Source organism: Halobellus inordinatus (assembly GCF_024464655.1).
Lineage (GTDB): Archaea > Halobacteriota > Halobacteria > Halobacteriales > Haloferacaceae > Haloquadratum > Haloquadratum inordinatus.
The window spans coordinates 452,018-561,130 of the sequence record NZ_JANHAV010000001.1 but is presented as its reverse complement, the minus strand read 5'-3'; the positions used below and the strand labels follow the sequence as shown (position 1 = coordinate 561,130).

At 65.8% G+C, this 109,113-nt stretch carries 123 protein-coding genes, 1 tRNA gene, 1 other RNA gene and 1 pseudogene (2 of these 126 only partly in view); 60 read left to right on the top strand and 66 right to left on the bottom strand.

Annotation, left to right across the window (positions count from 1 at the left end; translation table 11 throughout):
* The 5 genes from NO347_RS02900 to NO347_RS02880 all read right to left on the bottom strand — a co-directional run.
* On the bottom strand, positions 1 to 237 hold the 5' portion of the coding sequence (locus NO347_RS02900; RefSeq protein ID WP_256288177.1) for a Single-stranded DNA binding protein. 1,035 nt of this gene lie to the left of the window's left edge; 237 of the gene's 1,272 nt are visible here — the first part of the coding sequence; it begins with the start codon at positions 235 to 237; the stop codon falls past the left edge of the window.
* A gap of 93 nt (positions 238 to 330) precedes the next feature.
* Entirely contained in the window at positions 331 to 621 is a 291-nt protein-coding gene (locus NO347_RS02895) for a DUF7520 family protein (RefSeq protein WP_121568424.1), read from the bottom strand.
* Between the two features lie 336 nt (positions 622 to 957).
* Positions 958 to 2,709 carry a cbb3-type cytochrome c oxidase subunit I gene (locus tag NO347_RS02890; RefSeq protein ID WP_256288420.1) on the bottom strand — a complete coding sequence of 584 codons (1,752 nt, stop codon included), beginning with the start codon at positions 2,707 to 2,709 and terminating at the stop codon, positions 958 to 960.
* A 162-nt stretch (positions 2,710 to 2,871) separates the two neighbouring features.
* The gene (locus NO347_RS02885; protein WP_115821743.1) at positions 2,872 to 3,255 is read right to left on the bottom strand and encodes a DUF6684 family protein; all 384 of its coding nucleotides are present in this window, start codon (positions 3,253 to 3,255) and stop codon (positions 2,872 to 2,874) included.
* Positions 3,256 to 3,369: 114 nt separating this feature from the next.
* The gene (locus tag NO347_RS02880; protein ID WP_256288176.1) at positions 3,370 to 3,738 is read right to left on the bottom strand and encodes a DUF7541 family protein; all 369 of its coding nucleotides are present in this window, start codon (positions 3,736 to 3,738) and stop codon (positions 3,370 to 3,372) included.
* A gap of 118 nt (positions 3,739 to 3,856) precedes the next feature.
* On the opposite strand from NO347_RS02880, the gene NO347_RS02875 reads away from it, so the two are divergent.
* The 5 genes and pseudogenes from NO347_RS02875 (at position 3,857) to artA (ending at position 8,236) form a co-directional block, all read left to right on the top strand.
* Positions 3,857 to 4,969, top strand: a complete 1,113-nt coding sequence (locus tag NO347_RS02875; protein WP_256288175.1) for an OBG GTPase family GTP-binding protein — start codon at positions 3,857 to 3,859, stop codon at positions 4,967 to 4,969.
* Between the two features lie 32 nt (positions 4,970 to 5,001).
* Positions 5,002 to 5,790 carry a hypothetical protein gene (locus NO347_RS02870; protein ID WP_256288174.1) on the top strand — a complete coding sequence of 263 codons (789 nt, stop codon included), beginning with the start codon at positions 5,002 to 5,004 and terminating at the stop codon, positions 5,788 to 5,790.
* A gap of 42 nt (positions 5,791 to 5,832) precedes the next feature.
* Positions 5,833 to 6,297, top strand: a pseudogene (locus NO347_RS02865) (TIGR04206 family protein); the annotation flags it as partial.
* 88 nt (positions 6,298 to 6,385) lie between these two features.
* Positions 6,386 to 7,153, top strand: a complete 768-nt coding sequence (locus NO347_RS02860) for a VOC family protein (protein WP_256288172.1) — start codon at positions 6,386 to 6,388, stop codon at positions 7,151 to 7,153.
* Between the two features lie 159 nt (positions 7,154 to 7,312).
* The gene (artA, locus tag NO347_RS02855) at positions 7,313 to 8,236 is read left to right on the top strand and encodes an archaeosortase A (protein ID WP_256288171.1); all 924 of its coding nucleotides are present in this window, start codon (positions 7,313 to 7,315) and stop codon (positions 8,234 to 8,236) included.
* 31 nt (positions 8,237 to 8,267) lie between these two features.
* Here artA and dph5 read toward each other — a convergent pair whose 3' ends face one another.
* The 7 genes from dph5 to NO347_RS02820 all read right to left on the bottom strand — a co-directional run bounded on the left by dph5 (position 8,268) and on the right by NO347_RS02820 (position 14,412).
* Entirely contained in the window at positions 8,268 to 9,047 is a 780-nt protein-coding gene (gene dph5 / locus NO347_RS02850; RefSeq protein WP_256288170.1) for a diphthine synthase, read from the bottom strand.
* A gap of 239 nt (positions 9,048 to 9,286) precedes the next feature.
* Complete coding sequence (locus NO347_RS02845) at positions 9,287 to 9,502, bottom strand: DUF8149 family protein (RefSeq protein WP_256288169.1); 216 nt, start codon at positions 9,500 to 9,502, stop codon at positions 9,287 to 9,289.
* Positions 9,503 to 9,565: 63 nt separating this feature from the next.
* Positions 9,566 to 10,135 carry a DUF998 domain-containing protein gene (locus tag NO347_RS02840; RefSeq protein ID WP_256288168.1) on the bottom strand — a complete coding sequence of 190 codons (570 nt, stop codon included), beginning with the start codon at positions 10,133 to 10,135 and terminating at the stop codon, positions 9,566 to 9,568.
* A gap of 86 nt (positions 10,136 to 10,221) precedes the next feature.
* Positions 10,222 to 11,082 (bottom strand): cytochrome c oxidase subunit 3, encoded by an 861-nt coding sequence (locus tag NO347_RS02835; RefSeq protein WP_121568238.1) that lies wholly within the window; start codon positions 11,080 to 11,082, stop codon positions 10,222 to 10,224.
* A 162-nt stretch (positions 11,083 to 11,244) separates the two neighbouring features.
* Positions 11,245 to 12,321, bottom strand: a complete 1,077-nt coding sequence (locus NO347_RS02830; protein ID WP_256288167.1) for a phytoene/squalene synthase family protein — start codon at positions 12,319 to 12,321, stop codon at positions 11,245 to 11,247.
* A gap of 207 nt (positions 12,322 to 12,528) precedes the next feature.
* Positions 12,529 to 14,064: an RAD55 family ATPase gene (locus NO347_RS02825; protein WP_256288166.1), complete on the bottom strand. Its 1,536-nt coding sequence runs from the start codon at positions 14,062 to 14,064 to the stop codon at positions 12,529 to 12,531.
* Between the two features lie 33 nt (positions 14,065 to 14,097).
* Positions 14,098 to 14,412 carry a PadR family transcriptional regulator gene (locus tag NO347_RS02820; RefSeq protein WP_256288165.1) on the bottom strand — a complete coding sequence of 105 codons (315 nt, stop codon included), beginning with the start codon at positions 14,410 to 14,412 and terminating at the stop codon, positions 14,098 to 14,100.
* Between the two features lie 152 nt (positions 14,413 to 14,564).
* On the opposite strand from NO347_RS02820, the gene NO347_RS02815 reads away from it, so the two are divergent.
* On the top strand, positions 14,565 to 14,840 hold the full coding sequence (locus tag NO347_RS02815) for a DUF7111 family protein (RefSeq protein ID WP_121568234.1): 276 nt from the start codon (positions 14,565 to 14,567) through the stop codon (positions 14,838 to 14,840).
* Positions 14,841 to 14,874: 34 nt separating this feature from the next.
* Here NO347_RS02815 and NO347_RS02810 read toward each other — a convergent pair whose 3' ends face one another.
* The gene (locus NO347_RS02810) at positions 14,875 to 15,576 is read right to left on the bottom strand and encodes a protein sorting system archaetidylserine synthase (RefSeq protein WP_256288164.1); all 702 of its coding nucleotides are present in this window, start codon (positions 15,574 to 15,576) and stop codon (positions 14,875 to 14,877) included.
* 142 nt (positions 15,577 to 15,718) lie between these two features.
* On the opposite strand from NO347_RS02810, the gene NO347_RS02805 reads away from it, so the two are divergent.
* A complete protein-coding gene (locus tag NO347_RS02805) occupies positions 15,719 to 16,162 on the top strand; it encodes a cupredoxin domain-containing protein (protein WP_256288163.1) in 444 nt (147 codons plus the stop codon).
* An 89-nt stretch (positions 16,163 to 16,251) separates the two neighbouring features.
* On the opposite strand, the gene NO347_RS02800 is transcribed toward NO347_RS02805, so the two are convergent.
* From NO347_RS02800 to NO347_RS02785, 4 genes are read right to left on the bottom strand one after another with little or no spacing between them, the layout of a single operon-like run.
* Complete coding sequence (locus NO347_RS02800; RefSeq protein WP_121568231.1) at positions 16,252 to 16,893, bottom strand: 30S ribosomal protein S3ae; 642 nt, start codon at positions 16,891 to 16,893, stop codon at positions 16,252 to 16,254.
* Positions 16,886 to 17,155, bottom strand: a complete 270-nt coding sequence (locus NO347_RS02795) for a KEOPS complex subunit Pcc1 (protein ID WP_256288162.1) — start codon at positions 17,153 to 17,155, stop codon at positions 16,886 to 16,888. Before NO347_RS02795 ends, NO347_RS02800 begins: the two co-directional genes overlap by 8 nt.
* Before the next feature lie 37 nt (positions 17,156 to 17,192).
* Complete coding sequence (locus tag NO347_RS02790) at positions 17,193 to 18,419, bottom strand: hypothetical protein (protein ID WP_256288161.1); 1,227 nt, start codon at positions 18,417 to 18,419, stop codon at positions 17,193 to 17,195.
* Between the two features lie 18 nt (positions 18,420 to 18,437).
* On the bottom strand, positions 18,438 to 18,905 hold the full coding sequence (locus NO347_RS02785; protein ID WP_121568228.1) for a 30S ribosomal protein S15: 468 nt from the start codon (positions 18,903 to 18,905) through the stop codon (positions 18,438 to 18,440).
* Between the two features lie 238 nt (positions 18,906 to 19,143).
* On the opposite strand from NO347_RS02785, the gene NO347_RS02780 reads away from it, so the two are divergent.
* The 4 genes from NO347_RS02780 (at position 19,144) to NO347_RS02765 (ending at position 21,471) form a co-directional block, all read left to right on the top strand.
* A tRNA-Ala gene (locus NO347_RS02780) sits at positions 19,144 to 19,215 on the top strand.
* Between the two features lie 127 nt (positions 19,216 to 19,342).
* On the top strand, positions 19,343 to 20,392 hold the full coding sequence (locus NO347_RS02775; protein ID WP_256288160.1) for a hypothetical protein: 1,050 nt from the start codon (positions 19,343 to 19,345) through the stop codon (positions 20,390 to 20,392).
* A gap of 98 nt (positions 20,393 to 20,490) precedes the next feature.
* Positions 20,491 to 20,979: a hypothetical protein gene (locus tag NO347_RS02770; protein ID WP_256288159.1), complete on the top strand. Its 489-nt coding sequence runs from the start codon at positions 20,491 to 20,493 to the stop codon at positions 20,977 to 20,979.
* Positions 20,980 to 21,147: 168 nt separating this feature from the next.
* Positions 21,148 to 21,471 carry a HalOD1 output domain-containing protein gene (locus NO347_RS02765; RefSeq protein ID WP_256288158.1) on the top strand — a complete coding sequence of 108 codons (324 nt, stop codon included), beginning with the start codon at positions 21,148 to 21,150 and terminating at the stop codon, positions 21,469 to 21,471.
* Positions 21,472 to 21,616: 145 nt separating this feature from the next.
* Here NO347_RS02765 and NO347_RS02760 read toward each other — a convergent pair whose 3' ends face one another.
* A complete protein-coding gene (locus tag NO347_RS02760) occupies positions 21,617 to 21,823 on the bottom strand; it encodes a hypothetical protein (protein WP_121568224.1) in 207 nt (68 codons plus the stop codon).
* A gap of 157 nt (positions 21,824 to 21,980) precedes the next feature.
* Between NO347_RS02760 and NO347_RS02755 the strand changes: the two genes are divergently transcribed.
* Positions 21,981 to 22,922, top strand: a complete 942-nt coding sequence (locus NO347_RS02755; RefSeq protein WP_256288157.1) for a calcium/sodium antiporter — start codon at positions 21,981 to 21,983, stop codon at positions 22,920 to 22,922.
* Positions 22,923 to 22,957: 35 nt separating this feature from the next.
* On the opposite strand, the gene NO347_RS02750 is transcribed toward NO347_RS02755, so the two are convergent.
* From NO347_RS02750 to NO347_RS02740, 3 genes are all read right to left on the bottom strand, one after another.
* Complete coding sequence (locus NO347_RS02750) at positions 22,958 to 23,137, bottom strand: hypothetical protein (RefSeq protein ID WP_256288156.1); 180 nt, start codon at positions 23,135 to 23,137, stop codon at positions 22,958 to 22,960.
* Positions 23,138 to 23,218: 81 nt separating this feature from the next.
* Positions 23,219 to 24,355, bottom strand: a complete 1,137-nt coding sequence (locus tag NO347_RS02745; RefSeq protein ID WP_256288155.1) for a cobalamin-independent methionine synthase II family protein — start codon at positions 24,353 to 24,355, stop codon at positions 23,219 to 23,221.
* 91 nt (positions 24,356 to 24,446) lie between these two features.
* Positions 24,447 to 24,629 carry a hypothetical protein gene (locus NO347_RS02740; RefSeq protein ID WP_121568221.1) on the bottom strand — a complete coding sequence of 61 codons (183 nt, stop codon included), beginning with the start codon at positions 24,627 to 24,629 and terminating at the stop codon, positions 24,447 to 24,449.
* Positions 24,630 to 24,774: 145 nt separating this feature from the next.
* Between NO347_RS02740 and trpB the strand changes: the two genes are divergently transcribed.
* The 3 genes from trpB (at position 24,775) to NO347_RS02725 (ending at position 26,623) form a co-directional block, all read left to right on the top strand.
* Positions 24,775 to 25,926 carry a tryptophan synthase subunit beta gene (gene trpB / locus NO347_RS02735; protein ID WP_256288154.1) on the top strand — a complete coding sequence of 384 codons (1,152 nt, stop codon included), beginning with the start codon at positions 24,775 to 24,777 and terminating at the stop codon, positions 25,924 to 25,926.
* Positions 25,927 to 26,050: 124 nt separating this feature from the next.
* The gene (locus NO347_RS02730; protein WP_256288153.1) at positions 26,051 to 26,326 is read left to right on the top strand and encodes a hypothetical protein; all 276 of its coding nucleotides are present in this window, start codon (positions 26,051 to 26,053) and stop codon (positions 26,324 to 26,326) included.
* Between the two features lie 138 nt (positions 26,327 to 26,464).
* Positions 26,465 to 26,623, top strand: coding sequence for an AbrB/MazE/SpoVT family DNA-binding domain-containing protein (locus NO347_RS02725; RefSeq protein WP_121568218.1), 159 nt, complete (start codon positions 26,465 to 26,467; stop codon positions 26,621 to 26,623).
* Between the two features lie 19 nt (positions 26,624 to 26,642).
* Here NO347_RS02725 and NO347_RS02720 read toward each other — a convergent pair whose 3' ends face one another.
* Both NO347_RS02720 and NO347_RS02715 read right to left on the bottom strand, forming a co-directional pair.
* Positions 26,643 to 27,374: a nucleotidyltransferase family protein gene (locus NO347_RS02720; protein ID WP_256288152.1), complete on the bottom strand. Its 732-nt coding sequence runs from the start codon at positions 27,372 to 27,374 to the stop codon at positions 26,643 to 26,645.
* Entirely contained in the window at positions 27,374 to 28,600 is a 1,227-nt protein-coding gene (locus NO347_RS02715) for a molybdopterin molybdotransferase MoeA (protein ID WP_256288151.1), read from the bottom strand. The genes NO347_RS02720 and NO347_RS02715 overlap by 1 nt, the downstream gene beginning before the upstream one ends.
* 175 nt (positions 28,601 to 28,775) lie before the next feature.
* Between NO347_RS02715 and NO347_RS02710 the strand changes: the two genes are divergently transcribed.
* Genes NO347_RS02710 through NO347_RS02670 form a run of 9 tightly spaced genes read left to right on the top strand, consistent with a single transcriptional unit; the run spans position 28,776 to position 38,905 of the window.
* Positions 28,776 to 29,372 carry an SRPBCC family protein gene (locus tag NO347_RS02710; protein ID WP_256288150.1) on the top strand — a complete coding sequence of 199 codons (597 nt, stop codon included), beginning with the start codon at positions 28,776 to 28,778 and terminating at the stop codon, positions 29,370 to 29,372.
* On the top strand, positions 29,369 to 30,256 hold the full coding sequence (locus tag NO347_RS02705) for an FAD binding domain-containing protein (protein ID WP_256288149.1): 888 nt from the start codon (positions 29,369 to 29,371) through the stop codon (positions 30,254 to 30,256). Before NO347_RS02710 ends, NO347_RS02705 begins: the two co-directional genes overlap by 4 nt.
* Positions 30,253 to 30,906 carry a (2Fe-2S)-binding protein gene (locus tag NO347_RS02700; protein ID WP_305881657.1) on the top strand — a complete coding sequence of 218 codons (654 nt, stop codon included), beginning with the start codon at positions 30,253 to 30,255 and terminating at the stop codon, positions 30,904 to 30,906. The genes NO347_RS02705 and NO347_RS02700 overlap by 4 nt, the downstream gene beginning before the upstream one ends.
* On the top strand, positions 30,903 to 33,404 hold the full coding sequence (locus NO347_RS02695) for an aerobic carbon-monoxide dehydrogenase large subunit (RefSeq protein WP_256288148.1): 2,502 nt from the start codon (positions 30,903 to 30,905) through the stop codon (positions 33,402 to 33,404). Before NO347_RS02700 ends, NO347_RS02695 begins: the two co-directional genes overlap by 4 nt.
* 60 nt (positions 33,405 to 33,464) lie before the next feature.
* Positions 33,465 to 34,577 (top strand): XdhC family protein, encoded by a 1,113-nt coding sequence (locus tag NO347_RS02690; RefSeq protein WP_256288147.1) that lies wholly within the window; start codon positions 33,465 to 33,467, stop codon positions 34,575 to 34,577.
* Positions 34,574 to 35,521: an AAA family ATPase gene (locus NO347_RS02685; protein WP_256288146.1), complete on the top strand. Its 948-nt coding sequence runs from the start codon at positions 34,574 to 34,576 to the stop codon at positions 35,519 to 35,521. Before NO347_RS02690 ends, NO347_RS02685 begins: the two co-directional genes overlap by 4 nt.
* 5 nt (positions 35,522 to 35,526) lie before the next feature.
* Positions 35,527 to 36,921, top strand: a complete 1,395-nt coding sequence (locus tag NO347_RS02680; protein ID WP_256288145.1) for a VWA domain-containing protein — start codon at positions 35,527 to 35,529, stop codon at positions 36,919 to 36,921.
* Positions 36,918 to 37,736 carry a Rossmann-like domain-containing protein gene (locus tag NO347_RS02675; protein WP_256288144.1) on the top strand — a complete coding sequence of 273 codons (819 nt, stop codon included), beginning with the start codon at positions 36,918 to 36,920 and terminating at the stop codon, positions 37,734 to 37,736. The genes NO347_RS02680 and NO347_RS02675 overlap by 4 nt, the downstream gene beginning before the upstream one ends.
* Entirely contained in the window at positions 37,733 to 38,905 is a 1,173-nt protein-coding gene (locus NO347_RS02670) for an XdhC family protein (protein WP_256288143.1), read from the top strand. The genes NO347_RS02675 and NO347_RS02670 overlap by 4 nt, the downstream gene beginning before the upstream one ends.
* Before the next feature lie 6 nt (positions 38,906 to 38,911).
* Here NO347_RS02670 and NO347_RS02665 read toward each other — a convergent pair whose 3' ends face one another.
* Positions 38,912 to 39,883 (bottom strand): phosphoadenosine phosphosulfate reductase family protein, encoded by a 972-nt coding sequence (locus tag NO347_RS02665; protein ID WP_256288142.1) that lies wholly within the window; start codon positions 39,881 to 39,883, stop codon positions 38,912 to 38,914.
* A 202-nt stretch (positions 39,884 to 40,085) separates the two neighbouring features.
* Here NO347_RS02665 and NO347_RS02660 point away from each other — a divergent pair, with 202 nt between their 5' ends.
* Positions 40,086 to 41,096 carry a 2-hydroxyacid dehydrogenase gene (locus NO347_RS02660; RefSeq protein WP_256288141.1) on the top strand — a complete coding sequence of 337 codons (1,011 nt, stop codon included), beginning with the start codon at positions 40,086 to 40,088 and terminating at the stop codon, positions 41,094 to 41,096.
* A gap of 30 nt (positions 41,097 to 41,126) precedes the next feature.
* Here the strand turns inward: NO347_RS02660 and NO347_RS02655 are convergent, their stop codons facing one another.
* Positions 41,127 to 42,458 carry a glycerate kinase type-2 family protein gene (locus NO347_RS02655; protein ID WP_256288140.1) on the bottom strand — a complete coding sequence of 444 codons (1,332 nt, stop codon included), beginning with the start codon at positions 42,456 to 42,458 and terminating at the stop codon, positions 41,127 to 41,129.
* Positions 42,459 to 42,582: 124 nt separating this feature from the next.
* Between NO347_RS02655 and NO347_RS02650 the strand changes: the two genes are divergently transcribed.
* On the top strand, positions 42,583 to 43,326 hold the full coding sequence (locus NO347_RS02650; protein ID WP_121568203.1) for a type I 3-dehydroquinate dehydratase: 744 nt from the start codon (positions 42,583 to 42,585) through the stop codon (positions 43,324 to 43,326).
* 145 nt (positions 43,327 to 43,471) lie between these two features.
* Here the strand turns inward: NO347_RS02650 and NO347_RS02645 are convergent, their stop codons facing one another.
* The gene (locus NO347_RS02645) at positions 43,472 to 44,005 is read right to left on the bottom strand and encodes an amino acid-binding protein (protein WP_121568202.1); all 534 of its coding nucleotides are present in this window, start codon (positions 44,003 to 44,005) and stop codon (positions 43,472 to 43,474) included.
* Positions 44,006 to 44,201: 196 nt separating this feature from the next.
* Here NO347_RS02645 and NO347_RS02640 point away from each other — a divergent pair, with 196 nt between their 5' ends.
* Positions 44,202 to 45,539 carry a hypothetical protein gene (locus NO347_RS02640; protein ID WP_256288139.1) on the top strand — a complete coding sequence of 446 codons (1,338 nt, stop codon included), beginning with the start codon at positions 44,202 to 44,204 and terminating at the stop codon, positions 45,537 to 45,539.
* 105 nt (positions 45,540 to 45,644) lie between these two features.
* Here the strand turns inward: NO347_RS02640 and NO347_RS02635 are convergent, their stop codons facing one another.
* The 5 genes from NO347_RS02635 to purB form a co-directional block, all read right to left on the bottom strand.
* The gene (locus tag NO347_RS02635; RefSeq protein ID WP_121568200.1) at positions 45,645 to 46,211 is read right to left on the bottom strand and encodes a DUF7110 family protein; all 567 of its coding nucleotides are present in this window, start codon (positions 46,209 to 46,211) and stop codon (positions 45,645 to 45,647) included.
* A gap of 233 nt (positions 46,212 to 46,444) precedes the next feature.
* A complete protein-coding gene (locus tag NO347_RS02630; RefSeq protein ID WP_121568199.1) occupies positions 46,445 to 46,786 on the bottom strand; it encodes a glutaredoxin family protein in 342 nt (113 codons plus the stop codon).
* Between the two features lie 135 nt (positions 46,787 to 46,921).
* The gene (gfcR, locus tag NO347_RS02625) at positions 46,922 to 47,566 is read right to left on the bottom strand and encodes a transcriptional regulator GfcR (RefSeq protein ID WP_121568198.1); all 645 of its coding nucleotides are present in this window, start codon (positions 47,564 to 47,566) and stop codon (positions 46,922 to 46,924) included.
* On the bottom strand, positions 47,550 to 48,629 hold the full coding sequence (locus NO347_RS02620) for a glucose 1-dehydrogenase (RefSeq protein ID WP_256288138.1): 1,080 nt from the start codon (positions 48,627 to 48,629) through the stop codon (positions 47,550 to 47,552). Before NO347_RS02620 ends, gfcR begins: the two co-directional genes overlap by 17 nt.
* 48 nt (positions 48,630 to 48,677) lie before the next feature.
* Complete coding sequence (gene purB / locus NO347_RS02615) at positions 48,678 to 50,087, bottom strand: adenylosuccinate lyase (protein ID WP_256288137.1); 1,410 nt, start codon at positions 50,085 to 50,087, stop codon at positions 48,678 to 48,680.
* 167 nt (positions 50,088 to 50,254) lie between these two features.
* Between purB and purH the strand changes: the two genes are divergently transcribed.
* Positions 50,255 to 51,844: a bifunctional phosphoribosylaminoimidazolecarboxamide formyltransferase/IMP cyclohydrolase gene (gene purH, locus NO347_RS02610; RefSeq protein ID WP_256288136.1), complete on the top strand. Its 1,590-nt coding sequence runs from the start codon at positions 50,255 to 50,257 to the stop codon at positions 51,842 to 51,844.
* A gap of 130 nt (positions 51,845 to 51,974) precedes the next feature.
* On the opposite strand, the gene NO347_RS02605 is transcribed toward purH, so the two are convergent.
* Positions 51,975 to 52,412 (bottom strand): universal stress protein, encoded by a 438-nt coding sequence (locus NO347_RS02605; protein ID WP_256288135.1) that lies wholly within the window; start codon positions 52,410 to 52,412, stop codon positions 51,975 to 51,977.
* Positions 52,413 to 52,549: 137 nt separating this feature from the next.
* On the opposite strand from NO347_RS02605, the gene NO347_RS02600 reads away from it, so the two are divergent.
* Entirely contained in the window at positions 52,550 to 53,311 is a 762-nt protein-coding gene (locus NO347_RS02600) for an NRDE family protein (RefSeq protein WP_256288134.1), read from the top strand.
* 25 nt (positions 53,312 to 53,336) lie between these two features.
* On the top strand, positions 53,337 to 53,687 hold the full coding sequence (locus NO347_RS02595) for a helix-turn-helix transcriptional regulator (protein ID WP_121568192.1): 351 nt from the start codon (positions 53,337 to 53,339) through the stop codon (positions 53,685 to 53,687).
* 192 nt (positions 53,688 to 53,879) lie between these two features.
* Here the strand turns inward: NO347_RS02595 and psmA are convergent, their stop codons facing one another.
* The 11 genes from psmA to dapA all read right to left on the bottom strand — a co-directional run bounded on the left by psmA (position 53,880) and on the right by dapA (position 63,053).
* A complete protein-coding gene (psmA, locus tag NO347_RS02590; protein WP_256288133.1) occupies positions 53,880 to 54,644 on the bottom strand; it encodes an archaeal proteasome endopeptidase complex subunit alpha in 765 nt (254 codons plus the stop codon).
* A gap of 4 nt (positions 54,645 to 54,648) precedes the next feature.
* A complete protein-coding gene (locus NO347_RS02585; RefSeq protein ID WP_256288132.1) occupies positions 54,649 to 55,128 on the bottom strand; it encodes an Rpp14/Pop5 family protein in 480 nt (159 codons plus the stop codon).
* Between the two features lie 7 nt (positions 55,129 to 55,135).
* On the bottom strand, positions 55,136 to 55,801 hold the full coding sequence (locus NO347_RS02580; protein ID WP_256288131.1) for a class I SAM-dependent methyltransferase: 666 nt from the start codon (positions 55,799 to 55,801) through the stop codon (positions 55,136 to 55,138).
* Positions 55,785 to 56,495 (bottom strand): RNase P subunit p30 family protein, encoded by a 711-nt coding sequence (locus NO347_RS02575; protein WP_256288130.1) that lies wholly within the window; start codon positions 56,493 to 56,495, stop codon positions 55,785 to 55,787. The genes NO347_RS02580 and NO347_RS02575 overlap by 17 nt, the downstream gene beginning before the upstream one ends.
* Positions 56,496 to 56,566: 71 nt before the next feature.
* Positions 56,567 to 57,121: a BGTF surface domain-containing protein gene (locus NO347_RS02570; protein WP_256288129.1), complete on the bottom strand. Its 555-nt coding sequence runs from the start codon at positions 57,119 to 57,121 to the stop codon at positions 56,567 to 56,569.
* Between the two features lie 112 nt (positions 57,122 to 57,233).
* The gene (locus NO347_RS02565; RefSeq protein WP_256288128.1) at positions 57,234 to 58,346 is read right to left on the bottom strand and encodes a M20 family metallopeptidase; all 1,113 of its coding nucleotides are present in this window, start codon (positions 58,344 to 58,346) and stop codon (positions 57,234 to 57,236) included.
* Positions 58,347 to 59,228 carry a diaminopimelate epimerase gene (gene dapF, locus NO347_RS02560; RefSeq protein WP_256288127.1) on the bottom strand — a complete coding sequence of 294 codons (882 nt, stop codon included), beginning with the start codon at positions 59,226 to 59,228 and terminating at the stop codon, positions 58,347 to 58,349.
* Positions 59,225 to 60,472: a diaminopimelate decarboxylase gene (gene lysA / locus NO347_RS02555; protein WP_256288126.1), complete on the bottom strand. Its 1,248-nt coding sequence runs from the start codon at positions 60,470 to 60,472 to the stop codon at positions 59,225 to 59,227. The genes dapF and lysA overlap by 4 nt, the downstream gene beginning before the upstream one ends.
* The gene (locus NO347_RS02550) at positions 60,469 to 61,314 is read right to left on the bottom strand and encodes a 2,3,4,5-tetrahydropyridine-2,6-dicarboxylate N-succinyltransferase (protein ID WP_256288125.1); all 846 of its coding nucleotides are present in this window, start codon (positions 61,312 to 61,314) and stop codon (positions 60,469 to 60,471) included. Before NO347_RS02550 ends, lysA begins: the two co-directional genes overlap by 4 nt.
* Positions 61,315 to 61,316: 2 nt before the next feature.
* Entirely contained in the window at positions 61,317 to 62,135 is an 819-nt protein-coding gene (gene dapB / locus NO347_RS02545) for a 4-hydroxy-tetrahydrodipicolinate reductase (RefSeq protein ID WP_256288124.1), read from the bottom strand.
* A complete protein-coding gene (gene dapA, locus NO347_RS02540) occupies positions 62,136 to 63,053 on the bottom strand; it encodes a 4-hydroxy-tetrahydrodipicolinate synthase (protein ID WP_256288123.1) in 918 nt (305 codons plus the stop codon).
* Between the two features lie 327 nt (positions 63,054 to 63,380).
* Here dapA and NO347_RS02535 point away from each other — a divergent pair, with 327 nt between their 5' ends.
* The gene (locus NO347_RS02535) at positions 63,381 to 63,878 is read left to right on the top strand and encodes a LabA-like NYN domain-containing protein (protein ID WP_121568180.1); all 498 of its coding nucleotides are present in this window, start codon (positions 63,381 to 63,383) and stop codon (positions 63,876 to 63,878) included.
* A gap of 42 nt (positions 63,879 to 63,920) precedes the next feature.
* On the opposite strand, the gene NO347_RS02530 is transcribed toward NO347_RS02535, so the two are convergent.
* Positions 63,921 to 64,097: a hypothetical protein gene (locus NO347_RS02530; protein WP_256288122.1), complete on the bottom strand. Its 177-nt coding sequence runs from the start codon at positions 64,095 to 64,097 to the stop codon at positions 63,921 to 63,923.
* A 314-nt stretch (positions 64,098 to 64,411) separates the two neighbouring features.
* Between NO347_RS02530 and NO347_RS02525 the strand changes: the two genes are divergently transcribed.
* Complete coding sequence (locus tag NO347_RS02525) at positions 64,412 to 64,912, top strand: PUA domain-containing protein (RefSeq protein ID WP_256288121.1); 501 nt, start codon at positions 64,412 to 64,414, stop codon at positions 64,910 to 64,912.
* Positions 64,913 to 64,932: 20 nt separating this feature from the next.
* On the opposite strand, the gene NO347_RS02520 is transcribed toward NO347_RS02525, so the two are convergent.
* The 3 genes from NO347_RS02520 to srp19 form a co-directional block, all read right to left on the bottom strand.
* On the bottom strand, positions 64,933 to 65,997 hold the full coding sequence (locus tag NO347_RS02520; RefSeq protein ID WP_256288120.1) for a presenilin family intramembrane aspartyl protease PSH: 1,065 nt from the start codon (positions 65,995 to 65,997) through the stop codon (positions 64,933 to 64,935).
* A gap of 70 nt (positions 65,998 to 66,067) precedes the next feature.
* On the bottom strand, positions 66,068 to 66,295 hold the full coding sequence (locus tag NO347_RS02515; RefSeq protein ID WP_256288119.1) for an H/ACA ribonucleoprotein complex subunit GAR1: 228 nt from the start codon (positions 66,293 to 66,295) through the stop codon (positions 66,068 to 66,070).
* A gap of 1 nt (position 66,296) precedes the next feature.
* Positions 66,297 to 66,578, bottom strand: a complete 282-nt coding sequence (gene srp19 / locus NO347_RS02510) for a signal recognition particle subunit SRP19 (RefSeq protein ID WP_121568176.1) — start codon at positions 66,576 to 66,578, stop codon at positions 66,297 to 66,299.
* Positions 66,579 to 66,725: 147 nt separating this feature from the next.
* Between srp19 and NO347_RS02505 the strand changes: the two genes are divergently transcribed.
* The gene (locus NO347_RS02505) at positions 66,726 to 67,937 is read left to right on the top strand and encodes a M24 family metallopeptidase (protein ID WP_256288118.1); all 1,212 of its coding nucleotides are present in this window, start codon (positions 66,726 to 66,728) and stop codon (positions 67,935 to 67,937) included.
* 34 nt (positions 67,938 to 67,971) lie between these two features.
* Here NO347_RS02505 and NO347_RS02500 read toward each other — a convergent pair whose 3' ends face one another.
* Positions 67,972 to 68,475: a hypothetical protein gene (locus tag NO347_RS02500; protein WP_121568174.1), complete on the bottom strand. Its 504-nt coding sequence runs from the start codon at positions 68,473 to 68,475 to the stop codon at positions 67,972 to 67,974.
* Positions 68,476 to 68,772: 297 nt separating this feature from the next.
* Here NO347_RS02500 and NO347_RS02495 point away from each other — a divergent pair, with 297 nt between their 5' ends.
* The 3 genes from NO347_RS02495 (at position 68,773) to surE (ending at position 71,962) form a co-directional block, all read left to right on the top strand.
* Positions 68,773 to 69,555: a prephenate dehydrogenase/arogenate dehydrogenase family protein gene (locus NO347_RS02495; protein WP_256288117.1), complete on the top strand. Its 783-nt coding sequence runs from the start codon at positions 68,773 to 68,775 to the stop codon at positions 69,553 to 69,555.
* Positions 69,552 to 71,048 carry a small ribosomal subunit Rsm22 family protein gene (locus NO347_RS02490; protein WP_256288116.1) on the top strand — a complete coding sequence of 499 codons (1,497 nt, stop codon included), beginning with the start codon at positions 69,552 to 69,554 and terminating at the stop codon, positions 71,046 to 71,048. Before NO347_RS02495 ends, NO347_RS02490 begins: the two co-directional genes overlap by 4 nt.
* 110 nt (positions 71,049 to 71,158) lie before the next feature.
* The gene (gene surE / locus NO347_RS02485) at positions 71,159 to 71,962 is read left to right on the top strand and encodes a 5'/3'-nucleotidase SurE (protein ID WP_256288115.1); all 804 of its coding nucleotides are present in this window, start codon (positions 71,159 to 71,161) and stop codon (positions 71,960 to 71,962) included.
* Positions 71,963 to 72,002: 40 nt separating this feature from the next.
* Here the strand turns inward: surE and NO347_RS02480 are convergent, their stop codons facing one another.
* Entirely contained in the window at positions 72,003 to 72,860 is an 858-nt protein-coding gene (locus tag NO347_RS02480; RefSeq protein ID WP_256288114.1) for a class I SAM-dependent methyltransferase, read from the bottom strand.
* A 97-nt stretch (positions 72,861 to 72,957) separates the two neighbouring features.
* Between NO347_RS02480 and NO347_RS02475 the strand changes: the two genes are divergently transcribed.
* Positions 72,958 to 74,274 carry a HEAT repeat domain-containing protein gene (locus NO347_RS02475; RefSeq protein ID WP_256288113.1) on the top strand — a complete coding sequence of 439 codons (1,317 nt, stop codon included), beginning with the start codon at positions 72,958 to 72,960 and terminating at the stop codon, positions 74,272 to 74,274.
* 69 nt (positions 74,275 to 74,343) lie between these two features.
* The gene (locus NO347_RS02470) at positions 74,344 to 76,092 is read left to right on the top strand and encodes a phospholipase D-like domain-containing protein (RefSeq protein ID WP_256288112.1); all 1,749 of its coding nucleotides are present in this window, start codon (positions 74,344 to 74,346) and stop codon (positions 76,090 to 76,092) included.
* 36 nt (positions 76,093 to 76,128) lie between these two features.
* Here the strand turns inward: NO347_RS02470 and han are convergent, their stop codons facing one another.
* Positions 76,129 to 78,054: a Hef-associated nuclease gene (gene han, locus NO347_RS02465; RefSeq protein ID WP_256288111.1), complete on the bottom strand. Its 1,926-nt coding sequence runs from the start codon at positions 78,052 to 78,054 to the stop codon at positions 76,129 to 76,131.
* 150 nt (positions 78,055 to 78,204) lie between these two features.
* Here han and NO347_RS02460 point away from each other — a divergent pair, with 150 nt between their 5' ends.
* Both NO347_RS02460 and NO347_RS02455 read left to right on the top strand, forming a co-directional pair.
* Entirely contained in the window at positions 78,205 to 78,729 is a 525-nt protein-coding gene (locus NO347_RS02460; RefSeq protein WP_256288110.1) for a Mov34/MPN/PAD-1 family protein, read from the top strand.
* Positions 78,726 to 79,211, top strand: a complete 486-nt coding sequence (locus NO347_RS02455) for an FAD synthase family protein (RefSeq protein WP_256288109.1) — start codon at positions 78,726 to 78,728, stop codon at positions 79,209 to 79,211. The genes NO347_RS02460 and NO347_RS02455 overlap by 4 nt, the downstream gene beginning before the upstream one ends.
* A gap of 110 nt (positions 79,212 to 79,321) precedes the next feature.
* Here NO347_RS02455 and coxB read toward each other — a convergent pair whose 3' ends face one another.
* Complete coding sequence (gene coxB / locus NO347_RS02450; RefSeq protein ID WP_256288108.1) at positions 79,322 to 80,032, bottom strand: cytochrome c oxidase subunit II; 711 nt, start codon at positions 80,030 to 80,032, stop codon at positions 79,322 to 79,324.
* Between the two features lie 220 nt (positions 80,033 to 80,252).
* On the opposite strand from coxB, the gene cyoE reads away from it, so the two are divergent.
* Both cyoE and NO347_RS02440 read left to right on the top strand, forming a co-directional pair.
* Positions 80,253 to 81,659, top strand: a complete 1,407-nt coding sequence (cyoE, locus tag NO347_RS02445) for a heme o synthase (protein WP_256288107.1) — start codon at positions 80,253 to 80,255, stop codon at positions 81,657 to 81,659.
* Entirely contained in the window at positions 81,659 to 82,327 is a 669-nt protein-coding gene (locus NO347_RS02440) for a DUF7546 family protein (RefSeq protein WP_256288419.1), read from the top strand. The genes cyoE and NO347_RS02440 overlap by 1 nt, the downstream gene beginning before the upstream one ends.
* A 76-nt stretch (positions 82,328 to 82,403) precedes the next feature.
* On the opposite strand, the gene NO347_RS02435 is transcribed toward NO347_RS02440, so the two are convergent.
* Complete coding sequence (locus NO347_RS02435; RefSeq protein ID WP_158599309.1) at positions 82,404 to 82,577, bottom strand: hypothetical protein; 174 nt, start codon at positions 82,575 to 82,577, stop codon at positions 82,404 to 82,406.
* A gap of 103 nt (positions 82,578 to 82,680) precedes the next feature.
* Between NO347_RS02435 and NO347_RS02430 the strand changes: the two genes are divergently transcribed.
* The gene (locus NO347_RS02430; protein ID WP_256288106.1) at positions 82,681 to 82,911 is read left to right on the top strand and encodes a SelT/SelW/SelH family protein; all 231 of its coding nucleotides are present in this window, start codon (positions 82,681 to 82,683) and stop codon (positions 82,909 to 82,911) included.
* A gap of 1 nt (position 82,912) precedes the next feature.
* On the opposite strand, the gene NO347_RS02425 is transcribed toward NO347_RS02430, so the two are convergent.
* Positions 82,913 to 83,308, bottom strand: a complete 396-nt coding sequence (locus tag NO347_RS02425) for an OB-fold domain-containing protein (RefSeq protein WP_256288105.1) — start codon at positions 83,306 to 83,308, stop codon at positions 82,913 to 82,915.
* Positions 83,305 to 84,459 (bottom strand): thiolase family protein, encoded by a 1,155-nt coding sequence (locus NO347_RS02420; protein WP_256288104.1) that lies wholly within the window; start codon positions 84,457 to 84,459, stop codon positions 83,305 to 83,307. The genes NO347_RS02425 and NO347_RS02420 overlap by 4 nt, the downstream gene beginning before the upstream one ends.
* A 124-nt stretch (positions 84,460 to 84,583) precedes the next feature.
* Between NO347_RS02420 and NO347_RS02415 the strand changes: the two genes are divergently transcribed.
* From NO347_RS02415 to NO347_RS02405, 3 genes are all read left to right on the top strand, one after another.
* Positions 84,584 to 85,000 carry a DUF7548 family protein gene (locus tag NO347_RS02415; protein WP_256288103.1) on the top strand — a complete coding sequence of 139 codons (417 nt, stop codon included), beginning with the start codon at positions 84,584 to 84,586 and terminating at the stop codon, positions 84,998 to 85,000.
* Positions 85,001 to 85,102: 102 nt separating this feature from the next.
* Positions 85,103 to 85,413, top strand: an RNA gene (gene ffs / locus NO347_RS02410) — signal recognition particle sRNA.
* Positions 85,414 to 85,570: 157 nt separating this feature from the next.
* Positions 85,571 to 86,866 carry an MFS transporter gene (locus NO347_RS02405; RefSeq protein ID WP_256288102.1) on the top strand — a complete coding sequence of 432 codons (1,296 nt, stop codon included), beginning with the start codon at positions 85,571 to 85,573 and terminating at the stop codon, positions 86,864 to 86,866.
* Positions 86,867 to 87,024: 158 nt separating this feature from the next.
* Here the strand turns inward: NO347_RS02405 and NO347_RS02400 are convergent, their stop codons facing one another.
* From NO347_RS02400 to NO347_RS02390, 3 genes are all read right to left on the bottom strand, one after another.
* Complete coding sequence (locus NO347_RS02400; protein WP_256288101.1) at positions 87,025 to 88,218, bottom strand: DUF4382 domain-containing protein; 1,194 nt, start codon at positions 88,216 to 88,218, stop codon at positions 87,025 to 87,027.
* Between the two features lie 131 nt (positions 88,219 to 88,349).
* Positions 88,350 to 89,126, bottom strand: a complete 777-nt coding sequence (locus NO347_RS02395; protein WP_256288100.1) for a DUF2797 domain-containing protein — start codon at positions 89,124 to 89,126, stop codon at positions 88,350 to 88,352.
* A gap of 90 nt (positions 89,127 to 89,216) precedes the next feature.
* On the bottom strand, positions 89,217 to 90,161 hold the full coding sequence (locus NO347_RS02390) for an NAD-dependent epimerase/dehydratase family protein (RefSeq protein ID WP_256288099.1): 945 nt from the start codon (positions 90,159 to 90,161) through the stop codon (positions 89,217 to 89,219).
* Positions 90,162 to 90,291: 130 nt separating this feature from the next.
* On the opposite strand from NO347_RS02390, the gene NO347_RS02385 reads away from it, so the two are divergent.
* From NO347_RS02385 to NO347_RS02340, 10 genes are all read left to right on the top strand, one after another.
* Positions 90,292 to 90,846, top strand: a complete 555-nt coding sequence (locus NO347_RS02385; RefSeq protein WP_256288098.1) for a tRNA (cytidine(56)-2'-O)-methyltransferase — start codon at positions 90,292 to 90,294, stop codon at positions 90,844 to 90,846.
* 580 nt (positions 90,847 to 91,426) lie between these two features.
* Positions 91,427 to 91,957 carry a transcription factor gene (locus tag NO347_RS02380; protein WP_121568152.1) on the top strand — a complete coding sequence of 177 codons (531 nt, stop codon included), beginning with the start codon at positions 91,427 to 91,429 and terminating at the stop codon, positions 91,955 to 91,957.
* Positions 91,957 to 92,634 (top strand): DUF2110 family protein, encoded by a 678-nt coding sequence (locus NO347_RS02375; RefSeq protein ID WP_256288097.1) that lies wholly within the window; start codon positions 91,957 to 91,959, stop codon positions 92,632 to 92,634. The genes NO347_RS02380 and NO347_RS02375 overlap by 1 nt, the downstream gene beginning before the upstream one ends.
* Positions 92,635 to 92,676: 42 nt before the next feature.
* A complete protein-coding gene (locus NO347_RS02370) occupies positions 92,677 to 93,477 on the top strand; it encodes a DUF5803 family protein (RefSeq protein WP_256288096.1) in 801 nt (266 codons plus the stop codon).
* 53 nt (positions 93,478 to 93,530) lie between these two features.
* On the top strand, positions 93,531 to 94,244 hold the full coding sequence (locus NO347_RS02365) for a competence/damage-inducible protein A (protein ID WP_256288095.1): 714 nt from the start codon (positions 93,531 to 93,533) through the stop codon (positions 94,242 to 94,244).
* A gap of 241 nt (positions 94,245 to 94,485) precedes the next feature.
* On the top strand, positions 94,486 to 95,556 hold the full coding sequence (locus NO347_RS02360; RefSeq protein WP_256288094.1) for an ATP-NAD kinase family protein: 1,071 nt from the start codon (positions 94,486 to 94,488) through the stop codon (positions 95,554 to 95,556).
* Positions 95,557 to 95,678: 122 nt separating this feature from the next.
* Positions 95,679 to 96,710 carry a phosphate signaling complex PhoU family protein gene (locus NO347_RS02355; protein ID WP_121568147.1) on the top strand — a complete coding sequence of 344 codons (1,032 nt, stop codon included), beginning with the start codon at positions 95,679 to 95,681 and terminating at the stop codon, positions 96,708 to 96,710.
* A gap of 76 nt (positions 96,711 to 96,786) precedes the next feature.
* The gene (locus tag NO347_RS02350; protein ID WP_121568146.1) at positions 96,787 to 96,978 is read left to right on the top strand and encodes a DUF7525 family protein; all 192 of its coding nucleotides are present in this window, start codon (positions 96,787 to 96,789) and stop codon (positions 96,976 to 96,978) included.
* Positions 96,979 to 97,046: 68 nt separating this feature from the next.
* On the top strand, positions 97,047 to 97,271 hold the full coding sequence (locus tag NO347_RS02345) for a DUF7123 family protein (protein ID WP_121568145.1): 225 nt from the start codon (positions 97,047 to 97,049) through the stop codon (positions 97,269 to 97,271).
* A gap of 81 nt (positions 97,272 to 97,352) precedes the next feature.
* A complete protein-coding gene (locus tag NO347_RS02340) occupies positions 97,353 to 97,784 on the top strand; it encodes an SRPBCC family protein (protein WP_256288093.1) in 432 nt (143 codons plus the stop codon).
* A gap of 359 nt (positions 97,785 to 98,143) precedes the next feature.
* Here NO347_RS02340 and NO347_RS02335 read toward each other — a convergent pair whose 3' ends face one another.
* From NO347_RS02335 to NO347_RS02300, 8 genes are all read right to left on the bottom strand, one after another.
* Positions 98,144 to 98,947: an RIO1 family regulatory kinase/ATPase domain-containing protein gene (locus tag NO347_RS02335; protein ID WP_256288092.1), complete on the bottom strand. Its 804-nt coding sequence runs from the start codon at positions 98,945 to 98,947 to the stop codon at positions 98,144 to 98,146.
* Between the two features lie 205 nt (positions 98,948 to 99,152).
* Positions 99,153 to 99,602, bottom strand: coding sequence for a universal stress protein (locus NO347_RS02330; protein WP_256288091.1), 450 nt, complete (start codon positions 99,600 to 99,602; stop codon positions 99,153 to 99,155).
* An 87-nt stretch (positions 99,603 to 99,689) separates the two neighbouring features.
* Positions 99,690 to 100,754, bottom strand: a complete 1,065-nt coding sequence (locus NO347_RS02325; RefSeq protein WP_256288090.1) for an actin-like salactin — start codon at positions 100,752 to 100,754, stop codon at positions 99,690 to 99,692.
* A gap of 74 nt (positions 100,755 to 100,828) precedes the next feature.
* A complete protein-coding gene (locus NO347_RS17250) occupies positions 100,829 to 101,368 on the bottom strand; it encodes a FlaD/FlaE family flagellar protein (protein WP_256288418.1) in 540 nt (179 codons plus the stop codon).
* A 795-nt stretch (positions 101,369 to 102,163) separates the two neighbouring features.
* Positions 102,164 to 102,730, bottom strand: a complete 567-nt coding sequence (locus NO347_RS02315) for a chemotaxis protein CheD (RefSeq protein WP_256288089.1) — start codon at positions 102,728 to 102,730, stop codon at positions 102,164 to 102,166.
* A gap of 100 nt (positions 102,731 to 102,830) precedes the next feature.
* A complete protein-coding gene (locus NO347_RS02310; RefSeq protein ID WP_256288088.1) occupies positions 102,831 to 104,072 on the bottom strand; it encodes a chemotaxis protein CheC in 1,242 nt (413 codons plus the stop codon).
* Complete coding sequence (cheY, locus tag NO347_RS02305; protein WP_121568137.1) at positions 104,069 to 104,437, bottom strand: chemotaxis protein CheY; 369 nt, start codon at positions 104,435 to 104,437, stop codon at positions 104,069 to 104,071. Before cheY ends, NO347_RS02310 begins: the two co-directional genes overlap by 4 nt.
* 72 nt (positions 104,438 to 104,509) lie before the next feature.
* Positions 104,510 to 105,061 (bottom strand): DUF7500 family protein, encoded by a 552-nt coding sequence (locus NO347_RS02300; RefSeq protein WP_256288087.1) that lies wholly within the window; start codon positions 105,059 to 105,061, stop codon positions 104,510 to 104,512.
* Between the two features lie 158 nt (positions 105,062 to 105,219).
* Here NO347_RS02300 and NO347_RS02295 point away from each other — a divergent pair, with 158 nt between their 5' ends.
* The 3 genes from NO347_RS02295 to NO347_RS02285 all read left to right on the top strand — a co-directional run bounded on the left by NO347_RS02295 (position 105,220) and on the right by NO347_RS02285 (position 107,152).
* Positions 105,220 to 105,558, top strand: a complete 339-nt coding sequence (locus tag NO347_RS02295) for an ArsR/SmtB family transcription factor (protein ID WP_121568135.1) — start codon at positions 105,220 to 105,222, stop codon at positions 105,556 to 105,558.
* A gap of 338 nt (positions 105,559 to 105,896) precedes the next feature.
* Positions 105,897 to 106,532: an archaellin/type IV pilin N-terminal domain-containing protein gene (locus NO347_RS02290; protein WP_256288086.1), complete on the top strand. Its 636-nt coding sequence runs from the start codon at positions 105,897 to 105,899 to the stop codon at positions 106,530 to 106,532.
* Positions 106,533 to 106,543: 11 nt separating this feature from the next.
* A complete protein-coding gene (locus tag NO347_RS02285; RefSeq protein ID WP_256288085.1) occupies positions 106,544 to 107,152 on the top strand; it encodes an archaellin/type IV pilin N-terminal domain-containing protein in 609 nt (202 codons plus the stop codon).
* A 133-nt stretch (positions 107,153 to 107,285) separates the two neighbouring features.
* On the opposite strand, the gene NO347_RS02280 is transcribed toward NO347_RS02285, so the two are convergent.
* Entirely contained in the window at positions 107,286 to 108,035 is a 750-nt protein-coding gene (locus NO347_RS02280; protein WP_256288084.1) for an RAD55 family ATPase, read from the bottom strand.
* A gap of 332 nt (positions 108,036 to 108,367) precedes the next feature.
* On the opposite strand from NO347_RS02280, the gene NO347_RS02275 reads away from it, so the two are divergent.
* A protein-coding gene (locus NO347_RS02275; protein ID WP_256288417.1) for a flagella accessory protein C crosses the window boundary here: on the top strand, positions 108,368 to 109,113 show its 5' portion. 664 nt of this gene lie beyond the right edge of the window; only the first 746 of its 1,410 coding nucleotides appear in the window; the start codon lies at positions 108,368 to 108,370; the stop codon falls past the right edge of the window.

Below are 109,113 nucleotides of genomic sequence, written 5' to 3'. Positions count from 1 at the left end.
CGAGAGCACGCGGACTGTCACGGTGACGTTGCCGTCCTCGGTCGTGACTTCGGCGACGTCTTTCGTCGTCGGGGCCGCACCGCCGCCGTCGTCGCCGCCGTGTTTCCGGCGGATGCTCTGTTTGGCTTCCTCAATCGGGACGCTGTACGATACGAGATTCTCCAGGTCGGATTTGACCTCCGCTTTGTCAACCCCGAGGGCGGAGGCGAGCTCCTCGGCGTGTTCGTCTACGTCCATCGTCGGTGGGACTACAGCCGCCTGGGATAAAAAGGGTCGCGGGGCCGGAAGCTCCCAGCGCGTCGCTGGCAACGAGCGCGGACAGCGCCCTGATTAGCCCTCGCTGTCGATCTCGCGGGAGACGTAGATGACGAGCGCGAGGGGGACACCGAGGACGAGCGCGAGGGTCAGTCCGCCGAAGGCCGCGAAGCCGAGCGGCGTCGCCGGAAACGGGACGACGAAGAGAAACATCGGCTGTTGAAGCCCCTCGACGAACGTCGCGGTCAGAAATCCGACCGCGGCCCCCACGGCGACGAGCGCGGCGTACAGTCCGAGGACGAATCGACTCCCGCTGCGCCCACCGGCGTCGCCTTCGCGGCCGTCGTCGCCAGGCTGGTTCGAGATGTCGGTCTCGCTCACGCGTTGCCCTCGGCGACGCGGGCGGTTAAGCCACCCGTTCACGATCGTTGCCAGCCAACCGACGCACCTTTGACCGCGCGCACCGAAGAGGTGATATGAGCGATAGGGACCTCCTCGGAGTCGTCCTCGGTGCAATCGCCGTACTGATGTTCGCGACCGGACTCTTCCTCGCCGTCTAACAGACCGCCGGTCGAGTCTCCTTTCTTGGACTGCGAGTCCACGGGCAGAGTCGTACGTAGCGCGCTGGCCGCGACACCTGAAGACCGACCGACAGCGCGGCCGCTAGTCGAAGGTAAAAACGTGAAGAAGTGATCGAGCGATTCAGGCGTCGTCGCGGTCGTCCGCGTCGCCTTCGGGCTGACCGCCGTCGGTCAGCGCCGTCTCGTCACTCTCTTCTCCACCGTCAGCGATCGCCGTCTGCTGTTTCTTGTCGTACCAGTCCCACTCGGCCGTGTAGAGGCCGGATTCCCGAAGGTTCCACGGGTCTCCGTCCTCGACTTTCGGCCCTTCGAGCCACGACTGGACGAAGTTCCAGACGAAGATGACCTGTCCGGCCAGCAGCAGCAGCGCACCGACAGTCGCGAGCTGGTGCATCGTCGCGAACTGCGGGAGGTACGTCGCATAGCGGCGCGGCATCCCGCCGTAACCGAGCAGGATCATCGCGAAGAACGTCAGGTTCGTCCCGACCATCGTGAGCCAGAAGTGCGCCTTAGCGAGCGTCTTCTGGTACATCCGATCGGTGTACAGCGGGAACCAGTAGTACAGTCCCGAGAACACCGCAAAGCCGATCGCACCCATAATGACGTAGTGGAAGTGCCCCACGACGTAGTAGGTGTCGTGGAGGACTAAGTCGACCGGGATGGACGCCAGGAAGACGCCCGTGACGCCGCCGATGATGAAGTTAGCGACGAAGCCGACCGAGAACAGCATCGGCGTCGTCAGGCGGATCCGGCCGTTCCACATCGTCGTGATCCAGTTGAACGTCTTCACCGCGCTCGGAATCGCGATGGCCAACGAGACGGCCATGAACGAGGCCCGAAGTCGCGGGTCGATGCCCGTCGCGAACATGTGGTGCGCCCAGACACCGAAGGAGAGCACCCCGATCGCGAGCGTGGAGTACACGACGAACTTGAACCCGAAGAGGCGTCGTCCCGAGAACCGCGGGATCACGTAGCTCACGATCCCCATCGGCGGGAGCACCAGGATGTAGACCTCCGGGTGTCCGAAGAACCAGAACAGGTGCTGCCAGAGGATCGCGCCGCCCTCACCGGAGAAGAACGTCGTGCCGAAGTTCCGGTCGAAAAGCAGCATCACGAGCGCGCTGCCGAGAAGCGGGAACGCGAACAGGATGAGCCCCGACTGCGTGAGGATCGTCCACGAGAAGATGTCGAGGTTCGCCCACGAGACCTCGTCGCCGCGCTCGGTGAAGATGGTCGCGATGAAGTTGATCGCACCCATCGTCGCCGAGACGCCCGAGAGGTGCAGGCCGAGCAGCATCAGATCGACGCCGGCGTTCGCTTGATTACCGGCTCCGACACCCGCCGACAGCGGCGTGTACATCGTCCAGGCAGTCTGTGCCGGGAGCACGTCCGGAAGCGGGAAGAAGCCCGCCCAGATGAGCAGTGCCGCCGGCGGCAGCAGCCAGAACGCGATGGCGTTGATCCGCGGGAACGCCATATCGTCTGCGCCGATCAGAAGCGGCACCAGATAGTTCGAGAACGCCGCCAGAATGGGCGTCCCGAACAGGAACAGCATCGTGATGCCGTGACTCGTCAGCAGCGAGTTGTAGAACGTGTTCGAGATGAGCGACATCCCGGGGTCGAAGAGTTCGACCCGCATCAGAACGACCATCAGGCCGCCCACGGTGAACGCCGTGAGCCCGTACGCACCGTACAGGATTCCGATGTCCTTGTGATCGACTGTCGTTAACCAGCGAATGATACCAGACGGTTTCTCTTCGGAAACGTAGCTATCCTGCTGCCCGTACCCGCCGCCCCCAGCGATCGGGCTGTACGAGCGCCAGTTTTCGACCCGCGCGATCCACGCGGCGACGGCAACGAGGAGGATCCCCATTAGAACCGTCAGTGCTAACTGTCCGTTAACCTCCATAGGGGTGTCTGAGTAACGGAAGGTAATGAAAGGTTCGGGACGCCGTGACGGCCCCTCCGAATCGACTCACACCGCAGGCGCTGATCGAGCGGTCCAGCAAAGAGGAAGAAGTCGATTCGAAGCGTGTTAGGCTTCGTCTTCGCTCGCAGCGTCGTCGGTGTCGGCCTCGCCTTCGACGGCCGCTTCGGGCTCTTCGTCTTCGTCGAATTGATTCATCAGTTCGCCGTCTTCGCCGAGCGGTTTGGCACCCTCGACGCCTGCCTGGCCGGGCAGGTAGAGTTCGCCTGTCATTTCGCTTCCGGCGACGGCACGCCCGGCAAAGTACGTCAGAATCGCTAGCAGTACGAACGGAACGGCTACTAGTCCGAACTGAAGCGATGACGCGAGCGGGTCGACCCCGAACGGTGTGACCACGGCGAAAGCGACGATGAAGAACGCCATAATGAACAGCGGGACCATATTGACCGTCAGGTCGAGCAGGGTATCCCGATCGAAGATCTTGTTCGCCATAGGTGGTTCTTCCGGTGGAGAATAAAATAGGTTATTGATTCCGTGCGATTCGAGTCCACCTCAGCGCCGGGGGTCTCGCCGCGCCCGGTCGCAGCGGTTCGGCGCGTCGGTCGACTAGTACGTCGGTTCCTCAGTGTCCTGTGCGAAGAGCGACCCCGCGAGACCGCCAGCGACGAGGATCACGGCAGCGGCGATGATCGCGAACCCGCGGTCGGGGAGGTTGATGCTGGTGTAGATGAATCCCAACCCCAGCGCCGCGAGCGGGATCGCGACGACGACCATCGCGCGCCACGGCGTCCGCGCGTAACTCGATTCTGTGGCCATCCCAGCCACGCTCCCGCCGAACAGGAGCAACCCCCCGACAGAGAGCGGAAACAGCCCGAAGAGGATTCCGAGTTCCGCAATCGGAACCCCGAGCGCGATGAACAGCGGCCACGGGCTCGCCATCCGATACTGCTCCGAAAGTCCCGGTTCAGCGTCCATTATCGGCGCTACGTCCCGAGAGGTACAAAGGGCTTCGATTTGTGCCAGGATGTCGACGGGACCGAGCCGTAATCCGGAAAGAACACCTTTTTCGACGCAGATCGTAGATTCATAACCGATGGGACTGGAGGAAGAGATCGACGAACTCCGCGAGGAGATCGCGAACACGCCCTACAACAAAGCCACCGAGGAGCACATCGGCCGGCTGAAGGCGAAGCTCGCGGAGAAGAAAGAAAAACTCGAAAATCGATCCTCCAGCGGCGGCGGTCACGGCTACGCGGTCGAGAAGACCGGCGACGCGACCGTCGCGCTCGTCGGCTTTCCGAGCGTCGGCAAGTCCACGCTGATCAACGCGCTCACGAACGCCGACAGCGAGGTCGGCGAGTACGAGTTCACGACGCTCGACGTCAACCCCGGGATGCTGAAGCACAACGGCGCGAACATCCAGATCCTCGACGTACCGGGCCTCATCGAGGGGGCCGCCGGCGGGCGCGGGGGCGGGAAGGAAGTACTCTCTGTCGTCCGCACCGCCGACCTCGTGGTCTTTATGCTCTCGGTGTTCGAGATCGAGCGCTACGAGCGCCTACAGCGGGAACTCTACGACAACAAGATCCGCTTGGACACGTCGAAGCCGAACATCACGATCTCCAAGCGCGGGAAGGGCGGCATTCAGGTGACGACTTCCGACGATGTCTCGCTCGACGACGACACGATCGCGAGCGTCCTCCGCGAGCACGGCTACGTCAACGCCGACGTGACCGTCCGCGGCGACATCACGATCGACGAACTCATCGACGGCATCATGGACAACCGCGTCTACCTACCCTCGATCGTCGCCGTCAACAAAGCGGACCTCATCGACCGCGACTACCTGCCGACGGTCGAGGAGAACCTCCGGGACGTCGGCGTCGATCCCGAGGAAGCGATCTTCATCAGCGCCGAGGCCGAGAAGGGGCTCGACGCCCTCAAAGAGAAGGTCTGGGAGGCGCTCGGCCTGATCAGAGTGTATATGGACAAGCCCGGTCGCGGCGTCGACTACGACGAACCGCTCGTCCTGATGGAAGGCGAGAACACCGTCGACGACGCACTCAGAAAGCTCGGCGGGACGCTCGACGAGCGGTTCCGCTTCGCCCGCGTCACCGGCCCGAGCGCCAAGCACGACGAACAACAGGTCGGCCGTGACCACGAACTGCAGGACGAGGACATCCTGCGCGTCGTCGCCCGGAAGTAACGCTTTTTTCGTCCGCTGGGAGACTGCCTGGCGTGCCCTCCACGAAGCAGTCACTGGCTATCCTCGGGATCGTCACCGCGCTCCTCGGTGGGGCGTACGTCGCTGGCATATTCGACTCTCGACCACCCAGCGATCCGACAGCCGAACGGTTGGCCCATCAGGCGGCGAACGCGACGGCGGAGGTACCCGCCTACTCGTTTACCGTCGGTGGGAGTGTCACCGTCGAACGCGGCGGCGACGAGAAGCAAGCGAGCTACTGGGGCCACGGCGGATTCAATCGCTCCGAGCGCAGGTATCGGATCGAGATCGGACTCGCAGACGACCGTGAGACACGATTTCTGCAGGGACGGACGCGCTACACGCCGTGTCCGTACTCGCGGTACGTCAACGTCGCGAACGTCTCCTATGCGACGGAACTCCCACAGAACCGGTCGTGGACGACCGACACGATCCTCGGCGGTCAGCGGCAACTGTTCGAGTTCGCTCGCGTTTACGATCGGGGTACGAGCACCGTCGGCGGAGAAGCAGTGCGCGTCGTCGAGGTCGTGCCCGACCAGTCGAAACTCGCCTCGGTTTCGCTCTCGGTCCCCGGCGAGGGAGACGTCGAGCAGTTGAACCGGAACGCAGACGAACTCCGCGCGATGCTGTATCTCTCATCGGAGACGCACCTGCCGCGCCGCGTCGTCGTCCACCGCGAGCGTGGTGGATTCGGGCGGCCATCGATCGAGGAGCGCATCGTCTACGACTTCACGTACGGGCCGAACTCCGTCGAGCGCCCGCCTCGAACAGTCGACAACGAGAGTGCCTGTCCGACCCCGTAGGCGGACGCTGACCGTGTCCTTCTTGCGGATACGGCACGGAGTAGAGCCGTGTCTCGCACCACCGCACGAACCGTCGCCGTCCTCCTCGCGCTCCTCGTCGTCCCGTGGTCGGTGCAGGTCTTCAGCGGCCGCGACGCCACGTTCCTCTTCGCGTGGGGGCTGTTCAACACGAACCCCCTCTCGGTGACGACGCTCTCGGACTTCCTGTTCGTGTACACGCAAGGGCTGCCAGAGTACATCCTCGCGTGGCCGCTGTCGGTCGTGTTGTACGCGCTCGCGCTCGTGAGCGCCGTGATCGGCTGGCGGACCGGTCGCGAGGACCCGAGGGTCACGGCGGGCCTCCTCGTCGTGGCCGCGATCGCGCAACTCCGACTCGCGTGGGGGTTCTCCGTCCAGCCGGCGCGAACCGCGTGGCCGACCGGCACGGCGGCGTTCCTCGTCGTCGTGTGGTGGTGTTACTGGCCGCGGGTCCAGGCGCGGTTTCGTCGCCAGTTCGACGCCTCGTGAGCGGGCCGGCCCTGTCGAATCGGCGTCCCCGAGCCCGCCGGGGGCCGCTTCAGCACCCTTTTTGCCCGCGGCGTCCGTCCGTTCGCGTATGTCTGGAGTACTCGACCACGTGATGATGCGCGTCGAAGACCTCGAGGAGTCTCTCGATTGGTACACGACGCACCTGAACTACGAGGAGAAGGGCCGCTGGGAGGCCGACACCTTCACCAACGTCTACCTCGGCCCCGAGGAGATGCACGAGGAAGGTGCGATGCTCGAGCTCACCTACAACCACGACGACCGGACCTACGAGATGGGCGACGCCTGGGGCCACATCGCCGTTCGCGTCCCCGAGGGCGAACTCGAAGCCCACTACGAACAGCTGATGGAGGAGGGCGTCGAGGACTACCGCGACCCCGAGTCCTGTGGTGGCCGCTACGCGTTCGTGAAGGACCCCGACGGCCACGAAGTCGAAATCGTCCAGCGCGATCCCGATCAGGGCGCGAAGTGGAGTCTCGACCACACGATGATCCGCGTCGAGGACGCCGACGAGGCGCTCGGCTTCTGGACGCGGAAATTCGAGTACGAGCACACCAGTCGCTGGGAGTCGGATACCTTCGCGAACTACTTTATGAAGCCCGAGGGCGCCGACGACGCCGCGATGTCGGTCGAACTCACGTACAACTACGACGGGCGCTCGTACACGATGGGCGACGCCTGGGGCCACCTCTGCGTGCGCGCGGACGACCTCCACGACTACTGGGACACGCTGATGGAGCGCGAGGCCGAGGACTACCGCGACCCCGCCTCCTGTGAGGACCGCTACGCGTTCACGACAGACCAGGACGGCCACGAGATCGAGATTCTCGAACCCTAACAGGGCTTATCGTAACTGTTCGGAGATTCTCGCCGTACCGTCCGGCGAGACATCTATGACGACGTACGGTAATCCCTGTAGCTCGACCGAGTCGTCGGTCGGACGCAATCGCCACACGGAACGACAAGGGATTTATTCGTCAGATCCGTTCAACTGCATATGCCCGGGTTGCTCTCCGACGCGCTCGCGTGGGCCGTGATCCTGACGTTCGCCGTCGGGGTGCTCTCGGAAGGCCGAAATCAGCGGCTCGCGCGCTATGTGACCGTCGCCGCGTGGATCGGCTTCGCCGTCTTCTGGCTCCAGTTAGTGCCGCACTTCGCGTTCGTCCACAAGAGCTACGTCGAGGGCGTTCTCGCGGTCGCGGCCGTCCCGGCGTCGCTGTACACCGGCTACCTGCTGTGGAACGGCCGCGACTCGCTGTACGTGCTCTCGCGGGCGGTCGCAGTGATGGGGCTGATCTACCTTCCCTTCGAGACGATCCCGGCGTTCTCGCTGCTCGGTGTCGCCGTCCCGGCCCCGCGCGGCGTCCTGATGGAGACCGTCGCCGCACAGACCGGCTTTCTGGTGAATGCGCTCGGATACCACCCCGAGATGATCGTCGGCGAACAGGGCTATCTGAACACGTTCCTGTTCTTCGACGGCTCTCATCGGCTGACCGTGGCGGTCGTCCTCGCGTGTACGGGGCTCGGGAGCATCGCCATCTTCGCCGGCCTGATCGCCGCGGTGAAGGCCCCGTTGCGCCGAAAGCTTCGCGCGATGGCCATCGCCGTGCCGATCATCTACGCGCTGAACCTCCTGCGGACGACGTTCATCACGATCGCCTTCGGCAAGCAGTATATGCAGTGGTTCGTCGACGAGATTATGTTCCTGTTCGGTTCGTCGGACCCGTATATGGTCTCTTTTTTCATCTCCGATCGGATCATCAGCCAGATCCTCGCGGTCGTCGTCCTCGTCGGAATCACCTATCTGGTCGTCCGCGAACTCCCGGAACTCCTGACGGTCATCGAGGACGTTCTGTTTATGCTGACCGGCGACGAGTACGACCTCGAATCCGAACTCGGACTGGAGCGGTCAGGGGCCTGATCGGCGAGCGAAACCAGAAGAATCGGGTCCGCTACACTTCGTTTGCTTCGAGCACGTCGGCCGGCGCCCCGCCGAGCGTCGCGAGCGCGTCGGACTCGACGTGGTGGAGGTCGCCGGGGATCACGAGCAGGTGAAGCGGGTCGCCGAAATCCGCCGTGGCCAGCTCCGAGAGTCGGTCGGCGACGACCGTCGGCTCTGGGCTCCCGGCGCGAGCGACGACGACGCCGAGCACGTCCTGCCAGTCCGCAGCGAGCATCTCCGCGGCGACGTCGGCGCTCATATACTCCTCGCGCTCGGCCTTGATATCGAGATAGACCACGGTGTGGAGGCCGCGCTCGCGGTTCGCCTCGATCGAGTCGACGACGCTCTGGGGAACCCCGTCGGCGCCGTGCGCGTACGGGAACGGCAGCGTGACGGCTTTTCCGAAGCGGTAGTTCTGGAGCCCTGTGAGTCCGCTTGCGGCCGTCTGTGCGGTAACGCCGTGGATCACGCGGGTGTCGATGCCGCGCTCGATCGCGCGGAGTCGCAGGTCGACGTGCGTCGTCGAGATCATCGTGTCGCCGGCGGTGAGGAACGCGACGTGTTCGTCTTCGGCAGCGTCGAGAACGTCTTCGGGATGTTGCTCGACGCCCGCGCGGTCCCGGACGTCGATGTCGATATCGTGGTACGCCGACAGTTCGTCGACAGTCGCCCCCACGAGGTGGCTCGTGTAGAACTCGGCGACCGCCCGGTCGGCGTCGGCAAGCGCCTCTCGGCCCTCGACGGTGATCGAGCGCTCGTCGTACAGTCCGAGGCCGATGAAGGTGAGCATACCTCGTCTGGGCGGGCGGCGCGTATAAACCGCGTGAATGTCCGTCCAGGCGGGGGAACGCGGCCGGTTCGGCGGTACTCTTTTTATCGATGCTGCTGAATCACCATCTGGCGCTGTCAGCGCCTTGGTTTGTTCGAACGACGATCCGGCGGTCGACTGGTCATCGGCCTGCTCGGAACGTCGTCGTTCCATCCGTCCTGAGCCGCGTCGCTCGACGGTCATCGAGCCCCGACGCTCGCTTACTCCTCGTCCAGCAACCCGAGGTCGTCAGCGACGGCGTTGGCCAGTTCGTCGGCGATCACCGGATCGACCTGCGCGATCTCCTCGCCGTCGTGCCGGTGCTCGTTGTGTTTCTCTAGGGACGTTCGGAGTTGCGAGAGCGACACCCGCGACGTCGTTCCGCACTCCTCACAGACGATCGGGACCGTCGGTTCGTCCGTCTCCTCCTCGGTCATACCCGACACTCGATCGACAGGTGTGAAAACTGATCCGGTTTCGGGGTCGGCAGTGGGATGCCGTTAGCCTCCGCTTCGGACGGGCGGGGCGAGAAAGACGACCCAGCCGCCGAACATCACGACGCCGCCCAGTTCTGGGAGCGCCAGGCCCGGACCCGGCCGGATGCCGAGAAGCCAGACGAGCCAGCCGAGCAGGTGGCCCACAGCGAGCGCGAGGCCGAGTCGGCCGGCCGTGGTCGCCCGCCGCAACCACCCATCCACGGACACCGTCGCCGTCGCGAGCAGGAAGAATGCGACCGCGACAGGGAAGTGCAGCGGCGTTCCGGCCGGAAAGACACCGACCAAAACCATCGAGACGATCGACAGCACGTAGCTACTCGCGACCGCGATCGAGGAGCGCCGGAGCGCGAGTGCGTACGCGATACCGACGGCGCCGCCGGCGACGAGGCCGCCGTTGAACAGCAGTGCTGTCCCGGACGCGGTTCCGAGATCCGAGAGCGCACTTCCCGCCCAAGAGAACGTCGCGGACCGCCACGTGGCCGCGAGGATCGCAGTAATCGCGACGAGCGCGCCCGCTGGTCCGGCGTGTGTGGCGTAGCGCATCAGTGTGTCGGCGACGCGACTGTTCGTCACGGCTGTACGTCAGTGCATCGCCGCAAAAAGTGTCGGGCCCATCGGAGCCCGGACGGGGCGTCCGACGCGTCCGGACGACCGTTCGATCAGACGCCGACTTCCGCGCCGACGTACAGGACGACGACGAGGAAGATCCAGACGACGTCGACGAAGTGCCAATACATCGAGGCCGTACTGACCGACACGTGGCGTTCAGCGGAGTACTGACCCATCAGCGCGCGGACGAAGACGATCCCGAGGAGGACCGCGCCGAGGCTGACGTGGAGTCCGTGGAGTCCGGTGAGGCCGAAGAAGGCCGACGCGAAGAACCCGGACGTGAGGGTGAAGTCCGCGTGGACGATGAACTCGTAGTACTCGTAGATCTGGCCGCCGATGAAGATCACGCCCAAGAGAAGCGTCATCGCGAGGCCGATGAGGAAGTTCTGCCGGTCGCCGTTCCGGATCGCGACGTGTGCGTAGTGCAGCGTGATCGACGACACGACCAGGATCGTCGTGTTGATCAGGATGAGCGACCCTGTCAGGTTCGGGACGCCCGTGAAGATCGACGCCCAGTCGCCGGCGCGGATGTAGAAGTAGTATCCGAACAGCGCGCCGAACGTCGCCAGTTCGGAGCCGAGGAACGCGAGCATCCCCCAGCGGAGTTTGTTCGCGCTCTGTGAACTCGCTTCGCGTGACCAGAACTTCACCACGAACGCGTGATACACCCAGCCGTACAGTCCAACGAGGAACACGCCGACCGTCGCGACGAGCGCCATCGGGCCGGCGAGCGGGCTGACGATCGCGCCGTCGCCGCGACCGAGGATGTACAGCGCGGCCGCGACGTAGACGCCTGCTCCTCCGACCGCGGTGACGAACGGCCACCAGCTCGCTTCACCAAACCCACGGGGCCAGTCCTCGACCGCAGGGAGGTGGTGTCCGTGGTCGTCGTGTGCTTCTTCGGTACCCATAGGCGTGGGTTTCGATCCGACGACTAAAAACCCTCCCAAAACATACGACGATATTTGCCTCAGCCGGCGCCGACCGCGCTCGAAACCCCGCGGTCTTCGCCGGTTGCGACGCGTGATCGTGACCGCGGCGAGCAGGCGACTGTATCTGACGGGGTCGCTCAGTCAGTCGGCGCTCGACGGCGTGCGGTGGTACGGACCCGCCGAGATGTCCTCGCGAAGTTCGCCGAGTGCCTCGCGGTCCCCGCCACTGCTCATCTCGGTGACGACGGCGAGAACCTCCTGTCTGGAGATCTTCACGCCGGTCGCCGAGAGCGCGTCTTCGGGACGCGCGAGGAGTTCTCTGAGGGTGCCGACGGCGAGCAAGAACGGAATGGCCCACGCTTCGAGAGTGTTGCCGTCGCGGAGCGGCACCGTTTCGAGGTACGTCTGAGCGTCGTCGAGGAACGAACCCGCGAACTCGGCGGTTCGGCGGACGACTGACGCCGCGCTCGCCTCGTGCTCGTCGTCTAAGACCTCTTCCTGGGGGACGCCGGCGTCCTGGAGCCACTCCGCCGGGAGGTAGACGTTGTCCTCGGCCGTGTAGTCGTCGTAGACGTCTTTCGAGATGTTGACGAGCTGGAGGAGCAGACCGAACTCCTCGGCGGTGTCGTACAGCCGACGGCGGCGGTCGGCGGCGACGTCGTGCCGCGTCACGAGGTTCGTGATGAGGTTCCCGACGGTGCCGGCGGCGTAGTAACAGTACTCTTCGAGTTCGCTGCGAGTCTGGATGCGGAGGCCGCCGTCGTCCTCGTAGCGTTCGACGAACTCGGCCATCCCCTGGACGAGTTCTCTCGCCGGCGGGACGATCGCCCGCTGGACATCTTCGGGGAGGCTCTGGAACGTGCGGAGGACGCGGGGGGAATCGCGAACGACTGCCCAGTCGTCGGTCATCGCGTCCTCGTCGGGGAGGTGGGGCTCGACGGAATCGACGAACGATTCCGCCGTCGTCTCGTCCTCGGGATCGAGGACGGCGTCGTACGTGCGGAGCAGCGTCGCCTGTTCGGCCGGTGGGATGTGCGAGGCGTCTTCGACGGTGTCTGCGATCCGGCAGACGAGGTACCCGAGACAGATGTACGAGGACATCGGTTCATCGAGCACGTCCACCGTGAGCGCGAAGGTGCGAGAAACCCCTTGGACCGACTCGTGACACCACTGGAGGTCGGCTTGGTCGACTCGGGGGCGTTCATCCTGCTGAGACATTCGGAGTGTCAACTCCTACGGAGGGCGGCATAAAAAGCTTCGTGGGGTAGATCGGAGTATTGTGCGATACGAGAGAAACAGAGGACCCTGTGGACGAGTCGCACACGAGCAGGCTGTTCGACCCTCTTACGAGCCAATGTCAACGGATCGACCACTATTCGGTGGGCGGTGAGAGTAGATTCGGGTTTGCTGAACGGTATGCCGCCGTTACTCCATCCGGTCGTCACCGGCAGCGTACGGATTCGCCTCGGCGTAGGGGTTCTCGCGCGTCTGCGGCGGGTGTTGCACACGGACGTACGGTGGTTCCTCGACGTACTCGACGAGCGACGTGGTGCCGACGAAGCCGCACGGTGACTTCCGGAGCGCGATGTACTGCAGGCCAGCGTCGCCGACCCACGTATCCAGTGTCTGTTCCGCGGAGTCGCGGTAGAAGGCGGCGATGCGGTCCTCGACGGTGTTCGGATTCAGTACGTGACACAGCGCGCTGTCGGGATCGAGGAGTTCGGACTCCTCGAAGTAGCGGACCCGTCGCGCGTTCGCCGGGCCGAGAGTGTGGACCATCGCGTCGGCGTTCACGAGCGAGTAGATCGTTCCCTCGACGTCGTCGTAGAGTCGGGCGAGGAGGTTCATCACCGTCTCGTGGTCGTGTTCGGGCGTGAAGACGTTCGGCTGGTCGTCGTTCCACGTCCCGACGAGATCGACGACCGCGAGCTGTCCCGTTTCGAGTACGTGCTCGATGTCGTAGCCCTGCCCGTCGAGCAACTGGGCGGTCCGATTCTCCCGGAGTTCGATCGTCGGTACGAGGACGACTCGGTCGTCGGTTTCGAGGCCGTGCTTCAGGAGCACGCTGAAGAGCGCCGTCAGGTTCGCACGCCCGTCGTGTTCGAGCAGGACGCCGGTCCCGCGGACGAGGCCGCCGCCGGCGAGTCCGTCGAGGCCGTCGATGCCGATCGGGCGGTGCCTGTGGTCTTTCAGTTCGGGGGGTTGCGACCGGCGCTTCGGCGCGATCCGGAGACCCGCCGACCCGAACTCGACTTCCATCTCCCGACGGTCGTAGTCGACGCCGCGCATCTTCGCGATGCGGAGGAAGTGATGCGGGTCGTCCTCGACGTTCCGCTGGGTGAGTTCGACGACGCCGTGGGTGGTGAACCGGAGTGCGCTCGTCGCCTCGTTATCGCCGGTGCGCTCGGCGGTGAACAGGCTCGTCGCCTGGAACTCGTCGGAGAAAAAGCGGATCAGATCCAGCACGGAGCGCCGGAAGCGCTGGGGGCTGTCGGTGATGACCGAGAGCCCGGAGACGCTGTCGAGGACGACGCGGTCGACCGGCGCGAACCGTTCGAGATACTGCCGGATGTACTCGCCGGTGAACGGTGGATTGAACCCCTGTGAGAGGATCTCGCCGTCCTCGTCTTCGGTCAGCGTCTGCAGCGTCAGATCGTCTTCTCCGCCCTCGATCGTCCGGCCCGCGCCGGCGTGAATCGACGTGATCGAGAGGTTCTCGTGGTGGAGATCGAACTCGAAGTCCGCGAAGGACTGGCGCAGTTCGCCGATGGTCTGCTCGGTACTGATGAAGAGACAGTCCTCGCCGGCGTCGAGGCCAGCCTGGAGAAACTGCATCGAGAGCGTCGATTTGCCGCTTCCGGGACCACCGGTGAGAAGCGTCGACCGATTCGTCGGGTATCCCCCACCGAGCATTCCGTCGAGAACCTGAGAGCCGCTGGAGACTGAACTATCGCCGGACATCTGATAGCTACTCGGACGACGGCTGTCATAAAATCACTCCCCAGAGCCACAGTTGCGAGCCGTGTCCGAATGCCCGTCGACCCGGGCCGAGAGCCAGGCGAAGTGCGATTCGACGCCCTCGACGCCGGCGTCGGTGAGACGATAGACGTCGTGAATTCCCTGCGTTTCGCGCTCGATGAGCCCTCGGTCGACGAGGGCGTCGAGCGTCCCGTAGAACGACTGTGGATCGAGCCGCACGTCGTAGTGTCGTTCGAGCGCTGTCTTCAGTTTCTGTCCGCGGAGCGTCCCCGCTTCGTAGAGCAGCGCACACAGGTCTCGCCGCCGCCCGCTCTGGAGCCACCTCGACATCGTCGGCAGATCGGTTCGCGCGGACACGACACTTTCGTTTCCGGGCTGCCGGATTCGACTCTCACCGAGACACTTCTGACCCGTCTGGATCGCTCGCCCACGGGGCGGACCCGAACCGGTAGGTTCGACTTCCCCGCCTCCCAAGGGCGGGTATGTCGACTACGGAGGCGACGGCGAACGGAATCACCGCGCGCTATCGAGAGACCGAGACCGAGCGAGTGCTGACGTTCGAATCCGGTGGCAAGACGGCTGCTATCGCACAGAACATCGAAGGCTACGCGATGCTGAAGGTCCGTCCCAGCGCGGACGGCGACGAACTCGAACGCTACTACGGGTTCGATATGGCGCTCGATCACGCCGCAGAGCTACTCGGCGTCTCGCCGCACGACCTTCCGGTCCCCGACGACGCCGACGATATGGGGATGTGAGCCGACTCGAACCGAGTCTCCGACTGTCGCGGAGTCAGTCACGTCGCCAGTAGAACCGTGGCCCGAGCACCAGATAGGCGAGCGAGAGGAACAGTAATCCATAGGCGAACCCCTCGCCGAGGGACCCGACGAATCGCCGCCCCGTCGGTCCACAGAGCAGGATCGCCGCCGCCTGCACGACGCCCATCACGAGCGCATCCTGCGCGTGCAGGTCGGGATACGTGATCGGCGCGAGCATCAGCGCCGCGAGCAGATAGACCATCGGCACGAGCACGATCGGACTCGTGAACCCGGTGAGGACGGTCGCTCCAAGGATCGTCGCCGCGAGCGTCGTCTGGACGCCTTCGGTCTCGGCTGCGTCGCTGTCGTAGGCGGTGTAGAGTCCCAGCCGCGTCACCGCGGCCGCGACGAAGAGCGCCGTTCCGACGAGCGCAAGGAGGCCCCTGGGCTCGCCGAGCCCCCACGACCCCGCCACCGTCATCGCGACCAAGAGCGCGGGCGCGACGCCGAAGGACGCGACGTCTGCCAGCGAATCGAGATACGGGCCGACTGCCGTCCCGCCGCGGCGACGGGCGACGACGCCGTCCAGTGCGTCGGCGATGGCCGCGAGCAGGAGAATCCGGGTCGCGAGTTCGACGTCGACTGTCGTCGCGACGGCGGCGACGAACCCGAGTGCGGCGTTCGAGACCGTCACCGCGTCGGCGAGGCCCAGCCGACCGACGAACCGCGGCTTCATACCTCGGCCGACTCGGAGGATCGGTTTACCTCTTTACATCCGGATCCGGTCGTATACGTTCGGAGACAGGAACGTCCGCGCGGTTGCGGCCACATCCGTCCGGACCGGGCCACATTTAGCGCTCGCTCCCTGAAACCGGAGTATGAGAGGAACGAGAGCGCCGGGGGACGAGGGCGTCTCCCGTCGGCGCGTGCTCGCCGGACTCGGCGCGGCAGCGGCGACGAGCCTCGCGGGATGTTCTGCGGGCGCAGCGGGCGAGTACGACATCGGAATGACCGCGGTCGCGTTCGACCCGCCGACGTTCACCATCTCGCCCGGCGACACCGTCGTCTGGCAGAACACGAGTTCGCGCGGGCACACGGTCACCGCATACGACGACCGGATTCCCGAGGACGCAGAGTTCTTCGCCAGCGGGGACTACGAGACGACGAAGGCGGCCGAGAAAGGGTTCCGCGAGGAGTTCGGCGGCGTCATCGACAGCGGCGAGGCGTGGTCCCACACGTTCGAGGTGCCCGGCGAGTACCTGTACTTCTGCATCCCACACGAGCAGGCGGGGATGGTCGGGACCATTACCGTCGAAGAGTAGCCGTCTGGGAGTTTTTCGGGGCCGTGACCGACGCGCGAGCCGTCGGCTCGCGGGCGAAAAAGAAACGGAAAGTCGCCTGAAAAACCGCGTTACTCGTCGACTGCGACGTCTTCTTCGTCGACGTCGACGGCGGCTTCTTCCTCGGCGGCGACCTCTTCGGGTCGCGCTTCGAGGGTGAGCTTCTGGACCTCGACCCGGCGGAGCGGGTAGATGGTCTTCGCGTCGCCGTAGATCGCAGAGGACAGCCGTCCTTCGATGACGCTGTCGATGAGTTCGGCGAAGGTCCGTTCGGAGGCGGCTTCCTCGACGAGGTCGATCATCACGCGCCGAATCGCCTTCTCCTGGCTGCGGTCGGCCTTCTTCGTCGTGAAGGCGACGGGCTGGAGCTGGACGCGGTAGTCGTCCGTCGTCAGCACCGTGATCGCGACGTCGACCTTCGAGGCGCCGCGGCGAACGAGGCTGCGAACGTAGTCGCGTGCGAGTTCGTGCTTGATGAACTCGGTGTAGGCCGCGTCGCTTGAGACGTCGTTCACCTTGAAGGTGAGCTTCGTGTTGTTTTCACCCTGATCGCCGGTGATGTCGCCGAGGGTCACCTCGACGGTCCGTCCGTAGACCTTCTCGGGCTCGTCCGCGAAGGTCGAGCCGAGCTCGGTGCGGTCGAACTGCTCCGGCGCGATGAGGGTGTACCATCGCTTTCCGCGCTTCTGCTTCGAAACTGATCGTTCACTCATAGTATGTCTGGGTCGTGTCGACGATGGCGTCTGCCACCGTCAGGTTGACCACGGTGTCGTCCACCGTGGACTGCAGCCCGCCGGTCGTCTCGCGGGTGATCGTCGTCACGAGCGTCTCGCCCTCGACGACCATCTCCATCGAGTCGGTGTTGTCCGGACGGATCGCCGCCGCCACCGTCTCGGCGTCGGCGTGCGTCGTCCGCAGGCGGGCCGTCCGCGACGCACACTCGCGCGTCGCGTCCGAATCGTTTGCGTTCGTCATCTCGGTGCCTCCCCCGTGGAGCGGTCCACGTCGCTACTCATCGCACTGCCTCCCTGATCGCGGCAATAACGTCTGCGTCTGCCGCGTCCGCGTCGAAACGAGCGGTCGCGCGCGTTGCGTCGCCGGTCCACGCCGCGTCCGCCGAGGTGAACTCCGAAGCGAGCGCCGCGGCAGCGTCCGCGGCACCCGTCTCACGAGCCGACAGCGCGGCCACCCCGTCGTCGAGCGCGACGACGAGCGGTTCAGGCGATCGGAAGTCGCGAACGAGTCGCGCGACCGTTGCCAGTCGCCCCGGCGTCGTGCTGTGGTCGCGGGCGTCGGGATTGCCGCCGACGTCGCCGCGGACGACGAACACGCCGTCGTAGCGGCCGGTGTGACCGTCGTCGATCGCTCGGTGAACGGCTGTGCCGTGCGTGCGCCACGCGTCGAGCGCGGCCTCGCGGCCGCCGTGTCCGAGCGAGAGCGCGACGCCGGTGCCGGGGCGCTCGACGGCGACGGCGTGTAACACGTCGGCGAAGCCGCCGAGCGTCGCCATCGGGCCGTCGGGCGTCGCGTACGGGCGAAGCGCCCGTTCGACTGCTGTCGCGGCTCGGGGCGTCGCGGCGTCGTCGCCCGCGACTGTAAATGCGACGAGCGAGGCGATCGATCGCCGCGTCTCCGCATCGGACGCTGTCGGGTCTGCCAGCGAGGCAAGTGCCGACTCGACGGTGTCCACGTCGCCGGAGAACGGCGCGCGGAGCAGCGTCGAGTGGGTCAGGCCGTCGACAACGTCGTCGACGGGGATCGCCACGCCGGGGCGGCGCTCGATCGCGCCCATTCCGTCGGCAGCCTCGACGAGCGATCCGGCGACCGAGCCGGGATGTGCTCCGGCGGCGGCGACGCCGGCAAGCGCCAGCGTCACGTCGGATGCGACCACGTCGTCGCGGGCGCCGTCGTCACGACCGAGCGCGATCGCGACGTCGTACGCGCGGCGGCTGACGGGACCATCGGTGGACCTGATCGTCACGTCCGCGTCGGGGTGTTCCGTCCCGACAGCGACGAAGACGCCGTCGTCCGCTGCCGGCGCGGCGGCGTCGAGCGACGCCACGCGCACCTGGAACGGCACGTCGGCGCTTCGGAGGCCGCGAGCGAGGAGGCCAGCGGCCGCGAGCGCGTCGCCGCCGGCGTGACAGACGACGCGGACGAACGCCGCCGCCGACAGCGCAGACGCCACGCTCTCGGTGGGGGCGTCCGCGGACGTGCCGGCGTCGGATCGGGAGGCCATCGGTACGATGTGTGGGGGTTACTCTTCGAGGAGTTCGACGGCGACGTCGAAGGTGTACGTGAAGTCCTCGTCGAGCGCGTCGCCACGGTAGTAGTCGACGAGCCGACGGATCTTGGACTCGGTGTTCTGCAGGGCACGCTTGTTCTGCATGTCCTGCTGGTTCTCGTTGACGTGGCGACGGAGGCGCACGGCGCGCTCCATCAGGTTCCGAAGGTCCTCGGGGAGCTCCGGGGCCGCGTCGTTCTCGTCGAGGATCGTAGTGACCTTCTTGCCGGTCGCGAGCTTGACGTCGGGGATCGGAACGCCCTTGACGCCTTCGTCGCGGAGCTTGAGACCGATCTGGCTGGGTTCGTGACCCTGCTCTGCAAGTTCGACGACGCGCGCTTCGACGTCTTCGGCGTCGACGTCACTCCACTCCGGGGGTTCGTCTGCCACCGGCTTGTCCGAACCGGACGAGCCACGGCGGCGGGTGTGCATTCGTGCCATTGTTTTCTGGTTGGAACGGCACAGACCGCAGAATACGCGATGTGACGTGCCGACGGCGTCGGCAGCGTCGCACTTCCGCAATCCCAAGCCGCGACGAGCGCGGCGAGTCAGATTTGCGGCCGTGCTGTTCCCGTCTGAACTCATCCGTGTCGGCGACAAAAGGATTGCGACCCGGCGTCGATGCCCCGCAAGTCGAAGCCCTTAAGAACGAAAGCGGAATACGGGAAGATGCGTTCGAGGGCTCGTAGATCAGGGGTAGATCACTCCCTTGGCATGGGAGAGGCCCCGGGTTCAAATCCCGGCGAGTCCATTCGTATTCCTCCGTCGTGACCAGGGACCGCGAGTGCCCGGTCCGTTGTCTTACCACTGCGTAGCGCCCCGTCGTGACTGTGAGCTGACTGAAGAAAGCTTATTCCAGTTCTCCGACGAGCACCGGTGTGCCCCGATCACGACGCACCCTCCTCAACACCCTCGGAGTAGCACTCGGTAGCGGGACGCTCGCGTCGGCTGCCGGATGTCTCGGCGGACAGTCAACACCCACGGAAACGGGTCCTGACAAGACCTCAGCCAGTACGTCGACCACGGCAGCGACGCAGGCCGGTGAGGCTCCGGAGGAGTACAGGCAGTGGCTGCCGGACCCGACGACGACTCCGCTGTCGGATGGGTACGGCGTGCGATACTTCGACGTGGCAGCGATTCGTTCGTATCGGGACGTCATCCATCCGGACGCCTACGATCGACTCGAAAATCAGATGCTGCGGCCCGTCTCCGGCGAGTTCGTCGACGCCGCCCACGTCGCGGCGACGGTACAGATCGACCACGTGATGGAGTTGGCTCTCGGATCGTTCGATCCGGAGGTCGTCGGCGAGCAGATTACCAGTGACGGCTCGTCGGCGACTCCAGCGACGACGCGCACACCGACGACGGCGACGCCGACGCCCTGGCCGGAACCGGAGCGCTACAAGGGATTCGACCTCTACGGCACGGACTACGGCTACGCCGTCTCGCCGGACGCGTTTATGTCGGTGTCGCCGATGCGGGAGGGCGACGGCATCGACTACGCAAAAGCGATTATCGACGCGACGACGTCGGAGACGAGCCAGTACGCCGACGGCAACGAGTACGTCGCCTCGATGTTCAGCACCGTCGACGCGCCCCACGCGCTGTGGTGCTACCCGGAGGCGACAGACGGGTCGACGATGCGTGGTTTCCGAGCGGACGAGATAACCGGCCAGCTCAAAGCGTGGCGGTTCGGCCAGGAGACGACCCACCTGACGTTCGCGAACACCTACGTCGACGCCGCAACCGCCGAAAGCGGCGAACTGGCCGCGTTCGTCGACGCCGAGTCCGAGCGCTTCGGCGCGTACGATGGACTCGACGTCGAGACCGAGGGACGACTGGCCTGGACGGACGGCACGATTCCGACGGGCGAGTTCGACCATTTGTCTGCTGGCGGCCCCGCGGAGGGAGTGACGACGCCCAACTAGTGATTGTGAGCAGGCCCGAGAGTGTGATCCGTTCACGCTCCCACGTCGCCCGTGGGACTTCGCCACGGTTATCCGAATCTCCGCAAATATCTAGGGGAATGGAATTCGACACTGGCCGCCGCCGATTCCTCGAAATCGCAGGAACCGGTGCCGCGCTCTCTCTGGCAGGGTGTAACGCGCAGCAGACAGACGGCGAGACGACTGGAACCGCTGGGTCGAACGGTGCGACGGTTACCGTCGCGGTCCAGCCCGACCAAGAGCAAATGCAGCAGCGGGAAGACGAGATCCGATCGCAACTCGAATCGGGCAACATCTCTCAGACGGAGGCACAAGAGCAGTTCCGCACGGCCCAGTCGGAACTCCGCTCGGCGGCGGTGAGTTCCTTCGAGGAGCAGGCCGCTGAATCGGGCCTGACGATCGAAGACTCGATCGAGCAGTTCAGCGTCCTCCTAGTCTCCGGCCCCGCGACGGCGCTCATCGACGCGCTCTCGTTCGAGATGGTGAACGGCCTGCTGCCGGCAGAGACGTTCCAGCAAGCCAAAGATCAGGCGACGACGCAGACGGCCACCGACACGCCGTCGAACTGACAAAAACGGGAGACGCCGCACACGAAATCCGCGGTGTAACTTCGAGAGATACACAAACAATTATGTGCAATACTGTTGTTGATCGGGTAGTGACGGGCTACAGTGGGGATCAGACGACGTTTTTCGGGACTGTTCGCGATCGTATCGTAGCAAGGACTCGTGTTTCTGATGGTCAGTAACGATTCACGGCCACCCGACTCGTCGATCGCGGAGGACGAGACAGTCCACTTCGAGTGGGACCAGAAAGGACGACCGAGTGCGGCGATCGCCGACGCCGTCGCCACGGCGACGGACTCCGAGATATCCGAGATGCCGCCGCTGCACGAGGTCGTCGATCCCGACGCGTTGAACCGCATTCTCGACCCGAGCGTGGACAGCGCAGATAGAGACGACACTCGCGCACACGTGTCGTTCCAATACCACGGCGTGCAGGTCCGTGCGGACCCCGACGGGATCGATGTTCGGCCACTCGACGACGCCGACGTGCAGTAAGCGGCGTGTGGCGGTTCGGCCCACGACGTGCAGTACGCGGCGTGTGGCGGTTCGGCCCACGACGTGCAGTAAGCGGCGTGTGGCGGTTCGGCCCACGACGTGCAGTACGCGGCGTGTGGTATTCTCGGCTTGGGATGTGCGGCGTTTACTCCTCGGCGTAGAACAGCGTCCGGCGACACTGGGGGCAGACGTACGGAACTGGCGTGAGGATCTCGTCCGACCGGATGCTGCTGAGGAACCCCTCTGTCGGCTCCTGTGAGACGATCGTCGGCGTTCCCACCGCGTTGGAACCTTGCAGTTTCATCTGCGTGAGCGGTTCCTCACAGTCCGGACAGCGCTTTTCGTCAGACATACGGCGATGGTCCACTCCCGAATCAAATAAGCGTCCTGCAGTCTGTGCTGCTGCGCGTCTGCGACAGATCAGATGAGCGGTCACACGCCGTCGGATGACGATCACGGGGCGCATCGAGACCTACGGATATTTCCCTCCGTCCGACGACCTCCCGGTGATGGCTCTCGCATCGGCTGCAACGAACGCCGTCCTCGTCGCGGTCGCCGTCGTCGGATTAGCCGTCAGTGCAGGTCAGTTCGTCGCGGGCGCGGGCGGCGTGGCTCGCCGCTTGGGTCTCTCGGGCCTGCTGGTGGGACTGACCGTCGTCGCGTTCGGGACCTCGGCACCCGAGTTCGCCGTCACGCTCGACGCGGCGCTCACGGCGAAGTCGAACATCTCCGTCGGCAACGTCGTCGGGTCGAACATCTTCAACCTCGGATTCATCCTCGGCGGGGTCGCGCTCATCCGCGCCCTGCCGGTCTCGACGGCGCTCGTTCGTCGGGACGGCCTCTCGTTGATCGGGGCGACGGGGATCGCTTTGGTGTTCCTCAGCGACCTTCGGCTCTCGCAACTCGAAGGTGTGCTTCTCGTGATCCTTCTCGGGGGGTACCTCGCGGTGCTCGTACGCACCGGAAGCGAGCAGCTGAAACAGAGCACTGCCAGCGACGCGAACGGGCCCTGGTGGCTCGATCCCCTCCGTGCGGTCGCCGGCCTCGCCGGCATCGTCGTCTCGGCGCACGTTCTCGTCTCTTCGGCCGCCGCGTTGGCGCGGTTCGCCGGCGTCTCCGAGTGGGTGATCGGCGTGACGATCGTCGCCGCCGGCACGTCGGCCCCCGAGTTCGCGACGTCGGTCGCGGCGGCACGGCGCGGACAGGCCGGCCTCTCGGCCGGCAACCTCGTCGGCAGTTCCATCTTCAACCTCCTCGGGGTGCTCGGTCTAGCAGCGATCGTCCGCCCGCTATCGGTCGTCGGAACGGCCGTCGACACGACGCTGTGGCTGTTCGGGCTCACAGTCGTTGCGACCGCGTTCTTCTGGTCGAACGAGGTCCTCTCGCGTCTCGAAGGCGGGGCGTTAGTCGTGATCAGCGCCGCGAACTGGGTGATTGACTTCTTGGGGTGACCGAGCGGTTCGCGCTCTCGCGTCTCGATTCCACCCTACGCGGTCTGCGCCCGCTTCAGGATCTGCGGCACGACCAGAATTTCGAGCACGGCGAGGCCGAGGACGAGTAACTGCGTCGTCCCATCGAGAAACGTAACAGCGACGAACGTAAGGACGGCGGCGCTACTGAATCCCATTCCGTACCGGACGATGGGGCGTTCGAGTGGAGGGCTCATACTGAAACCGCATTCAGGGAACAATATATTCGTTCTCATACTATTCGTTGTCACACCGCCCCTGTCGTCGGGCCACCGAAGTCAGGCCAACCGCTCGGACGCCAGTTCCGCGCCGTCGACGAGCGCTTCGAGTTTCTTCCAGGCGATAGAGGGGTGGACCGCGTTCGCGCCCTCGACGACCGTCTCGAAGCCGCAGTCAGCGCCCGCGACGATCCGTTCGGGGTCGCCGACCGCGTCGGCGAATCGTTCGAGGCGGTCGGCGACGGCTTCGGGATGTTCGACGACGTTCGTCTTCACGTCGATCACGCCCGGGATCAGCCGCCAGCCGTCGGGGAGCGGATGCTCCTCGAACGTCCGGTACTCGTGTTGGTGTCGCGGGTTCGCGCCCTCGACGACCAATCCCCCGATGTCGGCTTCGTAGAAGACGTCGATCACGTCTTCGAGCGCGACGTCGTGGTGATGTGGCCCCGGGTAGTTCCCCCAGCAGGCGTGCAGTCGGATCTGTTCGTCGGGGACGTTGGCGACGGCCTCGTTGAGCGCTTCGACGTGCGTTCGCGCCCGTTCGCGGAAGTCGGCGACCGAGTCGTCCTTGTACGTCAGCGTGAACCCGGCGAGGAGGTCCGGGGCGTCGATCTGGAGAATCGCCCCCGTCTCGGCGATCAGTTCGTACTCAGTTTGGAGTGCGCCCGCGAGATCGAAGATGTACTCCGAGAGGGTGTCGTGATGCTCGGTTTCGGTGAAACGGAGGACTGCGCCGGGTGACGGCGCGGTGCGGAACCGCGCGGGGAATGCCACGTTCTCGGCGTCGACCGCCTCGTCGAACCGCGCGAGGTCCCGCCGGAGTGCCTCCTCGCCCACGTACTCGATCGGTCCCGTGGCGACCGGCCCGCCGATGTTCTCCGTGTCGCCGAGGAGTTCTTCGGCGTACGCTGGGAAATCGTCGAGATCGGCGGGCCACGCGCGCTCGACGGCCCCCTCGCCGAAGCCCGAGAGCCGGTTCGTGACGTCCACCGAGTAGGCGATGCGGCTCTGTTCGCCGTCGTTTCCGACGTCGATGCCGATCTCGGCCTGCCGGCGCGCCACCTCGCGAATCGACTCGGTGACGGCCGCCTCGAATGCCTGCTCGTCGCGGTCCCCGGACTCAGTCAGGAGGGCGCGGAGTCGATCGGATCGCGGGAGACTCCCGACGTGGGTCGTTCGGATTGTGGGCGCTGCCATCGCTCGGTTCCTGTCGGGCGAACCACAAAGAGATTCGGGGCCGCAGCGATTCGGGCGCGGCCGCTGCGGACGCACTGACCGATGCGACCCGTCACCAGTACAGCCACACCAGCAGGGCGAACCCGATGGCGAGACCGCTGGGGACGAGCATCAGCAGGACCTCGGGTGACCCCAGGGTGCTGACAGAGACCAGGTTTGCGAGGTCGAGGAGCGCCCAGAGGCTCGCCACAAAGAGGGCGACGCCGACGACCGCGGCAAGTGCTCGGTTTTTCATACTCGTTCGAGATCGTATCCGCAGTCCTAGAGTTCCGCAGACGATGTAAGGGTTTGGCCCGATCGACACCTGCGCCTAGCGCCGCTGGCGGCCCGCACCCGGCCAGAGTACCGTTTATATCCCGGGAAGGAATTGGTGAAATCGTATGTCAGAAGGTGATTTCGAGGGCTACGGCGGACGGCACGTCCCCGAGCCACTGGAGGAACCGCTCGAACAGTTGGCGAACGCGTACGACGAGATCAAAGACACCGACGCGTTCCAAGCAGAACTCGACAAACTGCTCAGAGACTACGCCGGACGGCCGACGTCGCTGTATCACGCCGAAGGGCTCAGCGAGCGCTACGGCGCTGAGATCTACTTCAAGCGCGAGGACCTGCTGCACGGCGGCGCACACAAGATCAACAACGCGCTCGGCCAGGCCCTGCTCGCGAAGCAGGCGGGGAAGTCGCGGCTCATCGCCGAGACCGGCGCGGGCCAGCACGGGACGGCGACCGCGATGGTCGGCGCGCTGCTCGACCTCGACACGGAGATCTATATGGGCGAGAAAGACGTCGAGCGCCAGCAGATGAACGTCTTCCGGATGCGCCTGATGGGCGCGGAAGTCAACGAAGTCACGCGCGGCGGCGCGGGCCTCTCGGACGCCGTCGACGCCGCGCTCGAAGACTTCGCGAAGAACATCGACGACACGCACTATCTCGTCGGGTCGGTCGTCGGCCCCGACCCCTTCCCGCGGATGGTCCGGGACTTCCAGGCCGTCATCGGCGAGGAAGCCCGCGAGCAGTTCCGAGAGCGCACGGGCGAGCTTCCGGACGCGGCGGTCGCCTGTGTCGGCGGCGGCAGCAACGCGATGGGTCTCTTCCACGCGTTCCGCAACGACGACGAGGTCGCATTCTACGGCGCGGAGGGCGGCGGCGAGGGCGCGGGCTCGAAACGCCACGCTGCGCCGCTGGCCGAGGGCGAAGACGACGTCATCCACGGGATGAAGACCCGCGTCATCCACGACGACACCGAAGTTCACTCGGTGTCCGCCGGACTCGACTACCCGGGCGTCGGTCCCGAGCACGCGATGTTCCGCGAAGTCGGGCGCTGTGACTACCGCGCGGTCGACGACGAGTCCGCGAAGGCGGCGTTCAGAGAACTCTCCGAGGAGGAAGGCATCATCCCGGCGCTGGAATCGAGCCACGCCGTCGCGCTCGCAAAGGAGATCGCAGACGACCACGACACGATCCTGGTCAATCTGAGCGGGCGCGGGGACAAGGATATGGAACAGGCCGCAGCGTTGTTCGATCTGGCCTGAGTGTCGAACGGAGACGACCGATCACCATTAGTGTCGGCGTCGGTGGGGCGACAGCGCACGTGATGTCACCTCCGCAAACTCTAATTCGGTTGGAGCGGTACCGGCTATCGGAATGTGTCGAGAGTTGAAACGGGAACCGACCTGGGTGGCGGCGATCCGTCTCGCGGTACTCGAAGGGCAGGTCGACACGGAGTCCGTCATCGAGGAGGCGAACCTCGTCGCCGGTCGGGAACGGACCGTCGGCGACGTCCTCTCGACGATGGACGAACGCGGCGTCCTGAACAAGATCGACGACGATCTCTATCTCCCCGGTGAGGTCCTCCTGAACTCCGATCGGTACGATCTCGATTTCGAGAAGGCCTCCGACGGCGGCGCCCACCGCTGGAAGTCCTCGGTCTGATAGGGAGTATCGTAACTGTACGGGGATTCTCGCCGTACCGTCCGGCGAGACATCTATCGAGACGTACGATACTCCCTATGAGTCGATCCGGACGCCGCCTAGCGTAATCTATGTAAATACCACGAGTGAACGTAGCCTATGGGCGCGCTATCGAACACGAAGGTGTCGCAGAAGAACCTGACTACAGTCCCCAAGCCGGTCCGAAACTTCCTCGACGTCGGCGCGGGCGACCGCGTCGAGTGGCACGTCGAAGACGGACGGATCATCGTCGAAAAGCACGACCCCGACGGCGAGTAACCGCCGTCGACGTCGAAACTCAGGAGAGATCCGACGGTTCGTCCACGTCACGACGGACCCCGCTGTCCGGAACCGCCACCCGCGCGCTGTCGTCGCTGTCGAGGAGGATCTCACGCCCGCCGACGTCGCCCGCGACGTCGACTAAGTCGTCGAAGAACCGCCGGTCGAAAAGCACCGGGTTCCCCCGGGCGCCCTCGTAGGCCGCCGCGAGCGCGTCGCCGACGCCCGCCTCGTAGGCGTCACAGAGCGTCTCGATCGTCGCGACGTCGACGAAAGGCATATCTCCCAGCGCGACGACGGCCGCATCGACCTGCTCCGGCCGGTCGCGGAGTGCTCGGATGCCGGCCCGCACCGACGAGGCCTGGCCGTTCGCATACCTCGGATTGTGCACGATCTCCACGTCGAGGCCGTCGAGCGCGTCGACCACGCGCTCGGATTCGTAGCCGACGACGACCACGACCGGATCGACGGTAGAATCCACAAGCGTCGCCGCCGCGTGTCTGACGAGCGGGGCGCCGTCGTGCGACGCCAGCAGTTTGTTGCGCTCGCCGAAGCGGTCGCTCGTCCCCGCAGCGAGGAGGACGCCGGCGATCCGCGCGCTGCCGCGGGCGGGCCGTTCGGGCTGGTCGGCTCCGCCAGTGGACTGGTGGGTCTGTCCAGAAGACTGGTCGGTCTGTTCAGATCGGCCGGAGACGGTGTCGTCGCCCGTCTCGAACGGCGGTTCGACGAGCGGCGGCTCTCTCGGCGGCATCACTCGACGACCGAGTAGGGGACGACGTCCACGCGGTCCTCGCGGGCGACGGCGGACTCCGTGAGAACGAAGCCGTCCGCGCGGGTCGCTCGGGTGCTCGACGAGAGCACGCTCGGGTCGAAGGCGTCCTCGTAGACGGCGAGCGGCGAGTCGGCGTGGCCGAGCGGCATCGCGACGCCGTCTTCGAGCGTGACCGGAATCGCGTACGCGAACCCGGGCGCGGCGATGTCGACGTCGCGGGCCATCCGCGCAGCGACCGCCGGGAGCGACGTCTCCCCGGTGAAGAACGGCCGCGCGACCAGCGTCGTCACCGCGTGGGCGCCGACGGGCTTGCCGGGGATTGCGAACGCGACCGCGTCGTAGTCGGGCAACTCGGCGACAGCGATGGGCTTCCCGGGGCGGAGTCGAACGCGATGGAACAGCACGTCGCCGAGGGCGTCGAGCGCCCGGATCACGTAGTCTTTGTCGCCGACGCTGGTCCCGCCGGTCGTCACGACGACGTCGTGGTCGCGCGCGAGCGCCGCGATCTCGGCTTCGACGCGGTCGTAGTCGTCCGGCACGCTGCCCTCGTAGGTCGCGTCGTGGCCCCACGAGCGCACGAGGCCGGCGAGCATCGGCGAGTCGAGGTCGCGATGCTTGCCCTCGTGGATCTCCGTGCCCGTCGCGAGCAAGCCGACGGAGAGCGGTTCGCGAACCGCGACGGATTCGACGCCCAGGTCGCCTAAGAGCAGCGCGTCCTTCGGACCGAGTCGCTCGCCGGCCTCGAAGAGACGCTCGCCCTCGGCGACGTTGCTGCCGCGCTGGTAGACGTACGTCCCCGGTTCGAGGTCGGTGCCGGTCAGCCGACCGTCTTCGACCGTCGCTTCCTCGCGTTTGAGCACCGCGTTCGCCGCCGGCGGGAGGGGCGCGCCGGTCGCGATCCGGACGGCCTGCCCGGCCTCTAAGGTCGGCGGCTCGTCCTCCGGAAACACGTCGGCGTCGACGACGTCGAGCGGATACTCGTCGGTCGCGTCGAATGCGAAGCCGTCCATCGTCGCGTGGCTCTGTGCGGGTACGTCGACCGGTGCGTCGAGCGGTTCGGCGAGCGTCCGGCCGCCGATCCGGTCGATCGAGACGGGTTCGACTCCGGCGGCACCGAGCCAGATGTCCCGAAGCGCCCGGACCCGCTCGGCCCCCTCGTCCCACCCGATCATATCGTCGTAGTCGTGCTCGGATCGGCTACTCATAGGCGTCGGCTCGGGAGTTGCTTCCGTACTCGGCTGCCCGTCGAATTAACACAAACATTTATTGGAGTGCTGTTTGATTGCATAAACCGTGATAATAGTGTGCACATAGCGAGGGTACTTAAAAGGTGGCGGCGCGCAGCAGTAGACCGACCAGACACAACGAGACCGCAGGAATATGGAATTTGATGGAGAATTCGAGTTAGACGGCGTACCACCCGAGAAAGCCTGGATCGTCCTGTCCGATCCGATGGCCGTCCGCGATTCGCTGAAGGGGTGTCAGTATATCACCCCGATGGACGACGACTTCAACTTCGACGAGTACGAGGCCGAAGAAGACGTCGAGATGCTTCCGGAAGCGGATCCGGAGGTCGTCGCCGACCGGGCGTTCGTCGCCGGCCAGAAGTACGCGGCGCTGATGCAGGTCGGCGTCGGGAGCGTGAAACCTCGATTCGAGACGACAGTCACGATCGACGAACGTGACGACGAGGAGTTCGAGATGATCGCCTCCGGCGGTGGCGACGCGTCTGGCAGTAGTTTCAGTATGAACTCGGGGATGAAGATCCACGAACTCGAAGACGGAGAGGGGTCCCGGATCGAGTGGTGGACGGAAGCCGACATCTCGGGGCGGATCGCCCAACTCGGATCGCGCGTCATCAACCCAGTCTCCAACAAGATCGTGAACAACTTCTTCGGAAGCATCGAGCAGCAGATGACAGACGTCGACGAGGAGACCAACACCGGCGTCACCGACAGACTCCGTAATATGCTATGAAAGCTGCACCGTTCGAACACCACGAGCCGACGTCACTCAGCAAGGCGGTGAGCCTGCTGGAGAGTCTCGACGATCCGACGATCCTCGCAGGCGGGCAGAGCCTGGTCCCGATGCTTCGGTTCCGACTCGCCCGACCGGACACCGTCGTCGACATCAACGGTATCGACGAACTGGACTATCTCGACGAATCCGACGGCTACCTCAAGATCGGCGCGCTCGCGCGCCACGCCGACATCGAGGAGTCAGACGTCGTCACAGAGAACTACGGGAGCTTCGCCGACGCGGCACCGCTCGTCGCCGACCCACAGATCAGAAACCGCGGGACGATTGTCGGGTCCATCGCGCAGGCCGACCCGAAGGGCGATTGGGGGTCGGTCCTCATCGCCCACGACGGCGAGGTCGTCGCCGAAGGCCCCGAGGGAGAACGCGTCATCCCGGTCGACGAACTGTTCTTGCTCCCCTACGACACCTCGCTCGACGAGAACGAACTCATCACAGAGGCGCGCGTGCCGACCCCACCCGAGCGAGAGGGGAGCGCCTATCACAAACTGAAACGCAAGACCGGCGACTACGCGATGGCCGGCGTCGCGGCCCGGTTGCGCTTCGACGACGACGGCACCATCGCGGACGCCGGGATCGGTATGACGGCGGTCGACATCACGAACGCACGCGCAGCAGACGCCGAAGCGCATCTGGAGGGCGAGCGCCCGAGCGCCGAACTGTTCCAGAAAGCGGGCGAGCTCGCCGCCGAACAGTCGAACCCCGAGTCCGACGAGCACGGCGACGCGTCGTACAAAGAGCGGATGGTAAACGTACTGACCCAGCGGGCGCTCGGTGACGCCGCCGAGCGTGCGGGGGTCGTCAAACGGAGGGCAACACCGTGACGGACCAACGAGAGATCACACTGACGGTCAACGGCACCGAACGAACCATCGAGGTCGAACCGCGGCGACTGCTCGTCCACGCGATCCGCGAGGATCTGGATATGACGGGCACCCACATCGGCTGCGACACCGGCAACTGTGGGGCCTGCACTGTTCTGCGGGACGGCGAGCCGATCAAGTCCTGTATGATGTTCGCCACGCAGGCCGACGGCAGCGAGATTATGACCGTCGAAGGGATGGAGGACCTCCCCGCGGCGGGCGAGGATCTCCACCCGCTGCAGGAGGGCTTCCACAAGGAGCACGGCCTGCAGTGTGGCTACTGTACGCCCGGAATGTTGATGTCGGGGAAAGCGCTCCTCGACGAGAACCCCGACCCCGACGAGGCGGAGATCCGCGACGCGATCAGCGGTAACCTCTGTCGGTGCACCGGCTATCAGAACATCGTCAGTTCGATCGAGTACGCCGCCGAGAAACTCGACGAACAGGCGGCCGCCGACGGCGGGGTCGTCGCCGAGGACGGCGACAGCGACGGATTCGACTGCGGCGTCGAGAACTGCTGTGGCGGCCCGTCGGCGGAGACGCCGACGCCCCACGTCGAGGGCGCGGACCCGCAGTTCGACGACGTCACCGAGGGGAGTGAGAGCGAATGAGCAGTGACTCGGATTTCACGACCGAACCGAAGGAGTACCAGCACGACGACGACGGCGGCCCCCAACCGGAGAAACACTGCGGCCACGGGCGCGGCGGGATGGGCGAAGAAGTCGCCCGCAAAGAGGACAAGCGGTTCATCACCGGCCGCGGCAACTACGTCGACGACATCAAGAAGCCGGGGATGCTCCACTGTGAGATCGTTCGGAGCCCCCACGCCCACGCCCGCGTCGAGAACATCGACGGCTCCCGAGCGATGGACCTCGACGGCGTCGTTGCCGTCCTGACGGCCGACGACCTGCTCGAACACGACCTGGCGACGATGCCGACGCTGATGGACGACACCCAGGACGTGCTCGTCAACGAGAAGGTGAAGTTCCAGTCCCAGGAGGTCGCCGCCGTCATCGCCGAGGACCGCTACACGGCGAAGGACGGGGCCGAGAAGGTCAAAGTCGACTACGAGGTGCTCGACCCCGTCGTCGACGCCGCAGAGGCACTCGAAGACGACGCTCCGCTCATCCGCGAGGAACTCGACGACCAGGAAGACAACCACATCTTCGACTGGGACACCGGCGACAAGGAGGCGACCGAGGAGGCCTTCGCGGAGGCCGACGTCACCGTCACAGAGCAGATGGAGTACCAGCGGCTCCACCCGGCCCCGATCGAGACCTGCGGGGCCGTCGCCGACTGGGATCCCGGCAACGACAAGATGACGGTGCATATGACGTCGCAGGCGCCGCACGCCCACCGAACCCTGTTCTCGCAGGTGTCGGGCATCCCCGAACACAAGGTCCGCATCGTGAGCCCGGACGTCGGCGGTGGCTTCGGGAACAAGGTGCCGATCTACCCGGGCTACGTCGTCGCGGCCGCCGCATCCTACGTCCTCGAACGGCCCGTGAAGTGGATCGAAGAGCGCTCTGAGAACATCCAGACGACGGGGTTCGCCCGCGACTACGATATGACGGGCGAGATCGCCGCCACCGAGGACGGCGTGATCCAGGGCGTGAAGGTCGACGTGCTCGCGAACCACGGCGCGTACAACGCGGCCGCCCAGCCCTCGAAGTTCCCGGCTGGCTTCTTCAACATCTTCACCGGCTCCTACGACATCGAGGCGGCCTACGGGTCGCTGACCGGCGTGTTCACGAACACCGCACCGGGCGGCGTCGCCTATCGGTGTTCGTTCCGCGTCACCGAGGCCGTCTACCTGATCGAGCGAATGGTGAAAGTGCTCGCGGACGAACTCGGCGTCGACCCCGCCGAGATCCGCCGCCGCAACTTCATTCCGTCCGATGCGTTCCCCTACGAGAGCGCGACCGGCTGGAACTACGACTCCGGGGACTACGAGAAGGCTCTCGACAAGGCCCTCGAGATGGCCGACTACGAGTCCTACCGCGAGGAACAAAAGCGCCGGATCGAGGAGGACGCCGACAAGCTGCTGGGAATCGGCATCTCCTCGTTCACCGAAATCGTCGGTGCAGGGCCGGGCAAGCAGTGTGACATCGCCGGGATCGAGATGTTCGACTCCGCGGACCTCCGCGTGAACCCGACCGGCAATGCCGTCTTGCGGGTCGGCGTCCAGACCCAGGGCCAGGGTCACGAGACGACCTTCGCACAGATCGTCGCCGAGGAACTCGGGATGGACGTCGACAACATCGTCGTCGAACACGGCGACACCGACACCGAACCGTACGGGCTCGGGACCTACGGCTCTCGCTCGACGCCCGTTGCAGGCGCCGCGGCCGCCGTGGCCGCCCGGAAGGTCCGGGACAAAGCGAAGTCGATCGCCGCCAACGAACTCGAAGCAGCCGAGGAAGACATCCAGTGGGACCGCCAGTCCGGCGAGTTCCACGTCGCCGGCGCACCCGACCGCTCGATCACCATCACGGAGATCGCCGCGGGGGCGTATATGAACCATCCCGGCAGCGAAGAACCCGGGCTCGAGGCGACGAACTACTACGATCCGCCGGAGATGACGTACCCGTTCGGATCGTACATCGTCGTCGTCGAGGTCGACCGCGAGACCGGCGAAGTCGACTTCGAGAAGTTCGTCGCCGTCGACGACTGCGGCAACCGCATCAACCCGATGATCATCGAGGGCCAGATCCACGGCGGCCTCGCGCAGGGCATCGGGACGGCGATGCTGGAACACGTCACCTACGACGACAACGGGAACGTCACCGGCGGGGACTTCATGAACTACCTGCTGCCGACGGCCAACGAGATCCCCAACTTCGAGACGGGACACACCGTCACGCCGTCGCCGCACCACCCGATCGGCGCGAAAGGCGTCGGCGAGTCGCCCACGGTCGGGTCGCCGCCGGCGATCGTCAACGCGGTAGTCGACGCGATGTCGCACGCGGGCGTCACGCACGTCGAGATGCCGATGACGCCGGACAGAGTATGGGAGTCGCTGAACGAGGCCGGCTTGGCCCTCGACCCGAGCCAGAACGTCAGTTTCGACTTCGAGGGCGGACAGAGTGAAGGACCAGCCGACGACTGAGACGGGTTGTCAGCGCGGCGGGCCGCTGCGGGGCCGTCGCCGCGAATCGCACACCGACAGATGACACGGAACGAAAACGACCAGACAGGAGCGAACGACGAGGGCGCGCGCCCGGTCGACGTCACCGACGGCGACGTCGCCGAACTGGAAGCACAACTCACAGCGCGCGGGGAGACGTACGCTCGCGTGACGATCGTTCGCCGCGAGCCGCCGGTGTCGGCGAACGTCGGCGACCGCGCGGTCGTGACAGCCGACGGCGAACTCCACGGCTGGATCGGCGGCGCGGCCTGCGCGCAGACGACGGCGATCAGCGAGTCAGCGGCCGCGATCGAGGACGGCGAGCCACGGCTGGTCGGCATCGCGCCCGACCCCGAGGAGATCGCCCGCCCGGGGCTCGAGGCCTTCCCGATGCACTGTCACAGCGAAGGCGTCCTCGAACTGTTCATCGAGCCGGTGAACACGACGCCCGACCTCCTCATCGTCGGCGACTCGCCCGTCGCCCGGTCGCTCGCTCGACTCGCGGCCGAACTCGCGGTCGACGTGACAGTCGTCGCTCCGGACGGAAGCGACGACGTCGGCGACGCGGCCGTCGTGACGGAGACTGACCCCGACGCGATCGTCGACGCCGTCGACCACGCGCCGCTCGTCGTGGTCGCGTCGATGGGGAAGTACGACGCCCGCGGCGTCGCGGCCGGCGTCCGCGCGGACGCACCGTACATCGGACTCGTCGCGAGCGACACGCGGAGCTCGGAGGTCGTCGAACGGGCCGCCGGCGTGCTCGACGTAGACCCCGAAACGGTCCGAGAAGCGGTGACCAACCCTGCGGGCGTCGACATCGCGGCCTACACGCCGGCCGAGATCGCGGCGAGCATCCTGGCCCAGGTTGTCGACGCGCGATCGACGGCGGGCGGATCCGGCGGTCGCAGCAGCGGAGTGTCCACGACGGCCGATACGGCCGAGACAGCGGCCAGTGACGACGAGGTGACGAAAGACAGCTCGCGGTCGGCCGACGAACTCGCGACGGACCCAGTGTGCGGAATGACGGTCGAGCCAGCGTCCGCACCCGCGGTCGAACACGACGGGACGACGTACTACTTCTGCTGTGAGGGCTGCGCCGACTCGTTCCAGAACGACCCCGCGTCGTATCTCGACGCCGCCGAGGGGTCAGTATGACCCGCGAAGCGTTCGCGTCGCTGTCGGGGTCGGACCTTCGAGAGCGGTTCGAGACCGCGGAGTACGTCGCCGACGACCGGACGGTCACGACGGTCCACCTCGCACTCACGCTCGGCCGGCCGTTGCTCGTCGAGGGGCCGCCCGGCAGCGGGAAGACCGAACTCGGGAAAGTGCTCGCGAGCGCGTTCGACACCGAACTCATCCGACTGCAGTGCTACGAGGGACTGACCGCCGAGAACGCGCTGTACGAGTGGAACTACACGAAGCAGTTGCTCGCGGTGCAGGCCAACGAGGGCACGGTCGCCGGCAGGTCCGGTACGGGACACGACCACGAACAGTCCGTCTTCGACGAGGAGTACCTCCTCGAACGGCCGTTACTGCGGGCGCTGACCGCGGAAGGTGAGACGCCGCCGGTGCTCTTAGTCGACGAGATCGACCGGGCCGACGAGGAGTTCGAGGCGTTCTTACTCGAACTGCTCTCGGACTTCCAGGTGTCGATCCCCGAGTTCGGCACCGTCAGCGCGGAGCAGCCGCCGGTCGTGGTGCTCACGTCAAACCGCACCCGGGGACTCTCGGACGCGCTGAAGCGCCGCTGTCTGTACCTCCACGTCGAACCACCGTCGTTCGAGGCCGAGTACGAGATCGTGCGCCGGAAAGTGCCCGAACTCGACGGGGCCGTCGCGGCCGAAGTCTGCGCCGTCGTCGACCGCCTGCGCGAGGAGGCGTTCCTCAAACAACCGGGCGTCGCCGAGACGCTCGATTGGGCGCGCGCCGTAGCGCAACTGCGACAGGACGACGCGGACGCGCCGCTCTCGACCGACGAGATCGAGCGCACCCTCGGCTGTCTCATCAAAGAAGTCGAAGACCTCGACCGGATCGACGCCGAACTGCTGGAACAGTTGCAGACGGCCGCAGCGAGGGCTGAAGACCGTCTCGAAGCGTGAGCGATATGCACGGTGACAGTGACCCGACGGCAGGCGGTGCAGACGAGGGCGTCGACACGGCCGCGACCCACGGCCGCGAGGACGTCCCGGACTTCCGTATGGCGCGGCGACACGTCCTGATCGAACTCCTTCGGTTCGCCGCCCAACTCCGGAACGACGGCGTCACCGTCCCGACGAGTGCGACGCTCCACGCGGCGCAGGCCCTGTCGGTCGTCGGGCTCGACGATCGATCGCACGTGGCCGACGCGTTGCGGGCGACGTTGCTCTCGGAACCGGCCGAGCGCGACGCCTTCGAGTCGGCGTTTCCGACCTTCTGGCACCGGCTCCGATCTGGCCTGAGCGCCGTCGCGACGGATCACGACGGGCCGACCGCCGGCGGCGACGACGAGCGCGAGGACGGACCGACCCACGCCGACAGTCCCGTCGCCGAGGACCCCGGTGTACTCGAAGACGCAGAACCCCCGGATATCGACGATTCGGGCGACGGGGACGTCGAGGTCCGCATCCCGACCGAGCGCCGTCACGTGACGGGGGACCGTCCGGCGGAAACTGGTGAGAGCGACGCCCGGCGCTACAGCGCCGTCGGCGGGCGACAGCGAGTCGACATCGACACCGCGCAGTTGACCGAGTCCGAACTCACAGCTATCGACCGCTTCGTCGACGCGCTGTCGACGGTCCCGGGGCGTCGCCGCCGGCAGTCGACCGCCGGCGACCGGGTGGAAGCCAGACGGGCGCTCCGGGCGAGTCTCTCGACCGGCGGCGCGCCGATCGACCTCCCCGAATCACGGCCGACGCTGAGTGAACTCCGGTGCTGTCTCCTCGTCGACGTGAGCGGTTCCGTCCTCGACACCGTCGACCGGAGCGTGCTGCTGGCGTTCGCCGATCGGCTGTACGACAGCGCGCGCGAGACCGACGTGTTCCTCTTCGACACCGAACTCGTCGACGTCACCGAACAGTTCGCTCGCGGCGGCGGCGACCCGGCTGCGGCGCTCCGCGAGGCCGAAGTTCAGTGGGGCGGCGGCACGCAGATCGGCGAGGCGTTCACGACGCTCCGCGCGCGACACCCCTACGCGGTCGACCGGCGAACGGTCGTCGTTGTCGTCAGCGACGGCCTCGACGTCGGCGACCCTGACACGCTGGCCGACGGGATCACGTGGCTGGCCCAGCGGGCCGGCGCGCTCGTCTGGCTCAATCCGCTGGCCGTCTCACCGGCGTTCGAACCGCAGTCGCGCGGAATGTCGACGAGCGTCCCCTACCTCGACGCCCTGTTCGGGTTCGCCGAACCCGCAGACCTCGCCGAGGCGGCGCGACAGATCGAACAGCGCGGACTGCACGGCCAGGTTGGCTACGAGTACGACCGTCGCCTCGTCGGGGCCGACTCTGGGGGTGGGTCGGCGTGACCGACCTCCTGGAGGCGGTCGCCGCACGGCTTCGCTCGCACCTCGCGACCCCGACGGTGGAGCGCATCACGGTGGGAGACGCGGCGATCCTCGTGGAAGTGCGGAACGGGGGCGTCGAAAGCGCGGGCGTCGCGCATCGCCCGGCCGGCGAGCCACCGATGACCGACGACCCGGACGTGGAATCGCTGCTGGCGGCGGCGACGGAGCACCGAAACGCGAGCACGAACGGGCACAGTGCACGGGCAGTCGGGATCGCGGCGATGAACGCACTCTCCGCACCGCTCGTCGACTGGCACACCGGCGATCCGATGGCGCTCCTGGCGGACGACATCGGACGCATCACGACCGTCGGGCTGTTCGCGCCGGCGTTCCGCAAGTTCGACGACGTGGCGGTTCGCGTGATCGAGCGCGATCCAGTCGACGATGTGGCCACCCCACCGGGCGTCACCGTCCGCACGTTCACGCCGCCGGAGACGGACGCCGCGATGAGCGGCGCCGAGGTCGTCTTCGTGACCGGGTCGGCGTTCATCTACGGTGGCGTCGAACGGTACCTCGATGCGGTCCCCCCGGACGCCACCGTCGTCGTGATCGGTGCCACCGCGTCGTTCCTCCCGGAACCGCTGTTCGATGCGGGCGTCGACGTCGTCGCCGGCGCGTTAGTGAGCGACCGCGACGCGGTTCGCGCGGCGATCCAGCGCGGAGACTGCGGGACGGACCTCCACGACGCCGGCCTGCAGAAGGTGTATGCGGCCGTCGAACGGCCCGCGGGTGTCCGACTCGACGAGACAAACGGTTCAGAAACAACGAATATATGACACAGAACGACTGGAGTGTTCCCGAAACGGAGGTAGTACAGCAGATCCGTGACCGACTCGACGCCGAGCGAACCGACGTGTTGGCGACGATCGTCGACGTAGAGGGGAACGCCTACCGACGACCCGGCGCGAAGATGCTGCTCGACGAGGGCGGCACGGGCGTCGGCAGCATCACTGCCGGCTGCCTCGAAGACGAACTCGTTACGGTAGGTGCGGAAGTCCGTGAGACTGGCCGCCCGGAACTCGTGACCTACGATCTGATGGAGGACGACGAAGACGACCTGTGGGGGCTGGGCGTCGGTTGCAACGGCGTCATCGAAGTACTGGTAGAACCGCTGACGGAGACGTATCGACCGGCCGTCGAGTCGTTCTTCGCCGGCCGGGACGTCGGCGTCGTGACCGTACTCGACGCCGATGGACCGTTCGATCGCGGCGACCGCGCCTACTACCACCCCGAGACGGGGGCGCTACAGTTGCCTACGGGAGCGGAAGCGACAGAGTGGCCGATCGACGCGCTCGCCGGTCCCGCCGGCGAACTGGCGACGCGGGGGAAGGCCGATACCGTCACGTTCGAGACCGACACGGGCGAACTGACAGTGTTCATCGACGGCCTCGCGGCCCCTTCGGAACTGGTCGTCTTCGGGACGGGCCACGACGTGGGGCCGGTGACGGAGTTCGCAGCGAAGAACGACTTCCGCGTCACCGTCGTCGGCTTCCGGGGGGCGGTCGACCTCGAAGATCGGTTCCCAGCGGCCGACCGCGCCGTGACGACCTCGCCGGCCACCATCGCGGACGACCTCGCTCTCGACGACCGTACGTACGCGGTCGTGATGACGCACAACTTCGTCGACGATCGGCTGGCGATCGACGCGCTGCTCGACGCCGGCGTCGCGTACGTCGGGGTGATGGGCCCCCGCGAACGGTTCGAGGAGATGCTGGACGCCTTCGCGGACGACGGCCGGGAGTTCGCAGACGACGAGCTCTCGTCGCTGTACACGCCGGTCGGTCTCGATCTAGGCGGCGGCTCGCCGCATCAGATCGCACACAGCATCGTGGCAGAAGTGCTGGCCGTCTCGAACGGCCGGACGCCACGACACCTCAAATCGCGCGAGGAGCCGATTCACGAGCGCGTCGACGTCGGTGCCGACGTCGACGCGCCGGCACAGTAACCGAGCTTACATGTAGCCGAGGTCGCGGAGTCGCTCCATCAGGTCCTCTTTGTCCTGGGCGCGACCCGCGCGCTCGGTAGTGTTCTCCATATCCTGTAGCCACGCCGGTTCCTCGGTCGTCTTGTCCGTCGAGACCTCGCTGCCGAGCGAGCGGAAGCCGGCGAAGTACTTCGGCGAGACCGGGATGTCGTCCATCGTGAGCCCGTTCGGCAGGTCGTCTGCGCTCTGGGGCACGTAGCCCTCGTCGGGGTAGCCCTCGACGGTGTCCGGAACCACGAAGTTCCAGAACGCCTCCCAGACGGACGCCTCGTCGAACTGGAGGATGGGCTGAATGCGGTCGTGCGGCGGGTAAATGTCCGGATCGTGACGCGGCGAGAAGAACGTCTCGTCGGCACGGGCCTCCTGTTCGTCCCAGCGGACGCCGGAGATGACGCCGTCGACGTCGTACTCTTCGAGCGCGTCGTTGAGCGCGACAGTCTTCAGCAGGTGGTTGCCGACGTAGGTGTCGAGCAGGAAGGGGAAGGTGTCCTCCTCGTATTCGAGCAGGTCGCGGACGTGGTGTTGGTTGTGTTCAGAGAGCTCCGAGATCTCGATGTCGTCGCCGGGTTCGAGGTCGTGTTCCTCAACGTACGCGCCGACGTCCTCGTTGCGAGCGTAGACCACGTCGAGGTCCCACTCCTCAGCCCAGTGGTCCACGAAGTCGTGGATCTCGTCGAAGTGCTGGAAGTGGTCGATGAAGACCGCCGGCGGCGTCTCCAGGTCGTACTTCTCGGCGACCTCTTTGATGAAGTACAGCGTGAGCGTCGAGTCCTTGCCGCCGGTCCACATCACGGCCGGCGTCTCGTACTGTTCGAGGCCCTGCTTCGTGACCTCGATTGCCTTCTCGATTTTGTCCTGAATCGTCGGATAGTCCGCGGGCGTCTCACCTTCGCCGTCGGTGTAGTCGACATCGAGGTAGTCGGGGAACGCGTCTGACATCGTGTAATTACATATAATTAGTACCGCTAAATGCTTTTTGACATCGGAACTCCCTGATCGAAGGAGGCGGAACCGAACCGGTCGAAGTCGGCACGCCGCAGTTCGGGGGATCTGATACTGTCGGACAGAATGTGTGAAGCGTGGAACCGCGCGCCGCGTCGACTCCAAAGAACTTTGCCCTCACGTCGGAGAGACGGCGACGATGAGCACCACACCGACGGTCTACGTGACGCGTGAGATTCCCGGTTCCGGGGTCGAACGACTCCGAGAGCAGTACGAGGTCGTCGTCTGGGACGGAACGCTCCCCCCAGAGAAGACACACATCGAATCGAGGCTCCGCGAACTCGACGCCGAAGGGCTCGTCTGTATGGTTTCCGACGAGATCGACGCCGAGGTACTGGACGCCTCCCCCGACCTCGCCGTCGTCAGCGCGTTCTCCGTCGGGTACGACCACATCGACGTGGAGGCGGCCGCCGAGCGCGACATCGCCGTCGGGCATACCCCGGGCGTGCTGACCGAGACGACGGCCGATCTCGCTTGGACGCTCCTGATGGCTGCCGCCCGACGGACTGTCGAGGCCCACGAGTACGTGGCGGCGGACGAGTGGGAGGCGTGGGATCCGACACTGCTGATGGGTGCGGACGTTCACGACGCCACGCTCGGAATCGTCGGCCTCGGGAGCATCGGGTTCGCCACGGCCCGCCGCGCGGCCGGGTTCGGGATGGACGTCCTGTACACTGGGCGAAATCCCAAGCCCGAGCGCGAGGACGAACTCGCCGAGATCGGCGTCGACGCCACGTACGTCGAACTCGACGCACTGCTCGCCGACAGCGACTTCGTCTCGCTGCACGTCCCGCTCCTCGACGAGACGGAGGGTCTTATCGGCGAAGCGGAACTCCGACAGATGTCCGACGACGCGGTCCTCGTCAACACGGCTCGCGGCGAGATCGTCGACACCGACGCGCTCGACACCGCACTCGAAGAAGGGTGGATCGGCCGCGCGGGCCTCGACGTGACTGACCCGGAGCCGCTTCCGGCGGACCACGATCTGATGCGGCACGCGCCCGAAAAGCTGGTCGTGACACCGCACATCGGGAGTTCGAGTATCGAGACCCGCAGTCGGGTCGCCGAGATGGCGGCCGCGAACGTCGAAGCCGGCATCGACGGCGAGGAACTCCCGAACTCCGCGCTTCGCGACGCCGGACTGGAATAACCAGTACGTGAACCTCGCTCTGCCGCGCGCTCACGCCGGAACGAGGAGAACGCGAAGGTCGTTGACGTTGGTGCCGGTCTGTCCGGTCCGCACGAGTGCCCCGCGCTCGTCGAGGTAGTCGTGGACGTCGTTTGCGGCCAGCAGTGAGCGCGCACGTTGGACATCGCCGACGGTATTTGCGTCGACGACGGCGCCAGCCGCGTCGGTCGGGCCGTCGATCCCGTCGGTGTCGACGGCGGCCAGTACCGCCTCGGCGCCGTCGTCGCTTGCGAGTTCGATCGCGGCGCTGAGTGCGAACTCCTGATTCGGACCGCCGGAGCCGTCGCCCGCGACCGTGACGGTCGTCTCCCCGCCGGAGAGGATCGCCGCGGGCGCCGTCGCGGGATTGCCGCTTCGCCGGACCTCCTCGGCGATCGCGACGTGCGTCTTCGCTGCCTCGCGGGCCTCGCCGCGAACGGACGAAGAGAGCACGATCGTCTCGAACCCCGCCTCGCGGCAGACGTCACGTGCGGCCGCGAGCGCGGTGAAGTTGTCCGCAACGACGTGGATCGACGTGTGCTCGAACGCGGGATCGTCAGCCCCTGGCGTTTCCGGAATGTCGCCCTCGACGCCGCGCTGGAGGTGGCGACTGACGGACGCTGGGGCGTCGACGCCGTACTCCGAGAGCGTGGCGAGCGCGTCGGCATAGGTGGTTTGATCCGGCGAGAGCGGCCCGCTCCCGACGACAGAGGGATCGCCGGAGGTGACGTCGCTGAAGACGAGGCCGACGGTCGTTGCCGACGCGAGGGCGCGAGCCAACTGGCCTCCTTTCAGCACCGAGACGTGCTTCCGAACGCTGTTGATCCGATCGATCGGCGCACCCGACTGGAGAGGTTCCTCGGTGAGCGCTTGGAGGTCTGTGAGCGACACGCCGTCGACGGGGGCCGAGAGGAGGGCGCTGCCACCTCCCGTAATGACGACGAGGGCGAGCGTCCTCTCGTCGGCCTCGCGCGCCCGTTCGAGAACCTGGCGCGCGCCCTCGACGTTGGCGTCGCTCGGGACGGGATGGGTGCCGACGACGATCTCGATCGGGTCGGCGGGCGCCGGATCGTCCGTAACGACGACACCATCGGTGAGATGCCCGTCGAGGCGGTCTGCGAGGTGGCTCGCGACCGTGCCAGCGGCGTTGCCGCCGCCCAAGACGATCACGTCGTCGTACGCCGTGAGATCGTACGTTCGATCGTCGATCCGGAGTCGGTCTCCGTCGACAGTGACTGTCTCTCGGAGGACCCTCTCCGGGTGGGCCGCACCGATTCCGGCACGCACGGCTTCGAGCGCTGTGTCGGCAGTCGTCGGCGAATTGCGATCGGCGGAGTCGGTCATACCTGTATTCGAGATGAGAGACACATAAGATCAGTTGCGACTCCGTGGGGTCTCCCAACGTGACTGACGACGACCACTTCGGTTGATGAGCAAACTTATAACGAGCAGGGTGCTACTCCGTGACATGAAGATCGACGACTTCGCCCTTGCAGCTACGACAAACGACCTCACACGGGAGACAGAGGCTCGGGGGGCTGCGGACATCGTCGAATTCCGGATCGACAAGGCCGAAAAGCCGATCGAACAGCTAGAGGCATACGACGGCGAACTACCGATCATCGCGACGAACCGAAACCAGTGGTTCGGCGGCAAAGCCGAGGACACCGGACGCTTGGACACGCTCTTTGCTGCATCCCGATTCGACTCGGTCGCGTACGTCGACATCGAACTGGAGACGGCTCGCGCGAAAGAGTGGATCTTAGAGGAGTTCCGCCAGAACGACGTCCGTCTCATTATCTCGCATCACGACTTCGAGACGACGCCGGACGGGGACGTCCTGACCGCGATCTTCGATCAGTGTGCTGGCTACGGTGACATCGCGAAGGTCGCAACGTATCCGAAGGACCTCTCGGACACGCTGACGCTGCTTTCGGCGCTGCACGAGGCCACCGAATCCGGTCTCGACGCCGCCGGTATCGCGATGGGCGAGATCGGAAGCCACACCCGCGTCGTCGGTCACATTTACGGCTCGAAACTCGGCTACGCGCCGCTGCTGTCGGACGACAGCGAGTACGCGCCGGGCCAGATCCCGCTGGGCAAACTCGCCGCCCTCATCGAGGCGACGAGGATCGACGGGACGAAGCTAGAACGTATCGAGGCCATCGAGGACGACGTGACCGTCCCGTCCGAGCTCACGCTCCCGAACTGACCGACGCGCATTTTTCCGGTTCTGAGGATTTAAACGGCTGTTTTTCTCCGACTGATCACGACACTCATAGGGATTATCGTAACTGTTCGGAGATTCTCGCCGTCCCGTCCGGCGAGAAATCTATGAGGACTTACGATAGTCCCTATCAGACGCTCGCACTCGTCGGGAGCGGCTCGACCAGCCGTAGCTCCTTCTCCTCGGCGATGGAGCGGAGCTTTTCGAGGACCTCCTCGGTCGCCCCCCGTTCGGTAGCGATGTCGATGCGCGCGCTGGAGACGTCGGCCGTGCCCTCCGGTGCCGCAAGCGAGAGATCCGTCACCGTCGCGTTCGTCGCCTCCTGAATCCGCGAGAGGGTATCCGAGAGGCCGGTGTCGATGAGGTGTCCCGACAGCACGACAGTAAGCCCCTCACTGTATCGCTCGGTCCCCGCCTGGACCACGTTGATGCCAGCGTCACGGAGGCCGTCGATGATCTTCTCGAAGCGATCCGGTGTCGCTTCGATGTCGACCTCGACGGGAATGTGTCCACGTGGGGTGACGTTGCCCCGCTCGTGGAAGATCGACAGCAGATTCCCGCCGTTCTCGGCGATCGGGCCGAGCGAGCGGAGGAGTTCGCCCGGTTCGTCGACCAACTCCAGACGGAGCGTGTACGCACGGATGTCCGTCTGTGCGTCACTCATCGTTCGACCACCGTCCGTTCGTTGCGTGCATTACTGAAATCCAGCCCCGGAGCGGAAATAAGTATACTGCCGACTGCAGTCGCCGGACGCGGTCAGTGCCCGGATCGGTCAGCGACATCGAAAACTCGATTTGAACTCACCAGCCAAACCTCACAAACGATTATGGTGATGTGTACCAATGCACGTACCGGCTTCTATGTCAGATCGTACCCTAGAAGACGCACTCCAGGCCGCCGAGAGTCCGGTCGACCTCCTGCGTGACCTCGGTCTCGGACAGTTCACGAAACTCCCGGACGAGTTCACGCACTGGATCGAAGAACAGCGCGCGTGGCAGGAGAGCTGTGCGTTCGCCGACCAGTCGTATCATATGACGGATCTACGGATCCAGGGCACGGAGGCGATCGAACTGTACACCGACTACGCCGTCAACGACTTCGAGACGTTCGACGTCGGTCAGGCAAAACAGCTCGTCGTCGCCAACCCGGACGGCTACCTGATCGGCGATGCCATCCTGTTCCGTGAGGGCGAGGCGAACTTCCTCAGCGTTGGCGCGGCAGCGGCGCATCACTGGCTGCTGTATCAGGCTGAGACCGGCGAATACGACGTCGACGCGGAGATGCAGGGCCGCCCGGTAGCGACGGGACGGGACCCCGAGAACTTCCGTTATCAGGTGCAGGGGCCGGACGCCGTCGACGTGATGCGGGCGGCCATCGACGGGCCGCTCCCCGACCTGGGATTCTTCAGGTTCGAGGAGGTCACGATCGACGGCAACGAGGCGTTTCTCCTCCGGCACGGGATGGCCGGTGAAGCGGGCTTCGAGTTCTGGGGCGACTACGCGAACGCTGACGCCGTGAGAGAGACCGTTCTCGACGCTGGCGAGGAGCACGGCATCCGGCGGCTCGGCTCGAAGAGCTATCAGAGCGCCAACGTCGTGCTCGGGTGGCTTCCGCTTCCGGTGCCGGCGATCTACTCGGGTGAGGAGATGCGGGGGTTCAGAGAGTGGCTCGACCTCCGCCAGGGCCTCATCTCGATCGGCGGGAGCTACGACGCCGCCGACATCGAGGACTACTACGTCACGCCCATCGAAGTCGGGTACGGCCACATCGTCGATTTCGATCACGACTTCGTGGGGAAGGCGGCTCTCGAAGCGGAGATCGACGACCCCGACCGCGAGAAGGTGACGCTCGTCTGGAACGACGGGGACGTCGTCGACGTCTTCCACTCGCTGTTCCGCAACGGCGAGACGCAGAAATTTATGGATCTTCCGGTCCCGCGCTCCTCGGCGTGCCACTACGACGAGGTGCGGAAAGACGGCGAGATCGTCGGCGTCTCGAAGTGGATGAGCTACATCAACAACCACCGCGAGATGCTCTCGTTGGCGCTCGTCGACACTGAGCACAGCGATCCCGGGACCGAGGTGACGCTCACCTGGGGCGAGGCAGACGGAAGTGAAAACAGAGCCGTCGAACGCCACGAGACGGCGGAGATCCGAGCGACCGTCGCACCGGCGCCGTACAAGCAGGACCGTCGCTGATACGGGAACGGAGCCCGAAGCCGGCGCTCGCGGAGTTCAGCATCGGACGATCGGGAGTCGGTGAGAATCCGGCGGTGACAAGTCGCTGCGGACCGGTGGTGGATTTCAGTCGGAGATGAACTTGTTGTCGCGCCAGTTCACGCCGTTAGAACCGTTCTCGCTCTTCGAGGGGTTCTCGACGACCTCGATGCTCGCCGGGCGCTCTTCGCCTTCGACGATGCGGTGGGCCGTGAGCTCGCCATCGAGTTCGGTGATCGCGGTGAGCGTGCCCTTCTCGGCGAGCAGCGCGATCTCGCGCAGCACGAGGAACATCGGATACTGCAGCGCCGTGTTCTGAAGGACGGTTTCGCGGTCGCCCTTGAAACAGGCGAACTCGACGAGTTCGGAAGGGATCTCCTCTTCTTCTTCCTCCCAGCGCGGTGCGCCCGCGCGCGGCGGCTCTTCCTCGTAGACGCGGTTCTCTGTGATGCTGGCTTTCAACTGTGCCGTCGGGGTGTACTTGCTCAGATTGTCCTCGGCTGCGACGGCTTTGAGGATGAGCGTGTTGTTCCGACGGGTCACCTCGACGTCGTCGACCTCGGGCGGCAGTTCCGGGTCACCGTTCAGGTACTCTTCGACCTCTTCGAGGGGCAGTTCCAGTGTCGAGTGAAGTCGGTATACGCGGCCTGACATAGTTACTTTGGGTGGTACCCGTACGAACGGACGCGACGCGACGTCGGTACCTGTGTAGCGGTAGGTGCCGGGGCCTTATAGGGTCTACCCTTTGATTCGCGGCGGCGTCCGCGAGCAGACGCGAAACCCACAGGGTAGTTGATGGCTCGAACTCCGGACGAACGAATCACTGCGTCTCGGAACCCACATTCGTGCGGGTGGGCAATCCCGGACGACAGCGATGCCTCCGTCACTTACGCGTCGAGCGTCGCTTCGAGTTCGCCCCGCTCGTCGAGCTCTGCGAGGATGTCGCTGCCGCCGACGAACTCGCCGGCGACGAACGTTTGGGGGATCGTCTCCCAGCCGCTGTGATCTTCGAGCGCACTCCGATACTGGTCGAGGGCGGGGAGCACGTCGATCGTCTCGAACTCGTCGACGTACTGGGAGATGAGATTGACCGCGCGCTGGGAGTAGCCGCACTGGGGCATCAGCCGGTTCCCCTTCATAAACAGGACGACGTCGTTCGACTCGATGGCGTCGTCGACGCGCGCTCGTACTTCGTCGTCGCTCATATCCGCACCGGGCTGGAACGTCATAGAGCGACGTATGCGTCCAGTCCTGAAATGGATTGCGTCGCCCGAAGTTCGGGCCGTCCCGCTCGACGGTCCGAGCGGGAGTCGGCGACCGTTAAACACTCGCGGATACGGTGCGAGCGCGGCCCTGACCCGCTCTTACTCGTTGCCGACGCGAACGACGTCGATGAGCGAGTAGACCGGCACGCCCTCGATGTCCTCGACGCCCTGTTTGTCGACGATGACGACGCAGGCGACGGGGTTGCCACCCTCCTCGCGGATCGACTCGACGGTCTCTCGCATCGTCGTTCCCGAAGTGATGGTGTCGTCGACGACGTAGCAGTCGCGGTCGCGGATCTGCGCGAAGTTCCGCGAGAACGACCCGCCGAGGTCTTCGATGTCACCTTCCTCCCACTGGTGCTTCGCCGGGGCGTACGAACCGAGGTCAGTGTCGAGTTCCGTCGAGACAACCGTCGCGAGCGGCGCGCCGGCTTTCTCGATCCCGATCGTCAGATCGACTTCCTCGCCCTCTTTTACCAGGAGGTCGGCCATCGCTCGACCGATGTGTGTGAGCCGCTGGGAGTCGCGGCCGATCGCGCTCCAGTCGACGTGGATGTCGTGGGGGCCGCCGCCGTTGTCCTCGGGTTGTACCGGTTCAGGCTCGTAGTTGTTCGAGCCGCTGCGTTCGACCAGCCAACTGGCCGTCTCCCGGGAGACGTTCAGCTCGTCGGCGATCTCGCCTTTCGACAGACCGCGTTCGGCGAGTTCGGCCGCACTCGAGATGAGATCATCGACGTTCTTCATACGCGCTGAATTGGACGGCGGTTTTTATAGTGGTGTCGTCGTCGCCGAAGGCCGCCTCGAACTCGGTTAGATCGTATACGCCAGTGACGACCGCGTCACGGAACCACGCCGGGAGCGTCGCGAGCGTCTCCACCGCGGACTCGAAGTGTCGGACGTTCGAGTTGACGCTCCCGACGAGCGCTTTGTTGTGCATCACGAGTTCTCTGTGCAGTTTCCCGCCGTCGATCTCGAACTCCCACGAGCCCGGGACCCCCAGCAGCGCGCCGACGCCGTTGGGCGCGAGCGCCTCGATCGTCTCGAAGGCGTGCTTCGCGTAGCCCGTCGCCTCGAAGACGAGGTCCATCGGCTCGTGCGCGGCCGGGACTTCCGCGAGCGGTGTCTCTCGAGAGTCGACGTAGGTCGCGCCGAGCCCCTCGATGATGTCGATCGTCGGGTCGGGACGGTCCCGGCGGCCGAGACAGTAGAGCCGGTCGAAGTCGAACTGGTCGCGGAGCATCGCGAGCGTGAGCAGGCCCAGGCTCCCGTTGCCGAGGACGAGCGCCGACTCCGGTTCCCAGGTGAACGACGAGCGCGACGCGTACGCGAGTTCGACCGCCTTCTCGGCCACAGAAAGCGGCTCGACGAGGAAGCCGACGTCGACGATCGACGCCGGAACCTCGACCAGATACGCCTCGGGGCTGGTGAAGTACGTCGACATAAATCCGTGCGCCCCAGAAATTCCGCGCTCGTGGTAGGCGCCTTCGGGAGCCATATCCGGTTCGCCGCGCGCGAAGTACGGGTTCGACCCGTTCGGCGGTCGGCGAACCGTGGGGACGACCACGTCGCCCCGGGAAAATCGCGTGTCGCCGGCGTCTTCGACGACGCCGACCGCCTCGTGGCCCAATACGAGGTGATCCTCGCCCGCCGGGAAGTCGCCGTGGCCCCCGGCGATGACCTCGTGGTCCGTCCCGTCGACGCCGACCCGGAGCGTCCGGACCAGCGCCTCGCCGACGCCGGGCACCGGCCGCTCGGTTTCGACGACGACCGGACGGTTCGCCCCGCGCTCGACTGCGATCGCGTGCATACCTCAAGCTAACGCGTGGTGCAGGTAAAAGATTTATTCCACTATGAGTTAATATTGTGCTCCAGTGTCGTCGTCCAGATCGTCGACGAGGGCGTCGCCGACGCCGACGTACTCGGCCGGCGAGAGCGCGCGCAGTTCCGCGCGGACGTCGTCGTCGACGTCGAGGTCGTCGAAGAGGTCGCGGAAGTCTTCGAGTGTCACGTCGCGGCCGCGCGTGAGTTCCTTGACACGCTCGTAGGCCTCCGTGTCGCCCTCGCGCCGGAGGATCGTCTGAACGGCCTCACCGATCAGTTCGGGATGGGCGTCGAGTTCCTCGCGCATCACCGTCTCGTTGGGCACGACTTTTCCGAGTCCCGCCTCGGTCTTTCCGTAGCCGATCAGACAGTGCGCGAACGCCGCGCCGATGTTGCGTTTCACCGTCGAGTCCGAGAGGTCGCGCTGGAGGCGCGAGGTCGTGACGTAGTCGGCGAGGAACGTCAGGTCAGCGTTGGCCTTCGAGAGGTTTCCCTCGGAGTTCTCGAAGTCGATCGGGTTCACCTTGTGCGGCATCGTCGACGACCCCGTCTCGCCTTCGGCGGCCTCCTGTCCGAGGTAGCGGTCTGAGACGTAGAGCCAGATGTCGCGGTCGAGGTCACAGAGGACGTTGTTCACGCCCCGAAGCGCATCGAAGACGGACGCGAGGTCGTCGCAGGGGTTCACCTGCGTCGTGAGCGCGGTGTGGTCGAGACCGAGACCGGTGACGAACGAGCGGGAGAACGCGCGCCAGTCGACGTCGGGGTAGGCAGCGACGTGCGCCGCGTACGTGCCGGAGGCGCCGGCGAGTTTGCCCGAGAGGTCGTCCGCGGCGTCGACGACGCGTCCCATCGTCGTCCCCAGGCGCGCGGCGTAGACGGCCATCTCCTTGCCGAAGGTGGTCGGCGTCGCGGGCTGTCCGTGCGTTCGCGCGAGCATCGGCGTGTCCCGGTACTCGTGGGCGAGGTCGACCAGTTCGTCGCGGACGGCCGTCAGCGCCGGCAGCAACACGTCTTCGACGGCGGGCTTGACGAGCAGTCGCTGCGCGAGGTTGTTCACGTCCTCGGAAGTGAGCCCGAAGTGGATCCACGGGTGGACGCGCTCGTCGGTCTTCGTGCGCAGGAAGTACTCGACGGCCTTCACGTCGTGGTTGGTCGCGCTGTACCCCTCGGCGCCTTCGGTCTCCAGGCGCTTGATGAGGTCCGCGTCGTCGGCGCCGAAGTCGTCGACGACGGCGCGGAGGTCGGCGCGCTCCTCGTCGGTCAGCGAGAGCGACGTGGCGTCCAGATCCGCCAGCGCGAGGAGGTACTCCACCTCGACGCGGAGCCGCGCTCGCATCAGCGCCGCTTCGCTGGCGTAGGGCACGAGCGGCGCGGTTCGGCCGGCGTATCGCCCGTCGAGCGGCGAGACTGCCGCGAGCGGGTCGGAACGGGAGAGGTCGTCCATACGCTGAGTCTCCGCAGTGCGCTAAAAAAGCGTGTCGATGAATATCCCACTCCCGTGCATATTTCTCGGGGTTACAGACCGGTTTTCGGACGCACCTATCCGCAATTGTGTACATCGGCGTCGGCGAGACCGCAACTGACTTACTATCTGCGCGAGGCCCCACGAGTATGACCAAGATTGCCGGCCTGGCGAGCAATCGGGGACGAAACCTCCTGCACATCGACGATCGACGCCCCGGCGGCGCGGAACTCGCCGTCGTCGTGGCGAACCACGAGGGCGCGCCCGTCCTCGACGCCGCCTCCGAGCGCGGCATCCCCACGGAAGTCGTCGAGCGCGACGACGACGAATCCCGCGAGACACACGAGGAGCGCGTCCTCGACGCGCTGTCGAGTTACGACTTCGACCTCGTCTGTCTGGACGGCTATATGCGCGTCCTCACCGAGACGTTCCTCGACGCCGCGCCGACGACGCTCAACGTCCACCCGTCGCTGCTCCCGTCGTTCCCCGGAATGGACGCCCACGAGCAAGTGCTCGACGCCGGCGTCAGCGTGACCGGCTGTACCGTCCACGTCGTCACCGACGAGGTCGACGCCGGGCCGGTCGTCACTCAGGAGTCGGTGCCGGTCTACGCCGACGACGACACCGACTCGCTGAAGACGCGCGTCCTCCACGACGCGGAGTTCACGGCGTACCCGCGCGCAGTCCGCTGGTTCGCGGAGGGTCGCCTCCACGTCGAGAGCGGGGGCGACGAACTGTCCGTGACCGTCGACGGCGACGACGGCGGCGAGTTCCCCGAGCGCCGCGTCGTCTCCGACGACCGCGTCGCCGAACTGCGCTACGGCGAGAACCCCCACCAGGACGCCGCGGTCTACGCTGACGCCGCCGTCGACGAGGCGAGCGTCGTCGACGCCCCGCAGTTGAACGAGGGCGCGAAGGGCCTGTCGTACAACAACTACAACGACGCCGACGCCGCGCTGAACCTGATCAAGGAGTTCGACGAACCCGCGGCCGCGGTGATCAAGCACACGAATCCCGCAGGCTGTGCGACCGCGGACACCCTCGCAGACGCCTACGCCGACGCGCTCGCGACGGACCCGATGAGCGCCTTCGGCGGCATCGTCGCGCTCAACCGCGAATGCGACGCCGCGACCGCCGAAGAGATCGTCGACTCGTTCAAGGAAGTCGTGGTCGCGCCGAGTTACACCGACGCCGCACTCGACGTCCTCACCGAGAAGGAGAACCTCCGCGTCCTCGACGTCGGCCCGCTCGACGACCGGACCGACAGCCTCACCGAAAAGCCGCTCGTCGGCGGCCGCCTCGTCCAGGAGCGCGACCTGTGGGCGCCCGATCGCGAGGACATCGAAGTCGTCACCGAGACCGAACCGACCGAGGAGCAACTGGAGACGATGCTGTTCGCCTGGAAGGTGCTGAAGCACGTCAAATCGAACGGCATCGTCTTCGCGGACGGCACCGAGACCGTCGGCGTCGGGATGGGTCAGGTCTCCCGCGTCGACGCCGTCCGACTGGCCGCGATGAAGGCCGACGAGCACGCCGAGGGCAAGGACGCCGACGGGGCCGTGATGGCGTCTGACGCCTTCTTCCCGTTCCCCGACGGCGTCGAGGAGGCCGCCGATGCGGGCGTGTCGGCCGTCATCCAGCCCGGTGGCTCCGTCAACGACGAGGACGTCATCGAGGCCTGCGACGAGCGCGGGATTCCGATGGTCTTCACCGGGCGGCGGTGCTTTCGACACGACTGAGCGAAGCGAAGGAGTGTCGAAAGTCAGTGAGACGAGCGGTGCGAGTCTCACGGGACTTCCGGCACGCTGACCAAGCGAAGTAAAATCGGTCTGAAACGGGCTGCCGCGGAGATCGGCTCGGAGCGACTCCCTACTCCGAATCCATCCGGACGACGAGGATCGGCACGTCGGTGTTCTCGACGACGCGCTCGGTGACGCTGCCGAGATTCGCGAGTTTGTCTCGCCCGGAGCGGCCGTGCGTCCCCATCACGATCAGGTCGACCTCGCTCTCGGCGGCGTAATCCAGAATCGCGCGGTACGGAATACCGTCGCGGACGGTCGTCGTACACTCGACGCCAGCCTCCGCCGCAGCCTCGGCGACTTCTTCGACCGCCTCGTGGGCGTCTTCCTCCATCGTCGCCTTCAGGTCGGGCTTTTGTTCCTGGCCGGCGGCCAGATAGAGCCGCCGATCGACCACCGAGAGCGCGTGGATTTTCGCCTCTCGCGTCGCTGCGATGTCGAGTGCGTGGTCGAGCGCTTGTGCGGTCCCGTCGCTGCCGTCGGTGGGAACGAGAATGTGATCGTACATCGCGTCTCGCCGTTCGGACGGCACCCTCTTGAACGGTCCCCCGGTTGTCGCCGTGCGGGAGCGGTGGGCCGTCGCCTGCGATACGCTAAGGGCGCGCCGGCAGAGAGTATATCTCTCCCTCGTTCCAAGGGGCGAGCGTGTGTACACTGACGCTCGCCTGGCGCGCATTCGAGGACGCGCCCGTCGTCGTCGCGGCGAACCGTGACGAACTGCTGGATCGAGAGTCCGAACCGCCGGCCGTCGTCGACGGCGACCCGTCGTTCGTCGCGCCGCGGGACGCGGTCGCCGGCGGGACGTGGATCGGCTACAACGAACACGGCGTCTTCGTCGGCCTCACGAACCGCTGGGTCGACGTGCCCGACGGTGGAGAGCGCTCCCGCGGACTGCTCGTTCGCGACGCGCTGCGCGCCGAGAGCGCCGTCGATGCACGCGAGGCGATCGAACACGCCGTCGCCGCGGACACGTACGACGGATTTCACCTCGTCGTAGCCGAGCGCGGTGGGGACGACCCCCGAGCCTACTTCTTCGAGTGGGACGGTGAACTGAACGTTCGAAGACTGACGCCCGGCGTCCACGTCGTCGTCAACGTCGGCATCGACGGCGAGTTCGTCGAGCCCGAGTGGCGGCCCGAGGTGGGGGCAATCCAGGCGCACAACGCCCAGCAGGTCCGAACGGAGTTGGACTCGCGGAAGTGGGACTCCGCGTCCGCCTGGCTCGACCGCGCGAAGGAGGTTCTCGGAACCCACGAGTACGGCGTCTGCGTCCACGAGTCGGACCGGGACTTCGGGACGCGGTCCTCGTCGCTGATCACGCTCTCGGCCGACGGCGACGCCGAGTTCCAGTTCGCCGACGGGGCCCCCTGCGACACCGCCTTCGACCGGGTCGAAGGTCAAATTTAAACGAGTCGCGGGCGTCGGTCGGAGTATGAGCGCAGCCGCCGAAGCCGATCTCTCGGACGACGAACGCGAAGCGCTGGAACTCATCCGAGAGACGGGTGGGATCCACCAGAGCGACTTCTGGAAGGAACTCGACATCTCCTCGCGGAAGGGCAGCCGGATCGCCGAACGACTCGCGTCGCTCGGCCTGATCGAACGCGAGGAGACGGTCTATGAGGGACACAACACCTACCATCTGGAACCGGCCGCGCGGGACCTCGACTTTTCGCTCCTGATGGCGGGCGATATGCTCTCGCCGTTCATCGGCGAGGAGGAGGTCAACCACAACAGCGACGCCTTCTCGCAGTGGCTGATGAATCTCGCGTACGAAGAGTACTGAACGCGGCTCGTTTCTGCACTCCATCGTCGCTCGTTCGCGCGCTCGGTAGCCGCGTGTGTCCCGAACCCGCGTGTCCCGAATAGCTGCAAAACGGTCCGACTGGCGGGATTTGCGAACGGGTACAGTCGTTGACTGGAACGACGCTACTATAGACAGGTCGCGAAAGCGGAGAAGTACCGCGGTCCGACGCCGTTATTCGTCGGCTTCGTCGTCTTCGTCTTCTTCGGCCGGTTCGAGGTCGTTCTCGACGATGTACGGTTCGATTTCGTCGTTTTCGAGTTCGACGAACGCCTCGGACTCGGCGGAAACGGTCGCGACGTCGACGCCCGCGGCCGTGAGTTCGTCATCGTTCGCAGCGGCGATCGCGCGAAGCGCCAGGCCGACGCCCTCGTCGAGCGTCATCTCGTCCTCGTAGTTCTCTTCGAGGTGCTCCTGGATGTCCCCACGGTCCGCACCGATCGAGACGGCCTTCCACTCGTAGGGCGTCCCGGAGGGGTCCGTCTCGTAAAGGCGCGGCGAGCCGTTCTCGATGCCGCCGATGAGCAGCGCGACGCCGAACGGACGGGCGCCGCCGACCTGCGTGTACTGCTGGATGTGGTCGGTGACGTTCTTCGTCAGCGTCTCGATGCCGACGGCTTCGCCGTAGCGGAGGCGGTTGACCTGCGCCTGACGGCGCGCGAAGTCGATGAGCTGTCGCGCGTCCGCGACGTGGCCCGCCGAGGCGATGCCGGCGTGGTCGTCGGCCTTGTGGATCTTCTCGACGCTCGTCGGCTCCATCAGCGGAGAGCGAGAACGCTTGTCGGCCGCGAGGACGACTCCCTCGGGCGTCCGGACCCCGACGCTCGCGGTCCCTCGCTTGACTGCTTCCCGCGCGTACTCCACCTGATAGAGACGACCGTCGGGCGAGAAAATCGTGATCCCACGATCGTATGCCTGCTGTTGGGCTTGTCCCTGCATAGTATCACTCGAAATCGAGCCGCGTCGCGCCCGCGAACCCGTCGGTCCCCTCGACGTCGACGCGCGTCCCGCGGACGACGGCAGGGTGGGGTTCGTTCTCGAACACGACGTCTCTCTGTTTTCCACGTCCGGTCCGGCCGTTCAAATACCTTTCCTCACAGGCACGAACAGTGCCCGAAATTCCGCGAACACGGAGGCCGACGGGGGTGCCGTCGACCGCGTCGACGGTCGCGAGCGCTGCCCGGGCGCGGTCTTCCGTGCCCCGATACGCCCGCACGATCGTCTCGCCGTCGCCGCCATCGAGGTCGAACGAGAGCACCGTCAGATCCGTCTCCGCGCTCCCGACGTCGCCGTAGAGGTTCTGTGCCGCGTACCAGAGGTCCCGCTGGAATGCCCCGCGTTCGAACTCCGCGTCGGGCCAGGTCTCGATCTCGACGGCCAGATACCGCCAGCGCGGCTGGAGGTGTTTCGGTAGGTGCTTCACGGGCGGTTCACTCCGCGCCGTCTGTGGTAGCGTCCGCGTCCGCGACGCTGACGCGTTCGCTCGCGTCGCCGAACCGTTCGGCGACGAGGACGCCGACCTGCTCGTGGACGCGCTCGACGGCCGTGAGGACGAACCCCTCGTCAGTCAGCGCGTCGACGAGCGTCCCGACGGTCGCGGGGTCGTCGACCTCGGGGCTGTAGAAGGGCTCGTCGGGGTCGGGCGCTCCGAAGAACATCAGGTCGCCGAGCACGAAGCGCCGCGGATCCAGGTCGGCGATGGCGGCGATCGCCTCCCGTTTCTCCGCGTCGGAGAGGTGATGCATCGCGAAGTTCGAGGTGACGACGTCCACCGGACCGTCGTAGTTGGGGTCGCGGAAGCGGCCCTCGCCGAACTCGACGTTTTCCAGGCCCGCGTCGCCGGCCTTCGCGCGCGCCTCAGCCAGCATCCCCTCGCTGATGTCGCGGCCGATCACGCGCTTCGCGTTCGGTGCCAGCGCGAGCGCGATCGCCCCGGTGCCCGTCCCGAGGTCGAGGACCACGTCGTCGGGACCGGGAGCGGCGTGTTCGACGACTAAATCCGCACACGCGAGGTACTCTGCAGAGTCCGACTCGTCGTCGTACGAGTCGGCGACCGCCGAGAAGCGCGCGGCGTGTTCGTCAATCGTCTTCTTCATATCGGCCACGTTCGACGCCCGGGGCAATGAACGACTCGGAGAGTCGCTCACGGTTCCGGGCGATCAGCCGTCCCCACGCGTCGAGCCCCTCGCGTGTCCACTCTTCTCCGAGGCCGATCTCCGCACCGAGCGCGGCGAGCCCCCGGGGCGCGCGGAGCTGCAGATGCGATTGCGGATTCGCGCTGACGACGTAGGGGGCGTCGTAGTGGTCGACGAGCCGCTTCAGTCGACGGAGTTTCTCGAGGTGCTGAACGCGGTGGCCGCCTCGATTTCTGAGGACAGGCGCGAGGTTCACTTCGATCCAGACGCTGTGCTCGCTGGCGGCCTTCGCGAGCACGTGGTTGAAGTCGCCGTCACCGCTCCCGTCTGCCCCCTCGAACGGCCGCGTGAGCACGTCGACGCGGTCCTGCTCGACAGCGAAGCGATTCAACGCGTTCGTCCCGCCGCAGACGAACACGAGCGTGTGCTTTGTGCGCGCGTTCCCGACCGCGCCGCTGGCGTGTTGAGGGTCGGCAGCGACGATCTCGGCGGCGTCGACGACGTCGGCCGCGAGGTCCTCACGGAGACGTTCGTAGTCGGGGTCGGCGTCGTCAGCGCGGACGATCACGCCCTCGTACCCGTAGCGCTCGGCCGTCGTCGCGAAGCGTGCGGCCGTGCTCTGTCCGTCCGGGTGGGCGTGAACCGCCTCGTACATAGTCCGAAGAACAGGCCGGGCGAGTATGGCAGTTACGATCGGTCGAAGTAGCGCGCGAATCGAGGAGACGGTCAGCGACCGCGACGCCGCCTGAGCACGGCCGCGCTGCCGAGAACGCCGGCGACGGCGCCGGCGACGCCGAATCCGGGCGTCGACGTACCCGAGCGGGATTCGGTCGGCGTCGACTGATCGTTCCGGATCGGGACGTCGAAGTCAGCAGTCTGGTTCCCGTCCGGCCCTGCCACAGTAATTGTGATCGAGTCGTGCGTCTCGACCGCCGAGAGGTCGAAAGTCGCGTTCCAAGACCCATCCTCACCGACGGTCGCCGCTTGCGTCTTGAGGAACTGCGGGTCAGTCTCGCCCGCGGACTGGACGCGGATCTGCAGTTCGGTACCCGGATCGAGCGTCGTCGTTCCGGCGATCGTCACCTCCGCCGTCGACGAGACCGACTCCGTCTCGAGTTGAAACGGCTCCTCGTCCGCCTGTGCGGTCGCGGGAACGGCGGCCGCCGAGAGTACGAGCGTGGCGACGAGCGCGAGCGAGACGAACGAACGTGCCGCTGGTACGCTGTGCTCGATCTCGCTTGCGATCTGTGCGATACGATCTGTTGGAGGGCTATCGATCATACCCACTCGGGGAGACGAGTGTGGCGGCCAAGTAGGCGGGGAATGCTTAAATCGTCGCTTGAGCGCCGACGGAGCGGCTCGTTCCGCCCCACTAGACCGGCCGCTCGGCCGATCAGCCGACGAGTTGCCGCGTCGCGTCGGTGAGCGCAGCGGCCGCGCGCTCGACGTCGTCGACGTCGACGTACTCGCGCTCGGCGTGGGCGACGGCCCCCTCGTCGTCGGCGAGAACGCCCGGACCGAAGACGACCACGGGAGCGGGCGAGAAGTACGACGCCTCGGTCGCGGCCGTGAACGGGCGGACGGTCCCGGATCCGCCGGCCCGCCCCGACGCGGCCGCGAGTGTCTGCACGAGGGCGTGCTCTTCGTCGGTCGCGAACGCTTCCAGAAACGGCGTCGGGCGGTCCGTGAGCGAGAAGTCGACGCCGACATCGTCGGCGACGGCGGCACGAACGGCCGTTTCGAGTCCCGTTCGGAACTCTTCGGCCGTCTCCGGCGGGACGCTCCGGCGGTCGAGAACGAGTTCACAGTGCGCCGGGATCTGGTTCGTCGCGTCGCCGCCCGACACGGTCGTCGGCGTCAGCGTCGCCGCGCCGAGTTGCGGATGCGGGTCGCGCCCGTCGTCGAACTGTCGAATCACCGTGAGTGCGGCTTCCAGTCCGGCGATGGCGTTCACGCCCGACGTCGGTTCGGCGGCGTGCGCGGCCGAGCCGATGAGCGTGAGCGTTCCCTGGAAACGCCCCTTCGCGGCGGTGCAGACGTCCAGATCGGTCGGTTCGCCGACGACGTAGCAGTCGGCGTCGAGATCCAGCGCGGCCGCGCCCGTCGAGAGTTTCTCCTCGTCGGGCGTTACTGCGAGCGTCACGCGGGCGTCCTCGCGTGGGTCGACAGCGAAGAACGCGGCGAGAATAGCTGCGAGCGGCCCCTTCGCGTCGCAGGAGCCGCGGCCGTGGATGCGGGTCGTCTCGCCGTCCGCCTCCTCGCGCTCGAACGGCACGTGTGGCGAGACGGTGTCGATGTGGGTGTTGAAGACGAGATGCGTGTCCGCGTCGGATTCGGTGGCGCCCTTCGCAGCGAGCGTGTTGCCCGCGTCGTCGACGCGGGCGTCGAGGCCGTGGGCTTCGAGCGTCTCGACGAGGAGCGCGCGCATCTCCTCGACGCTCTCGTTGGAGGCTATCGGAACGGCGTCTTCGAGGAACGCGACGGGATCGAAGTCGTCGTCGGCCATCTACGCCGAGCGCACGACGACGTCGAGTTCGCTCGCGAACTCCCGCTCGGCGGGGCCGGCGAGCGTTGCCGGTCCGTCGTCCGGCACGGTGATCTCCAGGTCGCCGCCCGGCGGGCTGACGGTCACGGGTGCGCTGCCGTCGACGAGGCCGAGGCGCTTTGCGACCGCAGCGACAGCGACGGCACCGGTCCCGCAGGACTGGGTCTCGCCCTCGACGCCGCGCTCGTAGGTCCGCTGTCGGAAGTGGGGGTTGCCCTCGTCGCCCTCGACGCGGGAGGCGAGCGTGACGTTGGCTCCCTCCGGGAAGACGTCCGCGTGGCGGACGTCCGGTGCGACGGCTTCGAGGTCCACGTCGTCGACATCGTCGACGACCGCGACCGCGTGGGGGACGCCGGTGTTCACCGCGGTGACGGTGAGGCCTTCGACGTCTTCTTCGACGAGTTCGGCGTCGCGATCCAGCGGCACGTCACGAGGAGCGAAGGTGGGTTCCCCCATCTCGATGGTGACGTGGTCACCGTCGACATCCGCGCGGCGGGTCCCAGCGGGCGTGTCGATCATCAGCACGTCCGAGCCGGTCTGTTCGGCGCCCCAGGCGGCGGCAACGCGGGCACCGTTGCCACACATCGCGGCGACGGAGCCGTCCGGTTGGACGAGCGTCATCACGATGCGCGGCGGCGAGTACCGGTCTTCGAGTGCGAGAAAGAGAACGCCGTCCGCGCCGGTGCGCGGCGAGTCGTCGTGTGTCACGCCGGTCTCGCGGTCGCAGTGAGTCGTGGCGAACGCCGGGCGGTCGGGAATCGATTCGACGGCGTCGACGACGATGAAGTCGTTGCCGGTGCCGTGGTACTTCTCTACTGGTACGTGGTCGTGCAGTACGCTCATTGTTCTAGTTCGGTGAGGTCAGTCAGGGTTTCCCGTCGCCGGGCGAGTCGGACCGTCGTCTCAGAGAGGGCGACTTCCGCCGGTCGGGGTCGAGAGTTGTAGGTGCTCGACATCTCGTATCCGTACGCGCCCGCGTTACCCACGGCGAGGAGGTGCCCCCGTCTGGGCCGCGAGAGCGGTCTGTGCTCGCACAGTACGTCCGCCGACTCACAAATAGGTCCCGCTACGGTGACGGGCATCGGTTCGGCGTCGGCAGATGCAGAGAGATTGCGGATTTCGTGGTACGCGTCGTACATCGCCGGCCGGAGCAGCGTCGTCATCCCGGCGTCGACGCCGGCGACGGTAGCGTCGCGAGCCTCCTTGACCGTGTTGACCCGCGTGAGGAGCACGCCGGCGTCGGCGACGACGTAGCGTCCGGGTTCGACTGCGAGCGTCGCGTCGACCTCGCCGAGCGCCTCACGCGTCGCGTCGGCGACGGCGTCGAGATCCAGCGGCGGTTCGTCGTCGCGGTACGGCACGCCGAAACCGCCGCCGACGTCGACGAACTCCAGGGAACCGACGCGGGATTCGACGTCGCGGGTGAGATCTCCCATCCGGCGGACCAACTCGCGGTGCTCCGAGAGGTCCTCGCCGGAGATGCCGCTTCCCGCGTGGGCGTGGACGCCGACGAGGTCGAACTCGGCGGCCCACGGTTCCGCGAGGTCGGAAACGCGTTCGATCGGAATGCCGAACTTCGCGTTCGCACCGGTCTGAACCTTCTCGTGGTGGCCCGCGCCGACGCCCGGATTCGCGCGGATGCAGAGGCGGCCGTCGAAGCCGCGGTCGCGGAGGCGGTCGACGGTGTCGGCCGCGCCGACGGTGATCGTCAGCCCGGGATGTTCGCGCCAGCGCTCGACGACCAGATCGAGGTCGCGGGCGGGCGGATTGACCGCCGTGTACTGGATTCGATCGCCAGTGAATCCGGCCTCGAAAGCGCGTTCGACCTCGCCGGCGGACGCGCACTCGACGTCGAGGCCGGCCTCGCGGACGGTTCGAAGCACGGACTGGCCGGTGTGGGCCTTCGCGGCGTACCGGACGTCGGCGCCGGGGAACGCGTCCAGAAGTCGGGTGCAGTTCGCTTCGACTCTACGGAGGTCGACGACGTAGAGCGGGGTCTCGTACTCCTCGGCGAGCGCGACGAGCGTCTCCTCGTCCCACTCGTCGAGGCGGCGAACCGCCGGCCCGCCGTCGCCGCCCTCGCTCATTCCCGAAGCGCCTCCTCGCGACGGGTCTTATCGAGCGTGTCGTCTTCGATGTCGAGCGCGACGACCGCCGGCTTGTACGCGCCGGACTCGAAGAGGTCGTGATCGCCGAGCGAGGACTCGACGTAGCGCGTGAACGCGCGGCGGTTCGACGGCAGGTGGCCGTAGATGACTTCCTCCTCGACGAGGTCGTAGACCGGAATCCGGGGGCTGAGAAGCGTGTTCTCGCCGACGACCGTGTTCTCGCCGACGTGGAAGCCCGAGGTGACGCGACAGCCTGCACCCAGCGAGACGCCGTCCTCGATGATCACGGGCGCGTCCTCGACCGGTTCGAGCACGCCGCCGATGAGCGTGTTCGCGCCGAGTTTGACGTTCTCGCCCAGTTGGGCGCAGGAACCAACGGTGTCGCAGGAGTCGACAAGCGTCCCGTCGCCGACGTACGCGCCGATGTTGACGAACGACGGCGACATCATAATGCAGTCCGAGCCGAGGTACGCACCGCGGCGGATCGCCGTCCCGTCGGGCGTGTTGCGGGTGCCGCGCCCGCCGAGGTCGGTGGTCGAACGCAGCGGCAGGACGTCGTAGTACGTGACGTCGCCGTACTCGCGGGGGAGCGTCTCCCGCAGGCCGAAGTTCAGGAGAATGCCCTGCTTGACCCACTCGTTGACGACCCAGCCGTCGGGGCCGCTCTCGCCCACCTGTTCGGCCGCTCGCACGTCACCCGTTTCGAGGGCTTCGAGGAAGGCGTTGAGCGTCGACTCGATCGCAGAGCCCGCGGTGTCGGCGGAGAGTTCGTCGTCCTGGTAGCGCTGCCACAGGTCCGTCACGTCGGATTCGAGTCCCATTGTCAGTGTGCTCCTGTGTCACTCTCGTCACTGTCGGCATCTAAGACTTCGTCGAAATCGTAGCGGCCGGCGTCGCGTCCGGCGAGCCAGGCTGCCGCGTCGAGCGCGCCGGCGGCGAAGATGCCGCGCGAACCGGCCCGATGAGTCAGTTCGAGTACCTCGTCGTTGCCGGCCAGAAGGACCTCGTGCTCGCCCGTGACGTCGCCCGCGCGGCGGGCGTGGACGCCGATCTCCTCGCCCTCTCGCGGCTGTTCGCCGACGCGGCCGTTGACGCGGTCGGCGTCGCCGCCGCGGACCTCGTCGACGTCGTCGAGGATCGACAGCGCCGTGCCGGAGGGCGCGTCGCGCTTGCCGTTGTGGTGGGTCTCCGTCAGTTCGATGTCGTAGCCGGGGAGCGCCGCGACGGCCTCCCTGACGGCCCGTCGGAGCGCCGCCACGCCGCGAGAGAAGTTCGAGGCCTTCAGGAAGGGGACGGCTTCGGCGACCTCGCCGAGTTCGGTCCGCTGGAGTTCGCTGTAGCCGGTCGTCCCGACGACGACCGCGACGTCGTTCGCCGCGGCCGTGCGGAGGTATTCGACGCTCGCGCCCGGGACCGTGAAGTCGACGAGGACGTCGACGTCGTGTTCGGCAAGCGCCCCATCGAGTTCAGTATCGTCGACGACGGTGTCGGCAGCCGGGACGTCACCGCTGGGGAATGCCCCGGGCGATTGAGTCGCGGCGAGGACGAACTCGACGTCGTCGCGGTCGGCAGCGGCGGCGAGTAGTTCGCCGCCCATCCGGCCGCTCGCGCCCGTGATCGCGACGCGGAGACCGCCGCTCATCTATACTGCCTCCGTCTGCTCGCGCTGCTCCGCGTCGGCTTCGAGATCCGCGAGGATTTCTTCGAGTTCCGCGCGCGGCTCCGCGGAGAGGTCCGTGAGCGGCGAGCGGAGCTTCCCGGGAGCGTAGCCGCGAATCTCCATCGCGGCCTTGACCGGGATGGGATTCGTCTCGACGAAGAGCTGTCGGAACAGCGGCGAGAGCTCGAAGTGAAGTTCGCGGGCGCGGTCCATCTCGTCTTCGAGCGCGGCGTCGACGAGGTCGACCATCCGCTCGGGTTCGACGTTGCCGGCGACGGAGATGACGCCGCGGCCGCCGAGCGAACAGATCGGCAGCGTCAGCGCGTCGTCGCCCGCGAGCACCGACAGGTCTTCGTCGCGTGTGTACTCGATGACCTCGGAAATCTGACTGATGTCGCCGCTCGCGGCCTTGTACGCCGTGATGTTCTCGTGTGAAGCCAGCGCAGCGACCGTCTCGGGTTCGATGTTCTGGCCCGTGCGGCTCGGCACGTTGTAGACGATCTGCGGGAGATCGACCGCGTCGGCGATCGCGAGGAAGTGCTCGCGGAGGCCTGCCTGTTCGGGCTTGTTGTAGTACGGCGAGATGAGGAGCAGTCCGTCAGCGCCGGCGTCGGCAGCGCGCTGTGAGAGGTCGAGCGCCTCGTGGGTCGAGTTCGAGCCGGAGCCGGCGATGACGGGGACGTCGTCGACGGCTTCGACGACCGTCTCGACGACCTCGATGTGTTCGTCGTGCGTCAGCGTCGCGCTCTCGCCGGTCGATCCGGCGGGCACGAGGCCGGCGACGCCGGCGGCTTCGAGGCGCTGGGCGTCGGCGGCGAGCGTTTCGTGGTCGATCCGTCCGTCGTCGGTGAACGGCGTGGTCATCGCGGGGAACACGCCGGTGAAGTCGATCTGTGTCATCGTTGGTAGGGGGTACTGCGAGTCGCAGTCGGTAGGGTGTATCGGTTGGTCGTCGGCCGACCGTCGATGCGCGCCCGGTCGTGGGGTCGCCAAAGACGGGGATGCCACTCCCGCCTAGAGCGTCAAGGCGCGCGTTTTTTACCGGTGAAAAGAAGGCCACGTACCGCTGGCGAACGGGGCGAATCCGTCGCAGGCGTCGTGGCGCGCGTCACAGTTCACAGACATCCCTCCCGCATAATATACGTTTCGCCGTCGGGCGCAGATCCGCCGCACTACCGGGACCGACGGGACCGGACATTCATGTAGTGTGGCCTCCCCAGAGACTGTATGACCGAAATTCACCCGAGTCAGCGGGTGGCGATGCTCGCAGACGCCCAGAACCTCTATCACACGGCCCAGAGCCTCTACTCGCGGAACATCGATTACTCCGCGCTGTTGGAGAAGGGCGTCGCCGGACGCGACCTCACCCGCGCGATCGCGTACGTCATCCGCGCGGACGCGCCCGAAGAGGAGAGCTTCTTCGACGCGCTCGTCGACATCGGCTTCGAGCCGAAGATCAAGGAGATCAAGACGTTCGGCGACGGCTCGAAGAAGGCCGACTGGGACGTCGGGATGAGTCTCGACGCCGTCACGCTCGCGAACCACGTCGACACGGTCGTCCTCTGTACGGGCGACGGCGACTTCTCCAGGCTATGTTCGCACCTGCGTCACGAGGGCGTCCGCGTCGAGGTGATGGCCTTCGAGGAGTCGACGGCCGAAGAACTGATCGAGGCTGCGGACACGTTCCTCGACCTCTCGGAGCGAAAAGAGACGTTCCTGCTGTAAGCGCGGTATCGGAGGCGACGTCTGTCGGGTGGCGGCGTCGTTTCAGGCGGCACGAGCGTCGCCCGTACCCGCACGGAGGAACGCGAGCGCCGAGCCAGCGACGGCGATCGCGGCGACGGCGGCAGCGAGGAGGTTGCTGACGCCCGTCTCGAAGAGGAGGCCACTGCTCGCGACGAGGAGCAGTGCCCCGACCGCGACCAGTCGCACGTTGACAGCCATACCACAATCCCAGTTCCCACCGGTATATATACGTTTTCGAGTCGCAGTGAGTGTGCGAGAGTCACGCACAGGTGTGAGGAACGGCACACAGGAGCGAAAAACGGCAGATCGTTCCGTGTGCGAAGAACCGCGCTCATACTGTTGGACAGCAGTCCGTGAATCATTCTGGCACCCACGGGGTGCCGATACTTTTCACATCGTTCTGTCCGACAGTATCAGGCCCCGGGCGGCCACTCGCCGGAACCAGAACCCGGACGTCTTCTCCTCGGACGTGGACCGCGAGTGTCTTGACGGTCGGCCCGGAACGACCGGGTATGACTGACGCGAACCGCGAGAAGACGCTCGCGGAACTGCGGACGATCGCCGACTACCAGTTCGGTGCGGGCGCGGGCCGGGCGCTGTTTCCGGACGACGGCAGCGAGTCGTTGACGATTCGCCGGTCGACGAGCGGCCGGCCGCGACAGATCGTCTCGGCGGACGGCCGCGTCGTCTCCTACGGAACCGACGGTCGGTTCACTCTCGGCGTCGCCGGCGGGCGACGACTCGTCGACGCGCTCGACCGGCCGACCGCCCGCGTCGTGGTCGGCGAGGAGAGCGAGCCGTTCGTCCGCGACGGCAAGAACGCCTTCGCGAAGTTCGTCCGCGACGTCGATCCGGCGGTCCGACCGGGCGACGAGGTCGCTGTCGTCCTCGACGACGACACCGTCATCGCGGTCGGCCGCGCGGAACTCTCCGCCGACGCGATGGCGGACTTCCAGACAGGGATGGCGGTGCACGTACGCGAAGGAGCAGAAGCGGAAGCCGACGGCGACTGAGTCGTGAGGCGACGCGAGTTTTAGAGCCCGAGCGCCGTCAGGAGCGGGACGCCGGTAGCGAGCGCACCGACGAGGTAGCCGCCGATAGCTCCGCCGTTCAGCAGCGGGAGTCCGGCGTGGGCGCGACCTTTCAGCACCATCCCCAGCAGCGTGAACAGGCCGGCGAACGTCCCGACCATCGCCGTCAGTGCCGGGAGATTGAGCGCCGGCAGTCCGGGGACGCCGAGCGACGGTGCGAGCGACGCCGGGAGGAAGAACGCCGCGCTGGCGATGATCACCGTGGGCATCACGGCGTCCCCGAGGCCGATGAAGAAAGCATCGCGGACGTCGTCTTCATCTGCCGGGACCACGTCTTCATCCGCAGGAGTCTCCTCGGCAGCCATCGGTGCTTCGTCGGACTCGTCGCTCTCGGACTCGGTATCGCCTTCGGACGCCGTCTCAGCAGTCTCCGCGCCCGCCCCGTCGGTGTACGTCGCCGACTGTTCGTCACCATCGTCGACCGCCGTTTTCGCGTCTAAAAGCGAGTACGAGAGCGTCGTGGGGACGACCAGGACGACCGGGAGGTTTAGATCCATCACGCCCTCCGCCAAATCGAGCATATGTTCGGTGCCGTAGACGCTGATGGCGTCGTAGACGGCGAGGATCGAGAGCAAGACGATAGCCGGCAAGAGTCCGAAACTGATCCCGAACAGGCCCGCCGCGCCCGCCCCCATCAGGACGCCCGCGGCGTCGATGACGTACCACTCGGGGTGGACGACCAGAAGCGCCGCGAGGACGAGCGACGCGCCGATCGCGGCCAGCGGCGAGAGGAACACCGAGAAGACGTACCACGCCAGCGACGCGGCGGCGAGGACGACGAACCCCTGGACGAGCCAGTCGAGGTCGAATTTGAACGCCGCGAGCATCGCCGCCGTCGCGACGAGGATCGCGCCGATGTAGAGCAGACTGTTCGTCGGATCAGAGGGGTCCTCGACGGTCTGATACCCCTGTTCGTAGAACGTCGGCACGAGCGCCAGCGCGCCGAGTTGCACGAGCAAGAACAGCAGGGCGGCGAACCCGACGCCGGCGGCGACGCGTCTTCGCATACGCTCTGATTTGCGGCCGACGCACTATGGGAATTGTGTTTCGGGCTTCGGCGGTGCGGCGCGACCGCGCTCAGCGCGCGTACAACCGCTTGCCGACGACCGACGCCGGAGACACGTCGCTCGCGGGCGTGACGGCAACGTAGGGCCGAGTGACCGGGCCGAAGACGTCGACGACGCGGCCGACCGTCGAGAGCGACTCGTCGACGGCCTCCGCGCCGATGTCGGGGTGGTCGGCGTCGTCGCAGCGGACGATGAGGAGGTTCTGTGCCATTCGAGAGACGGTGCCGAGGCGCTGCATCTCAGCCCCGGAGGATCCCGACGTAGGCGGCGACCGCCTGCACGAGGTCGTTCTTCGTCGAATCCTCGGCGCCTTTCACGAGCACGCGCCCCCGGGCGTCCCACTCGCGGGGGTGCGTTACGTCGCGTTCGATGACGGCGTCGTAGCCGATCTGCTGGACGGCCTGCGCGATCTCGTCGACCGTCGGATCCTCGACGGCGTCGTCGAGCGGAACCCGTCGTCCGTCCTCACGAGAGACGGACGCGTCGAGGTAGCGCGGCCAGATGACGTTCTCGACAGCCATAGTCGAACGACCGCGGCGCGCCCGTAATACGGTTGTGGTCCGAACCCGGCGCACGAGGGCGATCAGGGAGGGCGGTCGAGGATCGAGTCGGCGCCGAAAGACGTCTGAAGCGTGGTTCTTTATCCGACCGCGTCCCACCGAACGGCTATGGACCCCGATCTCTCGCAACTCGACGCCTATCTCGACGCCGACGGACACGACGGCTACCTCGTCGACGCCGACAGCTCGGACTCGACGCAGCGCTACCTCTCGGGATTCGACGCACCCGACCCGTTCGTGACCGTCTACACGCCCGAGAGGACGGCGCTGCTCGTCTCTGCGCTGGAGTACGGTCGCGCCAAGAAAGAGAGCCGAGCCGACGACGTGTCGCGCCTCGCCGACTACGACTACCGCGCGCTCGCCGCCGAGCACGGTGCAGGCGAGGCGAAGGCGCGCGTCGTCGCCGCGTGGCTCGACGACCTCGGCGTCGACAGCGTCGCCACCCCGGAGCGGTTCCCACTCGGCCCCGCCGACCATCTCCGCGAGCGCGGCGTCGCGGTCGCGCCCGAAACCGAGGACGTCGTGACGGATATCCGCGCGCGAAAGACGCCCGAGGAGATCGAACACATCCGCACGGCCCAGCAGGCCAACGAAGCGGCGATGCGGGCGGCAGCAGATCTGCTCGAAGACGCCTCGATCGTCCAGTCGGACGAGGTAGACGCCGACACGACCGACGGCGACCACCAGATCCTCCGCTACAACGGTGCGGTCCTGACCAGCGAGCGTGTCAAAGAGGAGATCGAGGTCACGCTGCTCCGCCACGGCTGCGCGCTCGACGAGACTATCGTCGCCTGCGGCGTGGACGCCGCAGACCCGCACGATCGCGGGAGCGGTCCGCTGCGGCCGAACGAGCCGATCATCGTCGACATCTTCCCCCGCTCGAAGGCGACGAAGTACCACGCCGATATGACGCGGACGTTCGTGAAGGGCGAACCGACCGAGACCGTCCGCGAGTGGTTCGAGTTGACTCACGAGGCGCTCGACGCCGCTCTCGACGCCGTCGAGGCGGGCGTGACCGGCGCAGCCGTCCACGACGCCGCCTGCGACGTCTACGAGGACGCGGGCCTGCCGACGCTCCGTTCGGACCCGACGACCGAAACGGGCTTCATCCACTCGACGGGACACGGCGTCGGCCTCGACGTACACGAGCTGCCGCGGGTCTCGCCCGACGGCGGCGAACTGCGGCCGGGCCACGTCATCACGATCGAGCCAGGGCTGTACGACCCAGCAGTCGGCGGCGTTCGGATCGAAGATCTCGTCGTCGTCACCGAGGACGGCTACGAGAACCTGACCGAACACCCGATCGAACTACAGCTCTGACGGAGCGCGCCCGTCAGCCAGAAAAACAATACGATCAGCTCGACGACTCGCCGGCGCTCTCGGATCCGTTCGGCTGGCGGTGCTTCTCGTCGCGATACGACTGAAGAAGCGACTCCAGCGCCTCGCCGGTCTTCGGCGTGAGTACGCCGGCGGCCTGGCGAACCACGTCGTCGTCTTCGAGCAGAAACGCGTAGATCGTCTGTTCGCCGAGGATCCCGAGGCGGCGTCGGAACGCCTGCTTGTCGACCGAGAGGAAGACCGTATTGTCGTGTGTGCGCTGGCGGGCGCTGGCGGGCGACATTCCGCCCATCGATTGTGGCGGGAGCATTCCGCCCTTGCCGCAGACGGTAAGCTCGTAATACCCGAAGTGGTCGAACCGCTCGCACAGCTCGGATGCGAACTGTCGCCACGAGTTGACGAGCGACCGTTGTCGTTGATGAAAGCTAACGACGACGAGCGTCTGCTCGCCGTGCAAGTCGTCGGGAAGCGTCAGTCGACGCCCCTGTGTGTCTCTCCCGGAGACCGTAGGAAACTTCATCGGTGGTTACTTTCTCTATTCCCCTATTGTTATAGAGCGATTACGCGCGTGTTCATCCCCATACTGTACGGCGATAGCAGTCGCTGTGCCGTCAGCATACGCTGTCGGTCTGGCCGACCGGCCAGTTTTGCGACGGTACAGACTCTTTTCCCCCACCTAGACACGGGTAACCACTCGGTTAAACGTATTCCTCTAAATATCAGCGCTGATTCCGGAAGTAGCTCACAACTCGCCCGGAGTCGGTCCCGAAACCGTCACCGAACCCCTTTTGATTGGGGCGGCGCGTAGTCGGCGGCGATGGAGGTACTCGTCGTCGGAGCCGGCGCGATGGGTCGCTGGGCCGGCGAGACGCTCGCGGCGGAGTTCGACGTGGCGTTCGCCGACCGGGACTGGGCTGTCGCGAGCGCCGCTGCGGACGTAGTGGAGGGTCGTGCCGTCGCGCTCGATACGACGGAAACGTTCGACGTGGTCTGTCTCGCCGTGCCGATCAGTGCGGTCCGGGACGCGGTTGCGGCCCACGCCGAGCGTGCCGAGCGCGCGATGCTCGACGTTACCGGCGTGATGGCCGACCCCGTGGAAGCGATGCGGGAACACCTGCCGGACCGCGAGCGCGTCAGTCTGCACCCGCTTTTCGCCCCGGAAAACGCCCCAGGGAACGTCGCGGCAGTCGTCGACGCCGCCGGTCCCCTCACGGACGCCGCGCTCGACGCCATCGCCGACGCCGACAACCACGTCTTCGAGACGGACCCCGCCGAACACGATTCGGCGATGGAGACCGTGCAAGCGGGGGCGCACACGGCGGTCCTCGCGTACGCGCTGGCGGCCGAGGACGTCCGCGAGGAGTTTGCGACGCCGATTTCCAGCGTCCTGTCGGACCTCGTCGACACCGTGACCGAGGGGACCCCACGCGTCTACCGGGAGATTCAAGAGTCGTTCGAGGGTGCCGACGCCGTCGCGGAGGCCGCACGCCGCGTCGCCGACGCCGAGGGCGACGCCTTCGAGCAGTTGTACGAAGAGGCCAGACAGCGACAGCGGAAGCACGCCGATAGGACCGAAGACGGTCACGGGGACACAGAATGATCGACCGCGAGGCCGTGCGCGCGAACGCGAAGTACCTGCGAAACGTCCGCCCGATCGATCCCGAAGAGATCCACGAGTACATCGACGGGACGCCGCACCCGGCCGTCGTCCGAGAAACACTCCGCGAGGAGGCGTACGACCTCGGCCTCAGAGAGCGCGAAGACGGCACGTTCGTTCCGGTGAGCGAGGACCCCGCGCCGCAACCGGGATGGGAACCCGACACGTTTCCCGAACCGTACGCGTTCGCGCTGGAAGACCTGCTCGTCGAGCGCTACGGGGCGAACTGGCATCGCGGCGAGACCGGCGACCAGTTACGGGAGACGATCCGCCGACTCAAAGAGGACTACTACCGGCAGAACCCCGTCGAATACGACGCGGTGGCGGCGCTCGGGTACGCGGTCTATCACCTCTCTGACTACTACGCGGCGATCGGCTACGTGCTCGACGACCTCGCAGAGCGCGAGCACCTCCCCCGAACGCTTCGCGTCCTCGACATCGGCGCGGGAACCGGCGGGCCGGCGCTCGGGCTGCACGACTATCTTCCGGCGGACGCCGTCGTCGACTACCACGCCGTCGAACCGTCCGCGTCGGCCGACGTGCTCGAACGGATGTTGAAAGAGACGGGACGGAACTTCCGGACGACGATCCACCGCGAGACCGCCGAGGCGTTCGAGCCCGGGAGCGAGTTCGATCTCGTCCTCTTCGCGAACGTGCTGAGCGAACTCGACGACCCCGAAGCCGTCGCGTCGCGGTATCTCGACGCCGTCGCAGACGACGGCTCGTTCGTCGCCATCGCACCCGCCGACCGCAACACCAGCACGGGGCTCCGCGACGTCGAGCGCGCGCTCGCGCCGCCGGCGTCTGCGGTGTCGGTGTACGCGCCGACGCTCCGACTGTGGCCGGGGGAGGCCCCCTCCGATCGCGGCTGGTCGTTCGATCGCCGCCGCGACGTCGCTGCACCGCCGTTCCAGCACCGCCTCGACGAGGCCGGGACGGCCGACGCTGGCGTGGAGTCCACGGCCGAGACAGGAACCGGGTCTGCGGCCGACTCGGAGTCAGATACAGTCCCCGAGTCCAGCGGGCGCACGCCCGGGGACGGCACGTTCAGAAACGAGACGGTCCAGTTCTCCTACGCGATTCTGCGGCCTGACGGAGCGCGCCGCGCGGACGTCCTTGCCGACCCGGATCGGCACGCGAAGATGGCCGAGATGGAGCGACACGTCACGAACCGCATCGATCTCCTCGCGGTGAAGTTGAGCCGCGACCTGACCGACAGCGACGACGCCAATCCCCTGTTCAAGATCAGCGACGGCAGCGAGTCGGTCGAACACTACGCGGTCTCGACCACGCGCGACCCGCTGAACGAGGCGCTTCTCACAGCCGACTACGGCGACGTGCTGGCGTTCGAGAACGTCCTCTGTCTGTGGAACGGCGACGAGGGCGCGTACAACCTCGTCGTCGACGACGAGACGTTCGTCGAGGGCGTCGCGTGAGCCGGATCGTCCCAGGCTGATCCGTCCCCTTGACCGATCCCATCTGGGAAACCGCCTCTGAAGACCGCCACGGGCGGTACACCTTTCCGCCGTCCCGCGAAGATACCGATATGAGCGATTCGCTCTCTGTACTTTTGACGAACGACGACGGCATCGACGCCGTCGGATTCCAGGCGCTATACGAGGAGCTCTCGGCGTTCACAGACGTGACTGCTGTCGCGCCCGCAAACGACCAGAGCGCCGTCGGACGCCAACTCTCGAACGACGTCGCCGTCCGCGAGCACGACCTGGGGTACGCGATCGACGGCACCCCCGCCGACTGCGTCGTCGCCGGCCTCGAATCGCTGTGTCCGGAGGTCGACGTCGTCGTCGCCGGCTGTAACAAGGGCGCGAATCTCGGGGCGTACGTCCTCGGTCGGTCGGGAACCGTCAGCGCGGCCGTCGAATCGGCGTTCTTCGACGTCCCGGCGATCGCTGTCTCGCTGTACGTCCCCGGCGACGGCGACACGCCGTGGCGCGAGCAGGCCACCGACCCCGCAGACTTCGCGAACGCGACGCGCGCGACGACGTACCTGCTCGAACACGCGCTCGGCGCGGGCGTGTTCGAACAGGCGGAGTATCTGAACATCAACGCGCCCATCGTCGACCCGGAGAGCGGCCCCGCACCGCTCGAAATCACGCGCCCGTCGACCCTATACGAGATGACGGCCGAGCACGACGGTAACGGCCGGATCACACTCCACGACGGCATATGGGAGATGATGCGCGCGGGCGACATCCCGGATCCGGAAGGCACCGACCGCCGCGCAGTCGTCGAGGGCAAGGTGTCGGTCTCGCCGCTGACCGCGCCGCACACGACCGAGCATCACGAAGCGCTGGACGGACTCGCCGAGACGTATCTCGACGCGACCTAACGACGAGACCGGGAGAACGCCAGCACGCGCACGCCGTGGCTCATTCGAGGACGGCGACGAACCGCAACCGCCGGTAGTCGGCGGTCCACGTCCCGTCGTCGTAGAGATCCTCTCGGAGTCGGTCTTCGACCGCCGAGACGACGGCACCACGTTCTGATTCCGGCACCGGGCCGAGGAGCCGGTCACCAAACATCTCGATCCACGCCGCCAGGCCGTTTTCGCCCTCCTCGAGTTCGGTCGGGCGATCGAACAGGCGCGCGTAGCGGACCTCGAACCCGTGATCTTCGAGGCGTGTGGCGTGTTCGCCGACGGTCGGGAAGTACCAGGGCTCCGTCGGCGGTTCGTACCCGCGCGCGTCCAGTTCGGCCTGAATCGCGCCGACGATGGTGCCGACGTTCCCCGTACCGCCCAGTTCGGCGACGAACCGCCCGCCGGGTTCGAGCGCCTCCGCCACCGCGTCGATGACGGCGTCCTGCTCGTGGATCCAGTGGAGGGCGGCGTTCGAGAACACGGCGTCGAACGGTTCCTCGACGTCGAAGTCGCGGGCGTCGGCCCGGACGAACTGCCGGTCTGGGTGGGCCTCGCGTGCGGTCTCGATCATCTCGGCCGACTGATCGATGCCGACGACCCCCGCGCAAGCATCCGCGATACGGTCGGTCAGATGTCCCGTGCCGCAGCCGAGATCGAGGATCCGCTCGTCCGGTTGCGGGTCGAGTAGTTCCACGACGTCGGAGCCGTACTCGTAGACGAACGAGTGCGACCCGTCGTAGGCCGTCGTGTCCCAGTCGTTCGTGTCTTCGGAGCCATCGGCGTCTGTGGTGTCGTCCGTGTCTGTAGTGTCGTCCGCGTCTGTAGTGTCGTTCACGTCACCGGCCGTGTCCTCGCTCGGAGCGGTCATTGGCCCCAGTTGCACCTGCGAGCCTATAAAGAGCGTTCGGGACGCCGCGGCGACAGAAGGGAAACGCTCTTTTCGGGTACGGACGGATATCGAGCATATGAGCGACGGGGACGACGAGACGGCTGCCGATGCGGAGGAGACGGCGGCGTCGGACGAGTCGACAGACGCGACGCCCGAAACCCTGAACGAACGCCTCGACGACGTCGAATCCGCCCTCGAGGGCGCGGAGACGGAGGCAGACTTAGACGACGTCGAGTCCGACCTCGACGGGATCGAGTCGGACCTCGAAGCCGCGGATCTGCCCGAACCCGACGAGGACGACGAAGACGCCGAGGATCCGCGCGCGGAGCTCGAATCGCGCGTCTCCGACCTCCGCGACGACCTGGAGTCCCAGCGCGGCCCGTACGCGAGCGACGTCGTCGACGAGATCGAGGCCGCGCAGTCGAAGGTGACCGACACCCAGTGGACCGAACAGGGCGAATCCGAGATCGTCGACGTCGTCTCGGCCTTCGCCGACGCCGTCGCCGGTGAACTGGACGCCGACGTCGCGCTCGACGGTGACGACGAGGACGCCCTCGTGGCGGCACTCGACGACGCGATCGCGGCCGTCGAAGCCGCGGACCTCGACGCCGACGAGGACACCGAGACGATCGCGTCGCTCCTGGAGGCGACCGACGACCTCGAAGCCGGTCTCGAAGACGCCCAAGAGTGGGACGACCTGGAGACGAACGAGCAACTGATGGCGCAAGGCTTCTACGACGTCCTGGGTCACTACAAGGACTACCCACCGGAGCTGTCGGCGCTCAAAGAGTGGGAGAAGCGCGGCCGCGTCGATATGGTGCTGCTCGCGAAGGATAGCCTCCAGTCGGAGTTTATGCAGGAGCACTGTATGGATGCGCTCGTCCGGATGGCGAACCCCGAAGCCTTCGAGGAGATGCACCAACTCGCCCAGCGCCGCGACAAGGCGGCGATCAAGGCGCTCGGCCGGATGGGTGATGGAGCAGCGGAGGCCGTCGAGACGCTCGTCGAGTACGTCGACGCAGACTCCGATCCGGCGCTCCAGAAGGTGACGCTCCGCGCGCTCGGCGAGATCGGGTCGACGGAGGCGACGCAGGCGATCGCGGACAAACTGGAGATGGACAACGACAACGTTCGGCCGTACGCCGCACGCGCGCTCGGTCTCATTGGCGACACGCGCGCGGTCGCGCCCCTCGCGGACACGCTGGCCGACGACGAGAGCGACACCGTCCGCGCCGCCGCGGCGTGGGCGCTCCGGCAGATCGGCACCGAGGAAGCTCTCGAAACCGTCGCCGAGTACACCGACGAACGCTCCTTCCTCGTCCAGCACGAGGCCGACCTCGCGACTGACGCACTCGGGGATGACGACGCCGACGCGGAAGCGCCGACGGCGTAACCGGACGGCGACCACGTAACTGGGCGGCGACTGCGTACGTTCAAATAGGATCGCCGGGCCAGACGCGCCGTGGTATCACGAGCGCGTCGTACGGGGATCGCGGGCCGCTATGTCGCAGCGAATCGGACGACTGTCCAGCGACCCGCCTCTCGTGAAGCGTATCGGCTCGTCTGCGTGCTCCTCCTCGTTGCTGCCGGGATCGCTGGAGCTGTCGCGCCCGTTGCGGCCGCGTCTTCGGGAGCCGGTCCCAGCTCGCCCGCGACCAACACCACCGATGGACAACCCGCAGGGCCGCACATCGTCGCCACGTTTCCGGATCCGGTCGCAAACGGCGACGTCGGCGAATTTGTCGTCGTCGACGCCGCGAGTGCGTCGAACCTGACGCTCTCGGACGGCGAGTCGAATATCAGCGTCCCCTCGACCGGCACCGTCGCGTTGTCCGCGGCGCCGAACGCGACGCGAGCGCTCGTCGACGTGCCGGTCGTCCGAGCCTCGCTCTCGCTGGCGAACGCCGGTGAACGACTCGTCCTTCGTCGAGACGGCGTCGCCGTCGATCGCGTCATCTACGACCGCGCTCGCGAAGGCGAGCGGTTGAACGCGACGACCGGCCAGTGGACGCCGCGTGGGTTATCTCCACGGCCGGTCGTCGCGACGGGGCCGGCGACCGCGACGGCTTTCGTCCTCCCAGATTCGCCCGATGTGCCGCTCGAAACGCTCCAGCGCGCCGAGACGCGGGTCCTGCTCGCCGGCTACACGTTCGCCTCGCCCCGGGTCGCCGACGCGCTCCTCGCCGCGGCCGACCGCGGCGTCCGCGTGCGCGTGCTCCTGGAAGGCGGCCCAGTCGGCGGGACGACGACTAATCAGCGCGAACAACTCGACCGCCTCGTCGCGGGCGGCGTCGACGTCCGCGTGATCGACGGCCCGCACGCGCGCTTTTCGTATCACCACCCCAAGTACGCCGTCAGCGACGACGACGCGCTCGTGTTGACGGAGAACTGGAAGCCGGCGGGGACCGGGGGTCGGGACAGCCGTGGGTGGGGGGTCCGCGTTCACTCCGAGCGGACGGCCGACGAACTCGCCGCTGTCTTCGCTCACGACGCCGACGGCATCGACGCCGTGCCGTGGCGCGAACACCGCCGGAACGCCTCGTTCGTCGAAGAGGACCCTGCTTCGGGGTCGTACGATGCTGGATTCGCCCCCGAAACGGTCACTATCGAACACGTGCGAGTGCTGACGGCCCCCGGAAACGCGGGGGCCGCCGTCAGGAGCGAAATCGCCGGCGCAGAGGCCCGCATCGCCGTCCTGTCACCACGGCTCGACCCGGACGGCCCCTACTTCGCGTCGCTCGTCGCCGCCGCCGAGCGCGGCGTCGACGTCCGCATCCTCCTCTCGAACGCGTGGTACGACGAGGAGTCGAACCAGGCGGTCGTCGAGCGGACGATGCGCCTCCGCGAACGTGGCCTCCCGATCGAGGCGCGGATCGCTCGCCCGGCCGGACGGTTCGGGAAAGTCCACGCGAAAGGCGCGGTGATCGACGGGGAGACGGTCATCGTCGGCAGTCTCAACTGGAACGAACACGCGGCGACCGAGAACAGGGAAGTCACCCTCGCGCTCGACGGCGAGGCGGCGGCGGCGTACTACGGACGGGTCTTCACAGCGGATTGGGACGCCGCCGGAGCCGGCGGGTCGAGCGGCGAACGAACGAGTAGTCGAGAGGGGATGCAGAACGGAAAGCGGACGCTCACGATGGCACTGGGTGCGCTTTCGGCGGCGTCGCTCGCCGGCTTCGTCCTTCGCCGAACGGTGGACTTCGAGTGAGAAGTGCGGCCCGCGTCTGCGCTGTCGGCGGCGCCCTTAGGCCTCGGTGTCGACGACGGCCTGCGAGGAGAGTTCCTCGTCGAGTTCGGCGTCGGCCATCTTGTCGACGAGGCTCTCGATGACCTCGGTGCGCATCCCCTTGACGAACTTGATCGACCCGACGACGAGGTGGCCGCCACCGGAGACGCCGCCGCCGACGACTTCCTCGTTCAGTTCCGCGACCATCCGCGGGATGTCGAGGCGGACTCCGTCGGACCGAAGGACGGCGAAGTCGGGGCCGTAGCCGATCGTGATGACCGGCTCGCCGTGTTCGCGGACCTTTCGGTCGTGGAGCTTTCCGGTGGTCTTCCCCGGCGCGGGGTAGGTGAAGCGGTGGGCCCACTCGTCGAGGTCGACAGTGTAGAGGTGGGCGTCGGACTCCAGCCGCTCGTGTTCGAGGTGAGAAGCGGCGGCGTCCATCTGCCGTTCGACGTCGCGCTCGGCGCGGCTCGCGAGGAAGTCGACGAGTTCCTGGTGGCGGTCCTCGTCGTCGCAGCCGACGTTCAGCACGTCGTTGACGAGCGACTGGCCGTCGTTGTATCGCAGCCAGTGAGCCGCGTAGTCGAGCGCCTCACCGACGTCGAGCAGGCGCTCGCGGTCGTAGCCCTCAGACTCGGCGAGCGAGACGAAGTCTTCCATCGCCTCGGCCTTCGAGCGGTCGGCCAGGCCCGCGACGGCCGGGACGTGGCGGAGTTCCTCGGTCACGTCGGGGTCGATCATCCGCGCGAGTTCGACGCACATCATCCCCGTCGTGATGCGGTAGTCCTCGTCGTAGAGGTAGGGGTTGACGTGGGCGTCGAGGAGGTCGTCGACCGCCTCCGGGTCGGGGTGGTGGTGGTCGACGACCGCGATCGGCACGTCGTAGTGTGCGAGGTTCTCGTAGGCGGGGACGTCCTCCTCGGTGGAGCCGTTGTCGAGCATCAGGAGGAGCGGGAGCCGCTGGCCGTGCCGCGCACGGCCTTCGAGCGCGAAATTCAGGTCGCGCGTGACGTCCTCCATCTCGTAGAACGGCGCTTTCGAGGGAAGTCGCTTGACGAGGTGCCGCGAGGCGTCGTCGTCGTCGTGGACGGCCTCGATGAAGTTCTCCAGCGCCAGCTGAACCGGCACGGAGGCGCACATCCCGTCGCCGTCGGCGTGGTGTCGAACGCGGATCGGACGCCCTTCCAGCACCGTCCGTCGCAGCAGGCGAGCGACCTCGCGCAGGTCGTCGCGGAGTTTCTCGAACGCCGGCCACTCGACGAGTGACTCGACGTCCTCGGGCGCTGCGCGTTCCTCGAACGCGGCGTCGAGGCGTTCGCGGGCCTCGGCCATCGCCTCGCCGTCGAGTCGAGTCATCGAGTCGACTTCGAGCTGGAGCGAGCCGTCGTGGGACTCGACGCTGCCGCCGATCCGGACGACGTCGTCGAGGTCGACGGCCGGGAAGGCGCGAACGCCCGCCTCGCGGAACGCCGCCGCAGAGACGATTCCCGTCTCGTCGGCGATGCGGAAGACGGTCGGGCCGCCGGTCTGTTTGATCTGGGCGACCTGTCCTTCGATGTGGACTTCGTCGCCGGCGCTCAATCCTGCGATCGGCGCGATGTCGGGTTCGTGATCGACGACGACGGTCTGGTACGTCGACTCGGTGAAGACGTCGAACGCGAGGTCGCCGTTCTCTTTGATCTCTTCGAGCGTGACGGTCAGGCGGTCGCCGACCTCGTAGGAGCGATCGAGGTTCGACTCGTGGACGAGTCCGGACACCTCGTCGGAGATGTCGACGAAGATGCCGTATTCGACGACGCCGTTGACGACGGCGTGGTACCGTTCGCCTTCTTCGACGTCTTCGAGCGTGCAGTTCGGTGCGAGATCGTAGACGATAGGTCGCGAGTCCGTCTCCGAATCCGGAGCGGACGCGCCGCCGGAATCCCCGGCGTTATCGGCGGTCATACTGGCGAGAAGTGGTGCGTCGCGGTTAAGACTTTACAATCCGCGCGCACGGGGCGGGTACCGCCGACGCCGTCTCCCGACGGTGCGGTCGGCTGGTCTCGCCTGAATCCGACCGGAACGCTTAGAAGGCGACGAACCGGAGAATCGAATATGCGACTCTTCCGGTCGAGTGAGGTGATCGGCATCGCCGCCGACGCGCTCGACTTCGCACGGGAGGCATCCCGCGAGACACATCCGAACGAGTATATGGGCTTTCTCCGCGGCGAAGACGCCAGCCACTTCGATCTCGATCGCTCGGGCACCGTCATCACGGAGGTGTTGATCGTCCCGGGGACGCGATCGGATCCGACGAGCGCCACCGTCGACAGCAATATGATCCCGAACGACCGCCACGCGGTGGGGTCGATCCACTCTCACCCGAACGGCGTCCTCCGGCCGAGCGACGCCGATCTGGACACCTTCGGCCAAGGCCAGGTCCACATCATCCTCGGTCATCCGTACGGCCCGACTGACTGGCAGGCGTTCGACCAGAGCGGGGAGGTTCGCGACCTTCCCGTCCTCGACGTCGACCTGCCCGATCCCGAGGACTTCTTCGACTTCACCGAGGACGACCTCGACCTCGACTACGGCAACCTCGGCGGGAGCTATCGGGAGTCCGGAGGGTCTTACCGGTGACCCGCCGGATCGTCGCGCAGGGGACGTTCGATCTCATTCATCCCGGCCACATCCACTACTTCTCGGAAGCGGCCGCGATGGGCGACGAACTACACGTCATCGTCGCCCGACGGGAGAACGTCACACACAAGGAACGTCCTGTGTTGCCCGATCGACAGCGACGGGATGTCGTCGGCGCGCTCGAGATGGTGACCGATGCGCACCTCGGGCACCGCGAAGACATCTTCGTCCCCATCGAGCGGATCGATCCCGACGTCATCGTTCTCGGGCACGATCAGCACCACGACGCAGACGCGCTCCGCGACGCGCTCGCAGGACGTGGGATCGACTGTGAGGTCGATCGCGCGTCAGCTCGGGAACCACGGTACGACGATGAACTGCTCTCGACCGGACGGATCATCGACCGGATTCTCGAAGAGCGTGGACCGGACCACGAGGCGCCGGCAGAAGAAGCAATCTCGGACGCAGATCGGAACGCGTAGCCGCTTTTTCCGGTATCGCCGGCACTCGCCGACCAGCTGGACAGGAGAAGTAGAAAGCAGCGCGTAGCGGCTGCTCACAGACCGAAGAAACCCGAAAAGCGGGCGCGCGATTACTCGCTACTCTGCTGTTCGTCGAGCCACTGCTGGTACTCGTCCTGGGAGACGACCTCGACGGTGAAGTACATCTGCGAGTGAGCGACGCCACAGTACTCAGTACAGTAGCCCTGGTACGTCCCTTCCTCGTAGGCGACCGTCTTGATCGTGTTCACCTGTCCAGGCATCGCGTCCGTCTTGAGTGCTAACTTCGGAACGTGGAATCCATGGATCACGTCACGTGATGTCACCTGGATTTGGACCGGACGGTCCTTCGGGACTACGATCTCGGTGCCGGTCGAGAAGTTACCCGATTCGGGGTACGACATCTCCCAGCCCCACTGGTACGCCTCGGCGTGGACGACGACGGGTTCGCCCTGGGTACTCTCGATCTCGGGGCCCGCAGTGACGTTCTCGTTCGCGAGAACGCCGTAGGAGGCCACACCGACGAAGAGGAGGATGATCGCCGTCGCGATCGTCCACGTGATCTCCAGGCGACGGTTCTCCTGGGTCGGTGACGGATCGTCGTTGTTCCTGAACTTCACCACCGTGTAGAGGAGGATTACCTCTACCAGGATGGTGATCGGGACAGCGATGTACAGAAGCTTCCCGTTCAACCCATTGATGAGTTCTGCGCTGGCGGACGCTTGTGCGGCGACCGGATCCGCGACGAGGCCCGCCACCACCACCGCGAGCAGTGAAACGAGTGCCAAACGCGTCTTTCGCATCGGTGCGGAGTTAGGAAGTACCACGTAAATAGTTGCTGACTTCGGTCACTCTATCGTACCGTCTGCAACAGACTGCTCGTCGCGATCGATCGACTGCGACCGGGTGGTGAGTGCAGTAGTCCACATATTGTCCGATACTTTGCTGTCTCACGGACCGACTGCGGTCAGGAAAGCGGGGACCCTAAGTACGGTGATTCCTAACGGCGTATAGGTGACTTTCGTGGCGTCGACTGCAACACACAATCGGTTCCACAATCTACTCGCAGCGACCGCCATCGGCGTCTATCTCCTCTTGCTCGTCGGTGCAACCACGGCTCTCACAGACGCGGCCGCGTCGTGTACGGCCTGGCCGATCTGTGGTGACGGCTGGACGTCGCCGACGTCGGCCGCGGGGTGGCTCGCAGTCGGACATCGGCTGCTGGCCGTCGCCGTCGGTGTCCTCGGCGTCGTAACTGTCGTCTCGGCCGTGCGCGCTAGTGCGGGGCGACGCGTCCTCGGTGCGACGCTCCTGGCAGGACTCCTCTATCCCGTCCAGGCCGCCCTCGGCGCGTTCGTCGCCGTCGGTGGTGCCGACGCAACGCTCTCGGCGGCGCACTTGACCGTCGGGATGGGAATCTTCGTTTCGCTGGTGGCCGCGCTCGCGTGGAGCCTCGAACGGGAGACGGGTGACCCCTCCGAAGAGCCCGTCGATAGCATCGATCTCGACCCGCCGGTCGACAACGCGTACGAACCGGACATTCCGACCGACCGCCGGGAACGGCTGGTCGCGACCGCGAAGGCGTACGTCCGGCTGACGAAACCCCGGCTGATGTGGCTGCTCTGTCTCGTCGCGGCCGCCGGGATGGCGCTGGCGGCGACGACGAACGGCGGCCTGACGATCGGCGTCGTGCTCGCGACGCTCGGTGGCGGCGTTCTGTCGATCGGCGCGTCCGGGACGTTCAACCACGTCTTCGAGCGCGACATCGACCGTCGGATGCAGCGGACGAGCGACCGGCCCCTTGCGACCGACCTCGTTCCCGTCCGCAACGCCCTCGCGTTCGGCGTTCTCCTGGCCGCGGGGTCGATTGCGCTGTTCGCGTGGGTGAACGTGCTCGCGGCCGTGCTCGGCGTCGCAGCGATCCTGTTTTACAGCGTCGTCTACACGCTCTTGCTGAAGCCGAACACCGTCCAGAACACCGTCATCGGTGGCGCGGCGGGCGCGCTCCCGGCGCTGATCGGCTGGGTCGCCGTCGACGGACAGATCGGTCTCGGCGGGATCGCACTCGCGACGATCATCTTCTTGTGGACGCCGGCGCACTTCTACAACCTCGCGCTCGCGTACAAGGACGACTACGAGCGCGGCGGCTTCCCGATGATGCCGGTCGTCCGCGGTGAGACGACGACCCGCAAACACATCCTCTGGTATCTGGCGGCGACGCTCGTCGCCGCGGGTGCGATGGCTTCGATGCAGGCGCTCGGACTGGCGTACGCGCTCACGACCGTCGTCTTCGGCGCGATCTTCCTCTACTTCGCGATCCGCCTGCACTACGAACAGACCGAAGCCGCGGCGTTCCGGTCGTTCCACGCGTCGAACGCGTATCTCGGGGCGCTGCTGCTCGCCGTCGTCGTCGACGCGTTGGCGGTATGATGTCCGTCGCACGCGCGGTCAGCGTCGACACGCGCGATCTTCTCTACGCCGCGCTGATCGGTAACTCCCTCGCGGTGCTCTCGGTCGCGTACGTTCTCCTGTCCGGAATTACGATCACGCAGCCACGCTATGCGGTCTACGGCCTCGCGTGGATCTTCGTCGGTGTCGTCGCCGTCTGGAAGACCGACCCGGCACCGGCCGACGAGCGGACGCGACGCCGGGCGGCCGCGATCGCGGTCCTCTATTTCGTCGCGTTGGCGGCCGCCGGCGGCGTTCTCGTCACGGCGATGCGTCCCGGGGCTGGTGAGTTCGGCGTCCGGCTGGCGACGCTCGCTCCGGGGTGGGGGCCAGCGCCGGTCGTCTCGACGCCGTGGGCGGCGCTCGTGTTGATGCCTGCCCGTATGGTCGGCTACGTCGCCTTGGCGTATCTGGTGTACGCGACAGTGATCGACGCCGCCGGCGCAGCAGTCTCGGGGATCGTCGGCTTGCTCTCGTGTGTCTCCTGTTCGTGGCCGATTCTAGCGTCGATTCTTTCGGGGGTGCTCGGCGGCAGTTCCGCCGTCGTTGCAGCGACGTTCGATTTCTCCTACGACGTGTCGACAGTCGTCTTCTTACTGACGGTCGCGCTGCTGTACTGGCGGCCGCTGCTCGGGAATCGGCTCGGGTGAACGTCGACGTGGTCGGTCGCTGCGACGACCGGACCGACCACGCCGTTCGGGGTCTAAATAGTGCGGTTCCGGGTGCTCAGGCGAACCCGACTGGCTGTGGCTTGGTTCGTTTCTCGGGGCTGTGCTCCTCGGTGACGCCGTCCTCGACATCGTCGGTGCGGATTTCGTCCTCCGTCTCCTCTTCACGCCGTGCGGCTTGCGCTCGTCGCTCCTCCGCTAGCGCCTTCAGTTGGTATGTATGGTAACACATACCAATACCCGAGTACGGCGTCAGCGGACAAAAGTCTGACTCCGAGACGGAACGTCGGTCACGACGCGCTTAACACGGCACAGAGCCAACGCTCCGAAGACAGATGTCCGCTATCGAAATCGAATACTGCGTTCCCTGTGGATTCCTCGAACGCGCCGAGAAGATCCAGCACGCGCTACTCGAACAGTTCGGCGACCGGCTCGATCGCGTGGCACTGGTGACCGGAGACCACGGCGTTCTTACTGTTGCGGTCGACGACGAGATCGTCTGGGATAAAGCCGAAGACGACTACGACGTCGACGAGATCACCCGTCGCGTCCGCGACGCGATATAAGTTACTCTGTGGGCTCGAACCGAAATCCGTCCCACTCCTGGCTCGCCGGTTCGCGGATGCCCTTCTCGGGATCGCGGAGTTCCGCGCAGTAGACCGGACGGACCTCGTCGCCGATCTCGACCTCCTCGGTCGTCACCTGACCGATGGCACGAACGGGCTCGCCGTCGACGTCGAACTCGACGATCGCGAGCGTGTTCGGCTGTCGGACGCCGGGTGGCGTCGCCGTCGACGTCGTCCACGTGACGACCTCGGCGACGTACTCGCTCAGGTCGACCGTTCCGGTCGGTTCCTCGCCGCCGGGCCCGAACGGGTGTCCGGGGTACGTGATGCTCCCATCGGGGTAGCGGTACGCTTCCATCGTCTGTTCGTCGTCGCCGGTGTCTGACTCGTCGCTCATAGCTGTCCCTCCAGGATCGTCGTCGTCACGCAGTTTCCGAACCCACCGACGTTGCAGGCGAGGCCGGTCTCGGCGTCGACCTGCCGGGCGCCGGCGTCACCGATGACTTGCTGGTAGATCTCGTACACCTGTGCCACCCCGGATGCGCCGAGGGGATGGCCCTTCGACTTCAGTCCGCCCGAGGTGTTGATCGGGAGCTCGCCGTCGCGGTCGGTGACGCCCTCTTCGACGGCCTTCCACCCTTCGCCCTTCTCGAAGAAGCCGAGGTCCTCCGACTGGAGGAACTCCAGGATGGTGAACATATCGTGGAGTTCCGCGACGTCGACGTCGTCGGGGTCGGCGTCGGCCATCTCGTAGGCCTGTTCTGCGGAGTTGACGACGCCGCCCATCGTCGTCGGATCCGCGCGCTCGTGAACGACGTGGGTGTCCGTCGCGCCGCCGATCCCGGAGACGACCGCATACTCGTCGGCGTACTCGCGGGCGACCGACTCGGGGCAGAACAGCAATCCCGCCGAACCATCAGTGATCGGACAGAAGTCGTAGAGCCGAAGCGGGTCGGCGACGATCGGCGACTCCAAGACGGTGTCGAGGTCGACTTCCTTCTGGAACTGCGCGTGGGGGTTGTCGACGCCGTTCTTGTGGTTCTTCACTGCGACCTTGCCGAGCGACTCCCGCGGCGCGTCGTACTTGTCGAGGTAGTGGCGTGCCGTCAGTCCCGCAAAGGAGGGGAGCGTGACGCCGTGTTTGTACTCGACGGGGTGCGTCAGCGACGCGATGACGTCCGTCGCCTCCGCGGTCGATCGATGCGTCATCTTCTCGCCGCCGACGAGAAGCGTCATCTCCGAGGCGCCGGAGGCGACCGACTGCCAGGCCGCGTACACGCCCGCGCCGCCGGACGACGACGTCTGATCGATCCGGGCGGTGTAGGCGGGGACCGCCGAGAGGTCGTGTGCGAGGGCATTCGGGACGCCAGTCTGCCCTTCGAACTCTCCGCTCGCCATATTCGAGACGTACAGGTGATCGACGGCGTCCGCCGAGACGCCAGCGTCCTCGAGGCAGGCGCTGCCCGCCTCGGCGAGCAGCCCGCGGATCCACTCCTCGCGCTGCCCGAACTGGGTCATCGACGCGCCGATGATCGCTACGCGCTCCATAGTCGAGAACGAGGGGGTGGTGGCTTACCGGTTTCCCTTCCGGGAGACGAGCGGGCCGGGGAGTCTCGACTTCCGGTAGGTCTCGAAGCGCTTACACGCGAGCCAACCGACACGTGAGACGAGTATGAATCTCAGATCCGTCGCCCCGACGATCGGTGCGGTCGTGTGTCTCCTCCTCGCGGGCGTCGTCTTCGCGCCCGCCCTGTTGATCACAGCACCTGACGTGGGCGTCGCCGAGTACTACGCCGCCGGCCCCCTCGGCGTCTCGATCGTCGGCGTCCTCGCGCTCCTCAATATCGTCGTCTTTCTGGCCGGCGCACAGGAGCGCTCGGACCCGCAAACGCTCGGCGGCGTCGCGCTCGTCTCCGCGCTGGCGATGGTGCTGTTCTCGTTGCTGTGGGCGCTGTCGATCGATTCGACGCTGCTCTTCAGTTTCCCTGCGGAGTACGCCTGGATCGAGAACCACCGGTGGATCGTCGTCACGGGAACCTCCGTCGTCGCCGTCACTGCGGGAAGCTACGCCCGAGCCGTACTCCGTTGAGCGGGCACGGCGATACGGGCGGGGCGGGATTGCCCCCGACGGCGTCCGGCGATCGGCGACTCTGTGAGTCGAAAGCCCCTTATGTGGCCCCGGTCTACGTGTCGATGGACTAGGTCGGGCAGCTAGGCCCTGCTCTCCACCCGCAACTTTGGCCTTTAGCGGGGACCGAACCCGGGGGCGTCCGGTCAGACCGACACGGGCCCCGGAAGCCAACGTAGAAACCTCGTCCTTCGGGGACGGCGGTTCGTGAACGCCGGCCGCAGGGTCGGTCTGCCACGATTCGTCGCTGGCACCCCGTCAGGCGCGGAAGCGAGCAGCGAACCAGTGAACGTTCGTCGCTCGGAGGATCGCGGGGTGGAGGAGGCAACCGGGATTCCCCGTGCCGGAACGCCGGGCAATCTCGCTGTCCACCATTCATACCGTTTTCACGTTCGCGAGCGACGGCGCTGTGTCCGGTGAGTAGACGACGCGCGACCCCCTCGGCCTCGACTACGTCACCCGGCAACACACCCCTGTGGCTCCCCGAATAGTGCCGTTTAATTCCGTCGACGGCGGCGATTCGAACACGCAATGACAGGACACGCCAGCGGAGCGCTCGGACTCCTGCGCGACCGGGAGTTCGCCGCGCTGTCCGGGGTCGCCTTCGCCCGGAGTCAGGCCTACTCGACGATCCTGATCGCGCTGGCGCTCTACGCCGACCAGTTCGGGACGACCGGCATCGTCGAGGGGCTGTTCGGCACGGCCTTCGCTATCGCGCAGTTGCTCGTCGTCCTCCCGCTCGGCCGGAAAGTCGACACGGGCAACGCCAAGCACTTCCTGCTCGCCGGCCTGGCGATCAACGTCGCCGTCTTCGTCGGCTTCGCGCTAGTCGAGAACTCGGTGCACGTGATCCTGATCCGAATCCTCCAGGGGCTCGGCGCCAGCCTGCTTTGGATCACCGGCTCGGCCGTCGTCGGCGAGATCAGCCCCGAGGACGGCAGCGGTCGCTGGCTCGGCGCGTACAATCAGGTCGGTGCCTTCTCCAGTCTCGCCGGCGACGTCATCGGTGGCTATCTGCTCTACACCTACGATTTCGTCTGGGCGTACGCGGCGCTGACGGCGATCACGTTCCTCGCGCTCGTCCTCGTGTGGCGCTACCTCCGCGACAACCCTGGCGGACAGAAAGACCCCGACGAGGCGACCGGCATGGAGACGTTCCGATCCCTGCTGAGCCGGCCGATGATCCGCGCGCTCGTGATTTTCCGGGTCGGCTTCTCGGTCGGCAAGATGGCCGTCATCATCTTCCTGCCGATCTTCGCGCGAACCGAGTTCGGGATCAACGCCTTCGCCATCGGGTGGATCCTCGCCGGCGGGAAGCTAACGAAGTCGATCTTCCAGGGGTATATGGGCGATCTGACCGACCGGATCGGCCGGCGATACTGGTTCGTCGCCGTCGGCGCGCTCCTGTACGGACTCGGGACGGCACTCATCCCGTTCGCACTCGTGTTCGAGGGGGCGATCCAGCCGGTTCGCTTCGACGCGTTCGGCCGGACGCAGGTGCTCGGTGGGGCGTTCTTCGCGCTCTTCGCTGCCTACGGCATTCTCGGTATCGCCGACAGTGTCCGGCTACCTGCGAGTATGGCGCTGTTCGTCGAAGAGGGTGAGACGCTCGATTCGGTGGCGTCGAGTATGTCGCTCCGGTCGATCGCCTGGAAGGTCGGCCAGGTCACGGGGCCGGTCCTCGTCGGCGGGATCAAGGACGCCGTCTCGACGACTGCGGCGTTTCTCACCGCCGCGGCGTTCATCGGCGTCGCGACGGGCATCTTCGTCATTACCTACCTGCGGACGCGGGAGACGCCGGTCGCGACGCCCGCGGCTGGAGACTGATAGGGAGTGTCGTAACTGTTCGGAGATTCTCGCTGTACCGTCCGGCGAGAAATCTATGGAGACGTACGTTAATCCCTATGAGCACGAGAAAATAGGTGTGAAGAAGCAGAACGCGGGAGATGCCGCTGTGTGGGTGCCGCTCTGTGATCGTCGCGGCGTTAGCTCGTCGCGGTCGACGTTCCGCCGTCGCTACTCGATTGCGTCGTCGACTGCGTCTCTCGGGACGACTCCGTCTCGAACTCGACTGTCAGTTCGGTTTCGGCGTCGCCGCGGGTGATCGTCACTTCGAGTTCCTCGGCATCGCCGGGAACCGAAACCGTGGCCGTACCGTCGGCGTCAGTCTCCCCGACTCGGTCGTCGTCGACGGCGACCGTCGCGTTCGCGACGGCGGAGCCGTTCTGCGTGACGCTGACCGTCGCGTTCTCTCCCTGCGTGACGTTGCCGACGAAACTAGCGTTCAACGCGGCAGTCGCTTCCGCGGACTGTTCGCTCGCGTCGCCTCGTTCGTCGTCAGCATCGTTCTCGCCCTTCTCGCCGTCCTCGTCGTCTTTATCCTCATCGACCGGGTCGATCTCGACATCCGTCCCGGACTCGGAGATGACCGGCTTGAGGATGTACTTCCCGCTCTGGCCGGCCTTCACTGCCGTGATGTCGAAGACGAAGTCGACCGACTCGCCGTTACCGACGGTGAACTCCGAGTTCAACTGAAGCTTCCCGCTCGGGAGTTTCACGCGCTGGTCGCTGCCGTCTTTCAGCGTCCCGTTCACTTCGGAGACGTAGACGAAGACCTTCTCGTAGGTGCCGTTCTGGACGTCGAACGACGAGAGCTTCGTCGCGTTTGCGCCCTGCAGGCGCGTCAGATCGACGGTCCGGCTGTCGACTTCGTATTCGACCCACTCGCCCTCGCCGTCCTCGGCGTCACTCTCGACGTCGTCGTCCGATTCAGTCTCTGTCTCGGGCGATTCGGTCTGGGTTTCGGTCGTCGTCTCAGTGACGTTCTCGGCGCCGGTCGCGGTGTCGTCGCTCTCGTTCGTCTCGTCACCGCTCTCCTTGGTGTCGTCCGAATCCTCATCGTCAGCATCGTCAGTATCGTCGCCATCGTCGTCGGCCGGGTTCAGGCCGACTCTGGTAATCGTGACGTTGAGGTGTTCGAAGTCACTGATCGCGTTCTGTTCGTCGCTGACGTAGAGATTCAGCGTGCCGCTGTCTGTCGCGCCGGTCGTCGACTGTGCCGCGGTCGTCGTCGATCCGTCAGTTGCAGTCCCGTCTTGCGAGCCGGTGATCCCGCCGGAACAGCCGGCGAGGAGCACCAGCGCCGCGACGAGGACGCTCGCGATTGTGGTTCGGTTCATTGCACCCGGTTCGAGACCCCGAACGACCATTTATACTGCAGGTACTGATCCCGGATTCACCCGAATTTGATCCGTTTAATTCGGGTACGGCGTCGGGGGGTTTTCCGAACCGAATCGGCCGGTGGCACGGGTCACCCCCACGCGCCGAGACTCGCTTGGACATCGCGCGTCGTCGCCTCCGCCGTCGCCTCGTAGCCGACGAGGTCGCGGAGGTCGACTGCGTACGTGCTCCCGGCGTGATCGAGCACGAGGAGGCGGCCCTGAACGCCGCGGACAGTTCCGGTGGCGATCGTCTCGGCGACGGGGCGATCGCGAAGGTCGAGTCCGTACGCGAAGTCGAAGCGGTCGGCGTCGTCGACGTCGTACTCCGCGAGCAGTGCGTCCCAGGCGTCGCCATCGACATCGCGGTGGAGTCCCGCGCGCTTCGTCGGCACGCGGACCCGATCCGGGATTTCGGCGGCGATCTCGGCCTCGCGCTCTCGCGCGATCCGACCGTCCGGGACTGTCTGGAGGAGCGCGCCGCGATCTGCGCCCTGCTCGCGGAGTCGCGTCTCCAGCCGCCACGCCTTCGTCACGCCGACCTTGAACACGTCCGGCGCGAAGGCCGCGAGGTAGATCGCGTGTTCCTCGACGCAGTCCATCTCGTCTTTCAGGCACGTCCCGGTGCACTTCGCACAGACCCACGTCGAGCGGTGCTGCGGGCAGTACGGCGCCGTCGGATTCGAACAGGGGATGTGACCCTCGTCGGTGAGGGTGCCAGCGCAGTGACGCTCGCCGAGGGTGTACGCGAGTTCGGTGCCAGGATCGAGCGAGACGAATTCGACGTCGTATGGAGCGTCGGCGTCCGTGCCGGTCGCGTGGCTCACGAAGAGTCCTGGCTGGTCCGTGTCGTAGCCGACGAACTGCACGGGGCGACGTAATCGATGCGGGGTGAAAGTGGTGCCGTTCCAGGGTGGGGGCTCTGTGAGTCGCCGGGTCGCCGCTTTCTCTCGCGCTCGCTACGCCTCGGATTCGGCGCGCAGTTCCTCGTAGAGTTCCTCGGCGGCGCGGCGGACGGCGTCGTCGCTGGAGGCGTCGGCTTCCCAGCCGAGCCCCGAGAGCTTCTCGACGGAGAGCCGCATCCGCGGGACGTCGCCCTCCCAACCGCGGTCGCCGCCGGTGTACGCGTAGTCGGGGTCGAGATCCATCACGTCGGCGACGATGTCTGCGATGCGGTTCACGGAGGTCGTGGTTCGCGTTCCCAGATTGTAGGTGTTCATCGCGGCGTCGGCGTGCTCGACGACGTGGCAGATGGCGTCGACGCACTCGGTGACGTGGAGGTAGGACTTCTCCTGGCGACCGTCCCCGAGAATTTCGAGCGTCTCGGGGTCCGCAAGCAGTTTCTCGATGAAGTCCGGGACGACGTTGCCGCGCTGGTGCGGCCCGACGATGTTCGCGAAGCGGAAGCACCACACGGTGAAGTCTTTCGCGTGAGCGTACGTCGAGAGCAGCCCCTCGTCGGCGAGTTTCGACGCGCCGTAGACGCTGATCGGTTCGAGGGGTGCGAAGTCCTCGGGCGTCGGCCGCGGCGCTTCGCCGTACACGGTCGACGAGGAGGTAAAGGCAATGTCCGAGACGCCGACCTCCGCCATCCGTTCGAGGACGTTGTAGGTCATCTCGGTGTTCTCCTCGAAGAGCTTCCGCGGGTCGGCGAAGTTCGTGTCCGTGTAGGCTGCCAGGTGGAAGACGAGGTCGACGTCGGCGGTGATGACGTCCGCGACGTCGTCTGGGGACGTCATATCCGCCTCGACGAACTCGACGCCCGCAGGGACGCGGTCTCGCGTGCCTTTCGAGAGGTCGTCGGCGACGACGACGTCGTTGTCGTCGCGGAGTCGGTTCGCGAGGTGCGAGCCGACGAGGCCTGCGCCGCCGGTGACGACGATTCGCTTCTCGGAGAGGTCCATACTCGTGATGCAGTAGACAGCGGTAAGTGCGTTCTCCTTTTCGGGGTCGCGGACACCGGCGATCGTATGGCGTCGACGAGCGCGTACGCCATCCGAAGCGCCTTAGCGCCCGCACCGTCTCGATTCGGCTATGCAAGACGAATCCGAAGTGGCCGTGCTCCGCTACGGCCACCGGCCCGGTCGAGACGACCGGATGACGACGCACGTTGGCCTCACGGCGCGAGCGCTCGGCGCGGACCGAGTGATCTTCCCCGGCAACGCCGGCCAATCGGAGGAGACCGTCCAAGACATCACCGGGCGGTTCGGCGGCCCCTTCGACGTCGAACTGACGGATCAGCTGGACGCGACGATCCGCGAGTGGGACGGGCACGTCGTCCACCTCACGATGTACGGCGAGCGCGTCCAGGACGTCGAAGGAGACATCCGAGAGGCGCACCGGGAAGCGCCACTCCTGATCGTCGTCGGTGGCGAGAAGGTCCCCTTCGAGGTGTACGAACACGCCGACTGGAACGTCGGCGTCACCAACCAACCGCACTCGGAAGTCGCGGGACTGGCCGTCTTCCTCGACCGGCTCTTCGAGGGTCGCGAACTCGAACAGGAGTGGCCCGACGCAGACCGTCGGGTGCTCCCACAGGAGCGCGGCAAGCGCGTCGTCGACGCCGAGGAACTCGAAGAGAGATCGTGAACGGCAGCGGTCGGCGACGACTCGCTAAGCGGGATACAACGGCGTCGAAGAGAAATGCGCGAGAACGGCGGTGTAGACCCGGACGGGAGACGTTTTCCCCGACCCACACGGCCATCTAGCTTCGACACGCCGACTTTATCCGGAATCTCACCGGCGCTTGCCGAAGCGTTAGCCGGGTTCCCACCGGCATTGTCGACGTGCCGTCGCCGAATTTCACGAAGTCCGCTTGCGCGTACTCCGATAGTTGGCCTTGTCCCTCGGCCGCCCGGGCGGTCGAGCGTTCGGGACGGTGCGGTCCTCCTTCGGAACCGAAACCTCGTCGTCTTGTGACGGACTCTTCGGTTGTGGCTCCTAGCTCGTTTCGTCTCACCAGCGTCCAGGCGATCTGAAACGAGTCGTCCAGTGTGTCCCCGCCTTCTCGCGGGAATTATACTTACGAGGTACATAATAATAAATCATTCTGAATAGTTTTCGAGGTGTTGTCATAATTCTAAGTAGTGGCTGTATGGAAACATACCGGAGCAGACGAGCGTCCCGGCTTCCGCAACTTTAAAACGACTGAGCGGCGCAACTGTGTACAATGGCTTTTGAGGAGCTGCTGAACGACCCTGTCATCCAGAAATACCTCCACGAGCTGGTGGGACCGACGGGGATGCCGGTGGCCGCGGCCCCGCCTGACGGCGAGGTAACCGACGAGGAACTCGCCGAGGAACTGGGCCTCGAGCTCAACGACGTTCGACGGGCGCTCTTCATCCTCTATGAGAACGATCTGGCGTCCTATCGCCGGGTCCGCGACGAGGACTCCGGGTGGCTCACCTATCTCTGGACGTTCCACTACGAGAACATTCCGGAAAACCTCCAAGAGGAGATGCACCGCCTTCTCGACGCCCTCGAAGAACGCCTGGAGTACGAACGGACCCACGAGTTCTACCTCTCGGAACCGGCGGGGATCCGCTTCGAGTTCTCCGAGGCGATGGAGCAGGGCTTTCAGTGCCCCGAGACCGGCGCACCGCTGGAACCGATGGAGAACGACGAGATGGTCGACTCGATGGAGCGACGGATCGAGGAGCTTCGCGACGAACTCAACGTCGACGTAGGTCGAGACGACTGATGGTCGCGCTCGCAACCAAATGCTACGTCGATGGCGACGCCCGCGAGCGAGCCCTCGACAGTTTCAATTCGCTCGTCGGCAACGAGATCGGCGAGCTATCGGTCGAGTGGACGGTCGACGTGCGCGAAGACGACTTCCTCGACGTCGACCTCGACGGCGAGGACGCGACTGTCGCCGCCAACCTCCTCGCCGAGTCGTGGGGCGAGATCGCTCCCGACCACGAGGACGGAGAGACCTACGTCGGAACGCTCGAATCGTGGGACGAAGACGGCTGGGTGCTCGATGTCGGCAACGGAAACAGCGTCCGGATTCCGGCCGACGAACTCGGCCTTGGAACCGGGTCGCCTTCGCAGATCCGGGATCGATTCGGCGTCGTCCAGCACACGCCGCTGCGGTTCGTCTACGGCGAGACGCCACGGCTCGCGGACGCCGAGCGCGACCGGCTGTACGACTGGACTCGCGAGGACGGCAGCGGGCGAGTGAACGTCAACAGCGCGACGCGCGGCGAAGTCCGCGCGACGGTCAACCGCGCCGGCCACGCGGCCGACATCGTTACTGTCGAGCGCCTCGGCCTCCTCGAACAGAGCATCGTCTGCCCCGAGAGCACCGACCCGCCAGGGCTGCTCGCCAGCATCGGCTCGTACCTCCCGTCGGAGCTGAAGTGCGTTCTGACGTGAGGTCGACTCCTCTCCGAACGCTATGACCCACTTTCGCACCATATGAACCGTCGACTCCTCCTCGCGGCCGGCAGTCTCGCCTTGCTCGCAGTGATGAGCGGCTGTCTCGGCTTCGGAACCGGACCAGTGCCCGCCGAACGACTCGACAGCGAACCGGCCGCCGCCTACGAGTGGGAGACGAACCGGACAGTGCACGTCACGGTGCAGGCAAACACCCAGTTCCGGGCCGTGATGGAGACGAACAGTTCGACTATCGAACTGTTCAGACGCGACGGCTTCGGCGGAACGAATCCGCTATCCGTCCAATCGGTACGCTATCGCTATCCGAACGGAACAGTCGTGAACGGCACAGAGATCCGCGAAAACGGCGGGGAGATCCGCCGCACGCGGGACGAAATGATCGTCTCACTGCCGGAAGACGCACCGGCTAGCGGCGGTAAGCTCGCGTACACCAGCAGCGGAACGCCGAAGCGGTTCACGCTGCCCACCTACGTGGACGGTACCTACGAGGTGGTGTTGCCGCCGGACCGCCGGATCGACTTCCCCGTCTTCGGGAAAGTCTCGCCCGGCAATTACGACGCGACCATCGACGACAGCAGCCGCGTCCACATCGTCTGGCAGGAAGCGGTGACGGTCGAGACCATCTCGGTGCAGTACTACCTCCAGCGTGACTTGTACGTCTTCGGCGGGATCGTCGCCTTGGTCGGTGCCATCGGCATCGGCGGGCTGCTCTACTACCGGCGACAGATCGAGCGCTTGCGACGCCGACGGATGGAGATGGGCGTCGACGTCGAGACCGACGACGACGAGTTCGACGACGGGCCGCCGCCGGGAATGCGCTGAGACCGACGGCCCGCTGCCGAGTCGCTTTTGTCCATCTCAGGCATATCACGGGTATGCGAGTCGCAATCGTCACCGTCGGAGACGAGATCCTCTCCGGTGACACAGTAAACACGAACGCCGCGTGGCTGTGCGAACAGTTGAACGACCGCGGCGTCGACGTCGGGCGTATCACGACCGTTCCGGACGTCGTCGCCGACATCGCCCGCGTCGTCAACGAGTACCGCGCCGAGTACGACGCCGTCATCGTCACCGGCGGCCTCGGTCCCACACACGACGACGTGACAGTCGACGGCGTCGCCGCCGCCGTCGGACGCAGCGTCGAACCGCACGAGACCGCCCACGAGTGGTTGACCGAGCACGGCGGGTACGCCGCGGAGGACCTCGTCGGCGGGACCACCGACCTGCCAGCGGGGGCGCGAATGCTGCCGAACGAGGCGGGCGTCGCGCCCGGCGCGGTCGTCGAGGGCATCTACGTCTTCCCGGGCGTGCCCACCGAGATGAAATCGATGTTCGAGGCCGTCGCCGACGAGTTCTCCGGCGAGGCCACCTACACGACGGTCGTCGACGTCGACGAACCCGAGAGTGAACTGATCGACCGATTCGAGGCGATCCGAGAACGCTTCGACGTCACTGTCGGGAGTTACCCTGGCGACTCGGTCCGTGTGAAACTCACCGCGACGGACGAAGCTGTCGCCGACGAAGCGCGCCACTGGCTCAGCGAGCGCGTCGAACTCGTCGACGGAGCAGTGGACCGAGAACAGGCGTAGGCGTCGGCGCGAACGCTACCGGTAGAGGTAGTAGAGCCAGCCGACAACCATCGCGACACTCAACAGGAGAATGACCGCGCCGGTCTCCGCGATCGGGAAGGGTTCGCCAGTGACTTCGAGTGGGAGCATACGCCTCAGTTCCGAGGCGCACTTCTTAAACGTTCAGTAATCCGGCTCGTCCCCTCGCCAGCCACGTCCGAGCACCGGCGGACTTTTGCTCGCAACGCCGTTCGGTTCGCGTATGCGTCTCGGTTTCGTCGTCAACCCCATCGCGGGAATGGGCGGTCGCGTCGGTCTCAAGGGTACCGACGGCAAAGTCGAAGAAGCGCGCCAGTTGGGGGCCGAGCCTCGCGCTCCCGACCGCGCCCGTCGGGCGCTCGTCGCGCTCCACGAGCAGGGTGGCGACGACGTCGAACTGCTCACGTGGGGCGGGGAAATGGGGGCCGACGTCGCCCGTGCGGCCGGCTTCGAGCCGGAAGTCCTGGGCTCTCCTGCGGACACGGAAACCGGCGCCGACGACACGGCTCGGGCCGTGGCGGCGTTCCTCGACGCCGACGTGGATCTCGTCCTCTTCGTCGGCGGTGACGGGACCGCCGCGGACGTCGCCGACGCCGTCGAAGGGACTGACACGCCGATCCTGGGCGTGCCCGCCGGCGTGAAGGTGTACTCCTCTGTGTTCGCCGTCTCGCCCGAAGACGCCGCACACGTCGTGCGGACGTTCGAGCGGACCGAGCGCCGCGAGGTGATGGACATCGACGAAGACGAGTACCGCGAGGGCGAGGTGCATCCCGAACTCCGCGCGGTGCCGTACGTCCCCGTCGCCGAGGAACTCCAGTCGTCGAAACAGCTCGGCGGCGGCAACGTCGAAGCGCTCGTGGCGGGCATCGTCGACGACATCGAGGCGAGCGAGAAGACGTTCGTGCTGGGACCGGGGAGCACCGTCGGCGCGATCAAAGAGGCACTCGGCTTCGAGGGCTCGCCGCTGGGCGTCGACGTCTGGCGGGACGGCGAAGTGCTCGCCCTCGACGCGACCGAATCGGAGATCCTGGCTGCGCTCGATCCCGACGGCGAAAACGTCGTCGTCGTCTCGCCTATCGGCGGCCAAGGGTTCGTCTTCGGCCGGGGCAACCCACAGCTCTCACCCGACGTGATCCGACAGTGCGACGTCGAGGTCGTGGCCTCGCGCGCGAAACTGGATACGATCGGCGAACTCCGCGTCGACACCGACGATCCGGAACTCGACGAGGAACTCCGCGGGTGGACGAAGGTCCGGGTCGGACGTGTCGAACGGCGGATGATGCGGATCGCCTAGAGCGGGGCTGTCCGTACACCCCTGGTGGTGGGGAGCCAGCCATTTCAACACATCCTAACAAATACATATCTGTATAAGTGGCATATAGTGAAGATTAAGGCCGCTGGAGACCAGGGTATGGTATGGAGACGCGTAAGGTTCAGCGGCTCGGTCCCTCCACGCTGGCAATGACGTTACCGGCGGAGTGGGCGAAAGAACACAACGTCGACAAGGGTGATGAGGTTTCTCTACGGATGGGTGGGAAAGGAACGCTGACGGTACTGCCGGAGTCTGCGAGTCAGGAAGATTCCTCGGCGACGATTCGCGCGGACAATCTCGACGCCGACTCGCTCGAACGGGCAATCGTCGCGCAGTACGTGCTCGGACGGCGCGTGATCCACATCGAAAAGAGCGACGGCGCACTCGACTCCGAACACATCAACGCCGTCTACAAGGCGGAGACGCAGCTGATGGGTCTAGGCGTCATCGAGGAGACGCCGGACCGCATCGCGATCCGCTGTTCGGTCGATCCCGAGGACTTCACGCTCGACAATCTGCTCGAACGCCTCGAAAACACCGGCAGCACGATGCGCGGTGAGGCGGTCAAAGCGCTGGCACACGGCAACACGGACCTCGCCCAGCGCGCGTTAAACCGCGAGCGACAGGCGAACAAGATCTTCGTCCTCCTGCTACGTCTCATCTTCACGGCCTACCAGAACCCGAACCTCGCGCGGGCCGTCGGACTGGAGTCGGGCTTCCCCCTGATCGGTTATCGCTCGGTGGCGAAGAACCTCGAACTGACTGCGGACAACGCCGAGGACATCGCCAACATCGCGATGGACGCCGAGGGCCACACGCTCGACGTCGACTCGAAGACGATGCGGCGGATCCGCGAGTTCACCGACCAGGTCGACGAACTCACGCGGACGGCAGTGCAGTCAGTCGTCGAGCGCGACTACGACAAGACCGTCGAGTGCCGCACCCTGTTCCGTCAACTTCGAGACCGCGAACAGGAGATACTCGACGACCTCCCCGAGATGGACAACGAGGAACTACTCCAGATCCGGGAGGTCCTCGTCAGCCTCCAGCAGACCGCGCAGTACGCGATGCGGAATGCGGAGATCTCAGCGAACCTCGCGCTGAACGAGGAGTCCGAACACGTGACGATTGGGTAGTCGAAGCCGACCGGTGAGTATGCGACGCCGCCTCCCAATTCGTATGAACTAAGTCGAGACCGGGAAACGTTCGGGTATGGAGACCGCATCCGCCAGTTCTGACAAGGGAATCGGCCTGACCGTCCTCTTTTCGATCGTCGCGATTCTCGGAGTCGTCGGGATGTTCGCCGCGGGACTGACCGGGGATCAGCTCGTCGCCGCCGTGGGCTTCGCCGTCGCCACGATCGCCGCCTCGCTCGCGGTGTCTGCGACGCACCTGTTCGGGTGACTTCCGGACGCTACGATAGCCCGCTGACGAGAAACCGTTAAGACCGAACCGTCCGTACACGGAGTCAAATGAGTGACTTCACCGAGGAGGAAAAACGGATCGTCTCGTACCTCCGCGAGAGCGTGTCCGCCGGCGAGCGGTACTTCCGGGCGAAGAACATCGCCGACGCCATCGGGCTCTCGGCCAAGCAGGTCGGGGTTCGACTGCCGCGCCTCGCGGAGAAGTCCGACGACGTCGAGATCGAAAAGTGGGGTCGGGCCCGCTCGACGACCTGGCGCGTCACCCGTAGCTGAACACTGCCCGGCACAGCCCGTCGCCGTCCGCGCGAACGCGCATTTCAGGGCCTTTTTTGTCTCTCCACCCTACGTGACGGTATGACGGTTCGTGTCCGGCGGGTGTTCGAGTTCGACGCCCCGCCCGAGGCCGTGTGGGACTTCATCGCTGACCCCTCCAAGCGAGCCGACGCGATCAGCGTCGTCGAGCGCTACGAGGTCGACGAGGGGACCGGCGCAGCGACGTGGCACGTTCGGCTGCCGATTCCGCTCGTGAAGTCGACCGCCCGCGTCGAGACCGAAGACGTCGAGCGCGACCCGCCGCGATACGTCAAGTTCGTCGGGAAGTCCTCGGTGCTGCGCGTCACGGGCGAACACACCGTCGAGTCCACGGACAGCCACACGCGACTCGTGAACGAGTTCGTCGTCGACGGCCGCGTGCCGGGCGTCGAACGGTTCTTCAAGCGGAACCTCGACGAGGAGTTAGAGAACCTCGAACGCGCGCTCAGTCGCGCGGTCGAATCCGAATCCTGAAACCGACAGACTACAGGAGAGTCGCCCCGGAGCCGGTGGGTTTATTCACGTCCCGCTGCTACGCTCTTTCGCCGACGAACGACGCTTTTCTCGTCGCAGTCGGCACAGATCCGCCGCACGCCGCCGCAGTGTTCGGGGTCCGCTGCGGCCCACCGCGTCCAGCGCTCCCTCTTCCCGGAGAGGGGGTAGCTGTTCGCTCCGCTCCCGCCTCCGCCTTCGCATCCACTCACCTCTCGCTCTCACCCACCGCTTCACTTCCTACCGTTCCACTTCCTGTCGCCCTACTGCCCCATCCTGTCGGTCGAGCCTCGACGCTCCTGAGCCGTGACCTCGCTCGGAGCACCGCCTCCCGTACCTCGCTACGGGGAGGAGGCGCGCTTTTCGATCTCGCCTTTCAGCACCGCGGCGTCGAAGTCGTGATCCGGACGGATGTTGACGAAGTCGAGAAAGCGCGCCGCGTCGAGTAGTTCGTCCGTCGAAAACGCTTCGAGCGCGGCGTCGACCGCGCGTTTCGCCCCGATCAGCGGTTCGAGCGCGCCGAGCGCGCAGGCGACGTCGTAGGCCTTCGCGTCCCGCGCGCCCTCCTCGCTGACGTTCGTCGCGTCGATGAAGTAGATCTCACCGTCGCGGATGAGGACGTTCTCCGCGCGGAGGTCGCCGTGGAGGAGTTCGTGTTCGTGCATCGCGTGCAACGCCTCGAACAGCGTCGGGGCGAGGTCGGCCTCTGCGTCCTCGTCCAACTCGTCGAGCGTCCGGAAGTCGGGGAGGTACTCCAAGACGAGCACGCCGAGGCCGTCGACCTCGAAGGCCTCGACCGGTTCGGGCGCGTTGAGGCCGATGTCGCGCATCCGCCGCGTCGCGTCGAGTTCGTGTTGTGCCATCTCGACCGGCGTCGCGAAGTGCTCGAAGAACCCTTCGGTACCCGACGAGAAGGCACCCAGGTTTCGCCCGGTCGTAAAGAGCGCGTGGACGATCGAGTTCTGTCGCGAGATGACCTTCACGAACCACTGATCGTCGACGACCATCGGCGTCGAGAGCCAGTTGTCGGCGTCTAGAAACCGCACGTGGACCTCCTCACGATCGTAGCGATCGCGGATTTCGCGGGCGACGGCCTCCAGTCGAGACCACTCGATACGCCCGCGAAGGAGGCGGCGGAGTTCCATATGCTTCCAGTCGGTCTCCGGGCGTATATAAAGTCGCCTTCGCGTCACGCGGCGGATACCCCGCCGGACATATCGTGAGCGGACGGCGGCCCGGTCGGGCGTATCATTAGCGGACAGTGGTCTGCTGGACGTGATCACGCGTCGGGAGCGCGGCGTGGTCGGAGCCGGCGCGGTCGGAGGCGACGCGCGGGTAGTTTGCTCTCCGCTATTCCTCTTCTTCCTCGTGTGAGCGGACGGTCAACACGGGGACGTCGGAGCGACGAACGGTCCGCTCGGTCACGCTACCGAGCAGGTAGCGTTCGAGGCCGGTGCGGCCGTGCGTCCCCATCACGATGAGGTCGCAGTCGTTTTCGGATGCGTAGTCGACGACGACGTCGTCGGGTACGCCGGGTTCGATTGCGGTGACGACATCGGCGACGCCGGCGTCCTTCGCACGGTCGGCGACGTCGGAGACCACTGATTCCGCTCGCTCGCGGAGCGTCTGTTCCACCTGTTGCGGGCTGATGGCCGGCGCGCTGTGGCTTACGTCTCTGGCATCGACGACCGAGAGGACGTGCAGCTCGGCGTCGTACTGGTCGGCGAGGTTGATCGCGTGCTCGACTGCGAGGTCGGCACAGTCGCTGCCGTCGGTCGGGACAAGGATACGGTCGTACATACGTTGTCGTACTCGGAGTGACAATTAGACGTTTTGGATGGCTGCCACCGCGTGAGAATGTGTGGGAGCGTCCGGACGGCGACGCCGTTACTCGATCAGTCGCTCGGCGATCCGGCGCGCGCCTTCGGCCGGGGCGAGGTCGGGTCGGTCGGCGGAGATACATTCGACGTCGCGGTCGAGTTCAGCCGAGAGGCGCTTCTCGAAGACGTCGACGATGCCGGGGATGCAGGCCATCCCACCGGTGAGAACGATCGGCTTCGAGAGCGCGAGCTGGTACGGCTTCATATGGTCGTTCGCCAACTGCGCGAGGAAGTTGTTCGCGACCTCATCGACGGCGTTGTCGACGTAGTCGTCCAGCGGCTCCATCACCGAGCGCTCGATGGTAAACTCGTGGGCGCCACCACCGGGCTGCTGGATGACATCCGTGAACGGCTCGAACTCCTCGAAGTCACCGTGCTCCTCTTTGTACTCGCGGGCGGTCGTCAGATCGACGTTGACGCGACCTTGGGTCTCCTCCTCAACGGCGTTGGCGATCCGCCGGTCGACCTCGTTACCGGTGACGGCCCCGGAGACGAACGGCGAGAGCTGTTCGCCGTGGCGGTACGCGGAGGCTTCGAGGTTCGTCGAGCCCATATTCACGGCGACGAACACCTCGTCGATAGCGCGGAGGTCCTCGCCGAAGGCCGGAATCGCTCCGCAGAGCGACTCGGGGAAACTTCGGACCAAGGCGTCGCCGACTGGGCTCTCCTCGATGACACTGTTGAGGTTCGCCAGCCCCGGTTCGTTGTCGATCGTCGGAATCGCGTAGACGACGGCGCTGTCGGCGTCGAGTCCTTCGGATGCGACGACTTCGGCGAAGAACTTCGAGGCGAGTTCCGCGCGGTCCTCGTCTTCCGGAAGCCCCGAGCGGAGCATATACTGCACCTCGTCGGGGTACTCCTGTGCGGCCTGTTCGCCGAAGAGCACGCGCTCCTCACCGGTGAGCGCGTCCTCGTACGTCGCGAGACACGTCAACGTCCGGATCGTTTCCACTTCGTCGTCGCGGACGTACTGGAGGACGGTCCGCGTGCTTCCGAGTTTGACGCCGACCGGCGTCGGTCCCGATTCGGCTGCCCCAGCCTCGTCGAAGGAGGCGTCTTCACTGTCTGCCATAGGCAAGTGGAAACAGAACGAGCAGAAAGTACTGTTGGTATATGGGTTGACACGAGCCGCGGCAGAATACGGCTCTACGTCATCGACGCCAGTCGTGCGATGTAGACCAGGCTCAGATGATGGTCGTCGACGTCGTATTCGGTCGTATTGGTGACCTCACCGGAGAACCCGACCAGATAGTCTTGCAGTTCGGATTCGACGTCTTCGGTCAGCCACTCCACGGTGTGGTAGTACCGGAGCGCGTCCATTGTCCGCTTGAAGCCGCCTTTGAGGACGAGGAACTCGAGCCAGTCGAAGACGAGTCGCTCCGCGGCGTACGCGTCGGGGAGCGAGCCGAGATAGGGCTTCGAGAGCCCTTCTGCCGCGGCGGTCTCGTGGACGAGCAGTTGTTCGAGTTGGTTCTGTCGGAGGGCCTCGCCAGCCCGCCCCCGGGGCCGTTCGCGGATCTCGGTGTCGAACTGGAACCGTCCGACGTCGTCGGCACCGAACTCGGGTTCTGTGGCGACTCGTGAACGCGAATCCGTGCGCCGCCGGTCGTCGCGGCGACGGTCGGGGTCGCGCCCGCGACGCGAACCGTCCTGCGCGCCGACACCGAAGCCGAGGTCGCGAGCGATCTGATCCGCGAGGACGACCTCGTCGTGACCCTCCGCGTGATCCGAGTCGCCACGTCGCGGCGGCGTGACGTCCTCGCGCGGACGCACAGAGACCTCACCGCGCTCGCCGTCTGCGTCTCGGTCGTCCGTCTGCTCGGTGGCGTCGCGCCGGCGAGTACCCTCGTGGTCACGACTGCCAGCGTTCCGTTCCTCGTCGCGCCGGCGGATGTCGTTTTCCCGTGCCCCGCGACGGTCGGTATCGCGGTCTCGGCGGCTCTCAGTTCGACCGTTCAGTCGTCGCTCGTCGCTACGCTCACGCGCTGCGCGGTCGGAGATGCGTTCGTTCTGCCGCCGGTCGTCGCGATTCGCCCGATCGTCGCGACTCGACCGGTCGTCACTCCGGCGCTTCCCCGACCGACGCCGGTCCGTACGACTGCGGCGGCGTCGCTCCGACGGCATTCGGTCGTCGTCGTGGTCCGATTCCTCGGTGGGCTGTTCGTCCTCCGAACGGCGCGCGCCCCGCCGTTCGTCCGCGATTCGTCTGAGTTCTCGGAGGTCGTAATCGTCGGGATCGATGGTCATTGCCTGTCTCTCGTCCCGCGGCGAAATCGCCGCGTCGGTCGTACCTCGACGGTCTGCAGGCGCGTGCATAAACGTGCCCCCGAAATTATCAGCGAAGATACTGCGACTATGTGTGACGAACCAGTACGTACTGGGAGACTGGGACCCGGCGGGTCATAGGGATTATCGTAACTGTTCGGAGATTCTCGCCGTACCGTCCGGCGAGACATCTATGAGGACTTACGATAATCTCTATCAGATGACGTGATTTTCGCCGTGTGCCCGCCGGATGGAGAGTTCGCCAGTCGTGGCATCGAACGACAGCGAACGACCGTAGTCGCCACCCACATCTGTCGCGACGAGGGGAACGTCGTACGTTTCGAGCGTTGTCTTCGCGGCGACGACGTTGCGCTCACCGACGCCGCCGTCTCCGGAACTGAACTCGAACATCGCACTCCCCCCGGCGAGACGTGCTTCGATACGTGAGCGGTCAGCACCCGTCTCCTCCATCGAATGCAGGAGCCCCGGAATAGCGGTGTTGACGTACTTGGCCCCGGCTGGCCGGTCGTCTGTGGGCTCGTCTCCGGTCGCATCGCCTGCCCCGCCATCGCCGTCCTGCTCGTCGCTAGCATACGGTAACATCGCGTGCGCGAGGCCAGCGACGCCGGCGTCGACGTCAGCCAGCGCGATCCCGACACAGGAGCCGAGCCCGCTCGTCACGAGCGTCGATCCGGCCTCGGCGACGGCGTAGTCGGCGACGCCGACTTTGATTCGCTTGGACGACGATTGGTCGGTCGATCGGTCACTCGAGTATACTTTCATTGGTTCGTTCGGGGCGTGACGAAGCAGCGCCGAAGGCACGTTCGTCAGCTGAGGTGATCATTTCGGCGCACGTGGTCGTGACACGGTCATTCGCCGGCTGTCAGTTCGCTTCGGGCGCGAGCTGGTCGAAGGCTGCGCGCAGTTCTCGTTCGTCGGGGAGCGCGTAGATGTCGCAGGTGAACGTCTCGTCCGGCGTGGCGATCGCCGAATCGATGAGGAACGCATAATCTTGCGTCCGCGCGAGCTCTGTCACCAGCGGGTCCACGATCGCCGAGGCGATGTCGTCGACGTAGGTCGGCGGGGAGATTTCGATCGTCGTCTCCAAGGAGTTGGCCCAGCCGTCGAGGAATCCGGACGTGACTATGTTGCCGATCTCTTGCAGCGCGCTCTTTCGCATCTCTGGGTCCGCGTCCATCCCAGGCATCAGCGCGTCTGCGACGCTTTCGGCCGATTCCGGGTCGAACAGAATCGCGATGTATCCCGATGGCGTGCCCGAGAACTCGAGGACGACACCTCGTCTGGCCTCGTCTGTGAGTTCCATCGGCACCCCCTCGACCGGAACGAAGCTCAGTCGACTCACGTCGACGTTGGTGTCGATCCCGGTCATCGCCGTCAGGTCCTCCGAGGCTTGTCCCGCGCCTTCGGAGATCATCTGGGAGAACGAGGTGAACGTCTCGACGGGGATCGCGTCGTCGGCGTCACCCGCGGCGTCGACGATCGTCTCGACGGAGTCCTGCGTCGGCAGCATATAGATGTAAAAGCCCGCCTCCTCGTCGACCGTTTCGAGGTGGTTCCGGAACGCGAGCACGTGATTGGAGTCGATTTCGGCGCCAAAATCGGCGTCGTCGTGGACTTCCGCGCCGAATTGGCCGTCGGTGTCGAACTCGGAGTCGTCGACGACGTCCTGCAGCGACTGGCCGGCGTCCAACTCGACGTACGTCGGCGTCGTGATGTCGATGCCGTCGCCGAGGAAGTCAGCCCAGCCGTCGATGAACCCCCCGAGCATAATGTTCCCGAGTTCCTTCAGGCCGCTCGTCGCCAGGTCACTGTCCGGGTCGTCAGAAGCACCAGGAACGAGTGCGTCGACGAGGGAGATGGCACGGTCGCGGTCGAACGCGAGAACCGTCTGGCCCTCGATCGCCCCCGAAAACCCGATGTGGACGGTGACGAGGTCGCGCTCCCGAAACTCGCGTTCGACGTCCGCTCGCGTCGCCATTTCGACTTTTGTGACGGCCACGCGGGCGTCGAAGCCAGTCAGCGTCGTGAGCGATCCGGCCGCTTCTTCCGCCCCGGAGTGGGCGAGACGACTGAACGTCCGAAGCGACTGGACGTCGAGGTTCATGCTTCGACGCCCACCACGTCGTCGATAGCCTGGAGCACGTTCGGCTTCTGGAAGGGCTTCGTGATGTAACCGTCCGCGCCGGCTTCGACGGCTTCACGCATTTTCTCCTCCTGTCCGACGGACGTGCACATAATCACCGACGAGTCGGGGTCGATCGATTTGATCTCCGACGTCGCCTCGATGCCGTTTCGGATCGGCATCACGACGTCCATCGTGACCACGTCGGGATCGAGTTCGCGGTACAGTTCGACCGCTTCAACCCCGTTTTCGGCTTCGCCGACGACCTCGTGATCGTCTTCGAGCAACTGCTTCAGCAGATTCCGCATAAACGCCGAATCGTCCACAACCAGTACGGTGCGTGCCATATCTTCACTTCCGAGAAACGCTGTATAAACGCATCGTCCCCATTATCAGCGCTGATACGGCTCTTGCCACGCTCACTCTTCGTCCGGCGGGATCTGAAGGCCATCGTCGGGGAGTGAACCGACGAGGTCTCCGATCGAGTCATCGAGCGTGAGGTCGTGCTCTTTCAGGAGCGACGCGAGCGCCTTCTTCGGATACGAGACGCGCGTCTCGGAGGCGAGAAGGAGAATGCCGAGCGCTCGCTTTTCGGAGGCTGTGGTGTCGATCTGTTCGACGTACCACGACGCTAGCTCGCCGAAGGCGTCGACGACGTCGTCCGAGAAGTGCTCGTGGTGGTCGACCTCGCCTTCGAATGCCGCGGTGAGCGCGAACCCGTACTCCGAATCCTGCTCGGAGAGGTACCGAGCCATCTGCTGGCGGGCGAGCGCTCCGAGGTCCGCAGACGCGTCTTCACCGTCGTTCTCGTCCACTGACGGCGAATTGTCGTTGTCGGTCGCGACCACGTATCGACCGTCTGAGATCTCTGCGACCCGTTCGGAGGCGGTGTAGTCGAGTTCGTCGGGTCTGACGACGCCCTCCTCGTCGCGCACGGGTCGCCGCGCGTCGTTCGGAGGGTCGGGAGCCATACCTCGTGGTGCCGTCGGCGCGATAATAAGCCCATCGCAGGCGAAAGTCAGTCGACAGCCACGAGGCGGGCGGTCCTCAAATCTGATATTCAGTATCGAATTCGAAATCGCGCGGACCGTCACATTCAGGTAAGTCCGGTTAGAACGTGGCGCTATCTATGGAGTCCGACAGGACGCTCGCAGCGCTCGGAAACGAGTACAACCCGGACATCTTACGTGCTGCCGACGAAGCTCACTCCGCACAGGAATTCAGTGAAATGCTCGACATCCCGATCGCGACGTGTTATCGCCGCATCGAGGAGCTCACGGGTGCCGGGCTGCTCGAACTACACGACCGCGTCCTCTCGGACGAACACCGCCGGACCAACGTCTATCGCCGCGACGTCGACGAGATAGTCATCAGTTTCGACGAGAACGAACTCAACGTGCAGGTGACCGAGCGCCCCGAAGTGAAGAACAAACTCGACGACGTCTGGCGGAAGATTTCTCAGGAGTAAGCTGGCTGGCGGCGTGTAGCGAGTCGGGGCCAGCGTAGGCCCCAACGCTCACAACCGGAGCGCGAAGTCCGAATCGCAGACACAATTTTTCTAGTTCGCTGACTCGTTATTGGGGATCGCTGTCGGACTCGGAGGTAGGGATTCTCACTCTTGATTTTTCCAATCGTGAGACAGAAGTTTTCGTATGCGGCCTGAAACTACCGAAATTCGGCTTCAAGATACAATATCATCTCTGATATCTGGGTCCATACCATTATGTGCAGACCGCTGATTGCTTGATTTGACGGTCCTCACCTCCGGCGGGGAGGCGAGGGGGCCAGACTGGAGACAACATACATATGTTCGAACAAGACGACGCCGACCGTGGTCAGGTCGGTATCGGTACGCTCATCGTGTTCATCGCGATGGTGCTGGTCGCAGCGATCGCGGCGGGCGTCCTCGTGAACACGGCCGGCTTCCTCCAAGCGACCGCGGAGGATGCGGGCCAAGAGAGCGTCGACAAGGTGACGAATAGGCTCGACGTGGTGAGTACGCACGGGATGGTCAACGACAGTGACCCGAAGACCATCGACAATCTGAACCTCACCGTCCGGATGGCGGCGGGTTCGGGGAGTGTTAATCTCAATACGACGACGATCAAGTACCTCAGCGGAACGACGGCAGAAACGCTCACTCTGAACGACACTGCAAGTAGTGCCGGAAGCGCGAGCTTCGACAACACCACAGATGACGAGTTCATAGCGACCTCGCTCGACGGCACCGACAATTCGTTCCCGGTACTCGACGAGCAGTCCGATCGATACGAGATTCGGATCAACACTTCGATAGTTGAGGGAACCACTGCCAACGGGACGCAGACGGGCGATACGGTTAAGCTGGACATAACTACGCAGAGTGGCGGGACCTCACAGGTCATCCTGACGATGCCCCAACAGCTCGCGGGCAACGAGGACGGCGACCCGGTCCCCCTCTAAAGTGATTACTAATGTTTGAAATATTCAACAAAGACGAACGCGGTCAGGTTGGTATCGGTACGCTCATCGTGTTCATCGCGATGGTGCTAGTCGCAGCGATCGCGGCGGGCGTCCTCGTGAACACGGCCGGCTTCCTCCAAGCGACCGCAGAGGATGCGGGTCAAGAGAGCGTCAACAAGGTGACGAACCGTGTGGAAGTTGTGAACACGCACGGTGTCGTCCTAGATGACGAAATTTCGCGAATCAATATGACGGTTCGTCTGGCGGCTGGATCAGGTGCCGTCGATATGAACGAAACGTCGATAAAGTACTTGAGCGATGAAAGCGTCCAGACGTTGACAAACGGTACTGCAATTGGTAGGGACGGTACTAGCTCTACCGAATTCGGCTTGGACGAAATCACTGACGACGACGGGTCGTTCGGAGTTCTCAATAGTAACACCGACCGGTACACAGTGACCATTAATACGACCGACGTCGAGACGGATGGTAACGGTCTCAGCACCGGTGAATCGCTCAATCTCGAGATCACCAGTCGGACTGGCGGTACGACGCAAGTCATGTTGACGATGCCGCAGCAGCTTGCAGGTAAGAGCAACGGCGATCCGGTCGAGCTCTAAATCTCGCGTATACCCTCGACTGTAGCTGATTTCTTTACTATTTGGGATTGACTGCGGAAAGATAGACTATTCAGCGATAGCTATCAGATGTAGATAACCCACAGAAGACACAATAAGGTAGAGACCAGCAGGTCTATTCCAAATTCCCCTCTTCCTCACCGAACCACGGCGGCGAATCACCCACCATCGAAAAACCAGCAGCCTGCTCGTAGATTTTGATCCCACCCTCGTCGATCTCTAACGGGAACATCGAATTTTTGATCGCCTGCTTACGCATCTTCGCGACCCAGATATACCGATTCGACGTCGAACCGGCGGGCGATTGGATCAGATAGATATTCCCATCGGTCAGGAAGTTCTCCAGACCGATTTCGGTATCAGGGAACACCGCCGACTGCTCCATAGTCAGAATCGACGTCAATCCGCTGTCTTTCAGAATGTCGATGAACTTGAGCAGATACTGGCGCTTCTCTTGTTCGCTCTCGAAGAAGAGCTGGAACATCGTCAGCGAGTCGAGGACGAGCCGGTCGTACTGCGTATCCTGCAGATCGTCGAGAATCGTATCGAGCGTCGAAGAGAAGTCACCGCTGCGGAGGAGTGTCCGCTTGTCGTAGATTTTGATTCGGCCGGCGTCGACGAACTCGTCCCACTTCTCGAAGCCGATCGATTCTGCCGCCTGGCTGATGTCGTCTGCAGACTCCTCGAATGTGAGGTAGATCCCGCCTTCATCGTACATATCAACGCCGTTGTAGAGGTACTGGAGGCCGAGAATGCTCTTGCCAGTCCCAGGGTTGCCACTGACAAGTACCGCCGCGTTCCTGACGATTCCTCCGTTGAGTATGGAGTCGAGTCCCTCGATCCCGGTTTTGACGAATTCTGGCATACGTGTGGTCACGTCCTTGAAAGGTAGCTGTAGAATCGGTCCCGGATGCGGATAATTCTTCGCACCCCGAACGAGTCCTTCGGATCGTAGTACAGGTCGATTATCCGCCGCTACAAACGTATTCCGGTTCTATCACGAGCGATAATTTGGAGCGAACCTTCTTGTACCGATGACTGGACATCTGTACCAATGTTACCTGTTCCACCGAGACCGGACGACCGGACCGGTCGGACCACCCGTTCGGTACGGTTCGTGGGGCGCAGTGGTGCGCCACAGCGGTCGAGCCGGGTGACGACCGGCCGTTGCGGTCGTTTCCACAGGAGGCGGTGCGGATGGGCGTGATGGACTGGATGGACGGTGACGAGGGCGAAGATTCCGATACCGTCGCCACGGATGGGCTCGGGTTCGACGAGGACTTCGACGACCTCGACGGCGAGGTGGACGATCTCGACGGGGGCGGAATGGGTGACCTCGACGACGAGATGGACGACTTCGGTGACGATATGGGTGGGTTCGACGACGGCGACGACCTCGGAGGACCCGACATCGACGCCGACACCATCGCGGAGATGGAAGACCGAATCTCCGAGTTGGAAAACGAGGTCAGTTCGGTCTCGTCGAGTATGAACACCGTTCGCGAGGAGAACAAACAGATCGGCGAGACCGTCGAAGAACTCGACGAAACCATCCGAAAGCTGCTCGACATCTACGAGATGGTGACACGGGGAATCAACCCGTTCGTCGACGACGCTCGCGAGATGGGCGGGCTGGAAGGTGACGGTGCGTTCGGCCTCTTCGATATGGAAGAAGAGGAAGAGGAGAATCTCGATTCAGATGTCGCGAACGCGGACGCCGAGGACTTCTTCGACGAGGACTTCGGCGACCTCGACGCCGAACAGGACGAAGCCGAACTCGCAGCAGAGGACGAACTCGCCGAGGAAGAGCGCGAGGACCCCAGTGAGGCACTCGACGATGGTGAGGACGAGGAAGCCGGCGACGAAGCGGCTGGCGGATCCAGCTTCGACGACCTGAAAGCCGAATACGAGGAGAACGACGGCTGGGACGACGTCGAGGACGA

Coding starts and splice junctions, on each gene's coding strand:
- NO347_RS02890 (WP_256288420.1), bottom strand. CDS start 2,709: ATGGGGATCCTCCTCGTTGCCGTCGCCGCGTGGATCGCGCGGGTCGAA.
- NO347_RS02885 (WP_115821743.1), bottom strand. CDS start 3,255: ATGGCGAACAAGATCTTCGATCGGGATACCCTGCTCGACCTGACGGTC.
- NO347_RS02880 (WP_256288176.1), bottom strand. CDS start 3,738: ATGGACGCTGAACCGGGACTTTCGGAGCAGTATCGGATGGCGAGCCCG.
- NO347_RS02875 (WP_256288175.1), top strand. CDS start 3,857: ATGGGACTGGAGGAAGAGATCGACGAACTCCGCGAGGAGATCGCGAAC.
- NO347_RS02860 (WP_256288172.1), top strand. CDS start 6,386: ATGTCTGGAGTACTCGACCACGTGATGATGCGCGTCGAAGACCTCGAG.
- artA (WP_256288171.1), top strand. CDS start 7,313: ATGCCCGGGTTGCTCTCCGACGCGCTCGCGTGGGCCGTGATCCTGACG.
- dph5 (WP_256288170.1), bottom strand. CDS start 9,047: ATGCTCACCTTCATCGGCCTCGGACTGTACGACGAGCGCTCGATCACC.
- NO347_RS02845 (WP_256288169.1), bottom strand. CDS start 9,502: ATGACCGAGGAGGAGACGGACGAACCGACGGTCCCGATCGTCTGTGAG.
- NO347_RS02835 (WP_121568238.1), bottom strand. CDS start 11,082: ATGGGTACCGAAGAAGCACACGACGACCACGGACACCACCTCCCTGCG.
- NO347_RS02830 (WP_256288167.1), bottom strand. CDS start 12,321: ATGTCTCAGCAGGATGAACGCCCCCGAGTCGACCAAGCCGACCTCCAG.
- NO347_RS02825 (WP_256288166.1), bottom strand. CDS start 14,064: ATGTCCGGCGATAGTTCAGTCTCCAGCGGCTCTCAGGTTCTCGACGGA.
- NO347_RS02820 (WP_256288165.1), bottom strand. CDS start 14,412: ATGTCGAGGTGGCTCCAGAGCGGGCGGCGGCGAGACCTGTGTGCGCTG.
- NO347_RS02815 (WP_121568234.1), top strand. CDS start 14,565: ATGTCGACTACGGAGGCGACGGCGAACGGAATCACCGCGCGCTATCGA.
- NO347_RS02810 (WP_256288164.1), bottom strand. CDS start 15,576: ATGAAGCCGCGGTTCGTCGGTCGGCTGGGCCTCGCCGACGCGGTGACG.
- NO347_RS02805 (WP_256288163.1), top strand. CDS start 15,719: ATGAGAGGAACGAGAGCGCCGGGGGACGAGGGCGTCTCCCGTCGGCGC.
- NO347_RS02800 (WP_121568231.1), bottom strand. CDS start 16,893: ATGAGTGAACGATCAGTTTCGAAGCAGAAGCGCGGAAAGCGATGGTAC.
- NO347_RS02795 (WP_256288162.1), bottom strand. CDS start 17,155: ATGACGAACGCAAACGATTCGGACGCGACGCGCGAGTGTGCGTCGCGG.
- NO347_RS02790 (WP_256288161.1), bottom strand. CDS start 18,419: ATGGCCTCCCGATCCGACGCCGGCACGTCCGCGGACGCCCCCACCGAG.
- NO347_RS02785 (WP_121568228.1), bottom strand. CDS start 18,905: ATGGCACGAATGCACACCCGCCGCCGTGGCTCGTCCGGTTCGGACAAG.
- NO347_RS02770 (WP_256288159.1), top strand. CDS start 20,491: ATGGAATTCGACACTGGCCGCCGCCGATTCCTCGAAATCGCAGGAACC.
- NO347_RS02765 (WP_256288158.1), top strand. CDS start 21,148: ATGGTCAGTAACGATTCACGGCCACCCGACTCGTCGATCGCGGAGGAC.
- NO347_RS02760 (WP_121568224.1), bottom strand. CDS start 21,823: ATGTCTGACGAAAAGCGCTGTCCGGACTGTGAGGAACCGCTCACGCAG.
- NO347_RS02755 (WP_256288157.1), top strand. CDS start 21,981: ATGGCTCTCGCATCGGCTGCAACGAACGCCGTCCTCGTCGCGGTCGCC.
- NO347_RS02750 (WP_256288156.1), bottom strand. CDS start 23,137: ATGAGCCCTCCACTCGAACGCCCCATCGTCCGGTACGGAATGGGATTC.
- NO347_RS02745 (WP_256288155.1), bottom strand. CDS start 24,355: ATGGCAGCGCCCACAATCCGAACGACCCACGTCGGGAGTCTCCCGCGA.
- NO347_RS02740 (WP_121568221.1), bottom strand. CDS start 24,629: ATGAAAAACCGAGCACTTGCCGCGGTCGTCGGCGTCGCCCTCTTTGTG.
- trpB (WP_256288154.1), top strand. CDS start 24,775: ATGTCAGAAGGTGATTTCGAGGGCTACGGCGGACGGCACGTCCCCGAG.
- NO347_RS02725 (WP_121568218.1), top strand. CDS start 26,465: ATGGGCGCGCTATCGAACACGAAGGTGTCGCAGAAGAACCTGACTACA.
- NO347_RS02720 (WP_256288152.1), bottom strand. CDS start 27,374: ATGCCGCCGAGAGAGCCGCCGCTCGTCGAACCGCCGTTCGAGACGGGC.
- NO347_RS02715 (WP_256288151.1), bottom strand. CDS start 28,600: ATGAGTAGCCGATCCGAGCACGACTACGACGATATGATCGGGTGGGAC.
- NO347_RS02710 (WP_256288150.1), top strand. CDS start 28,776: ATGGAATTTGATGGAGAATTCGAGTTAGACGGCGTACCACCCGAGAAA.
- NO347_RS02705 (WP_256288149.1), top strand. CDS start 29,369: ATGAAAGCTGCACCGTTCGAACACCACGAGCCGACGTCACTCAGCAAG.
- NO347_RS02695 (WP_256288148.1), top strand. CDS start 30,903: ATGAGCAGTGACTCGGATTTCACGACCGAACCGAAGGAGTACCAGCAC.
- NO347_RS02690 (WP_256288147.1), top strand. CDS start 33,465: ATGACACGGAACGAAAACGACCAGACAGGAGCGAACGACGAGGGCGCG.
- NO347_RS02685 (WP_256288146.1), top strand. CDS start 34,574: ATGACCCGCGAAGCGTTCGCGTCGCTGTCGGGGTCGGACCTTCGAGAG.
- NO347_RS02680 (WP_256288145.1), top strand. CDS start 35,527: ATGCACGGTGACAGTGACCCGACGGCAGGCGGTGCAGACGAGGGCGTC.
- NO347_RS02670 (WP_256288143.1), top strand. CDS start 37,733: ATGACACAGAACGACTGGAGTGTTCCCGAAACGGAGGTAGTACAGCAG.
- NO347_RS02665 (WP_256288142.1), bottom strand. CDS start 39,883: ATGTCAGACGCGTTCCCCGACTACCTCGATGTCGACTACACCGACGGC.
- NO347_RS02660 (WP_256288141.1), top strand. CDS start 40,086: ATGAGCACCACACCGACGGTCTACGTGACGCGTGAGATTCCCGGTTCC.
- NO347_RS02655 (WP_256288140.1), bottom strand. CDS start 42,458: ATGACCGACTCCGCCGATCGCAATTCGCCGACGACTGCCGACACAGCG.
- NO347_RS02650 (WP_121568203.1), top strand. CDS start 42,583: ATGAAGATCGACGACTTCGCCCTTGCAGCTACGACAAACGACCTCACA.
- NO347_RS02645 (WP_121568202.1), bottom strand. CDS start 44,005: ATGAGTGACGCACAGACGGACATCCGTGCGTACACGCTCCGTCTGGAG.
- NO347_RS02640 (WP_256288139.1), top strand. CDS start 44,202: ATGTCAGATCGTACCCTAGAAGACGCACTCCAGGCCGCCGAGAGTCCG.
- NO347_RS02635 (WP_121568200.1), bottom strand. CDS start 46,211: ATGTCAGGCCGCGTATACCGACTTCACTCGACACTGGAACTGCCCCTC.
- NO347_RS02630 (WP_121568199.1), bottom strand. CDS start 46,786: ATGACGTTCCAGCCCGGTGCGGATATGAGCGACGACGAAGTACGAGCG.
- gfcR (WP_121568198.1), bottom strand. CDS start 47,566: ATGAAGAACGTCGATGATCTCATCTCGAGTGCGGCCGAACTCGCCGAA.
- NO347_RS02620 (WP_256288138.1), bottom strand. CDS start 48,629: ATGCACGCGATCGCAGTCGAGCGCGGGGCGAACCGTCCGGTCGTCGTC.
- purB (WP_256288137.1), bottom strand. CDS start 50,087: ATGGACGACCTCTCCCGTTCCGACCCGCTCGCGGCAGTCTCGCCGCTC.
- purH (WP_256288136.1), top strand. CDS start 50,255: ATGACCAAGATTGCCGGCCTGGCGAGCAATCGGGGACGAAACCTCCTG.
- NO347_RS02605 (WP_256288135.1), bottom strand. CDS start 52,412: ATGTACGATCACATTCTCGTTCCCACCGACGGCAGCGACGGGACCGCA.
- NO347_RS02595 (WP_121568192.1), top strand. CDS start 53,337: ATGAGCGCAGCCGCCGAAGCCGATCTCTCGGACGACGAACGCGAAGCG.
- psmA (WP_256288133.1), bottom strand. CDS start 54,644: ATGCAGGGACAAGCCCAACAGCAGGCATACGATCGTGGGATCACGATT.
- NO347_RS02580 (WP_256288131.1), bottom strand. CDS start 55,801: ATGAAGAAGACGATTGACGAACACGCCGCGCGCTTCTCGGCGGTCGCC.
- NO347_RS02575 (WP_256288130.1), bottom strand. CDS start 56,495: ATGTACGAGGCGGTTCACGCCCACCCGGACGGACAGAGCACGGCCGCA.
- NO347_RS02570 (WP_256288129.1), bottom strand. CDS start 57,121: ATGATCGATAGCCCTCCAACAGATCGTATCGCACAGATCGCAAGCGAG.
- NO347_RS02565 (WP_256288128.1), bottom strand. CDS start 58,346: ATGGCCGACGACGACTTCGATCCCGTCGCGTTCCTCGAAGACGCCGTT.
- dapF (WP_256288127.1), bottom strand. CDS start 59,228: ATGAGCGTACTGCACGACCACGTACCAGTAGAGAAGTACCACGGCACC.
- lysA (WP_256288126.1), bottom strand. CDS start 60,472: ATGAGCGAGGGCGGCGACGGCGGGCCGGCGGTTCGCCGCCTCGACGAG.
- NO347_RS02550 (WP_256288125.1), bottom strand. CDS start 61,314: ATGGGACTCGAATCCGACGTGACGGACCTGTGGCAGCGCTACCAGGAC.
- dapB (WP_256288124.1), bottom strand. CDS start 62,135: ATGAGCGGCGGTCTCCGCGTCGCGATCACGGGCGCGAGCGGCCGGATG.
- dapA (WP_256288123.1), bottom strand. CDS start 63,053: ATGACACAGATCGACTTCACCGGCGTGTTCCCCGCGATGACCACGCCG.
- NO347_RS02535 (WP_121568180.1), top strand. CDS start 63,381: ATGACCGAAATTCACCCGAGTCAGCGGGTGGCGATGCTCGCAGACGCC.
- NO347_RS02530 (WP_256288122.1), bottom strand. CDS start 64,097: ATGGCTGTCAACGTGCGACTGGTCGCGGTCGGGGCACTGCTCCTCGTC.
- NO347_RS02525 (WP_256288121.1), top strand. CDS start 64,412: ATGACTGACGCGAACCGCGAGAAGACGCTCGCGGAACTGCGGACGATC.
- NO347_RS02520 (WP_256288120.1), bottom strand. CDS start 65,997: ATGCGAAGACGCGTCGCCGCCGGCGTCGGGTTCGCCGCCCTGCTGTTC.
- NO347_RS02515 (WP_256288119.1), bottom strand. CDS start 66,295: ATGCAGCGCCTCGGCACCGTCTCTCGAATGGCACAGAACCTCCTCATC.
- srp19 (WP_121568176.1), bottom strand. CDS start 66,578: ATGGCTGTCGAGAACGTCATCTGGCCGCGCTACCTCGACGCGTCCGTC.
- NO347_RS02505 (WP_256288118.1), top strand. CDS start 66,726: ATGGACCCCGATCTCTCGCAACTCGACGCCTATCTCGACGCCGACGGA.
- NO347_RS02500 (WP_121568174.1), bottom strand. CDS start 68,475: ATGAAGTTTCCTACGGTCTCCGGGAGAGACACACAGGGGCGTCGACTG.
- NO347_RS02495 (WP_256288117.1), top strand. CDS start 68,773: ATGGAGGTACTCGTCGTCGGAGCCGGCGCGATGGGTCGCTGGGCCGGC.
- NO347_RS02490 (WP_256288116.1), top strand. CDS start 69,552: ATGATCGACCGCGAGGCCGTGCGCGCGAACGCGAAGTACCTGCGAAAC.
- surE (WP_256288115.1), top strand. CDS start 71,159: ATGAGCGATTCGCTCTCTGTACTTTTGACGAACGACGACGGCATCGAC.
- NO347_RS02480 (WP_256288114.1), bottom strand. CDS start 72,860: ATGACCGCTCCGAGCGAGGACACGGCCGGTGACGTGAACGACACTACA.
- NO347_RS02475 (WP_256288113.1), top strand. CDS start 72,958: ATGAGCGACGGGGACGACGAGACGGCTGCCGATGCGGAGGAGACGGCG.
- han (WP_256288111.1), bottom strand. CDS start 78,054: ATGACCGCCGATAACGCCGGGGATTCCGGCGGCGCGTCCGCTCCGGAT.
- NO347_RS02460 (WP_256288110.1), top strand. CDS start 78,205: ATGCGACTCTTCCGGTCGAGTGAGGTGATCGGCATCGCCGCCGACGCG.
- coxB (WP_256288108.1), bottom strand. CDS start 80,032: ATGCGAAAGACGCGTTTGGCACTCGTTTCACTGCTCGCGGTGGTGGTG.
- NO347_RS02440 (WP_256288419.1), top strand. CDS start 81,659: ATGTCCGTCGCACGCGCGGTCAGCGTCGACACGCGCGATCTTCTCTAC.
- NO347_RS02435 (WP_158599309.1), bottom strand. CDS start 82,577: ATGTGTTACCATACATACCAACTGAAGGCGCTAGCGGAGGAGCGACGA.
- NO347_RS02430 (WP_256288106.1), top strand. CDS start 82,681: ATGTCCGCTATCGAAATCGAATACTGCGTTCCCTGTGGATTCCTCGAA.
- NO347_RS02425 (WP_256288105.1), bottom strand. CDS start 83,308: ATGAGCGACGAGTCAGACACCGGCGACGACGAACAGACGATGGAAGCG.
- NO347_RS02420 (WP_256288104.1), bottom strand. CDS start 84,459: ATGGAGCGCGTAGCGATCATCGGCGCGTCGATGACCCAGTTCGGGCAG.
- NO347_RS02415 (WP_256288103.1), top strand. CDS start 84,584: ATGAATCTCAGATCCGTCGCCCCGACGATCGGTGCGGTCGTGTGTCTC.
- NO347_RS02405 (WP_256288102.1), top strand. CDS start 85,571: ATGACAGGACACGCCAGCGGAGCGCTCGGACTCCTGCGCGACCGGGAG.
- NO347_RS02400 (WP_256288101.1), bottom strand. CDS start 88,218: ATGAACCGAACCACAATCGCGAGCGTCCTCGTCGCGGCGCTGGTGCTC.
- NO347_RS02390 (WP_256288099.1), bottom strand. CDS start 90,161: ATGGACCTCTCCGAGAAGCGAATCGTCGTCACCGGCGGCGCAGGCCTC.
- NO347_RS02385 (WP_256288098.1), top strand. CDS start 90,292: ATGCAAGACGAATCCGAAGTGGCCGTGCTCCGCTACGGCCACCGGCCC.
- NO347_RS02380 (WP_121568152.1), top strand. CDS start 91,427: ATGGCTTTTGAGGAGCTGCTGAACGACCCTGTCATCCAGAAATACCTC.
- NO347_RS02375 (WP_256288097.1), top strand. CDS start 91,957: ATGGTCGCGCTCGCAACCAAATGCTACGTCGATGGCGACGCCCGCGAG.
- NO347_RS02370 (WP_256288096.1), top strand. CDS start 92,677: ATGAACCGTCGACTCCTCCTCGCGGCCGGCAGTCTCGCCTTGCTCGCA.
- NO347_RS02365 (WP_256288095.1), top strand. CDS start 93,531: ATGCGAGTCGCAATCGTCACCGTCGGAGACGAGATCCTCTCCGGTGAC.
- NO347_RS02360 (WP_256288094.1), top strand. CDS start 94,486: ATGCGTCTCGGTTTCGTCGTCAACCCCATCGCGGGAATGGGCGGTCGC.
- NO347_RS02355 (WP_121568147.1), top strand. CDS start 95,679: ATGGAGACGCGTAAGGTTCAGCGGCTCGGTCCCTCCACGCTGGCAATG.
- NO347_RS02350 (WP_121568146.1), top strand. CDS start 96,787: ATGGAGACCGCATCCGCCAGTTCTGACAAGGGAATCGGCCTGACCGTC.
- NO347_RS02345 (WP_121568145.1), top strand. CDS start 97,047: ATGAGTGACTTCACCGAGGAGGAAAAACGGATCGTCTCGTACCTCCGC.
- NO347_RS02340 (WP_256288093.1), top strand. CDS start 97,353: ATGACGGTTCGTGTCCGGCGGGTGTTCGAGTTCGACGCCCCGCCCGAG.
- NO347_RS02335 (WP_256288092.1), bottom strand. CDS start 98,947: ATGGAACTCCGCCGCCTCCTTCGCGGGCGTATCGAGTGGTCTCGACTG.
- NO347_RS02330 (WP_256288091.1), bottom strand. CDS start 99,602: ATGTACGACCGTATCCTTGTCCCGACCGACGGCAGCGACTGTGCCGAC.
- NO347_RS02325 (WP_256288090.1), bottom strand. CDS start 100,754: ATGGCAGACAGTGAAGACGCCTCCTTCGACGAGGCTGGGGCAGCCGAA.
- NO347_RS02315 (WP_256288089.1), bottom strand. CDS start 102,730: ATGAAAGTATACTCGAGTGACCGATCGACCGACCAATCGTCGTCCAAG.
- NO347_RS02310 (WP_256288088.1), bottom strand. CDS start 104,072: ATGAACCTCGACGTCCAGTCGCTTCGGACGTTCAGTCGTCTCGCCCAC.
- cheY (WP_121568137.1), bottom strand. CDS start 104,437: ATGGCACGCACCGTACTGGTTGTGGACGATTCGGCGTTTATGCGGAAT.
- NO347_RS02300 (WP_256288087.1), bottom strand. CDS start 105,061: ATGGCTCCCGACCCTCCGAACGACGCGCGGCGACCCGTGCGCGACGAG.
- NO347_RS02295 (WP_121568135.1), top strand. CDS start 105,220: ATGGAGTCCGACAGGACGCTCGCAGCGCTCGGAAACGAGTACAACCCG.
- NO347_RS02290 (WP_256288086.1), top strand. CDS start 105,897: ATGTTCGAACAAGACGACGCCGACCGTGGTCAGGTCGGTATCGGTACG.
- NO347_RS02285 (WP_256288085.1), top strand. CDS start 106,544: ATGTTTGAAATATTCAACAAAGACGAACGCGGTCAGGTTGGTATCGGT.
- NO347_RS02280 (WP_256288084.1), bottom strand. CDS start 108,035: ATGCCAGAATTCGTCAAAACCGGGATCGAGGGACTCGACTCCATACTC.